Annotated in this window: 103 protein-coding genes, 4 tRNA genes and 4 pseudogenes (1 of these 111 running past the window's edge); 75 read left to right on the forward strand and 36 right to left on the reverse strand. The window is 63.3% G+C overall.

The features are described from left to right. The first annotated feature begins 153 nt into the window (after positions 1–153). Complete coding sequence (locus VQ042_RS00955; RefSeq protein WP_331814549.1) at positions 154–420, forward strand: hypothetical protein; 267 nt, start codon at positions 154–156, stop codon at positions 418–420. An 892-nt stretch (positions 421–1,312) separates the two neighbouring features. Here the strand turns inward: VQ042_RS00955 and brxL are convergent. The 6 genes from brxL to VQ042_RS00985 are packed head-to-tail and all read right to left on the reverse strand — an operon-like array spanning position 1,313 to position 14,332. After that, positions 1,313–3,373 (reverse strand): protease Lon-related BREX system protein BrxL, encoded by a 2,061-nt coding sequence (brxL, locus tag VQ042_RS00960; protein WP_331814551.1) that lies wholly within the window; start codon positions 3,371–3,373, stop codon positions 1,313–1,315. Beyond that, positions 3,333–5,924 carry a BREX-1 system phosphatase PglZ type A gene (gene pglZ / locus VQ042_RS00965; protein WP_331814553.1) on the reverse strand — a complete coding sequence of 864 codons (2,592 nt, stop codon included), beginning with the start codon at positions 5,922–5,924 and terminating at the stop codon, positions 3,333–3,335. The genes brxL and pglZ overlap by 41 nt, the downstream gene beginning before the upstream one ends. Next, positions 5,924–9,484: a BREX-1 system adenine-specific DNA-methyltransferase PglX gene (pglX, locus tag VQ042_RS00970; protein WP_331814555.1), complete on the reverse strand. Its 3,561-nt coding sequence runs from the start codon at positions 9,482–9,484 to the stop codon at positions 5,924–5,926. The genes pglZ and pglX overlap by 1 nt, the downstream gene beginning before the upstream one ends. Before the next feature lie 20 nt (positions 9,485–9,504). Beyond that, entirely contained in the window at positions 9,505–13,119 is a 3,615-nt protein-coding gene (gene brxC / locus VQ042_RS00975; RefSeq protein ID WP_331814557.1) for a BREX system P-loop protein BrxC, read from the reverse strand. Next, complete coding sequence (locus tag VQ042_RS00980; protein ID WP_331814559.1) at positions 13,119–13,706, reverse strand: DUF1788 domain-containing protein; 588 nt, start codon at positions 13,704–13,706, stop codon at positions 13,119–13,121. The genes brxC and VQ042_RS00980 overlap by 1 nt, the downstream gene beginning before the upstream one ends. Then, complete coding sequence (locus VQ042_RS00985; protein ID WP_331814560.1) at positions 13,703–14,332, reverse strand: DUF1819 family protein; 630 nt, start codon at positions 14,330–14,332, stop codon at positions 13,703–13,705. Before VQ042_RS00985 ends, VQ042_RS00980 begins: the two co-directional genes overlap by 4 nt. 619 nt (positions 14,333–14,951) lie before the next feature. On the opposite strand from VQ042_RS00985, the gene VQ042_RS00990 reads away from it, so the two are divergent. Continuing rightward, positions 14,952–15,440, forward strand: a complete 489-nt coding sequence (locus tag VQ042_RS00990) for an abortive infection family protein (RefSeq protein WP_331814562.1) — start codon at positions 14,952–14,954, stop codon at positions 15,438–15,440. A gap of 120 nt (positions 15,441–15,560) precedes the next feature. On the opposite strand, the gene VQ042_RS00995 is transcribed toward VQ042_RS00990, so the two are convergent. From VQ042_RS00995 to VQ042_RS01005, 3 genes are all read right to left on the reverse strand, one after another. Beyond that, entirely contained in the window at positions 15,561–16,028 is a 468-nt protein-coding gene (locus VQ042_RS00995) for a DUF6998 domain-containing protein (protein WP_331814563.1), read from the reverse strand. Next, entirely contained in the window at positions 16,025–17,296 is a 1,272-nt protein-coding gene (locus VQ042_RS01000; RefSeq protein ID WP_331814565.1) for a tyrosine-type recombinase/integrase, read from the reverse strand. Before VQ042_RS01000 ends, VQ042_RS00995 begins: the two co-directional genes overlap by 4 nt. A gap of 266 nt (positions 17,297–17,562) precedes the next feature. Next, entirely contained in the window at positions 17,563–18,057 is a 495-nt protein-coding gene (locus VQ042_RS01005; RefSeq protein ID WP_331814566.1) for a response regulator transcription factor, read from the reverse strand. Between the two features lie 48 nt (positions 18,058–18,105). Here VQ042_RS01005 and VQ042_RS01010 point away from each other — a divergent pair, with 48 nt between their 5' ends. From VQ042_RS01010 to fixJ, 3 genes and pseudogenes are all read left to right on the forward strand, one after another. Next, complete coding sequence (locus tag VQ042_RS01010) at positions 18,106–19,128, forward strand: 1-phosphofructokinase family hexose kinase (protein WP_331814567.1); 1,023 nt, start codon at positions 18,106–18,108, stop codon at positions 19,126–19,128. Positions 19,129–19,293: 165 nt separating this feature from the next. After that, the gene (locus VQ042_RS01015) at positions 19,294–21,192 is read left to right on the forward strand and encodes a PAS domain S-box protein (RefSeq protein WP_331814568.1); all 1,899 of its coding nucleotides are present in this window, start codon (positions 19,294–19,296) and stop codon (positions 21,190–21,192) included. Then, positions 21,182–21,793, forward strand: a pseudogene (gene fixJ, locus VQ042_RS01020) (response regulator FixJ); the annotation flags it as partial. The gene VQ042_RS01015 and the pseudogene fixJ, both read left to right, overlap by 11 nt. A gap of 65 nt (positions 21,794–21,858) precedes the next feature. Here fixJ and VQ042_RS01025 read toward each other — a convergent pair. Continuing rightward, positions 21,859–22,221, reverse strand: a pseudogene (locus VQ042_RS01025) (IS110 family transposase); the annotation flags it as partial. A 441-nt stretch (positions 22,222–22,662) separates the two neighbouring features. Here VQ042_RS01025 and VQ042_RS01030 point away from each other — a divergent pair. The 3 genes and pseudogenes from VQ042_RS01030 to VQ042_RS01040 form a co-directional block, all read left to right on the forward strand. Beyond that, positions 22,663–23,643 (forward strand): annotated as a pseudogene (locus VQ042_RS01030) (UDP-glucose dehydrogenase family protein); the annotation flags it as partial. 123 nt (positions 23,644–23,766) lie between these two features. After that, positions 23,767–25,122: a UDP-glucose dehydrogenase family protein gene (locus VQ042_RS01035; RefSeq protein WP_331814569.1), complete on the forward strand. Its 1,356-nt coding sequence runs from the start codon at positions 23,767–23,769 to the stop codon at positions 25,120–25,122. A 265-nt stretch (positions 25,123–25,387) separates the two neighbouring features. Beyond that, positions 25,388–26,419: an NAD-dependent epimerase gene (locus tag VQ042_RS01040; RefSeq protein ID WP_331814570.1), complete on the forward strand. Its 1,032-nt coding sequence runs from the start codon at positions 25,388–25,390 to the stop codon at positions 26,417–26,419. Positions 26,420–26,606: 187 nt separating this feature from the next. Here the strand turns inward: VQ042_RS01040 and VQ042_RS01045 are convergent, their stop codons facing one another. Further along, the gene (locus VQ042_RS01045; RefSeq protein ID WP_331814832.1) at positions 26,607–27,137 is read right to left on the reverse strand and encodes a transglutaminase-like cysteine peptidase; all 531 of its coding nucleotides are present in this window, start codon (positions 27,135–27,137) and stop codon (positions 26,607–26,609) included. Positions 27,138–27,800: 663 nt separating this feature from the next. Then, complete coding sequence (locus tag VQ042_RS01050; RefSeq protein WP_331814571.1) at positions 27,801–28,820, reverse strand: NAD(P)-dependent oxidoreductase; 1,020 nt, start codon at positions 28,818–28,820, stop codon at positions 27,801–27,803. 104 nt (positions 28,821–28,924) lie between these two features. On the opposite strand from VQ042_RS01050, the gene VQ042_RS01055 reads away from it, so the two are divergent. The 4 genes from VQ042_RS01055 (at position 28,925) to VQ042_RS01070 (ending at position 33,068) form a co-directional block, all read left to right on the forward strand. Further along, a complete protein-coding gene (locus VQ042_RS01055; RefSeq protein WP_331814572.1) occupies positions 28,925–29,932 on the forward strand; it encodes a TRAP transporter substrate-binding protein in 1,008 nt (335 codons plus the stop codon). 79 nt (positions 29,933–30,011) lie between these two features. After that, positions 30,012–30,491 (forward strand): TRAP transporter small permease, encoded by a 480-nt coding sequence (locus tag VQ042_RS01060; protein WP_331814573.1) that lies wholly within the window; start codon positions 30,012–30,014, stop codon positions 30,489–30,491. After that, positions 30,488–31,792, forward strand: a complete 1,305-nt coding sequence (locus VQ042_RS01065; protein WP_331814574.1) for a TRAP transporter large permease — start codon at positions 30,488–30,490, stop codon at positions 31,790–31,792. Before VQ042_RS01060 ends, VQ042_RS01065 begins: the two co-directional genes overlap by 4 nt. Positions 31,793–31,880: 88 nt before the next feature. Continuing rightward, complete coding sequence (locus tag VQ042_RS01070; protein WP_331814575.1) at positions 31,881–33,068, forward strand: AGE family epimerase/isomerase; 1,188 nt, start codon at positions 31,881–31,883, stop codon at positions 33,066–33,068. A gap of 82 nt (positions 33,069–33,150) precedes the next feature. Here VQ042_RS01070 and VQ042_RS01075 read toward each other — a convergent pair whose 3' ends face one another. Further along, positions 33,151–34,194 carry a Gfo/Idh/MocA family protein gene (locus VQ042_RS01075; protein WP_331814576.1) on the reverse strand — a complete coding sequence of 348 codons (1,044 nt, stop codon included), beginning with the start codon at positions 34,192–34,194 and terminating at the stop codon, positions 33,151–33,153. Between the two features lie 176 nt (positions 34,195–34,370). After that, on the reverse strand, positions 34,371–35,942 hold the full coding sequence (locus VQ042_RS01080) for an aldehyde dehydrogenase (NADP(+)) (RefSeq protein WP_331814577.1): 1,572 nt from the start codon (positions 35,940–35,942) through the stop codon (positions 34,371–34,373). A 458-nt stretch (positions 35,943–36,400) separates the two neighbouring features. On the opposite strand from VQ042_RS01080, the gene VQ042_RS01085 reads away from it, so the two are divergent. The 3 genes from VQ042_RS01085 (at position 36,401) to VQ042_RS01095 (ending at position 39,972) form a co-directional block, all read left to right on the forward strand. Continuing rightward, positions 36,401–37,387, forward strand: coding sequence for an aldo/keto reductase (locus VQ042_RS01085; protein ID WP_331814578.1), 987 nt, complete (start codon positions 36,401–36,403; stop codon positions 37,385–37,387). 184 nt (positions 37,388–37,571) lie between these two features. Further along, positions 37,572–39,248, forward strand: coding sequence for a thiamine pyrophosphate-dependent enzyme (locus VQ042_RS01090; protein WP_331814579.1), 1,677 nt, complete (start codon positions 37,572–37,574; stop codon positions 39,246–39,248). A gap of 94 nt (positions 39,249–39,342) precedes the next feature. Then, the gene (locus tag VQ042_RS01095) at positions 39,343–39,972 is read left to right on the forward strand and encodes a glutathione S-transferase family protein (protein WP_331814580.1); all 630 of its coding nucleotides are present in this window, start codon (positions 39,343–39,345) and stop codon (positions 39,970–39,972) included. Between the two features lie 60 nt (positions 39,973–40,032). On the opposite strand, the gene VQ042_RS01100 is transcribed toward VQ042_RS01095, so the two are convergent. The 3 genes from VQ042_RS01100 to VQ042_RS01110 form a co-directional block, all read right to left on the reverse strand. Further along, positions 40,033–41,991: a TRAP transporter permease gene (locus VQ042_RS01100; RefSeq protein ID WP_331814581.1), complete on the reverse strand. Its 1,959-nt coding sequence runs from the start codon at positions 41,989–41,991 to the stop codon at positions 40,033–40,035. A 112-nt stretch (positions 41,992–42,103) separates the two neighbouring features. Continuing rightward, positions 42,104–43,042, reverse strand: a complete 939-nt coding sequence (locus VQ042_RS01105; protein ID WP_331814582.1) for a TAXI family TRAP transporter solute-binding subunit — start codon at positions 43,040–43,042, stop codon at positions 42,104–42,106. Positions 43,043–43,084: 42 nt separating this feature from the next. After that, positions 43,085–44,161, reverse strand: coding sequence for an Ldh family oxidoreductase (locus VQ042_RS01110; protein WP_331814583.1), 1,077 nt, complete (start codon positions 44,159–44,161; stop codon positions 43,085–43,087). 218 nt (positions 44,162–44,379) lie between these two features. On the opposite strand from VQ042_RS01110, the gene VQ042_RS01115 reads away from it, so the two are divergent. From VQ042_RS01115 to VQ042_RS01145, 7 genes are all read left to right on the forward strand, one after another. After that, positions 44,380–45,132, forward strand: coding sequence for an SDR family oxidoreductase (locus tag VQ042_RS01115; protein ID WP_331814584.1), 753 nt, complete (start codon positions 44,380–44,382; stop codon positions 45,130–45,132). 70 nt (positions 45,133–45,202) lie between these two features. Next, the gene (locus VQ042_RS01120; RefSeq protein ID WP_331814585.1) at positions 45,203–46,135 is read left to right on the forward strand and encodes a dihydrodipicolinate synthase family protein; all 933 of its coding nucleotides are present in this window, start codon (positions 45,203–45,205) and stop codon (positions 46,133–46,135) included. Positions 46,136–46,211: 76 nt separating this feature from the next. Beyond that, a complete protein-coding gene (locus tag VQ042_RS01125) occupies positions 46,212–46,940 on the forward strand; it encodes a fumarylacetoacetate hydrolase family protein (RefSeq protein WP_331814586.1) in 729 nt (242 codons plus the stop codon). A 117-nt stretch (positions 46,941–47,057) separates the two neighbouring features. Beyond that, entirely contained in the window at positions 47,058–48,773 is a 1,716-nt protein-coding gene (locus VQ042_RS01130; protein WP_331814587.1) for a thiamine pyrophosphate-requiring protein, read from the forward strand. A gap of 160 nt (positions 48,774–48,933) precedes the next feature. Beyond that, positions 48,934–49,980 (forward strand): TRAP transporter substrate-binding protein, encoded by a 1,047-nt coding sequence (locus VQ042_RS01135; RefSeq protein WP_331814588.1) that lies wholly within the window; start codon positions 48,934–48,936, stop codon positions 49,978–49,980. Then, the gene (locus VQ042_RS01140) at positions 49,980–50,570 is read left to right on the forward strand and encodes a TRAP transporter small permease (protein ID WP_331814589.1); all 591 of its coding nucleotides are present in this window, start codon (positions 49,980–49,982) and stop codon (positions 50,568–50,570) included. Before VQ042_RS01135 ends, VQ042_RS01140 begins: the two co-directional genes overlap by 1 nt. A 1-nt stretch (position 50,571) precedes the next feature. Next, positions 50,572–51,894 (forward strand): TRAP transporter large permease, encoded by a 1,323-nt coding sequence (locus tag VQ042_RS01145; protein WP_331814590.1) that lies wholly within the window; start codon positions 50,572–50,574, stop codon positions 51,892–51,894. Positions 51,895–51,928: 34 nt separating this feature from the next. On the opposite strand, the gene VQ042_RS01150 is transcribed toward VQ042_RS01145, so the two are convergent. Then, positions 51,929–52,930, reverse strand: a complete 1,002-nt coding sequence (locus VQ042_RS01150; protein WP_331814591.1) for a fumarylacetoacetate hydrolase family protein — start codon at positions 52,928–52,930, stop codon at positions 51,929–51,931. A gap of 302 nt (positions 52,931–53,232) precedes the next feature. Here VQ042_RS01150 and VQ042_RS01155 point away from each other — a divergent pair, with 302 nt between their 5' ends. Further along, complete coding sequence (locus VQ042_RS01155) at positions 53,233–54,417, forward strand: pyridoxal phosphate-dependent aminotransferase (RefSeq protein WP_331814593.1); 1,185 nt, start codon at positions 53,233–53,235, stop codon at positions 54,415–54,417. Between the two features lie 151 nt (positions 54,418–54,568). Further along, positions 54,569–54,787, forward strand: a complete 219-nt coding sequence (locus tag VQ042_RS01160) for a hypothetical protein (protein WP_331814594.1) — start codon at positions 54,569–54,571, stop codon at positions 54,785–54,787. Positions 54,788–54,921: 134 nt separating this feature from the next. On the opposite strand, the gene VQ042_RS01165 is transcribed toward VQ042_RS01160, so the two are convergent. The 7 genes from VQ042_RS01165 to VQ042_RS01195 all read right to left on the reverse strand — a co-directional run bounded on the left by VQ042_RS01165 (position 54,922) and on the right by VQ042_RS01195 (position 61,871). Further along, the gene (locus tag VQ042_RS01165) at positions 54,922–55,905 is read right to left on the reverse strand and encodes an alpha/beta hydrolase (protein ID WP_331814596.1); all 984 of its coding nucleotides are present in this window, start codon (positions 55,903–55,905) and stop codon (positions 54,922–54,924) included. Positions 55,906–56,005: 100 nt separating this feature from the next. After that, positions 56,006–56,953: an ornithine cyclodeaminase family protein gene (locus tag VQ042_RS01170; RefSeq protein ID WP_331814598.1), complete on the reverse strand. Its 948-nt coding sequence runs from the start codon at positions 56,951–56,953 to the stop codon at positions 56,006–56,008. A gap of 2 nt (positions 56,954–56,955) precedes the next feature. Beyond that, positions 56,956–57,546 carry a GNAT family N-acetyltransferase gene (locus VQ042_RS01175; protein ID WP_331814599.1) on the reverse strand — a complete coding sequence of 197 codons (591 nt, stop codon included), beginning with the start codon at positions 57,544–57,546 and terminating at the stop codon, positions 56,956–56,958. Between the two features lie 5 nt (positions 57,547–57,551). After that, positions 57,552–58,397 carry a 3-mercaptopyruvate sulfurtransferase gene (sseA, locus tag VQ042_RS01180; protein WP_331814600.1) on the reverse strand — a complete coding sequence of 282 codons (846 nt, stop codon included), beginning with the start codon at positions 58,395–58,397 and terminating at the stop codon, positions 57,552–57,554. A gap of 93 nt (positions 58,398–58,490) precedes the next feature. Next, a complete protein-coding gene (locus VQ042_RS01185; RefSeq protein WP_331814601.1) occupies positions 58,491–59,246 on the reverse strand; it encodes an alanyl-tRNA editing protein in 756 nt (251 codons plus the stop codon). 2 nt (positions 59,247–59,248) lie between these two features. After that, positions 59,249–60,289, reverse strand: coding sequence for a cysteine synthase A (locus tag VQ042_RS01190; protein WP_331814603.1), 1,041 nt, complete (start codon positions 60,287–60,289; stop codon positions 59,249–59,251). Positions 60,290–60,419: 130 nt separating this feature from the next. Beyond that, positions 60,420–61,871: a cryptochrome/photolyase family protein gene (locus tag VQ042_RS01195; protein WP_331814605.1), complete on the reverse strand. Its 1,452-nt coding sequence runs from the start codon at positions 61,869–61,871 to the stop codon at positions 60,420–60,422. 354 nt (positions 61,872–62,225) lie between these two features. Between VQ042_RS01195 and VQ042_RS01200 the strand changes: the two genes are divergently transcribed. The 38 genes and pseudogenes from VQ042_RS01200 to VQ042_RS01385 form a co-directional block, all read left to right on the forward strand. Beyond that, on the forward strand, positions 62,226–63,407 hold the full coding sequence (locus VQ042_RS01200; RefSeq protein WP_331814606.1) for a tyrosine-type recombinase/integrase: 1,182 nt from the start codon (positions 62,226–62,228) through the stop codon (positions 63,405–63,407). Beyond that, on the forward strand, positions 63,407–63,775 hold the full coding sequence (locus tag VQ042_RS01205; protein ID WP_331814607.1) for a hypothetical protein: 369 nt from the start codon (positions 63,407–63,409) through the stop codon (positions 63,773–63,775). The genes VQ042_RS01200 and VQ042_RS01205 overlap by 1 nt, the downstream gene beginning before the upstream one ends. Positions 63,776–63,869: 94 nt before the next feature. Next, positions 63,870–64,145, forward strand: a complete 276-nt coding sequence (locus VQ042_RS01210) for a helix-turn-helix transcriptional regulator (RefSeq protein ID WP_331814608.1) — start codon at positions 63,870–63,872, stop codon at positions 64,143–64,145. Between the two features lie 145 nt (positions 64,146–64,290). After that, positions 64,291–64,683 carry a hypothetical protein gene (locus VQ042_RS01215; RefSeq protein ID WP_331814610.1) on the forward strand — a complete coding sequence of 131 codons (393 nt, stop codon included), beginning with the start codon at positions 64,291–64,293 and terminating at the stop codon, positions 64,681–64,683. After that, the gene (locus VQ042_RS01220; protein ID WP_331814611.1) at positions 64,680–64,937 is read left to right on the forward strand and encodes a hypothetical protein; all 258 of its coding nucleotides are present in this window, start codon (positions 64,680–64,682) and stop codon (positions 64,935–64,937) included. The genes VQ042_RS01215 and VQ042_RS01220 overlap by 4 nt, the downstream gene beginning before the upstream one ends. Beyond that, complete coding sequence (locus tag VQ042_RS01225) at positions 64,934–65,209, forward strand: hypothetical protein (protein ID WP_331814613.1); 276 nt, start codon at positions 64,934–64,936, stop codon at positions 65,207–65,209. Before VQ042_RS01220 ends, VQ042_RS01225 begins: the two co-directional genes overlap by 4 nt. Further along, the gene (locus VQ042_RS01230) at positions 65,187–67,646 is read left to right on the forward strand and encodes a bifunctional DNA primase/polymerase (protein ID WP_331814614.1); all 2,460 of its coding nucleotides are present in this window, start codon (positions 65,187–65,189) and stop codon (positions 67,644–67,646) included. The genes VQ042_RS01225 and VQ042_RS01230 overlap by 23 nt, the downstream gene beginning before the upstream one ends. 609 nt (positions 67,647–68,255) lie before the next feature. Then, positions 68,256–68,426, forward strand: coding sequence for a hypothetical protein (locus VQ042_RS01235; protein WP_331814615.1), 171 nt, complete (start codon positions 68,256–68,258; stop codon positions 68,424–68,426). A gap of 238 nt (positions 68,427–68,664) precedes the next feature. Further along, positions 68,665–69,723, forward strand: a complete 1,059-nt coding sequence (locus VQ042_RS01240) for a hypothetical protein (protein WP_331814617.1) — start codon at positions 68,665–68,667, stop codon at positions 69,721–69,723. Between the two features lie 242 nt (positions 69,724–69,965). Continuing rightward, a tRNA-Met gene (locus VQ042_RS01245) sits at positions 69,966–70,043 on the forward strand. Positions 70,044–70,094: 51 nt separating this feature from the next. Continuing rightward, a tRNA-Pro gene (locus VQ042_RS01250) sits at positions 70,095–70,167 on the forward strand. Positions 70,168–70,383: 216 nt separating this feature from the next. After that, positions 70,384–70,560, forward strand: coding sequence for a hypothetical protein (locus tag VQ042_RS01255; RefSeq protein WP_331814619.1), 177 nt, complete (start codon positions 70,384–70,386; stop codon positions 70,558–70,560). Between the two features lie 620 nt (positions 70,561–71,180). Next, entirely contained in the window at positions 71,181–71,645 is a 465-nt protein-coding gene (locus tag VQ042_RS01260; protein ID WP_331814621.1) for a terminase small subunit, read from the forward strand. Between the two features lie 37 nt (positions 71,646–71,682). Continuing rightward, complete coding sequence (locus VQ042_RS01265; protein ID WP_331814623.1) at positions 71,683–73,230, forward strand: terminase TerL endonuclease subunit; 1,548 nt, start codon at positions 71,683–71,685, stop codon at positions 73,228–73,230. After that, a complete protein-coding gene (locus tag VQ042_RS01270) occupies positions 73,227–74,522 on the forward strand; it encodes a phage portal protein (RefSeq protein WP_331814625.1) in 1,296 nt (431 codons plus the stop codon). The genes VQ042_RS01265 and VQ042_RS01270 overlap by 4 nt, the downstream gene beginning before the upstream one ends. Then, positions 74,519–75,148, forward strand: a complete 630-nt coding sequence (locus tag VQ042_RS01275) for an HK97 family phage prohead protease (RefSeq protein WP_331814626.1) — start codon at positions 74,519–74,521, stop codon at positions 75,146–75,148. Before VQ042_RS01270 ends, VQ042_RS01275 begins: the two co-directional genes overlap by 4 nt. A 92-nt stretch (positions 75,149–75,240) precedes the next feature. Further along, positions 75,241–76,518 carry a phage major capsid protein gene (locus VQ042_RS01280; protein ID WP_331814627.1) on the forward strand — a complete coding sequence of 426 codons (1,278 nt, stop codon included), beginning with the start codon at positions 75,241–75,243 and terminating at the stop codon, positions 76,516–76,518. Between the two features lie 62 nt (positions 76,519–76,580). Further along, a complete protein-coding gene (locus tag VQ042_RS01285; protein WP_331814628.1) occupies positions 76,581–76,763 on the forward strand; it encodes a hypothetical protein in 183 nt (60 codons plus the stop codon). Beyond that, a complete protein-coding gene (locus tag VQ042_RS01290; protein WP_331814629.1) occupies positions 76,763–77,308 on the forward strand; it encodes a head-tail connector protein in 546 nt (181 codons plus the stop codon). The genes VQ042_RS01285 and VQ042_RS01290 overlap by 1 nt, the downstream gene beginning before the upstream one ends. Before the next feature lie 22 nt (positions 77,309–77,330). After that, positions 77,331–77,741 carry a hypothetical protein gene (locus VQ042_RS01295; RefSeq protein ID WP_331814630.1) on the forward strand — a complete coding sequence of 137 codons (411 nt, stop codon included), beginning with the start codon at positions 77,331–77,333 and terminating at the stop codon, positions 77,739–77,741. A 160-nt stretch (positions 77,742–77,901) separates the two neighbouring features. Continuing rightward, positions 77,902–78,249 carry a head-tail adaptor protein gene (locus VQ042_RS01300; protein WP_331814631.1) on the forward strand — a complete coding sequence of 116 codons (348 nt, stop codon included), beginning with the start codon at positions 77,902–77,904 and terminating at the stop codon, positions 78,247–78,249. Beyond that, a complete protein-coding gene (locus VQ042_RS01305) occupies positions 78,249–78,722 on the forward strand; it encodes an HK97-gp10 family putative phage morphogenesis protein (protein WP_331814632.1) in 474 nt (157 codons plus the stop codon). The genes VQ042_RS01300 and VQ042_RS01305 overlap by 1 nt, the downstream gene beginning before the upstream one ends. Continuing rightward, positions 78,719–79,102, forward strand: coding sequence for a DUF3168 domain-containing protein (locus VQ042_RS01310; protein ID WP_331814633.1), 384 nt, complete (start codon positions 78,719–78,721; stop codon positions 79,100–79,102). Before VQ042_RS01305 ends, VQ042_RS01310 begins: the two co-directional genes overlap by 4 nt. A 71-nt stretch (positions 79,103–79,173) precedes the next feature. Further along, the gene (locus tag VQ042_RS01315; RefSeq protein WP_331814634.1) at positions 79,174–79,623 is read left to right on the forward strand and encodes a phage tail tube protein; all 450 of its coding nucleotides are present in this window, start codon (positions 79,174–79,176) and stop codon (positions 79,621–79,623) included. Next, a complete protein-coding gene (locus VQ042_RS01320; protein WP_331814635.1) occupies positions 79,623–80,042 on the forward strand; it encodes a gene transfer agent family protein in 420 nt (139 codons plus the stop codon). The genes VQ042_RS01315 and VQ042_RS01320 overlap by 1 nt, the downstream gene beginning before the upstream one ends. 173 nt (positions 80,043–80,215) lie before the next feature. Next, a complete protein-coding gene (locus VQ042_RS01325) occupies positions 80,216–82,276 on the forward strand; it encodes a tape measure protein (protein WP_331814637.1) in 2,061 nt (686 codons plus the stop codon). Between the two features lie 44 nt (positions 82,277–82,320). After that, positions 82,321–82,956, forward strand: coding sequence for a hypothetical protein (locus VQ042_RS01330; RefSeq protein ID WP_331814639.1), 636 nt, complete (start codon positions 82,321–82,323; stop codon positions 82,954–82,956). Positions 82,957–82,971: 15 nt separating this feature from the next. Further along, positions 82,972–83,538 carry a hypothetical protein gene (locus VQ042_RS01335; protein ID WP_331814640.1) on the forward strand — a complete coding sequence of 189 codons (567 nt, stop codon included), beginning with the start codon at positions 82,972–82,974 and terminating at the stop codon, positions 83,536–83,538. Further along, the gene (locus tag VQ042_RS01340) at positions 83,539–83,931 is read left to right on the forward strand and encodes a DUF6950 family protein (protein WP_331814641.1); all 393 of its coding nucleotides are present in this window, start codon (positions 83,539–83,541) and stop codon (positions 83,929–83,931) included. Next, positions 83,932–85,788, forward strand: coding sequence for a hypothetical protein (locus tag VQ042_RS01345; RefSeq protein WP_331814642.1), 1,857 nt, complete (start codon positions 83,932–83,934; stop codon positions 85,786–85,788). A 10-nt stretch (positions 85,789–85,798) separates the two neighbouring features. Next, on the forward strand, positions 85,799–86,197 hold the full coding sequence (locus tag VQ042_RS01350) for a hypothetical protein (protein ID WP_331814644.1): 399 nt from the start codon (positions 85,799–85,801) through the stop codon (positions 86,195–86,197). 74 nt (positions 86,198–86,271) lie between these two features. After that, positions 86,272–88,128: a hypothetical protein gene (locus VQ042_RS01355; RefSeq protein ID WP_331814645.1), complete on the forward strand. Its 1,857-nt coding sequence runs from the start codon at positions 86,272–86,274 to the stop codon at positions 88,126–88,128. A 1,496-nt stretch (positions 88,129–89,624) separates the two neighbouring features. Beyond that, on the forward strand, positions 89,625–90,548 hold the full coding sequence (locus VQ042_RS01360) for a glycoside hydrolase family protein (RefSeq protein ID WP_331814646.1): 924 nt from the start codon (positions 89,625–89,627) through the stop codon (positions 90,546–90,548). 2 nt (positions 90,549–90,550) lie between these two features. Beyond that, entirely contained in the window at positions 90,551–90,715 is a 165-nt protein-coding gene (locus VQ042_RS01365; RefSeq protein WP_331814647.1) for a hypothetical protein, read from the forward strand. Then, the gene (locus VQ042_RS01370) at positions 90,712–90,960 is read left to right on the forward strand and encodes a hypothetical protein (RefSeq protein ID WP_331814648.1); all 249 of its coding nucleotides are present in this window, start codon (positions 90,712–90,714) and stop codon (positions 90,958–90,960) included. Before VQ042_RS01365 ends, VQ042_RS01370 begins: the two co-directional genes overlap by 4 nt. A 263-nt stretch (positions 90,961–91,223) precedes the next feature. Next, positions 91,224–91,595, forward strand: coding sequence for a hypothetical protein (locus VQ042_RS01375; protein ID WP_331814649.1), 372 nt, complete (start codon positions 91,224–91,226; stop codon positions 91,593–91,595). A gap of 151 nt (positions 91,596–91,746) precedes the next feature. Continuing rightward, on the forward strand, positions 91,747–92,130 hold the full coding sequence (locus VQ042_RS01380) for a hypothetical protein (protein ID WP_331814847.1): 384 nt from the start codon (positions 91,747–91,749) through the stop codon (positions 92,128–92,130). Between the two features lie 173 nt (positions 92,131–92,303). Then, positions 92,304–92,669, forward strand: a pseudogene (locus VQ042_RS01385) (SOS response-associated peptidase family protein); the annotation flags it as partial. Between the two features lie 30 nt (positions 92,670–92,699). Here VQ042_RS01385 and VQ042_RS01390 read toward each other — a convergent pair. Next, positions 92,700–93,425: a hypothetical protein gene (locus VQ042_RS01390; protein ID WP_331814651.1), complete on the reverse strand. Its 726-nt coding sequence runs from the start codon at positions 93,423–93,425 to the stop codon at positions 92,700–92,702. A 210-nt stretch (positions 93,426–93,635) separates the two neighbouring features. After that, positions 93,636–93,908, reverse strand: coding sequence for a hypothetical protein (locus VQ042_RS01395; RefSeq protein WP_331814652.1), 273 nt, complete (start codon positions 93,906–93,908; stop codon positions 93,636–93,638). Positions 93,909–94,222: 314 nt separating this feature from the next. Here VQ042_RS01395 and VQ042_RS01400 point away from each other — a divergent pair, with 314 nt between their 5' ends. Both VQ042_RS01400 and VQ042_RS01405 read left to right on the forward strand, forming a co-directional pair. Beyond that, positions 94,223–94,789: a Panacea domain-containing protein gene (locus tag VQ042_RS01400; protein WP_331814654.1), complete on the forward strand. Its 567-nt coding sequence runs from the start codon at positions 94,223–94,225 to the stop codon at positions 94,787–94,789. After that, entirely contained in the window at positions 94,770–95,180 is a 411-nt protein-coding gene (locus tag VQ042_RS01405; protein WP_331814655.1) for a hypothetical protein, read from the forward strand. Before VQ042_RS01400 ends, VQ042_RS01405 begins: the two co-directional genes overlap by 20 nt. A gap of 761 nt (positions 95,181–95,941) precedes the next feature. On the opposite strand, the gene VQ042_RS01410 is transcribed toward VQ042_RS01405, so the two are convergent. The 4 genes from VQ042_RS01410 to VQ042_RS01425 all read right to left on the reverse strand — a co-directional run bounded on the left by VQ042_RS01410 (position 95,942) and on the right by VQ042_RS01425 (position 98,824). Continuing rightward, positions 95,942–96,385: a translation initiation factor 2 gene (locus VQ042_RS01410; protein ID WP_331814657.1), complete on the reverse strand. Its 444-nt coding sequence runs from the start codon at positions 96,383–96,385 to the stop codon at positions 95,942–95,944. A gap of 298 nt (positions 96,386–96,683) precedes the next feature. Then, positions 96,684–96,872: a hypothetical protein gene (locus tag VQ042_RS01415; protein WP_331814659.1), complete on the reverse strand. Its 189-nt coding sequence runs from the start codon at positions 96,870–96,872 to the stop codon at positions 96,684–96,686. Between the two features lie 98 nt (positions 96,873–96,970). Next, positions 96,971–98,392, reverse strand: coding sequence for a TIR domain-containing protein (locus VQ042_RS01420; RefSeq protein ID WP_331814660.1), 1,422 nt, complete (start codon positions 98,390–98,392; stop codon positions 96,971–96,973). Between the two features lie 141 nt (positions 98,393–98,533). After that, entirely contained in the window at positions 98,534–98,824 is a 291-nt protein-coding gene (locus VQ042_RS01425; protein WP_331814661.1) for a hypothetical protein, read from the reverse strand. A gap of 1,053 nt (positions 98,825–99,877) precedes the next feature. On the opposite strand from VQ042_RS01425, the gene VQ042_RS01430 reads away from it, so the two are divergent. Further along, on the forward strand, positions 99,878–100,207 hold the full coding sequence (locus VQ042_RS01430) for a hypothetical protein (RefSeq protein WP_331814662.1): 330 nt from the start codon (positions 99,878–99,880) through the stop codon (positions 100,205–100,207). A gap of 307 nt (positions 100,208–100,514) precedes the next feature. Here the strand turns inward: VQ042_RS01430 and VQ042_RS01435 are convergent. After that, positions 100,515–100,590 (reverse strand) — tRNA-Asn (locus VQ042_RS01435). Between the two features lie 184 nt (positions 100,591–100,774). Between VQ042_RS01435 and VQ042_RS01440 the strand changes: the two genes are divergently transcribed. Then, complete coding sequence (locus VQ042_RS01440; RefSeq protein WP_442880000.1) at positions 100,775–101,068, forward strand: hypothetical protein; 294 nt, start codon at positions 100,775–100,777, stop codon at positions 101,066–101,068. Positions 101,069–101,078: 10 nt separating this feature from the next. Here the strand turns inward: VQ042_RS01440 and VQ042_RS01445 are convergent, their stop codons facing one another. Next, positions 101,079–101,312 (reverse strand): hypothetical protein, encoded by a 234-nt coding sequence (locus VQ042_RS01445; RefSeq protein WP_331814664.1) that lies wholly within the window; start codon positions 101,310–101,312, stop codon positions 101,079–101,081. A 137-nt stretch (positions 101,313–101,449) separates the two neighbouring features. On the opposite strand from VQ042_RS01445, the gene VQ042_RS01450 reads away from it, so the two are divergent. Continuing rightward, positions 101,450–102,391, forward strand: a complete 942-nt coding sequence (locus VQ042_RS01450) for a LysR substrate-binding domain-containing protein (RefSeq protein ID WP_331814667.1) — start codon at positions 101,450–101,452, stop codon at positions 102,389–102,391. Positions 102,392–102,466: 75 nt separating this feature from the next. Next, positions 102,467–102,751, forward strand: a complete 285-nt coding sequence (locus VQ042_RS01455; protein WP_331814670.1) for a hypothetical protein — start codon at positions 102,467–102,469, stop codon at positions 102,749–102,751. A 175-nt stretch (positions 102,752–102,926) separates the two neighbouring features. Here VQ042_RS01455 and VQ042_RS01460 read toward each other — a convergent pair. Further along, a tRNA-Cys gene (locus tag VQ042_RS01460) sits at positions 102,927–103,000 on the reverse strand. Positions 103,001–103,222: 222 nt separating this feature from the next. Here VQ042_RS01460 and VQ042_RS01465 point away from each other — a divergent pair. The 7 genes from VQ042_RS01465 to VQ042_RS01495 all read left to right on the forward strand — a co-directional run bounded on the left by VQ042_RS01465 (position 103,223) and on the right by VQ042_RS01495 (position 114,286). Next, positions 103,223–103,876, forward strand: a complete 654-nt coding sequence (locus VQ042_RS01465) for a protein-L-isoaspartate O-methyltransferase family protein (protein WP_331814672.1) — start codon at positions 103,223–103,225, stop codon at positions 103,874–103,876. 263 nt (positions 103,877–104,139) lie between these two features. After that, positions 104,140–105,486, forward strand: a complete 1,347-nt coding sequence (locus VQ042_RS01470; RefSeq protein ID WP_331814675.1) for a TolC family outer membrane protein — start codon at positions 104,140–104,142, stop codon at positions 105,484–105,486. A 187-nt stretch (positions 105,487–105,673) separates the two neighbouring features. Next, positions 105,674–106,915, forward strand: a complete 1,242-nt coding sequence (locus VQ042_RS25900) for a PopZ family protein (protein ID WP_442880001.1) — start codon at positions 105,674–105,676, stop codon at positions 106,913–106,915. A gap of 135 nt (positions 106,916–107,050) precedes the next feature. Continuing rightward, a complete protein-coding gene (locus VQ042_RS01480; protein WP_331814679.1) occupies positions 107,051–109,894 on the forward strand; it encodes a valine--tRNA ligase in 2,844 nt (947 codons plus the stop codon). A gap of 339 nt (positions 109,895–110,233) precedes the next feature. Next, positions 110,234–111,475, forward strand: coding sequence for a long-chain fatty acid transporter (locus tag VQ042_RS01485; protein ID WP_331814682.1), 1,242 nt, complete (start codon positions 110,234–110,236; stop codon positions 111,473–111,475). Between the two features lie 263 nt (positions 111,476–111,738). Then, positions 111,739–113,463 (forward strand): dihydroxy-acid dehydratase, encoded by a 1,725-nt coding sequence (gene ilvD / locus VQ042_RS01490; protein WP_331814684.1) that lies wholly within the window; start codon positions 111,739–111,741, stop codon positions 113,461–113,463. Further along, a complete protein-coding gene (locus tag VQ042_RS01495) occupies positions 113,450–114,286 on the forward strand; it encodes a tetratricopeptide repeat protein (RefSeq protein ID WP_331814686.1) in 837 nt (278 codons plus the stop codon). Before ilvD ends, VQ042_RS01495 begins: the two co-directional genes overlap by 14 nt. Positions 114,287–114,349: 63 nt before the next feature. On the opposite strand, the gene xth is transcribed toward VQ042_RS01495, so the two are convergent. Together xth and erpA are read right to left on the reverse strand one after the other, a co-directional pair. Then, positions 114,350–115,132: an exodeoxyribonuclease III gene (xth, locus tag VQ042_RS01500; RefSeq protein ID WP_331814688.1), complete on the reverse strand. Its 783-nt coding sequence runs from the start codon at positions 115,130–115,132 to the stop codon at positions 114,350–114,352. Between the two features lie 5 nt (positions 115,133–115,137). After that, positions 115,138–115,343 carry the 3' portion of an iron-sulfur cluster insertion protein ErpA gene (erpA, locus tag VQ042_RS01505; protein WP_331814690.1) on the reverse strand. The gene runs 136 nt beyond the window's last position, so 206 of the gene's 342 nt are visible here — the last part of the coding sequence; its start codon lies off the right edge, out of view; it ends in the stop codon at positions 115,138–115,140.

A 115,343-nucleotide genomic window follows, 5' to 3' on the forward strand; every position in this document is an offset into this window, starting at 1 on the left:
GACGCCACGAAGGGTACCATGCGGGTAACTTCCGGGAAGAGCCGGGTGCGGGAAAGCCGCATGCCCGGATCTGTGAGGGCGAAGCCGAATAGCCGAGCTACTCGACCACGACCCCCACTGGCGCGAGATCTCGGCTGACCGGGAGATCGCAGCATGAAGAGCTTTCTCTACTCTCTCGATCGAAGCGATCCGATTCAAGACGCCGGCTACAGGGCAGGTCGGGGCTCTCTTATGATCGGCATGTCTGTCACCGACGCATATCGTGATGCCGTCGCCGCTATGGAGCGGCGGCTGCCGGCCGGGGCGGCGATCCCCGAGGCACTGGAACGCGAGATTGCCGCGCACCAAGAGCGCATCAGGCGCGGCGAAGGCCCAGCGATTGACAGGATTTTCGACTGCAATGTAGGGCGTGGACGATGATCGACGACAAGCTTTTTTCGACCTCGAAACCCTCCCGACATCATTGCGGACATCACCATGTCGGTGCCGCACCCAGCAACGATGAAGAATCCGGAGACGATCCAGCACTGGCGTGAAGAAGAGATGCCTGCGCTTCGTGAGCTGACTGGCCTCCACGTAAGGTGGCTGCCAAGATGATTATCACCCCCATTTATGTGGTTCGTTTCCCGATCGGTTGAGTGCGGGATTCAGGTCGCGTCCAACCTATATTCGGTGAGGTTGCGAATCAGCATCCAAGTGAGCGGGCGCTCAGCGAAAGCGGGGAATCGAACTGTGGTGCAATACGACGAGGACAGTGGACCTAAACTCTCGGAGGAAACGGCGGATGGTCGCGGTTTTCGAGCAGTCCATACCCACAGAAGCTGGACGCCAATACCTGAGGCGCATCGTCTCGAGAACCCGACACGACCGATTGATACGGCCTTATCGACGCGGTTGCAGGAAGAGAAGGCCAGGCGAATCGCTCAGGAAGAAAGAGATCACGCCATTGCGGAATATTGGGACAATCGCCTGAGGGTCGCAAAAGCGGGTGGAGATGTATCCTCTTGCGGTCCGCGCCCTCCCTTTCCTACAAACCCAGGGATCCATTCCTTCCGGGATGAAGCGACAGAGGCTCAGCCCACATTGCCGGAAGCATCGCCGGCCTGCCCTGCAAGGCCCGAGTTGATGCATCAGGCCGAGATCGAAGATCGCCAAGCCCCGGCAGTTTCGGGATCTATCGAGGAAGCACCGCCCGTCCAGGGGCGTTTGAAACAACTCTCCCGCAAGCTCCTTCGGCTTTTCGGGATGCAGTGAGCCGACTGGCTCGGGTCAAACTTCGTTCAAGCTGAGCCGGTCCCGCTTATATTCTCGCTCAGTTCAGTCCCAACGCTTTGAAAGCGGCATCCACGGGATCCGAATAGAACGACGTTTGGAACTTGGTGAACAGTTCCGCCGGGATCGTCGGTATGTCCGCCGCGCTGGCCATGGGAATCAGAATTTTCTTCGCGCCGCTGTCGAAAGCCATCTGGAGCGATTCGGCGAGATCCTGCACTGGCACCACGCTACCGCCGAGGCTCATGTCTCCCAGGACCACCATCTGACCCTGCACCGGCTTCTTCAGGATGCCAGAGCAGAGAGCCACGAAGCCAGCCAGGGTGATAGCCGTCGGGGCACCAGCGTTGTGCAGCTCTACGGTGTGGACATGCACATCGTGGTCACTCGGACGACTGCTGGCGCTTATGCGGCTCGCGTTGGCCTTGAAGAAATCGAAGGCAATCCCGAGCGCCTCCTTGGCCTTCTGATTCGACCCGAGCCCCGACACGGTGAACTTCCCACTGCCGACGGTCGTCTGAACCTCGAGACGGTACAGGCTGCGGTGGCCGGACTTGGCTCCAGCGGCGATCGTATGAAGCGTCCCGGGGTTCATCTGGCTTTCCGGGATCAGCTTTCCGCCGCCTTGTTCGGGCACGCTCACGAAGGTCTCCTGCAGCGTCTCGTTATCGAGATAGGAGAAGTGGACGTCATAGAATTCCATGCCGCCGATCTTCTTCAGCTGCTCCTTCACCCGCCGGCGGGCTTCGAGGGCATATTCGAGGCATCGGCGGACAGCTTCCTTGTCGTAGTCGGCGCTGGGATGGAGAAGCTTCAAGAGCCCCGAGACCGTCCGACGGACCGCGATCGTGTCGCGCTGATTCAGATTGTTGCCGAGCTTGAAATAGCGGTCGATCGCGTCGGAGAAGTTTCTCTTCCGCATCTCCCTCATGAACTCGGCCAGGTAGTCGGTGATGAGGCCGAACCGGTTGGTGAAGAATTCCGGGCGCATCTTCGGAATTTCCCAACCGGGGATATAGGCGTGGAACCTATCGAAAAACGCGGAATCGATCATCGCCTCCGGGAACGGCGCCAGGAGGTGGCTGGTCTTCACCAGCGTATCGACGGGCTGGTTGATGTTGCCGACAAAGACCATGGATGCCGAACCGGCGACCGATTCACGCCCGCGAACAAAGCTGCCCGACGCCATGAAGTCCTTCATGATCTGGACGCCGTCCTTGTCCTTGAAGCTGATGCCGGCAACCTCGTCGAATGCGACGACGTCCCACATGCCGACGAGCCCCACGACACGGCTGGCCATGTTGTAGAAGAGATTCGCGACCGTGGTCTGGCCGCCCGACACCAGGATGCTGTTCGGACTGCATTCCTTGTAGACGTGGCTTTTCCCGGTGCCACGGGGGCCCAGTTCGCAGCAATTGTAGTTATTCTCGACGAACGGGATTAGCCGGGCAAGAAGGTGCCATTTCACCCGGTTCTCGAAGTTCGACGGCTCCATGCCCGTCGATCGAAGAAGGACGTCGAGCCACTGCTCCTCTGTGAAATTGGACCGCCCTGAGAGAAGCTCCGGCATGTCCATGTTCGGCATCTGAATCGGCTTGAGGTCCGAAATCGAGAATGGCGAAGCTTTTGAACCCTCCTCGTAGAGGTAATGCATCGTGACGATGCACCATATGCCTCCGGAAAGAAGCTTCTCGAACCTGCGGACGTCGCTGCTCGCGATGAAGGCATCCTTCACTCCAAGGTTCGACAGGAGCGCCTCATAGCGGTCCCGCTTCTCGTTCAACCGGACGGTCACCTTGTCGATGACCTTGAAGCTTCCCCGCTCCTTGATCGTCGATTTGATCTTCTCGGCCTCGTCCGGCCGGACATAGTTTTCGGAAAGGATGCGCTTCACGCTCTCCAGGCCATCGCGGATTGTGGCGTCGTCGTCCGATGCGCAATACATGCCCAGGAGGTACTCCAGGACATAGACAGGAACGTTTGCGCCTTCCTTCAGAAGCTTGGTCAGGTCTTTCCGGACCACCTTGCCGCCGAAATGACGAACGACGAGATCGTCGACCTCAGTCGAAGTCGCGGGCAATGGCGAGATCGATAACGACATCCTGACTCAACTCCTCAACCTTGGTTTCGGCATTCCGAACGACGAGGCGATACTGCTGTGATTTATCGAAGGCCAAACCCGACAGGCTGAGCCGAACGGTCTGCTTCCAGTCCTCCGACATCGATGAGGTCCGGCTATCAAACGTCACTCGCTGAATGTCCGAAACGGGACCATCTGGACCAGCGATCGCTACGGTCACCGTTATGGGACGGACGCGGTCGGAGATGGGTTCAGTCTGCATGAGGTCAAAACTGCGCCGCGGTGTGGTGATACGGAGGTTTGTCCCGAGCGCCGCGATCTTGACAGGTCGCGCCTTCACGTCGTTTGCATCGCGGTCTTTCGTATACCCGATCCGCATGACAGGGACGCAGATCTCCTGAAGCATCGCGCCACCATGGAGGAACCGTGCTCCGCCCATGAAGTGGAAACGGGAAGTGCCCTTCGGAACCCAGAACTCTGTCTCATCCCGAACGTTTGACGTGCGGGACAGCGGCGCAGCCCATGCCCCGGGATGCGAACCGAGCTTCGTCCCGACATAATAGCGCTTTTTTGCCAGGACGACGCCGTCCGGCTTGTCCTCAACCACGTTCTTGTCGACGCTGGTTGGGGGGCTTTCCTGATAGAGAAAGCCATGGTCGGCGGTAACGAAGAGATTTGTCCCGTTCAGACTGCCCAGGATGCGAATTGCCAACGAGGCGATGTCATCGATGGTCCGGCGAACCGCGTCAAAGGCCTTCTCTTCGTCGGCTCCATCGGCGGTCTTATCAATATGGTTGTGGTAGACATAGACGACCTTGTGAGATTTCAGGAACCGGCGTCCTTCATCGACCGACATGGCACGAAGTTCGTCCGCGCCGATCACCCCGCCGGCGTGCTTCGCCAGAATTTCGCCCCGGTTCTTCATCCCGCTGGAGGACTTCCCGTCGACCATCACAGTCCCACCCAGGAACCCGAGATCCTTGTGGGGCAGCAGAGACGCCATACCGAGCGCGGTGAATGACGGGAGAACGCCGAGCTGGGTCGTGAGCTTCGCTTCCATCCGGTCGCGTCCGTTGATCTGGTCGGCAAGCTCCTTGGCCGCCTCGAAGCGGAATGCATCGCTTATCAGGACGATGGCGCGTCGGTCATCATCGCGAACGATCGGAGCGATGTTCCGCTCATAGAAACGCGACATGCTCGGAACGCCCGGCACTTCCCATTTGGAACCGATCATCTCGCTGGCGAACGGGCTCCAGGCGATGGCCAGTGGCGACACATACCCATTCCCATAGACGTCTTCGACCTTCTGCCGGAGCGTCTTCAGGATGTCCCATCCCTGGTTCTCGACCCGGTCAGCCGCCTCGCAGAAATGCCGATATAGCTGATCGAACCGGTACAGATCCGTCTGGTAGGCTTCCCAGAAATCCTCTGCGGTCGAAAACGAGAATCCTGAAGCGTAGGCGCCTCGGAGACTGAAAAGACGGGCGGCGTACTCCAGCGCGTCATAGGTTCGCGCATAGGCCTTCCGCAGAGCCGTGCCTCCCAAGGCCTCGTTGGCCCAATAGCCATCCTTTCGGCGGCGGCAAAGGGATACGACTTCATCGACGTCGACCGCCGTATCCGTGTCGATGATCCGATCGCGGAGGCCAGACACCAGTCGCCGTTCGACCAGGGAGAAAGTTCGCGTGTCCTCCAGATACTCGGGATCGACCGAGACGATGTGATCTTTCAGCTTGATCGCCTTGGCGACTGCATCCGAAAGCCGATCAAAGCTCAAATGCCGCGAATGGCTATCCTGCCATCGAGCCAAGCAGACAGCGGTGTTCGAAGCGCCTGTGCCGCGCAGCTTCAGATGTTCAAGTGCCTTGGGTGACTTCCCGTTAAGCTTGCGCGTGAAATCGGTGACGAGCAGACGAAGAAGAAGATTCCCGAGTGTTGGTCGGGGATCGTCGTAACCGAACATGGCCCGGACCTGCTCCCAGAACGACGCCTCAACATCGTATTTCGCGAACTCCGCAAATACCTCCGGGGGACTGGAGATATCGGACTTGTCAGGAAAGGCATCAAAGATTGCGACCAGGATGCCGAAAAAATCCGCATTCTCCAACTTCAGGAGAGTGGCCATTATTTTTCGGTCGATCTCGACCTCATTGTCCTTCGCGGTCACAAGCCGCTTGAACCGAGCCAACCGGTCTCGACTGGCAAAGAACTTGCTCCGCTGGGCAATATGATCGCGCAGAGCTGGCATATGCAGTCCGAGGTCCTCCAGGATATGGGTCGACCGATCCGCGGCGAAGCTCTTGGCATAAAGGCGGATATCGAGCAGCCAGTCCTCGGCAGGAACCGGGCGGGGCTGGTCCTCATAGATCAGGAACCGATCTTCGGACCCACGGGCCGCGATCGCCAGCTTTGTTTCCAGCGCCGGAGATCCAGCGACCCTGATCACGGTCGCACCACTGAAATCGAGTGTCGGGAGCACGTCTCCGAACTCCTTCTCGGGATCCGACCAGAAAACCACCTTATGTTCGGAGAGGAAGCGGCTCAGCGCAACCTGGATGCGATCGGTGTCCATCACCCCTCATCCTTCGAGCCGCAGACGGTGTTCGTCTCGGCGAGAAGGTCGCCAAATTTACCGTAGTTGACCTTCACGCCGTCATCGAGATCGAGCGAGATGCGTTCTTCCGCCATGTGTCTAAGGTTCGCCTCGAACCGATCAAGCTCCGTTTTTTTTGTTTCAAGACCAGCCAATTCCTTGGTCCGCGCTTTCAGGAGTGCGCTGGAGAGATCACCTCGGAGGATCTCCCCTTCGATGGTTTGTATCCGGTTCTGCATTTTAGTCTGCAGGGGGATGACATATTCAGCTCGCATCCGGCCCAGCGTGTTTTCATCGTACCGGTGGAGGTATACAAGGCATTCAAGGGCCCGCTCCTTGCCAGAGGAGAACAGCCAGTAGATCGGCCGGCTCTTGTACGTCTTCAGATGGTCCTTGAAGAAGGATCGGGAAAAGTATTTCCGTATCGTGTCTGGCGCCGAGATTTTACGTTTCGGCTCGATCGAGTTAGCAAGAAACTCGAGGTTTTCCCCGAGCTTGTCTTCTCCGAACGTCTGACGGAGAAATTCAATGAAGCGTGCTGTCGCATCATTGGAAAACCACTCTACGTTGGTGATCGGAATAATGCCGTCGTCGTCGGCAGGGAAATCACCATACCTTGCTCCGTCGAAGCCAATGTTTCCTTCATCAGCGTAAATCAGCCCTGGTTGAACGAGTGAATATCGGCCCATCATGCACCCGACCGCATAGGAGACGAGTTCGCACATCGTATCGCGTTGCTGGAATTCCCTTCGCTCATCTTCCGTCCCCTTCATGCTGTAGCGATATGCGGGGTTGGAGGTGAGAGTGATCTCGCTGAGCGGCACCTCAGACATCAACTCATCTTGCAGGCAATAGGCGTCGATGAAAATGCGGTTGTTATCTTCCTCCAGCCGCTGCATGTCCTTTGTCACGCCCTGCCAATAGTCTCGGAGACGCAAATAGCTGTCCTCCAGCGTTTGGCCGCGAATGTCTGACGAGAGCAGTGGAAGCGAGGCGAAATCCCAGGAGGTTTCGTATGCGTCCCAGTCGGATTGATGTCTTGCAACAAGTGTTCGGGCACGGCCTTCAATTTCGGCTCGCCGATGCATTGCACGATAAGGCGAAGGGATCTTCGCAAGGTCGCCGACCGTGTTAGTTATGGTTGGATTCACAACATTCTTAAACGCGCGGGCCACCGGAGAGTTGAAATAGGCCAGTGAAAAATACAGGTGATCAGAATAGTAGCAAGGAGATAAGTCCCCAGGGATAATCCCACCACTGTGCAAGCGGTAAGCCTCTGGACCACTTGATATCCGTCCCCAGCATACCGCTTCTCGAAAATATAACTCTTCACTGGGGATAATAGCCTTGCCGGAAGATTTGATATCCTGGCCGTCACTGAGCCAGTTGACGACAAGATCCATACCTCCAGCCCACTTGCGAAAATCACCGCCGTTGTTGAACCGAAACCACTTCGCGGCGCTAACAAGTGCGTCTTCTCGGCAGCGGCTGTTCCAGTCCGTCTTTCTACGAGTGACTTCCGGCCACTGCCGGATAAATTTTTCTTTTCCGCCTGTTTGTAGTCCCCGCCGCGTATTTCCGACGGATTTCAGCTTTTCTTCCAAAAAGGCGTCCGCAATAGTTTGAGATATCCAGTACGCAATAGGTGCCCCTGGTATCCTCTCGAAATCATCTGTAGTTGCCCAAAACACCGAGCTTTTTCGATCTTGCGCTGCGCGCAAAAGACATTGTCTCTTATTAAATTCATTCCGCCCTTCAATTAGACGGACGAAGCAACCGGGTTTATTCGTATTGCGGGTCTTTTCAAGCACGAAGGCGGTCGTGGAAACCACCGCGCCGCCAATTGTGTCGAATGCGCGCTCCCCAAAATGAGCCATAGACACAAGGTGGGCTTCACCGAGTATCCAGCTGCGAAGCTTTTCAAAGGATGAGAGGAACATCCACGACTGCATGTTGATCATCGCCATGAAACCCTTTGGGGTGTTCATTGTAACGGACCGAGACATGAACATTGCAAACAAGTCTGTCTTCGAAAGCTGATAGTTTGATTCCGTCCAATTCATCAGGGCGGTGTTCATGCTGCCCCGGCCCATATACGGCGGGTTGGCCACCACTACGTGATACTTCGACGATAGGGCCTCTGCCATCCGCAGGGCGGTCGCGGCCCTATCGAGCACCGGCTTCAGCATCAGGTCGGCGCCCTTCGCAATCCGCGCTTCCACGACCCGCAGCGTTTCTGCCGGGTCGCGCAGCTTCGGCACGATCAGCGATCCGAAGTTCTTAGCCTGCTGGAACTGGCCCAGCGTCTCGCGCAGTTCGTCCGTGAACAGGTCCTTGCCTACCACGGCGGTCACGTCCTGCATCTCAGCCTCGGTAAAGACGACGTCTTCCAGGACAAAAATCCGCGGCTTGACTGAGCGCGTGAAGAAGCGGCCATCCTGCGCTCGGGCCTTCATCGCTAGGGAGAAGGCGGCAAGCGCCCCCGCTCGATCATCGATCTCGATACCCTGAAGGTTTTTATCGAGGATGCAGGACGGAATGTCGCGAGCCCTATAACCCGCCTCTTCGTAGATGGAGTAGAGAAGATCAAATGCATAGATCAGCATGTGGCCGGAGCCGCAGGCCGGGTCGCATATCTTGATTTCCTCGGGCGAACCGATCCGAAGGAAGTCGGCCTCCGATTCCTTCGGCGCGATGTAGTAGTCCATCTTATCTGCGAGCTTCGAAGACGGATTGTTCTGGAGCCATAGTCGGCCAAGAGAGTTCTCGACCAAGTATTTAACAATCCAGTGCGGCGTGAAGAGCTGCGTCGCTGCCGGGATGTTCGCCGCCGAAATCTTCACCTTCTTTTTTAGCGCCCTGAATACGTCGTCCTTCTTTTCGGCGATGTAGAACTGGTACAGCCAGCCGATAATCTCGACGTCCCGCCAAGATTTAGCATCTGAGTTCATGACGAGTTTGCGGATGATCCCATCCGTCGCCAGCAGATTGTCGGGCAGGAGAAGCTCGGTCGCATCGCCGATCTTCTCGAACATGAACCCCATAGTGTCGCTAAGTGCGTTGCACTGAGCGATGAGGATCGACCGATATAGCTTTTCTTCGTAGTCGCCAGCGATTTTTATCTCGCGGACGCGATCTTCAGGAAGTCGTGGCAGATTGAGATGCTCGGCATTCAATAGCGCTTCGGGCAGCGTACCACTGGTCTTGCCGGGCCCTACGATCTGGAATCCATGACCGAGGTATTCATTCAGTTCTAGGAATCGTAGCGCGATCAAGCGATTGAACCAGGTGTAGGCGATCTCCTCGATCACTTGGTCGAAACCATCCTTCTTCACTTTCGATACGAGCGCTTCTCGCTGCTTTCCAAAGGTCTTGTCGTAGGCTGTGCCTCCGACGATGACGACGTCACCCTGGCGCTGGGCCTCGACGATGCCGCCCGCGGTGATGCCGATGCGGGCGGCACGCTCCGTCACGGATTTCCGAAAGTCCTTGCGGGCTTGGGGTGCATAGGCCTTGAGGCGGGAGAGATCGACGCTCATACTCTTGTTCTCATTCTCGCTCAGCGGATTTCGACGCGTTCGTTCTTAGACACAGCGTCCGTCAGCACTTTCCGAAGCAGATTCAGGAATTCATCGACCTGCTCTCGGCTTTCGATGTAGTCACCCGCCTTCGCGAGTTGCGCCGGCTGCACGACCCGTTTCTGTTTGAAAACCACAGGTGGCGGCATGGGAGCGACAGGTCCGTCCCGGGGGACGTCTACACGCACCTTTTCCCGAGGCTTGATCTGCTCCTTGATCACAGCCACTGCGCGAGAGATCTTCTCGAAGGCTTCGTCATAGGCGTCTCGAGCCTCGGTTTGCGCCATGAAGATAGCCGAGATGCTCGGACTATTTTCAACCCGCTTCCTGATCGACTGGATCTCATAGAGCGCGCTATTTCGAAGATCGGGCGCTGCCTGAACCTGGTCGAGTTCGACCATGATACTTTCGATCAACGGGTCGATGATCCCAAAGGCATGTCCGCGGCGCCTCTCCAGGGCGACGCGGTTAGCCTCGGATACAGTGGCGATCAGTGCGGCTCCCTCCCGAATTCGAGAGTAGGGCGCTTCGAGCGCGAGGATGTCTCGTATCGAGGCGAAGGCCTTTGCCGCAGTCTCGTCCCTTTCGATCTCCTTCTCATTGACGACGAAGTCACCGATTGCCTGACGCATCGCCTCCCACGCCGGCCGCTGAGACGCATGGAAGTCCGAGACGTCCTCGTAATCCTCGAAGATGCCGTTCAGATCGCTTTTGGCAGCGACAAACGCTTCGATCAGTTCGTAACTGCCGCGCTTCTGGAGAATCGGCGCAATGATTCCCTGAATGGTCGCGATTGCCGACTTGCCCGGATACGCCGCATCGGCAGCGAGCGCCGCCCAGGTTTTCAGATTGTCCTGCCAGGCGGTCAGGTTCAGGCGAATGTCACCCGCGATCTGATCCTCGCCGTCAGCCGGCATGCGGCCGAAGATCTCCTTGGCAAGCTGCCGGGCCGCATGAAGGGTTGCCTCGTCCAGCATTTTCCGCCGCAGAATAACAAGCTTCCGCCATTTGTTGGCGCCGTCGACCTCCGACGACAACTGCATTCGGTCGAGCCGCTCGCTGTTGGTGAGAAGATCGACGGATCCCTGCCGGAACAGCTTGACGACCAGGAGCACTGTTTCGCGCTGCCCCCAGCCGTAGGGTCTCTTGTTAAAGTGCTCCGCAATGTCGAACAGGATCGCCTGCTTGCTCTGTTTCTCGAGAAGACCGACGTGATCGAGAACCTCCGCAAGAGCTGCCTTGTTCGGATCCTCTAGCTTGAGGTCGAGCGTATCGTCCGCTGTTGTCAGCAGGACTTTCGCGTCGCGGATTGGATCATCTGACAGGTGTTTGAGAAGGCCGATTTTCTTGAAAGTGTTGGCGATATAATAGTCGAGAGCATCGGTGACGATGGCGTCGGCGGTCGAGGCTTTGGGTTCAATGCGACGGCCGTTCACATAGACCTTTGCATCCTTCATCAGCGCGTCGATGGTTTGATGCAGGCGCTTTCGCCGGTCTATGTTCTCCTGCTGCCTTGCGCGGACGATCCGAGTAACGGACTCCGATTGCGTTCCGTCCGCTTTTTGGATGGCGTATTTCTCGACCTTCAGGTAGTCATAGACGTCTCGTGCCAGACCCTTCTCGTTGTCGAGGACAACGAGAACCTCGTCATGACTGCGCATCGTGATGGTCGCGTCGTTGAACTCGGCGTAATCGTCCGCGAGTGGACTGACGACCTTCAGGGGGATTGCTTTGTCCTTCGGAGCAGACCGGGGGGCATTGTCAATGAAACGGACCACGTCGAGGTCGCTCTTGATCACCCTGTAAGTGAAGATTCCGCGATCAACGCACCGAAGCGTCTCGTCATAAACGAGATCCCCGAGCAGTTTAGTTTCTTCGCCAGGCGCCAGCCGGATTGCCTTGATCTCCTTGCCGATATCTCGCTCCTCATCGGTCAAGAAGAAGAAATTTTCGCCGTTCCGACTGACAAGCGTCTCCGATTCGAGTCGGCGAAGGCTGCCTTCTATTGCCTTTCGGAGAGCCACGCGATCCGCATCGATCCTGTCGAGGAACAGGGTGACGAGATTGTCGACGTTGCCGCTCACCTCGTCGACATACCGAATGAGGAATAGCGTTTTCAGAACCTCGGCATCGAATAGTTCGAGCGACGGGTTCGAGAGCACACCGTTGATGGCGCGCCGGACGATGTCCTCGAGGAAGCTCTCGATTGCCGGATAGAAATAGTGGAGGGGGATAAGCGCACCGACGGGCTTGGATGCGCTGTGAACGGCAGCCGTCTGGAAGGCGTCCAGCATCGAGCGCTCGCCCTTGGCAAGATGTGCGCCAGTCATGCCGTGGGTGCGGCTGGCATCGAAGATCTTCTGGACGAGCTGAAACTGGTAAGGAATGAAAGGGTAGTGACGGACGAAATCGTCCTCTCCATCGAAGGACCGAAGCGTCATTCGGTTATCGCGGAACATGACCTGGTGGCGAAGGATCTCCCCGTTCGTCCCGAAATTTTCCTTCAATTCGTCCCTTGCCGGCTCGGTCTTGCCGAGAAGACGGCGCTGGATGACCTCGTCCGCGTGAGAGCCCGACAGTGAGAGGCGAGCCTTGAACCGTCCCTGAATCTTCGAGAAGTCGTCCTCGACGGCGCTCCGCATCTCACCGAGGATCGCTTCGATGTTGGCCTGCGACGTGACCACGACCCAAGCACCGCCCTTGCAAACCGTTCCCAGGTTCTCGGTGATGGTCTGCAGGTTCAGCATCATCTTGCCGTTCTTGCCGATGAAGGCGCCGATTTCGTCGGCCAGAAAGACGATGCGGTGGTCGGGGCCTTGGCGGTCCAGATACTCCGCGACCCAGTGCGCAAAATTCTCCGGGGTCGGCTGGAAATCTTTCTCGTATTTGTCGAGCCATTCGCCGGCTTCGGTGCGAGGCTTCCCTAGAACTTCCGAGATCGCGCCTATCAGCGCATCTTCGTGGAACCGGACGGCGCTACGCTCCTGGATCCACGGAGATCCGGCCTCCTCTTCGAAGGCGGCCTTGAACGCCTCGTACTTCCCCTTTCGCTCCAGGAAGCGTTCCATGTCGGCGATGTACGGAAAGTCGGCGCAGTAGCCGAGCTTCTCGTTGAACACCCGAATGAAGACCTGGAGGATCGCACGCTCGTCGTTCGACGACGCCTTGCTGTCGACGTTGAAGAGTACGACATCCGTTGGAATGCGGGTCGCCTTCTCGACATCGGCCGCGAACATCGGGTCGACGATCTTCGTCTTGAAGAAATCGAGTGCGGTCTTCGAAACCCCATCCTGCTCCACCGACCGGTTCTCGAGGAGGTAGGAGATGATCTTGATGAAATGTGACTTTCCCGACCCGAAGAAGCCGGACACCCATACACCGTTCCGGCACGCTGCGTCGCCGCTCCGACTCAGGGTTTCCGGAGCGAGGTAGGCGGACAGGAACTCGCGCATGTAGCGATCGAGTTCCTGCGTGATGACGTACTCGTCGAGTTCCTGCCAAACGCTCTTGGCGTCATCCTGATCGGCTTTGATGACGCCGTTGATCTGGCGGTCGATCGGGCGGACGAAAAGATCGGCAATGTTCATGGACGTCATTATGACCCTTCGGAATCACTCACCAGCCGAAAGGCGCGGTAGTAGGCGCTCTCCGGCATAGAATCGAAAAGACGGAGATACTGACCGTCGTAGCGACCGGGGTAGAAGAAGACGATCGGCACATGGCCGGTCCGCGAATGGAGCGTATTCATGAGACCGTGCGTCCGCACCAGCGGATAGGAGGCGCCGATACCAGTCACAAGCACGAAGCTGCAGGTCTCAATCGATACGGATCTGACAAACGCATCGGCCACCGGCTCGGGACCCAGTTCAGCGGCGAGTGCGTTCAACACGGTCGCGTCCCCCTTTTTCCGCTGCATCTCGATCGCCTTGTCGAGAAGACGCCGTCCCTCAAGCATTGTCCTGACGAGATCAAGGAGGTCGACGTGACAGGCCCTGACCGGGGACGCGTCACTGTTCAGTCGTCGGAGCATGTGGTTGACGTGATCGCGGACGCGCAGTTCCTCTTCTGGCGGATAGTCGAATATCCAGTAGGGGATGTCGCCGCCGAGCTGGCGCCCCGTAAGGAATTCCTTGGACGTGATCTTGGCTTGTATTGCCGCAAGGCGCCGCTCGAGATTGCTCATGCGGACACCCGAATCCGCTCTAGGGCGCGGTCGTGATGCCAGGTCTTCAAATTCTTAATGATTGACGGATCGATGCCGACGGGCCGGAGAAGGTTGCGCCGGCCGCCTGTCAGGAAACCAACTTCGTGAAGGATACGGAAGGCGGAGTCGCCAAGCTTGTCGATCGTGGAGATCTCCCACTGCGGCATCCGTGGATCGACGTCGTGGCAGCGCTCGACATAGTCGATCCAGACCCGACGAGGGAGATCGAAATGGAGAACGCGGAAGCGGGCGCGGACCACGGGAAGGAAATCAGCCAGAAGCGGGCTGTGCTCAATCGCGGCCGCAAACAGAGCCTGCATCGCAACGGTTGACGGACCCTCAGCGATGAGCTGCCAAAGCTCTGAGTTCGTCGACTGCAGACGACTGCGGATGAGATTAGCCTGCCGGATCGCGGTCGAGGGGGATCGCTTCTGCAGGATGTTCTCCTGCTCGATTTTCCGACGCCACTCTTCCTTGCCGACACCATCGATCAGCAGGCGAGCGACACGCCGGCTTTCTGGCAGCATCAGAGCGCCGCCCGCGATGTCAGCTTTATAGAGAGGCGCTTCCACGGAATCGTCGATCCATATCGGTCGGTTATGCATTCGTACTTCCTGGAACGTCCTGGCTTTTCGGCATCTGCAAATGTTCCCGAACCAATTCCTCGACGATCTCGTAGACGTGACACCGTCGATCGAGAGCGGCCTTTTTGAGAGCCAGTTTCAGATCTGGGTCGAGGTAGAGAAGTATGCTCTCCCGCCCGTCCACTCGACCTTTTGCCCCACCCCGATTTTCCGCCATCGCCACGTTTCCGCTAATCTGGATATCTAGCGATCTTGAAATCATGCATGATTCGCCGCCTGACACCACCGACAAAGACCCCTGTTTACGCGTCACACCAATCTATTCCAAGGTATGCTTAACAATCGCTGGGAGCTGCGCGTCTTAGGACACAACCCCCGGAATCGCTGATGCTGCGAAACATCGGATGCTCTCAAAGAAGCGTTTACCTTGCCGTCTCATTCCGCCCGGTAGCGCCCGATCACGATAGGCGAGGGACTTGCGAACTCCAAAGCGTTCCGCATATGTTCCCGGAATGACGAACGCGACGCTTATTCTGCTGTCGGCCGCGAAACCCGTGGCCATCACCCGCCGGGGTTAGACGACATCGTCCTCCGGCGCTGACAGCGTTTGCCGCCATGGCGCGGCACCGGAGCGACCTCCATGATTTCCGACTTGTCTTTCCGCCTTCCCAGCGAAGGTGAAACCGAGGCGCCGATCGCATCGACTGACGGCATCGATCGCTTCGAGAAAGACGAGACCCTCGACGAGCTGGTCGCGGCGATCAACCGGGATATCCAGGCGGACAAGCCGGCCGCCGCACTGGGTCACCTCCACACCTACTGCGCGAAGAAATTCGGGCACCTGCTCGACAAGCGGGGTATCGCCTGGACGCGGGAGGAGCCCCTGAACAGCCGTGTCGGCAAATACCGGAAGGCACTCGAGGAGGAAATGCCGTCGCATGACATGACGAGGACGATCGTCCGGAACTCGATATCGATCTTCGAAAAGTTCAACGACGTCAGGAACAATTGGTCCCTGGCGCACGACAATCCGCTCCTGCGTCAGGCGGAGGCCAGGTTCGTCTTCGACTCCGTCGTCGCCCTCCTGCGGTTTGTGAAGGCGATCGAGGCCGGGCGTTTCGAGAACTGATGAGGCCGGGTTTCGACCCAGCGACACCCCGGTTTCGCGCAATCTCTCGACACTGGTTCGCGGAAACCATGGGTCGAAACCAGCGATCTGGGTCGAAAGATGCGGTTGGAAACGCTACGATCAATCCAAGATCGGAAGCCGATCCTCGTCCCGGACATCACGGTCGGCCGCTCGGATCTGAATCCGTGTCAATGATCGTTGTCCTACCCACGAACGGGGCAGTCGCCGCGCCGCCACATGCTCGGGGCCGTTGAACACGATTGACCCTTTCGCTGTTTCGACATCGAGATCAAAAAAGAGCAGATGGTCGGCTCTTTTATCGACCATCCGGAATGCCGGTCCGCGGTTGCTCGCGGTCACCTTGACCTGAATGGTTCTCCCATCCGGCGCTACGCCGTCGATCCCTGTCATGCCCCGCCCACCTATCTGCATGCCGAACATCTCGGCGGCGATCGCCTCGCCGAGATCCCCGAGCAAGTTCCCGTCGAGGGTGAATCTTAAGCCGGATGATCCGAAATGTTCCCGCAATCGGTTCCGGGCACGCACAAGGTCCTCGATGGCCGGCGGCAGGGGGAATGTTATCGTCATGCCGCGATCCGCTTCCGCCGCTCCAGAGCCGCATCGATCTCCGCGAGCCAGGCGCCCAGGATCGCTTCTTTCTCTTCAAGCTCTTCCCAGAAATCGTAATGGGTCAGAGTGACATCTCCGCTTCGGTTTTCTGCGTGATCGAGGATCAATTTCGGCGCGTCCCGGCCCAGTTTCGCCGCCCGTACGGCGGTCGTGAGGGCAGTGCGGACCTTGTGCGGGGTAAACGGCAGTTTCAGATCTCGTTCGCCGAACAAATGCGTCAGGGACCCGGGGTAGATATGGCCTGAGGACGAGTCGTCAGACGGGAACAGCCACCCTTCTTGTATCCGCTCTACCGTCCAGTATGCCGCCTTCGGCACCGGGATCGCATGGGGCCGCTTGCTCTTCAAATTGTCCGACGGCATTCGCCAGACCAGCACCGGCCGCTCCGTCCGCGGGTAATGCTCCCTCGTAAAATGCTCCCGCCTCGCGTTGGCAATCGTCGTGATCCGCTGCCCGGTGAGCAGGAGGAGCGTCGTCGCGGCGCGCATGGTTTCGGAGATTTCGTCGAGACCTCCATCCAGGAGCGCCGCGATTTCATCCGGCGTTGGCTCTCGCTTGATTACTGCACCAGGAATCAGTTTCGGCTTTGCCTTTCTCTCGATCGGCTTGAAGCGACGGAGCATGCCCCGTTCGAGGCCATACTTCCGGATGTTCGAATCGTGGCTGAGATGATTCCACATGCCAGACAAGATGACCGCCAACTTTTCCGCGCTCCGCTGGCGGCCGGACAGCGAAATCTGATCGACGATCTCCGCCAACTCCTCGCGGGTAATCCTGTCGATCGGCTTCCCTTCCAGGGGATCGAGAAGCGGTTCTCGGAAAGCCTTTGAATAGTCGGCATACGTTGCCGCAGCACGTTCGGCGCGGATGTGCTCGAGGTATGCGCGCTGGGCCTGAATGAAGCTCGGCTTCGACGAGGGAGCGACTACCGAATCGTCGAGGCCGAGGGCGACCCGCTTCTTCGCGACGTATTCGTCGTTGATCGTCACGCCCCGCTGCAGATCATAGAGAAGGTCGCTTGCGAAGCGCCGGGCGTCATCGATCTCGAGTTCGCGGCGCCAGGCGCCTAGAAGCCAGAGCATGTCCTGCCCCGAGGTTTGTGTCCGAAGGTACCACGTGGGCCATCCGGCCTTCTTCCGAAGCAGTAGCCCTTTCTGGCTGTCGGAAATCTTCTTTGCTTCTGAGCGATGGAAGGCTTCGATCGATGCGACGGTGAGGCGAGGCATTTCTGGTCCCTGATTGGTCCCTGATGGAGAGTTCCGGGACTTGAATCGTGGAAACCAGACTTTCGCCGAAACCCCTGGAAAACAAGGGAGAGAAAGCGCCATGAACCGGAAAAGTCCAAAACGGTAAACGGGAGTCTGCTGACTCTTAATCAGCGGGTCGTAGGTTCGAACCCTGTATCACCCACAATTCATTCCCGAAAAGATCGTTGATTCTGTAGACGCAGGCGCCGCGTTGGGCGAGGCTGGTCATCGCGATGGATAGGCTGTCAGTGCGCCCGCGTGCCGCCGCCATTTCCCAGGCGGATGGCTTGGCGAATACTGTCGAGAAGTGCGCTGTCGACCAGCGGTTTTTCCAAGAGCCGCATCACGCCTGCCTTGTCCGCCCGGCGTCGCAGCGTTTCGGTGGCATAGCCGGTGATCAGGATGACGGGTACCGTCAGACCCTTGGCGCGCAGCGCGTCGAGCACGTCGAGACCGTCCATGCCGGGCATCTGGTAGTCCAGCACCAGGCAACAGGCCGATCCGAGCTCGCCGTGCAGAAGGAGTTCCTCGCCGGTGCCGCACAGGCTCACCGACAGGTCGTCGAGTTCCAGGGCAAACTTCAACGATTCGCGCACCGCCAGATCGTCGTCGACCAAGAGGATCAACCGCTTCTCTCTTTTCATGTCAGGTGCTCCGGCACCGCATTCGGTAACCGCCCGTGCCGTTCCCCATCCGTCCAATAGACCGGGCATCCGCGCACTCGCCTTGATCTCGCGCAATCTGAGGGCCGGTAGGGCATGCGGAGCCCCGGCGATCGCGCTCCCGCGTTGATCGACCGCAAAGCGCGCATCCCGGCTGGCCGCTATCGCTCGCTCACCGATGCCAAAGAGAAAGCGGACGCCGTGACCCGGATCGTCACCCTGACCATGAACCCAGCGCTCGACCTGACGACATCGGTCGATCATCTGGAGCCGGAGGCCAAGTTGCGCTGCGGGCCGGCGCGCTTCGATCCGGGGGGCGGCGGCGTGAACGTCGCCCGGGTGATCCGGATATTGGGCGGCACGGCCGTCCCGATCGTTGCGGCTGGCGGGATCATGGGCCAGGCCTATCGCCATCGCCTCGACGCCGAGGGGCTGGACTATCTCCTGATTCCGATCGCCGGCGACACGCGGCTCAGCTTCACCGTCTCCGACGGCGACGCGGCCACGCAATATCGCTTCGTGCTGCCGGGACCGGAGTTGCGGGAAGCCGAATGGCAGGCCTGCCTGGACGCGCTGGACGGACATATGGAGGAGGGCGGGTACGTCGTGGCCAGCGGCAGCCTTCCGCCCGGTGTGCCGGCGGATTTCTATGCCCGAGTCGCACGACAGGCCAAGCGGCATGGCGCGCGCTGTATCGTCGACACCTCGCGCGCGGCGCTGGCCGCGGCGCTCGACGAAGGCGTCTTTCTGGTCAAGCCCAACCGGCGGGAGCTGCACGATCTGACCGGGCTGGAGCTGGCCGATCCGGCAGGGCAGGCCGAGGCCGCCATGGATCTGGTACGGCGTGGCGCTGCCGAGATCGTCGCCCTGACGCTCGGGGCAGCCGGTGCCGTGGTCGCATCGCAGGCCGGGACGCTGCGGATTCCGGCCGTCGCGGTGGAAGCGAACAGCGCAGTCGGCGCGGGCGACAGCTTTGTCGGTGCCATGGTGCATGCATTGTCGGAGGGGCGGTCGCTGCCAGAGGCGGCGCGCCATGCCTCCGCCGCCGGTGCGGCGGCCCTGCTGACGCCGGCGACAGAACTCTGCCGCGAGGCGGACGTCCGGCGGATCGAGCGGGACCTTGCCGCATTGATGGGGGCCGCCGCGTAGAAAGGATAGGCCTCGGATTCACCGCGCGGCGGTGGCCGGCGCGGCGCGTTCGACGGACCGCAAGCGGATAGGACGTTCTGGCAACTTGACCGCGCGGCCGGCAGGGTGGAAGGGTCGACGGGCAAAAGGGGGCATCTTCCCGCATCTGCCATTCGCGATCGGTCCATGGAATCCATCATCGAGCCACGACCGGAGACTTCCCATGGAAGCGCCGCGAACGCCGCGCGCGCCCTCGAGGCGGCGGGCGTCGGGACTTGGCGCTTCGATCCGGCGACCGGTTCGTTCGATCTTTCCCGGATCGCGGCCGAGCGCCTGGGTGTCGAGCCGTCCGTCCAGCCGCTGCAGGCACTGCTTGCGCGTCTGCATGCCGATGATCGGGCGATCGCCGAGCGAACATTCGCCGAATCGACCGGCGACGCCGCCCGCATCGATATCGACGTTCGCGCCGTCGCATCGGCCGGATCCGAGGAATGGTTGCGGCTGCTGGGGCGCGCGCTCCGCGAGCCGGACGGCCAGATCCTGATCCATGGCATCCTCGCCGACATCACCTCGCGCAAGGCGGCGGAGAACGCCAACAGCCGGCTCGCGGCCATCGTCGCCTCTGCGGATGTCGCCATCATCGGCCGGTCGCTGGACGGGCTGATCACCGACTGGAACCGCGGCGCGGAGGCGATCTTCGGCTATACCGCGGAAGAGGCTGTCGGCCAGCCGATCGCCATGCTTCTGCTCGAGGGTCAGGAGGACCAGGAACGCGTCGTCATGGAGCGGCTGCATCGCGGCGAGGGGGTCGAGCATTTCGAGACCCGGCGCCAACGAAAGGATGGCGGCATCATCGACGTCTCCCTGACGGTCTCGCCGGTCTGGGATGCGGGTGGCCGGCTCGTCGGCGCCTCCAAGGTCGCGCGCGACATCACCGCCACGCGCCGCGCCCTGACCGAACTCGCCGAGCGCGAGGCGCGGCTGCAACTGGTGCTGGACACGGTGCCCGACGCGATGATCGTCATCGATACAGCCGGCATCATGCAGTCCTTCAGCGCCACGGCCGAACGCCTGTTCGGGCACCGGGCCGACGAGGCCATCGGCCGCAACATCAGCATGCTGATGCCATCGCCCTATCGCGAACACCACGACCAGTATCTCGCGCGCTATCTCGCGACGGGCGAACGCCGGATCATCGGCATAGGTCGGGTCGTCGTCGGTGCGCGCAAGGACGGCTCGACATTTCCGATGGAATTGTCGGTCGGGGAGATGCGCAGCGGCGAGCATCATCTCTTCACTGGTTTCGTGCGCGACCTGACCGAGCGCCAGAACACCCAGCGCCGCCTGCAGGAGCTGCAGGCGGAGGTCATTCACATGTCGCGCTACACGGCGCTGGGTGAAATGGCATCGACGCTGGCCCACGAACTCAACCAGCCGCTGACGGCGGCGGCGAACTATCTGAAGGGGGCGCGGCGGCTCCTCGACGGCGGCGATGCCGGGATGCTGCCGACCGTGCGCGACGCAATCGACCGGGCGGCGGACCAGGCCCTGCGTGCCGGGCAGATCATCCGCCGGCTGCGCGATTTCGTGGCCCGGCGCGAAAGCGAGCGGCGGATCGAGAACCTGCCGACGCTGATCGAGGAAGCCAGCGCGCTGGCTCTCGTCGGCGCCAAGGAGACCGGGGTGCGGGTCGTCTTCGACTTCGCGCCGGTCGCCGCATGGGTCCTGGCCGACAAGGTGCAGGTCCAGCAGGTCCTGCTCAATCTGATCCGCAATTCGGTGGAAGCGATGCACGACTCGCCGCGCCGCGACCTGGTTGTCGCGACGTCGCTGGCCGAGGACGAGATGGTGCGTGTCGACGTCACCGACACCGGCACCGGCATCGCGCCGGAGGTCGCCGCGCAACTGTTCCAGCCCTTCGTGACCAGCAAGGAGCATGGCATGGGCGTTGGCCTGTCGATCTCCCGCACGATCATCGAGGCCCATGGCGGCCATCTGTGGGCCGAGCCCAATCCCCAGGGTGGAACCATCTTCCGGCTGACCCTGCGCAGTGCCCGCAACAGGGAGGCCGAGGATGGCGAATAATGCCGTCGTGCACGTCATCGACGACGATGCGGGCGTGCGCCAGTCGCTGGCCTTTCTCCTGGCGACGGCCGGGCTCGCGGTGCGGGTCTACGATTCGGCAACGGCATTCCTGGGGGAACTCGACGGGCTGCAACCGGGCTGCATCGTCAGTGACGTGCGCATGCCGGGGATCGACGGGCTCGACCTGCAGCGGCGGCTGAAGACGCTCGGCGTGACGCTGCCGGTGGTCATCATGACCGGCCATGCCGACGTGCCGCTGGCGGTCCAGGCGATGAAGGAAGGGGCGATCGATCTGATCGAGAAGCCCTTCGACGACGAGGTGCTGCTTGAGGTGATCCGCACCGCGCTGGCGCGCTGCGGCGATCAGGGCGGCCCGAACAGCGACGCCGTGCGCACGCGGGCCCGACTCCAGTCGCTGTCGCCGCGCGAGCGGCAGGTGCTGGACGGCCTGCTGGCCGGCCATCCCAACAAGACGATCGCCTACGATCTGGGCCTCAGCCCACGCACGGTGGAGGTCCACCGGGCCAATGTGATGACCAAGATGGAGGCGTCCAGCCTGTCGGAACTGGTCCGCATGGCCTTGCGCGCCGGCGCGCTGGCCGGGTANCGAAGCGTGTTGATCAGTTGCGTCCTTTGCCGCACCAGACACTGGTGGGTGCGGAAGGCGACTGCACGGCCCTGCGTCTCGGTGCTCTTCACTGCCACGAAGCGCATCGAAGGTCGCGACGCCGCCTCCGCAATGGCCTCGGCATCCGCGCGATCGTTCTTCTGGCGCTCGACGAAGGGCTTCACGTAGACGGCCGGAACCAGCCGAACCTCATGGCCGTGCGCCTGCGCCACCCGACCCCAGTGACGCGACGTCGCACAGGTCTCCATCGCAACCACGCAAGCCGGATGGTCGGCCAGCAATGCAATCAAACGCGGCCGCGACAGCGCCCGATTGTAGAGAACCGCCCCATCCGGCCCGACGGCGCATACCTGAAAGCTTCCCTTCGCCAGGTCGATCGCCAACATGCTGATTTTCGTCATTGATGCGCCCTCCGCTTGGTTCCTATAGAACCGTCATGGCATACAAGATGCCGCTGCGTGGGGGCACCCACCGCATCAGTTCACAGATCGGTATGACAGGCGGATAGATTGCGCAGCCTCAAACGGAAAGAGAGCTCCGGCGAAAATCGGTATCTATCGAGTAAGCCGCCGACCGTCAGGTTGGAAATCGGGCGTTCGTCGTAGGCCAGTGCCGGCTCTGTCCGTGAAAGCGGACGTCCTTTGCAGTCTTCGACGGTTTAACGCCATCGGTATCGGTTCCAGGCGTGATCGGGTTCGCCGGGACGCCTTGCAAGCGGTCGCAGCGCGATTGGCGTGACCGGATGAAGATCTTGGCAGGCAGCGACATACGACCGGGAAGCGAGCGTGCTTCGGCCGATTCTTCGGTCGCAATCGGAATTCAAACGTTCAAAGGAATGACCCATGCGCATCACGATGATCGGTGCCGGCTATGTCGGGCTCGTGTCGGGGGCCTGCTTTGCCGATTTCGGTCATGACGTTGTCTGCGTCGACCGCGATCCGGCCAAGCTAGAACTGCTCGAACTGGGGCGCATGCCGATCTACGAGCCAGGGCTGGACGAGCTGGTGGCGCGAAACGCCGTGCAGAAGCGGCTGCGCTTTTCCGGCGATCTAGCCGGCGCGGTGGCGGCCTCGGACGTGGTGTTCATCGCCGTCGGCACGCCCTCGCGGCGCGGCGACGGCCATGCGGACCTGTCCTATGTCTACGGCGCGGTCGCCGAGATCGGCCGGGCGCTGGACGGCTTCACCATCATCGTCACCAAGTCCACCGTGCCGGTGGGCACTGGCGACGAGGTGGAGCGGATTATCCGCGAGGCGAACCCGCAGGCCGACTTCGCGGTCGTCTCCAACCCGGAATTCCTGCGCGAAGGCTCGGCCATCGAGGATTTCAAGCGACCCGACCGGGTGGTCATCGGCACCGAGGACGAGACAGCCAGAGGCATGATGTCGGAGGTCTACCGGCCGCTGTCGCTGAACGCAGCGCCGGTTTATTTTACCTCCCGTCGCACGGCCGAGCTGACGAAATACGCCGCCAACGCCTTTCTCGCCATGAAGATCACCTTCATCAACGAGATCGCCGATCTGTGCGAGAAGCTGGACGCCGACGTGCAGGACGTGGCGCGCGGCATCGGCATGGACGGGCGGATCGGCTCGAAGTTCCTGCATGCCGGTCCCGGCTATGGCGGCTCGTGCTTTCCCAAGGACACGCTGGCCCTGGTCAAGACCGCCCAGGACGCCGAAAGCCCGGTGCGGCTGATCGAGACGACGGTGTCGATCAACGACCAGCGCAAGCGCTCGATGGCGCGCAAGATCGTCCAGGCCTGCGGCGGGTCGGTGCGCGGCAAGACCATCGCGGTGCTGGGCCTGACCTTCAAGCCGAACACCNCATGTTCCGTTGCCTTCATCGGGACGCCATGAAGGCCGATCAGAAGCCCGGCTCAAGATCAGGCGCGGGTTCGCCTGTCGCGCCAAGGCGCAAAGCGACCACGGACTCGAGGGAATTGCCCCATGCGCATCACGATGATCGGTGCCGGCTATGTCGGGCTCGTGTCGGGGGCCTGCTTTGCCGATTTCGGCCATGACGTCGTCTGCGTCGACCGCGATCCGGCCAAGCTGGAACTGCTCGAACTGGGGCGCATGCCGATCTACGAGCCGGGGCTGGACGAGCTGGTGGCGCGCAATGCCGTGCAGAAGCGGCTGCGCTTTTCCGGCGATCTCGCGGGTGCGGTCGCGGCCTCGGACGTGGTGTTCATCGCCGTCGGCACGCCCTCGCGGCGCGGCGACGGCCATGCCGACCTGTCCTATGTCTACGGCGCGGCCGCCGAGATCGGCCGGGCGCTGGACGGCTTCACCATCATCGTCACCAAGTCCACCGTGCCGGTGGGCACCGGCGACGAGGTGGAGCGGATCATCCGCGAGGTGAACCCGCAGGCCGACTTCGCGGTCGTCTCCAATCCGGAATTCCTGCGCGAAGGCTCGGCGATCGAGGATTTCAAGCGACCCGACCGGGTGGTCATCGGCACCGAGGACGAGACGGCGAGGGACATGATGTCGGAGGTCTACCGGCCGCTGTCGCTGAATGCCGCGCCTGTCTTCTTCACGGCGCGCCGAACGGCCGAGCTGACGAAATACGCCGCCAACGCCTTTCTCGCCATGAAGATCACCTTCATCAACGAAATCGCCGATCTGTGCGAGAAGCTGGACGCCGACGTGCAGGACGTGGCGCGCGGCATCGGCATGGACGGGCGGATCGGGTCGAAGTTCCTGCATGCCGGTCCGGGCTATGGCGGCTCGTGCTTTCCCAAGGACACGCTGGCCCTGGTCAAGACCGCCCAGGACGCCGAAAGCCCGGTGCGGCTGATCGAGACGACGGTCTCGATCAACGACCAGCGCAAGCGCTCGATGGCGCGCAAGATCGTCCAGGCCTGCGGCGGGTCGGTGCGCGGCAAGACCATCGCGGTGCTGGGCCTGACCTTCAAGCCGAACACCGACGACATGCGCGACGCGCCGTCGATCTCGATCATCCAGGCGCTGCAGGACGGCGGCGCGAGGATCGTCGCCTATGATCCCGTCGGCATGGAGCAGGCCCGGCCGGTCCTCGACAACGTGCGCTTTGCGACGGGGATCTACGAGGCAGCCGAGGGCGCCGACGCGCTGGCCATCGTGACGGAATGGAACGAGTTCCGCTCCCTCGACCTGAAGCGGCTGAAATCGGTGATGACCAGCCCGGTGATGGTCGACCTGCGCAACGTCTACAACCGCGAGGCCGTCACCCGCGCCGGCTTCACCTATGCCGGCGTCGGACGGCGGCGCGACGCCAATGCGGACGCGCCCGTTCCGGCCGGGTCCACCCAATCCGTTTGACACGTCGCCGTCCGGCGATGGATAGCGCCGAGGCACGATCGCGCCATCGGGCCGGACCGGCCCGGGCGATCGCCACCGGAGTTGCCGCTTTGCCCCAGGATGAGTTGGACGAAGGGACGATCGCAGGAGTCGGGCTCGTACTCGCTGACTGCTACCGGAAGTTCGCGATCGGAGCGCCGGCCATCCGTCCGCCTGGACAGGACAAGGCGACGTTATACGATGTGACGGGCGTCATTGCCCTTGAGGAAACGGACGGGCGGCTCTGATGACGATCCTGGTTACCGGCAATGCCGGCTTCATCGGCTTTCACGTGGCACGGCGCCTTCTGGAGCGCGGCGACGACGTCGTCGGCTTCGACGTCGTTAACGACTATTACGAGCCGGAACTGAAGGAAGCGCGGTTGCGGGCCCTCGAGGAGACCGCCGCCAAATCCTCGGGCCGCTACACTTTCGTGCGGGCCAATCTGGCTGACCGCGACGCGGTGGCGGCGTGCTTTGCCACGCATCCGCCGGAGCGGGTAATCCATCTGGCAGCCCAGCCCGGCGTGCGCTACTCGCTGGAAAACCCGCACGCCTATGTGGAGTCGAACATCGTCGCCTTCACCAACATCCTAGAAGCCTGCCGGCATGGCGGTGCAGCGCATCTGACCTATGCCAGCACATCCAGCGTCTATGGCGCCAATACTGCGATGCCGTTCTCCGAGCACCAGGGCGTCGACCATCCGCTGCAGTTCTACGCCGCGACCAAGCGGGCCAACGAGCTGATGGCGCATTCCTACAGCCATCTGTTCCGATTGCCGACAACGGGCCTGCGGTTCTTCACGGTCTACGGACCATGGGGGAGGCCCGACATGGCGCCGTTCCTGTTCACCCGCAACATTCTCGAAGGCCGGCCGATCCCGCTGTTCAATGGCGGCCACCATAGTCGTGACTTCACCTATGTCGGCGACATCGCCGAGGGGGTGATCCGCACGAGCGACAAGGCGGCGACACCCAATCCCGAATGGCACAGCGACCGACCGGATCCCGCCAGCAGCAATGCGCCGTTCCGCATCTTCAATATCGGCAACAATTCGCCGGTGAAGCTTCTCGATTTTGTCGAGGCGCTGGAAGAGGCGCTGGGCCGCAAGGCCGAACGCGAGCTCCTGCCGCTGCAGCCCGGTGACGTGCCCGACACCATCGCCGACGTCAGCGAACTCGAGCGGGCGGTGGGATACCGGCCGACAACACCGGTGAAGGATGGCGTGCGCGATTTTATCGACTGGTACCGGGAATTTTATCGGGTCCCTGCCGGATAGGCGACCGCCGGGCAGGGCATCGGCTCAGGCGTGCGCCGACCGGTCGTGGACGGGGAAACGGAGCGGATGAACAGGACGGCGAGCGCCGCCATGTTCCTCCCTGGTCTGGTGCGGCCCGCTCCTTCTTGCCGCCGAAGGGATTGGCGAAGAATCCGACCATCTCGAGGACTATGTCGCGGTGGCGCCTTCAGTTCATCGCGTACCAGATCCGCGGGTTTTCGGCCGAGGCGATCTTCAGCCACGACAGATCGGTTCTGTGCCACTCGCGCAGCACATTGCCGCGATTGTCGAGGACGAAGTCGCCGGCAGTTGTCCGTGCGACGAGGACCGCGTGACCCTCGCCATGGCGCGTGCGGGCTACGGCCATCAGCAGCGACGAAGCCGGTATGCCGGCGCGGATCAGGGCGCGGCGCTTGGTCAATGCGAAATCCTCGCAATCTCCGCTCGCTGTGTCGACGTTCCATACGTCGGAGCGCTCGTTGCGCGGCTTGATCGCGCGGTTGACCTGCCGGTTGACCCGCTCCAGAAGCCGACGCGACTGGGAATTCCATGCGATCGTCGCCGTGGCGCTGGGACGGCAGTCGCCCGGGTTCTTCTTGCAGAAGAGCACGTAGGAGAAGGGCGCGAGCGTCGTGCGCTGCATCGAGATCCGCTTGACGGCCTCGACGTTGTTCAGTGAGCGGGCAAATCCACTGATGCCGGCGGCGTGAGCCTCCACCAAGGTTGTTGCCGACAGCGCAACAACAACACAGAACTTCGCGATGTTTTTCAGCGTCGACAGGGTCGCCTCCGGTTATTTCTTGACTGGAAGCTACCGACGACGGTTTGTGATCGCGTTGTGGAATTGCCTCAAATTCGAACGATCCGGCAGCTTTTTCGTGGAGGGGGTCCCGAACTGCCGTATTGGAAGGCAGTAAGGGATTTGCGGGTCTTTGATTGATGGAAGGATCGTGTCCGAGGGGTGGTGTAGGTCGGCGGCGATGGGCAGCGCTTTCCGGCGAGGCCGGGCTGATCAGCGTGCCGCGGCTGGCAGGCTAATGAGAGGATCATCAGGGGAATCGCATTTGGAAATTTTTGTAGTCTGATTGTTCACTTGCGTTTGCGGTTGCGATGGATTCTTCGCTTGGCCGGCGGATTTTCGCCCTTGGGAGGATGCCGTGGAAGAATTCGTCGCCTGCTGGGAAGGGCTTGATGATCCGCGCACCGGCAATGCCGAACTGCATGATTTCCACGAACTCCTGGTGATCGCGCTGTGCTCNACCGCGTCCCGGCAACCAGTTGACACGTCGCCAACCGCGATTCGGCCGGTCGCGGACATGTGACGCACACGGTGGAACACGGCGGCAGTGACCGCCGGGCTCCTGATGGTCTCGTGCGGCGGCTACTTCTTGCCGCCGAAGAGGTTGGCGAAGAATTCCACCATCTCGGGGACCATGCGCTGGCCGTAGCCGCCGGCGGCTGCCAGCGACAGCGCCTGCTTGGGGGCGTTCGACATGACGCTCGGCACGCCCAGATCGTCGGCCATGCGGCTGTAATAGCCGACATCCTTGCGGGCATTGGCAACCGAGAAGGCCAGCATGTCCGGCTTGCCGTCGACGGCATAGGCCTTGACGAAATCCATCATGCCCGACTTCAGCGGCCCCGCCGACATGACGCCATAGAGCGTGTCGCGCTCGATGCCGGCCTGGTCGGCCATGGCGAAGGCTTCCGACATGGCACAGGCGGTCGTCATGGCGAAGAAGTTGTTGATCAGCTTCAGCGTATGGCCGGCGCCGAGCGGGCCGACATGGAAGATGTTCTCGCCCAGATCCTCGAAGACGGGCCTGGCCCGTTCGAAGGCCTCCGTGCTGCCGGCGGCCATGATGTTCAGCTTGCCCTCGACGGCATGGGAGGGCGTGCGGCCAAGCGGCGCGTCCATGTATTCCGCGCCGGCTTCAGCCACGGCCGCAGCGATCCGCTTGGTGGAATCGGGCAGCGACGTGCCGAAATCGATGACGAGACTGCCCGGGCGCAGGCCGGCAATGACGCCGTCCTCGCCGAACATGCGCGCCTCTACCGAGGCGGAGGTGTCCATGCACAGCATCACGATGTCGCTGCGGCCGGCGAGTTCGCGCGAGGTGGCCGATTCGACCGCACCACGCCCGACCGCCGCATCGACATTCGTCCGGCTGCGATTGGCGATCACGGTCATCGGGTAGCCCAGCCCCTGCATGCGCCCGACCATGGCCGATCCCATGAGTCCGAGGCCGATGAAACCGATGGAAGGCTGATTGGTCATGCTCGATCCTTTTGCTGCTGTCCGGCGGCGGGCCGATCTCGGTGGCCGCCGGCGACGCTGAAAACCATCGATACTCCGGTACCGACTGGCACAGCGTATACGTTGTTGACCCGGTCGAGTCATCGGATATAGTCGGAGCCGGGAGAAAATACTGCAATGCAATATTGCATCGCAGCAAGGAGGGTGCGTGTTCAACTTGAACAACGCGTCACAATGGGAGGAACAGCATGAATTTCGGATATCTCAAGGGTACGGCCGCCGCGCTTCTACTTGGCGCCAGCGTCGTCGCGCTCGGATCGGCCGCACCGGCCGCCGCGCAGGTCAAGCTGATTGGCGCCAGCCAGTTCGACGAGAACCACGCCTTCACCAAGACGATGCGCAAGTTCGAGGAGCTGGTGACGGCCTGCTACACCGAGGAGCCGATCGAGTTCGAGATGCATCTCAACTCCGAGCTTGGGCTGGAGAAGGACTACGTCGCCTACATGAACCAGGGGCTGTCGGTGGATTATGCCGTGGCCTCGCCCGCCCACATGTCGACCTTCTCGAAAATGGCGCCGTTGATGGACATGCCGTTCCTGTTCCGGGACGAGGACCACTGGAACAAGGTGCTCGAGGCGGATGCCCTGAAGCCGATCGCCGACGACATCCTGGAAAAGGCCGACATCCGGCTCCTGGGCTATGCCGGCGGTGGCACGCGCAACATCTTCGCGACGCGGCCGGTCACCAACATGGAGGAGATGAAGGGCCTGTCGATCCGCATGCAGGGCGCCCCGATCTGGACCAGCGTCTTCAATGCGCTCGGCGCGGCACCGACCGTGATCGCCTATAACGAGGTCTACAACGCCATCCAGACCGGCGTGATCGAGGCCGCCGAGAACGAGGCGGCCGGCGTCGAGCAGATGAAGTTCTACGAAGTGGGACCGGATCTGTCGCTGACCAAGCACGCCATCACCATCCGGCCGCTGATGATGTCGAACAAGACCTATCAGCGCCTGCCGGAAGCCCTCCAGGCGTGCATCGACGAGGCGGGTCCGCAGGCGGGCCAGCATGGCCGCGAGATCGAGAGCAGCGAGGACGGCAAGAAGGTCGACGCCATGGTCGAGAAGGGCTGGATCAAGACCCACGAATTCACCGACCGTGAAGCGATGCTGGCCGCCGCCAATCCGGTGCTGGAAGCCTATGCCGAGGAACTCGGCGCGGCCGACGTCCTGAAGAACATCCAGGCGATCCAGTAGTTCGCCCTGCGCCGGGGCGGTCCTGCCGCCCCGGCGTCGTCAGCTGCCTTCGCGTTTCCCCGCATAATCGGTAGAGTTCATGCATCGCATCCTCGACGCAGTCCACCTCGTCCTCAAAGTGGCGCTGGGCCTGCTCGTCGCCGGCCTCATCATTCCCGTGACGATGCAGGTGCTGTCGCGTTCCGACTACGTGCCGCGCTACATCTGGACCGAGGAGGTGGCGCGCTTCTGTTTCGTCTGGATGATCATGATCGGCGCCATGTGCGCGGTGCGGGACGGCACCCATTTCGATCTCGAGATCCTGCCGGAATCCCCCAATCCCAAGGTTGAGCGGGCCAAGCGCATCTTCGTGCATCTGATGATCTCGATCGTGGCCCTGATCTTCGTCTGGTACGGCTGGCAGTTCCTGCTCTTCGGCTGGTACCAGACCTCCGAGATCGCCTCGCTGCCGATGAACTGGATGTTCGTCGCCTGGCCGCTGATGGGCGTCATCACGCTGCTCTTCATGGCCGAGAAGATCATGATCGAGCTGCGCCGCCCGATGGGAGAGGTGGCATGACCCCGGGTTTCGTCGCGGCGCTGCTCTTCGGGCTGTTCCTGCTTTTCATCATCCTGCGGGTGCCGGTCGCCTTTGCGCTCGCGCTCGCCTGCATCCCGGTGTTCTTCCTGGAGCCGCGGCTGACGCCGATCCTCCTGCTGCAGGAGATGTTCCGCTCCTACAATTCCTTCGTGCTCCTGGCGGTGCCGTTCTTCCTGCTCGCCGCCAACCTGATGAACGCGGCGGGCATCACCGACCGGTTGATCCGGCTGGCGCGGGCGCTGGTCGGGCATCTTCCCGGCGGCCTGGGCCACGTCAATGTCGTGGTCTCGATGTTCTTTGCCGGCATCTCGGGAAGCTCGACGGCGGATGCGGCCGGTATCGGCTCGCTGCTGATCCCGCAGATGAAGAAGGAGGGGTTCTCCTCCTCCTTCTCCGTCGCGGTCACCGCCTGTTCGTCGGTCATGGGCGTCATCATCCCGCCGTCGATCCTGATGGTGGTCTGGGGCGGGCTGATGTCGGTCTCGATCGGCGGGCTGTTCCTGGCCGGCATCATCCCGGGCATCCTGATCGCCGGCGCGCAGATGACCACCGTTTACATCTACGCGAGGCGCCACGGCATGGGGCTGCACGCGCGTGCGACCCTGAACGAGCTCGCGGGCGCGATCCTGGGGGCGGTGCTCGCGCTGATGACGCCGATCATCATTGTCGGCGGTATCGTCGGCGGTTTCTTCACGCCGACCGAGGCCTCGGTGATCGCCGCGCTCTATGCGCTCTTCCTCGGCGTGGTCGTCTATCGCACCATCGGCGTGCGCCTGCTGACCGAGGTCCTCTACGACACCGGACGCTTCGCCTCGATCGCGCTGTTCTGCATCGGCACCGCCAGCGCCTTCGGCTGGATCCTAGCCTATTTCAAGGTCCCGGCGGCCCTCGTCGCCTATGTGCAGGCGATGGATCTCGGCGTCACCGAGATGGGCTTTGCCGTCGCGATTGCGTTCCTGGTCATCGGCTGCTTCATCGACGCGATCCCGGCGATCATCATTCTTGGCACGGTGCTGTGGCCGGTCACCCAGTCGGTCGGCATGCATCCGATCCACTTCGCCATGATCGGCGTGATCAGCCTCGCCTTCGGCCTCGTGACGCCGCCCTACGGACTGTGCCTGCTGATCTCGTGTTCGGTCGCCGGCATAACGGTCAAACGAGTGTTGCGGGACGTCACGATCATTCTCGCGCCGATGCTGGCGATCCTGGCGCTTGTCATCATCTTCCCGTCGATCAGCCTCTGGCTGCCGCGGATGCTGATGCCGCAATTCGTCAACTGAGCGATCGGCCCAGGGAAAGGAGCGCGGCACCCGGACACGGTATGCCGCGTTTCCCGTTTGCGCCGGGTACGATCGCGAGGAGAAACGCATGACACGCAGCGATCGACGGCCGGACCTGTGGCTTCATCAACAGGCGATGCCGTTCTGGATCGGGCGGGCGCAGGACCCGCAGCATGGCGGCTTCGTCGACCGGCTGTCGGCCGGCGGCGAGCCCTATGTGGAGGATCCGAAGACGACGCTGGTGCAGGCGCGGATGCTGTTCACCTGCGCCCATGCTCGGCTGAACGGCGGCGGGAGCGAATGCGTGGACGGCGCCGAGACCGCGCTGGCCTTCCTGACGGATCATCTGCGCGATCCTGTCGATGGCGGCTTTTTTCGCGCGGTCGGCCGCGACGGCGACCCGGCCGCGCCCGGCGCGAACCGGGTCAAGGACGCCTACGACCACAGCTTCGTGCTGCTCGGCCTTGCGGCATGGCTGCGGCTCGGTGCTTCGGACGCGGCGCAGACGATGCTCGAGGAGACCTTCGCCTGGTTCCACGGCACGCTCTTCGATCCGGCGACCGGCGGCTATCACGAGGACGACCGTGTCACGCGGCCATCCGAGCCCTATCCGCTGCCGCGCCGCCAGAACCCGCACATGCATCTCTTCGAGGCGCTGCTGGCGCTGTACGAGGCGACGGGCGAGGCGCGCTGGCTCGACCATTCCCGCCGCATCCTCGGTGTCTTCGAGGCGCATTTCTTCGATGCAGATACCGGATCGCTGCGGGAATTCCTGGACCGCGATCTCGGCGAAGCGCCGCCGCCGGCCGGCCGCATCCGCGAACCCGGCCACCAGTTCGAATGGGTCTGGCTGCTGCACCGCTACGCGGCGCTGTCCGGCGACCGGCGCTTCGACCCCCATGCCGCGGTGCTCTACCGGTTCGGCTGGAACCACGGCACGCATCGCGGCGGGCGCCTGGGTGGCGGCGTCTATGACGAGATCGATCCGTCGGGCGCCCCGATGGCAGTCTCGATGCTGCTGTGGCCGCAGACGGAAGGCATCAAGGCGCATCTGGCGCGGGCCGAATCGGCCGGCGACCGCGAGGGCATGACCCGGGCCCGGCAATTGTCGGCGCTGATGTTCAAGAACCACATCGCCGCCGACCGCCCGATCTGGCGCAACCAGATCGACCTCGACGGCAGGACGCTGCAGCCGGACGCCCCGACGCGGCTGCTCTACCATGTCGCCATGGCGATCATCGAAGGCCAGCGGCTGGGTGCGTGGACGCCGCAATAGGGGGCGTCCACCAGAGAACTGACTGAGTGTGCTGCGGCTGCCCGCAACGGGGCTGCACTCGTAATCGCCATCGGCGGGTCCGTCAGGCCCCGTCGGCCGCCACGGCGACGCTGCTTCCGGACCGTCCGGCCTCGATCAGCGCGTCGATCAGGCGATGCACCTTCAGCGCCTCGCGTCCCGAGATCCGCGGCGAACGGCGCTCGTCCAGCGCATCGAGGAAATCGGCGATGGCGCTGCGATGCCAGTCATGGGGGAAGTCCATCGGATTGGCGCCGGTACCGCCGGCGGTCTTCAGCGGCGCGACAAGCTCGGTGCGCCCATCGTGGAAGGCGACGTCGAGTCCGGTGCCGGCCAGGACGGCCGTCCCGTTGCGGCAGATGAACTCGATCCGCTCGGCAAAGCCCGGATAGGCGGCCGTCGTCGCGTCGACCGTGCCGAGCGCGCCGTTTTCGAAGCGGATGCCGGCAGCGACCATGTCCTCGGTCTCCATCACATGCAGCGGACTGGTCGCGGCAAAGCCGCGGACCTCGGCCGCACGCCCAGCCAGGCTCAGCATGAGATCGAGCGTGTGGATGCCCTGGGTCAGGAGAACGCCGCCGCCGTCGCGTGCGAGACTGCCGCGGCCCGGCTCGTCGTAATAGGCCTGCGGGCGCCACAGGCGGATCGTGGTCGAACAGCCGGCGATCTCGCCGAGATTGCCTCCAGCTAACATCCGGGCGAGCGCTTCGCCGGCCGGGCGGAACCGGTACTGCAGGACGATGCCGAGCGTCACGCCGGCGGCTTCGCACGCCGCGACCAGCCGGGTGGCGCGCTCCGTGGTGATTTCCACCGGCTTTTCCAGGAGGACGTTCTTGCCCGCCGCGGCGCATCGCCCGACGATGTCGAGATGCGTGTTGGCCGGGGTCATGACGATGACGCTGTCGACGCCGGGATCCTCGAGGATCGTCTCCAGGCGCTCGCAAGTCGGGAACGGGAACTGCGCCGCGAAGGCCTCGCGCCTAGCGGCTGTCGGGCTGTAGGCGTAGGCGACCTCGACCCGGTCGGCGAGATCCATGAGGCTGCGGGCATGGGCGCCCACCACCATGCCGAGCCCGACCAGTGCGACCCGTCGTTTCTGAACCGTCAAAATCCGTTCCTCCCCCGAATATGCAGTGAACCTTCCCGTTGTTACTGTCGGCCAGATGCCGGGGGATGCCAAGGGTCGATCCGCGCCGCGATGGAGGCGCGGGCGGTGAGGGGAATACGCAAGAAAGCCCCCGGAAACGTCGGTCTCCGGGGGCTTTGTCGTGAACTGCGTTCGGCTTAGCTGCGCTTGCCGTCGATGCGACGCGGCACGTTCAGCGGGTTGGACTCCTGCAGGGCCTTCGGCAGCAGCGCGTCAGGCATGTCCTGGTAGCTCACCGGACGCAGGAAGCGCGCGATGGCGAGCGTGCCGACCGAGGTGGAGCGGCCATCCGACGTCGCCGGGTAGGGGCCGCCGTGCACCATGGCCGGGGCGACCTCGACACCGGTGCCGAAGCCGTTGACCAGGATCCGTCCGGCCTTCTCCTCCAGCACGGGCAGAAGCTTGCGGGCGTCGTCGTGGTCGCCCTCTTCCATGTGAACGGCGATGGTCAGCTGACCTTCCACCGCTCCTAGAACCTTCTGGAGTTCGGCTTCGTCGGTGCAACGCACGATCAGCGAGGTCGAACCGAAGACCTCTTCCTGCAACTCGGGATGGGCGAGGAAATCGCCCGCCTTGGTGGAGAACAGGGCGGCCTGGCCCTGGAACTTCTCGCCGACCTTGCCTTCGGCCAGCTTCTCCACCTGGGAGTGGCTGGCCAGGCGCTCGACGCCCTCGCAATAGGACTTGTGGATGCCCGGCGTCAGCATGGTCGCGGCCGGCGCCTCGCCGAGTGCCGCACTGGCGCCCTTCACGAAGCTCTGCAGGCCGTCGCCGTCGATGGCCAGGATCAGGCCGGGATTGGTGCAGAACTGACCGGCACCCATGGTCAGCGAGCCAACGAAGGCCTTGCCGATCGCTTCGCCGCGTGCGGCGAGCGCGCCGGACAGAAGCACGACCGGGTTGATCGAGCTCATCTCGGCATAGACAGGGATCGGCTCGGGGCGAGCGGCGGCCGTGGCCATCAGCGCCGTACCGCCACCGCGCGAGCCGGTGAAGCCGACAGCCTTGATGCGCGGATCGGCGACGAGGCCCTGGCCGATGTCGCGGCCGGAGCCGAACAGCATCGAGAAGACGCCCTCATGCAGGCCGCAATCCTTGACTGCCTTCTGCACCGCCTTGCCGACGAGTTCGGACGTGCCGGGATGGGCCGAATGGGCCTTCACGATGACCGGGCAGCCGGCGGCCAGCGCCGAGGCCGTGTCGCCGCCCGCGACCGAGAAGGCCAGCGGGAAGTTGGAGGCGCCGAAGACGGCGACGGGGCCGACGGCGACATTGCGCAGGCGCAGGTCGACGCGGGGCATCGGCTTGCGGTCCGGCATCGCCGGGTCAATGCGGGCTTCCAGGAAGGAGCCTTCGCGCACGGTGGCGGCGAACAGCCGAAGCTGGCCGACGGTGCGCCCGCGCTCGCCTTCGACACGGCCCTGGGGCAGGCCGGTCTCGGTGACGCAGCGCTGGACCAGCTCGTCGCCGATATCCATGATGTTCTGCGCGATGGTCTCCAGGAACACCGCCCGCGTTTCCAGATCGGTCTCGCGATAGATCGGGAAGGCTTCGGCGGCGAGCGCGCAGGCCTTTTCCAGATCGGCACGCTCGGCGGCGCCGAACGCCGGCTGGAGCTTCTCGCCGGTCGCGGCGTCGAGACCGAAGATCTCGCCTGCGCTACCGTGTCGTGTCGCGCCTCCGATAAGGAGGTCTCCTGTCAAAGCCATCAATTCACCTGTCATTTGCAGCCATGCCCGCTCTGCCGAGGCGAACGGGCGATTCAGTACCCGGAATGTTTGTCACGGGTGGCGAGCTTTCAATGCATACGTCGAGATTAGAGCGCCATGCATCCGACCGGATGCTCTAACCCGTTGAAACTCCGCATCGTGCTTTCTGAAAATCTATCCGATCTTCGTGTCAGGGCGGCAAGGCCGAAAGGCCATCTGCACGAGTCATGCGACGCGTCGGCGCCATTCGCCGATGACCCGCCACACGTGTCATCATATGACGCTCGGGGCAAGGCCGGCGATGTGCTATGGGTCGCGACCGGGAGGGCGACCAGCCCAAGGGATACATTGCCGTCGCCGGGTCGGAAGCCTGGAGTCGGTCAGTGAGGGCGGCTTGGGCCGGCGCGGCGGTGTGAGGCGCCGACCTGCCGGTGAGCGCAAGTTCGGACGAAGGGGGCATGATGGAACGGCGAAGGCTTGGAACGAACGGACCGGAGGTCGCGCCCGTGGGGCTCGGCTGCATGAGCTTCGGAGGCATCTACGGGGCAACCGACGTGGTGGAGAGCCATCGCACGCTGGCCCGGGCGATCGATCTGGGGATCGACCACCTGGATACCGCCGACATCTATGGCCAGGGCGTCTCGGAAGAGGTGATCGGCAGCTTCCTGAAGACCCGGCCGCACCGTTTCGTCATCGCCACCAAGGCCGCGATCAAGGTGTCGCCGCAGCGCAGCTTCGACAATTCGCCCGACCATCTGCGAAGTGCCCTCGAAGGCTCGCTGCGCCGGCTGGGCGTCGAACATGTGGATCTGTTCTACATCCACCGGCGCGAGGCCGGGCGCCCGATCGAGGACGTGATGGCGACGCTGGTGCGCTTCAAGGAGGAGGGCAAGATCGGCGCGATCGGCCTGTCCGAAATCTCGCCGGGCACGCTGCGCCGGGCCAATGCCGTGCATCCGGTGGCCGCGGTGCAGAACGAATATTCCCTCTGGACGCGGCTGCCCGAACTCGGCCTCATCCAGGAATGCGAGCGCTCGGGGACTGCGCTGGTGGCCTTCTCGCCGCTGGCGCGCGGCATGTTCGGCGCCAGGAAGCTGGTGCCGGCTGATTTTCCGCCGGGTGATTTCCGCATCACCAATCCGCGTTTCATGGAGCCGAATTTCAGCCACAACCTCGCCGCTGCCGACCGCTTCCGGGCGTTCGCAGCGGAGCGCGGCCAGTCGCCTGCGGCGCTGGCAATCGCGTGGGTGCTGCACCGCTCGGCGCAGATCGTGGCCATCCCCGGCACGCGCTCGGCACTGCATCTGGAAGACGATGCCGCGGCAATGGCGATCCGCCTGTCGCCGGAGGACATGGCCGTCATCGAGGCCGTGCTGCCGGTGGGCTTTGCCCATGGCGACCGCTATTCCGACGCCCAGGCCGTCGGGCCGGAACGCTATTGCTGAGCCGGCACATCAGAGCCGGCCCCGGCCGCCTTGGCGCGGGCCTTCCGGGCGAGTTAAGCTCGCAGCTCGCGCCCCGGCCGGCGCCGATCCACCGCCCGCATCCGCGGGATCCATCCGGCGTGATCCTCGCGCCATCTGCAGGACGGTCTTTCCGACCGCTCATTTCCTCGAGGTCGATCCGAACATGACCCAGTCGCAAGCCAACACCCGCAACGGTGGCCGCATCCTGGTGGACCAGCTCCTGAAGCAGGGGGCGGATACTGCCTTCTGCGTGCCCGGCGAGAGCTATCTGGCGGTGCTCGACGCACTGTATGACAGCCGCGACGACATCCGCCTGATCAATGCCCGCCACGAGGCCGGCGCCGCCAACATGGCCGACGCCTACGGCAAGCTGGCCGGCCGGCCGGGCCTGTGCTTCGTCACACGCGGGCCCGGTGCCTGCCACGCGGCGGTCGGCGTCCACACCGCCTTCCAGGATTCCACGCCGATGATCCTGTTCGTCGGCCAGGTCGGCCGCGACATGCGCGACCGCGAGGCCTTCCAGGAGATCGACTACCGGCGGATGTTCTCGCCCGTCGCCAAATGGGCCGCCGAGATCGAGACGACCGCGCGCATTCCCGAATATGTCGCGCGGGCCTACCAGGTGGCGATGTCGGGACGGCCGGGGCCGGTGGTGCTGGCGCTGCCCGAGGACATGCTGACCGAGATGGCCAGCGTCGGCGATGCGCCGAAGGTGAAGCCCGTCCAGGGGCATGTAACCGCCGACGACGCTGCGGCGATCCGGGCGATCCTCGCCGAGGCGAAGCATCCGCTGCTGCTGGTCGGCGGCAGCGGCTGGACCGACGAGGCGGCCCGCGACATCACCGCCTTTGCCGAGGCGAACGGGCTGCCGGTTGCCAGCTCCTTCCGCCGGCAGGACGTGGTCTCGGCCGCTTCCTCCAGCTTCGTCGGCGATTTCGGCACGGCCGGTGCGCCAAGCCTGGTCAGGCGGATGCAGGAGGTCGACGTCCTGATGGTCGCCGGCGCCCGGCTCGGCGAGATGACGACCAAGGGCTATACCACCCTCGACACGCCATCGCCGCGGCCGCGGCTCATCCATGTCCATGCCGGCGCAGAGGAGGTGGGCCGGGTGTTCCAGCCCGAACTCGGCCTCTGCGCCTCGCCGGCCTCGCTGGCCGGTGCACTTGCCGAGGCCCGCTGGTTCGAGCCGTCGCATTTCGAGGGCTGGCGGACGCAGCTGCGCCAGGAATTCCTTGCCGACGTGGAGCCGGAGCGGGAGGCGGGTGCGCTGGATCTGGCGGCGGCCTTCACCACCCTGCGCGAACGGCTGGAGACGGACGCCATCGTCACGCTGGATGCGGGCAACCACACCGGCTGGCCGCAGCGCTATCTGCGCTACGGGCGGCCCGGGCGGCAGATCGGATCGACCGCCGGCGCGATGGGCTATGCGGTGCCGGCGGCGGTCGCCGCGGCGATCGCCCATCCCGACCGCACCGTGATCGGCTGCGTCGGCGACGGCGGCTTCCAGATGAGCGGCCTCGAACTGGCAACTGCGGTGCAGTATGGCGCGCGGCCGATCATCTTCGTCTTCGCCAATGGCACCTACGGGACGATCCGCATGCATCAGGAGCGGGAATATCCCGTCCGCGTCGTCGGGACGGACCTGCAGAACCCGGACTTTGCCGCCATGGCGATTGCAATGGGTGCGCATGGCGAACGCGTCACCACCACGGATGAGTTCATGCCCGCCTTCGAGCGGGCGCGCGCCTCCGGCAAGGCGGCGCTGATCGAACTCGTCACCGATGCCGAGCGCATCTCGACCCGCACGACCGTCACGAAGCTGCGCGGCCTCAGCAAATAACCGCCGTTTCAGCCTGCGGCCGGTCTTCGCCGCGCAGCAGGCTGCCAGGCACATCCATTTTCAGGACCACAGCACTCCGGGAGGACACGCACCGATGATCGATCTCTACACTTGGACCACGCCCAATGGCCGCAAGGTCTCCATCGCGCTGGAGGAAATGGGGCTTCCCTATGAAGTCCACTCCGTCGACATCACCAAGGACGAGCAGTTCGATCCGGAATTCCTGAAGATCGCGCCCAACAACAAGATCCCCGCCATCGTCGACCGCGACACCGGCCTGACGCTGATGGAATCGGGCGCGATCCTGATCTATCTGGCGGAAAAGTCGGGCAAGCTGATGCCGAGCGACCCGACGGGCCGGATGAAGACCATCGAATGGCTGATGTGGCAGATGGGCGGCTTCGGCCCGATGCTGGGCCAGGCGCACCAGTATCTGAAGTTCAACAAGGGCAAGGCGCCCTTCGCCGAGGAGCGCTTCTCCAAGGAAGTCCGCCGGCTCTACGGCGTCCTCGACACCCAGCTCGGCCGCGAGCCCTATGTGGCCGGCGAATATTCGATCGCCGACCTGTCGATCTGGCCCTGGGTGTCGCGCCACGAATGGCAGGAGATCTCGCTCCACGACTTCCCCAATGTGAAGCGCTGGTATGTGGAGCTTGCCGGGCGCGAGGCCGTGCAGAAGGGCTATCACGTGCCGAAATTCACCCAGGACATTCCGATGCCCTGACGGTCTCATGCCTGGAAGAACGGAAGAAGGCGGGGCGCACGGCGTCCCGCCTTCCTCGTGTCAGCCGTTGCGCGGCAGCCGGCTTTCGGCCGGCACCTCCAGCAGGTCGCTGGGCTCGATGGGCGCGTTCTCCGGCGCCTCCACATGCCCCGTGTCGACCTTGCGCTGGCTGCGCGGCACATAGTCGGGGGCTGGCCAGCGCATGTTGAGGAACAGGCCCAGCGCCCCCAGACCGGCGCCGACCAGGTCGGTCGTCAGGCCGGGCTTGATCAGCGTGAAGGCGGCGATGACATAGATCGCCCGCGTCGGCCAGTTGGCCGGTTTCAGCAGATAGCCCGAGAGCCCGCCGGTCAGCAGCGTGACGCCGGTGATTGCGGTCACGACGGAGATGGCGACCTTGTCCCAGTCGCCGATCAGCAGCAGCGACGGGCCGAAGACGAACATGAACGGGATGATGTAGCCGGTCAGCGCCAGCTTCACGGCCGCGATACTGGTGTCCCAGACCGCCGAGCGGCTGATGCCGCAGGCCGCGTAGACGGCGATCGCGACCGGCGGGGTGATGGCGGACAGGATGGCGAAGTACAGCACGAACATGTGCGCCGCCTCGACAGCCACGCCGAGCCGCACGAGTGCCGGCACCAGCAGCGCCACCTGGACGATGTAAGCGGGGGTGGTCGGCATGCCCATGCCGAGGATGATCCCGGCCACCATGGTCAGCAGCAGCGCCGGCAGCAGCATGTCCTGGGCCGCGGCACGCACGATGCTGGTGAAGGTGAGGCCGAGCCCGGTCTGGGCGATGACGCCGATGACGATGCCGGCCGTGGCGCAGGCCATGGCCACGATCACCGAGTTGATGGCGCCGGCCTCCAGCCCGTCGATCAGCTTGGCGATGGTGAATTCGCTGCGGGTGGTGCTGCGCATCAGGACGACCGGCACGACCGAGAAGATGCCCATCAGCGCCGAGAAGGGGGCGGAGAAACCGTACATCAGCGTGCCGATGATGATGACCAGCGGCAGGAAGAGATGGCCGCGCTCGCGCAGCACTTCGCCGACGCGGGGCAGATCGGCCTTGGGCAGGCCCTTGAGGCCCTGCTTCTTGGCCTCGAAATGCACGGCAAGGAAGACTGCGAGGTAGTAGAGCAGGGCCGGCAGCAGCGCGAAGGCGGCGACCTTGAGATAGCTGACGCCGAGAAACTCGGCCATGACGAAGGCTGCCGCGCCCATGATCGGCGGCATGATCTGGCCGCCGGTGGAGGCGACCGCCTCGACCGCGCCGGCAAAATGCGGCGGGTAGCCGATGCGCTTCATCAGCGGGATGGTGAAGGTGCCGGTGGTCATCACGTTTGCGACCGCCGAGCCCGAGACCGAGCCGAACAGGCCCGAGGTGACGACGGCGACCTTGGCCGGGCCGCCGGCCTGGCTGCCGGTGAGCGCCAGGGCGAAATCCATGAACAGCTTGCCGATGCCGAGCCGCTCGGCGAGGGCGCCGAAGATGACGAACAGCACGACATAGGTGGCGGACACCTGCGCCGGGATGCCGAACAGCGCGTCGGTCGTCATGTACTGGTATTCGAGCAGGCGGATGAGATGGGTGTTGGTGAAGAACACCTGGTAGCCGAGGAAGATCAGCGCGGTGATCGGCAGGATCGGGCCGATGGCGCGGCGCGTGGCTTCCAGCACCACGACGATCATTAGCGTGGCGAAGCTCAGGTCGGTGGCCGAGACCGGCCCGACATAGGCCATCCGGGTGTTGAAATATTGCTGCTCGACGATGGGATAAGCCGAGGCGGCGATCGAGCCGATCAGGAACAGCCAGTCGAGCGGACGAGGGGCCTTGCTCTGGCCCGAGGCGAACATCGGCAGGGACAGATAGGCCAGCACGAGCGCAAAGCCGAAATGCGTCGCGCGAAGGGTGAAGGCGTTGGGCGGCCCGAAATAGGCGACATACAGGTGGAAGAGGCTCATCGTCACGGCGACGACGGTGATCGACCGCTTCAACCAGAGTTCGTGTCGGAACATCTCACCCCCCGTGGACAGGCCAGTCCGCTGGACCCGTCGCTGTGCCGCCCGCAGGCTTCCTCAAGCAGAAGGCGTGCGGCTCCTCCCGAAGCCGCACGCCCATCGTTTCGTCCTACATCTCGATGCCGTTGGCCTTGTAGAAGGCCTTGGCACCCTCATGCATCGGCACGCCAACGTCCTGGGACATCTCCTCGACGGTGATGTCCTTCATCGCGGCGGCGATGGCGGCGAGATCCTGGCGGTTCTCCCACATCTTGCCGAGAATGCCCTCGACCAAGCCGGCGTCCAGATCGCAGCGCGCGATGACATGGGTGGCGTAGCCCACCGCGGTCACGTCCTCGTCCTGGCCCGGATAGGAGCCCGCGGGGATGGTCACCGCCGTGTAGCCGGGATTGATCTCGGTCTTCATCTTCTCGATGAAGGCATCATCCAGCGGCACGATCTTGATCTCGGACGAATTGGCGAGATCCATGATGGCCGAGGCCGGCACCGTGGTTCCGAGGGTGAAGATGTCGGAATTGTTGTCCTGCATCAGCGAGACGCCGTCCGAATAGGACACGTAGTCGACGGCCGCGAGATCCTCATAGGTCAGGCCGGCGGCCTGCAGGACGGCGCGGGTCACCTGCTCGGCGGTGTTGCCGACCGGCTGGGTGGCCAGCCGCTTGCCGGCGAAGTCCTCGACCGTTTCGATGCCGGTGCTGGCGGTGGTGACGATCTGGAAATACTGCGGATAGAGCGTTGCGAGATTGCAGACATTGTCGGCCTCGCCCTCGAAGGGCTCGCGCCCCTTGATGGCGTCGACGGTCGAGATGGAATTGGCGAAGCCCATGTCGGCAGCGCCATTCTGGACGCCCTGGACGTTGGCGACACCGCCGCCCGGCAGGACCTGGATCCCGACGCCGTCGGGCGCCATGCCCTGGATGGCGCCGCCCAGCGGATACCACGAGCCGCCCTGCGGGCCGGTCATCAGCCGCAATTGCTGCGCCTGTGCCGGCAGGGTCATCGCCATGCCCACTCCGGCGAGTGCGAGCGTCAGTAGGGTCTTGTTCATGTCTTTCTCCTCCCATTATTTGCGCCCGTCACGGGCGCTCGGTCACGTCGACGCGCCCTCCCGCTCGAACAGGAAGGCGGCGCCCGCCCGTTCGGCAATCTCGCGCAGTTGCGCGGCGAGCTTCGCAGACAAGGGGATGCCGTGCGCCAGCCTGTCGGCCTCGCGGGCATATTCGGGGTCTCCCGCCACCATCACGGGCGTGGCGGGGTCGATCGGATCGGTGGCGCGCAGGCCGTCGACCATCCGGTCGAGATCGTCCTCGAATTCGGCGCGCGAGCCGCGGATCATCGCCGGATCGAGCGCAAGGATGAAATGGCCGACATCGTGCTTGCGGCCGGGCTTGCCGCGCAGCGGCGTCAGCGCGGCGCCGGACAGCACGCTGGACAAGATTTCGACCATGGTGGCGAGGCCGTAGCCCTTGTGTCCGCCCAGCGGCACCAGCAGCGGGTCGAGCAGCGCCAGGGCGGGATCGCGCTGCGGCGTGCCTTGGCGCGTCAGGGCCCAGCCCTCCGGCAGTTCCGTCTCCGCCCGCTGCGCCAGCTTCAGCTTGCCGATGGCCGCTGTGGACGTCGCCATGTCGAGGAGAAACGGCTTGCCGCGCGCCGACGGGGCGGCGAAGGCGATCGGATTGGTGCCGAGCTTGGGCTCCAGCCCACCGGTCGGCACGATGCCGGCCCGCCAGACGGAGGAGGTGGAGATGCCGATCAGGCCCTGTTCGGCCAGGCGCCGCACATAGACGCCTGCTGCGCCGTAATGGTTGGAATTGCGGATCGACACGGCCGCGATGCCAAAGCGCGAGGCGCGTTCGGCCGCCATGTCGACCGCCATCATGCCCGGGACCTGGCCGAAGCCGGCATCGCCGTCGATCAGCGCCACGGCGCCCATGTCATGCACGATCCGGATGTCCGGTGTCGCGGTGGCACCGCCATTGGCCAGTTGCTGGTCATACAGCGGCAACAGGGTCAGGCCATGCGAATCGATCCCCATGAGGTCTGCCGACACCAGCACGTCGGCGGTCACCGCCGCGTGGGCGTCGCTCATGCCCCAGGCGGTCAGGATCGCCAACGCCTGTCGCCGCCAGGTCGCGCCGGCGACCCTCTCGGCCGAGTCGAACTGCATGCCGTTTCCTCCGGCCGGTTCTTCCTGCGATCTTATGACATGGGGATCGCTTGGGAAGGGACGCCATCATGCCAGTGCCAAAGTTGTCAAGCGGCATCGCGGCAGCGTATGGGATCGGGGGCATCGACGGACGGCCAGACGTCGCTATGCTGCCATGGCGTCTTGCGGGGGCGAGACGCGTCCAGGTCGTATGATGATTCAAGGGGAGGGTCGACGCAATGACGTCGCAGAAGAAGATCGCCGTGGTGACCGGTGCAGGCACCGGCGTGGGCAAGGCCATCACCACCGCACTCGTCGCCGACGGGTTCACGGTCGTGATGACCGGACGCCGGCGCGAAGTGCTGGAAGAGGCTTCCCGGCAGATCGGCGAGGATTCGACCCTGGTCGTGCCGGCCGACATTTCCGACAAGGCATCGGTCGAGGCGCTGTTTGCTGAAGTTGAGACGCGCTTCGGCCGGCTCGACCTCCTCGTCAACAATGCCGGCACCGGCACGCCCGCCATCCCGATGGAAGAACTGACCGCCGAGCAGTGGAACATGGTCGTCGGGGCCAACCTCACCGGCGCGTTCTTCTGCACGCAGGAAGCGTTCCGGATGATGAAGGCGCAGACGCCGCATGGCGGCCGGATCATCAACAACGGCTCGGTCTCGGCGACGACGCCGCGTCCGAACTCGTCGCCCTATACCGCCACCAAGCATGCCATCACGGGCCTCACCAAGGCGACGGCGCTGGACGGCCGGCCGTTCGACATCGCCTGCGGCCAGATCGACATCGGCAACGCCACCACCGAGATGACCGCCCGCATGTCCAAGGGCGTGCTGCAGGCGGACGGCACGACGGCGGTCGAGCCGACCATCGACGCCGGCCATATCGGCCGCGCGGTCGCCCACATGGCGAGCCTGCCGCTGGAAGCCAACGTCCTGACGATGACGGTAATGGCGACGCAGATGCCCTTCGTCGGCCGCGGATAGCGCCCGTATCCGTCCGGGCCACCGTCCGGCCCGGACGCCCTCGTGACAGACAAGCAGAGCAGGAAACACGATGACCGCATGTTCCGCCGTCCGGCCCTATCGCGGGGTCTATCCCGTCGCGCCGACCATTTTCACCGAGGACGGCGTGCCGGATCCCGAGGGCCAGCGCCGGGCGATCGACTTCATGATCGACGCCGGCTCGACCGGCATCTGTATCCTGGCGAATTTCTCCGAGCAGTTCGTGCTGTCCGATGCCGAGCGCGACGAGCAGATGCATCTCGTGCTCGAGCATGTCGCGGGCCGTGTGCCCGTGATCGTGACCACCAGCCACTTCTCCACCGACGTGTGCGTCGCGCGCTGCAAGGCGGCCGAAGCTGCCGGCGCGGCGATGGTCATGGTGATGCCGCCCTATCACGGCGCCACCTTCCGGGTCGGCGAGCGGCAGGTCTTCGAGTTCTTCCGGGCGCTGTCCGACGCCATCTCGATCCCGATCATGATCCAGGACGCGCCGGTCGCCGGCACGCCGCTGCCGCCGGCGCTGCTCGCCCGCATGGCCGCGGAACTGGAGAACGTCTCCTATTTCAAGATCGAGACCGCCGGCGCGGCGTCGAAGCTGCGCGAACTGATCGCACTCGGCGGTGACGCTATCGAAGGTCCGTGGGACGGCGAGGAGGCGATCACGCTGATGGCCGATCTCGATGCGGGCGCGACCGGCGCGATGACCGGAGGCGGCTTTCCCGACGGCATCCGCCAGATCGTCGATCCCTATTTTGCCGGCGACCGGGCCGCGGCCGTGGCGGCTTATGCCCGCTGGCTGCCGCTGATCAATTACGAGAACCGCCAGACCAGCTTCGCCACGGCCAAGATCCTGATGAAGGAAGGCGGCGTCATCGCCAGCGACGCGGTGCGCAAGCCGATCGCGCCGGCGCATCCGGACACGCGCGCAGGCCTCCTGGAACTGGCGCGCACGCTGGATCCCCTGGTTCTGCGCTGGGGCCGCTAGGTCCTCGGCGCCTGTGGTGACGCCGGCGCCGCCCTCCGCGCTGAACCACGCGCCACATCCAAGGGAGACGAGACAGATGAGCACAAATCCAGCGGGCAATACCGGGGGCGGGCCGTCGCCCCGTTACGTGTTCGCGCCGGCAGAAACGGTCGCCGTTCCGGTCGTCGGCAGCGACGCGCTGTTTCCGGTGCACCGCATCTATTGCGTCGGCCGCAACTATGCCGCCCATGCCGTCGAGATGGGGCACGATCCCGACAAGGAACTGCCGTTCTTCTTCCAGAAGAACCCCGACAATCTGAGCATCGGGGACGGGGAATTTCCGTACCCGCCACGCTCCAGCGACGTGCATCACGAGATCGAGCTGGTGGTGGCGCTGTCCGGCGGCGGCAAGGACATCCCGCTGGAATCGGCGATGGACCACGTCTTCGGCTATGCGGTCGCGCTCGACATGACCCGCCGGGACCTGCAGGCCGAGGCCAAGAAGCTCGGCCGGCCGTGGGAGGTGGCGAAGGCCTTCGAGCATTCGGCGCCCTGTGCGCCGCTGGTGCCGGCCTCGCAGATCGGCCATCCGACCGAAGGCGCGGTCTGGCTCGACGTTAACGGCGAGCGCCGACAGACGGGCGACCTCAACCAGCTCATCTGGAAGGTTCCGGAGATGATCTCCTACCTGTCCAGCATGTTCGAACTGCGCGCCGGCGACCTGATCTTCTCGGGCACGCCGTCCGGCGTGGCCGCCGTCGAGCGCGGCGACCGCATGCATGCCCATATCGATGGCATTGGCGCTCTGAAGGTCACCGTGGCCTGACCGGGCATCGGCGATCGCTGCCCCGGCTGCCGCGGCCGGGCAGCGCGCCCTAACCGCGGGTCGCATCGCCACGCTTTGGCGGCTTGCCGCCGCGCCGGATGGAACGGGAGCCGCCGCATGTACACAGCCAGCACGGCCTTTCTGGACGCCCTGAGCGAAGCCGGCGTCACCCATATCTTCGCCAATTTCGGCAGTGACCATCCCGGCCTCATCGAGGCGATTGCCGAGGCGCGGGCCAAGGGTCGCACGATCCCGCGGGTGATCACCTGTCCGTACGAGATGGCGGGCATGAGCGCCGCCCACGGATTTGCCCAGGTGTCGGGCCAGGCGCAGGCCGTGATCGTGCATGTGGAATGCGGCACCCAGGCGCTGGCCGGCGCGGTCCACAATGCCGCCAAGGGTCGCGTGCCCATGCTGATCTTCGCCGGCGCCTCGCCCTTTACCCAGGAAGGCGAGATGCGGGGCGGCCGCAACGAATTCATCCAATGGATCCAGGACGTGCACGACCAGCGCGGCATCGTGCGCGGCTACATGAAATACGACAACGAGGTACGCACCGGTCGCAACGTCAAGCAACTCGTCCATCGTGCGATGCAGTTCGCCGGCTCCGAGCCGCGGGGGCCGGTCTATCTGATGGGCGCGCGCGAGGTCATGGAGGAGGAGATCGCCGACCCGGTCACCATCGATCCGGGCCAGTGGGGGGCTCTCGCGCCGGCCGCGCTGCCCGAGGCCTCCGTGAGAACGATCCTCGACGCGCTGGCGAAGGCCGAGCGACCTCTGGTGGTGACCTCCTATGTCGGGCGCAATCCGGCGGCGGTTCCCGAACTCGTCCGCTTCTGCGAGCGGCTTGGCATCGGTGTCCTGGAATCGGTGCCGACCGCCATGAACTTCCCGCACGACCATCCGCTGTACCGCGGTAATCAGTGGAACGAGCCGCGGCAGAATCAGGCGCTGGCGGACGCCGATTGCGTGCTGGTCATCGACAGCGACGTGCCCTGGATCCCGACGATCAACCGGCCCGCCGCGGACGCCATGATCATCCACATGGATGTCGATCCGCTGAAGGAGGCGATGCCGCTCTGGTACATCGGCGCCCGCCACGCCTTCCGCACCGACGCGGCGACGGCGCTCGGCCAGCTGAACGCAGCGCTGGACGCCGCCGCACCCCCGGACGATGTCGTCGATGCACGCAGCCGCCACCATGGCGCGGCGAGTGCCGCCCGGCGGGAGGGACTGGCCGCGCTGGAGGCCGGCGCGACGGACGCGATCACGCCGGAATTCGCCACGGCCTGCGTGCGCCGGCATGTCGATGCCGACACGATCGTCCTCAACGAAGGCATCACCAACTATCCGGTGATCTTCAACCATATGCAGATGTGCGAGCCCGGCTCGATCTTCACCTCCGGCGGCGGCTCGCTCGGCTGGAACGGCGGCGCTGCCATCGGTGCCAAGCTCGCGGCACCGGACAAGACCGTCGTCGCGATGACCGGCGACGGGTCCTACATGTTCTCGGTGCCCTCCAGCGTGCACTGGATGGCCGCCAGATACGGCACGCCGTTCCTCCAGATCGTCTACAACAACGGGGGCTGGAAGGCACCGCGCTTCTCGGCGCTGGGCGTTCATCCCGACGGCTATGCAAGCCGGGCCGACGATCTCGACATCAGCTTCGATCCGGTGCCGCGCTATGCCGACATCGCCGCAGCCGCGGGCGGCGCTTTTGGGCGGCGCGTGGAGCGGCCGGAAGAGCTGGAGGCCGCCGTCGCCGAAGCGTTCGACATGGTGCGCAACAAGGGCCGCTCGGCGGTGCTCGACATCTGGCTGTCCCGGTCGTGACGCCGCTTGTCCGCCGTCTGTCCGACGGGGGATGGCGGAGCCGCCGACACCATGACAGTCTTGCCGACGGCAGAACGACCTGACCGGGAACCGGGAGGCGATCCGGATCGGGCGAAACGGCACCCGCGGGTGCCTGACGACAACAGCGGAGGAGGACGCCATGTTGACGATGAAGAGACGACAGTTCCTGGCAGTGACTGCGGGCGTGCTCGCCGCGCCGGCCCTGATGCGCAAGAGCTGGGCCGCCGATCCCGAGGTGACGCTGAAGCTTCACCATTTCCTGGGACCCCAGGCGCCGGCCCACACCCAGATGCTGGAGCCGTGGGCGAAGGCGATCGAGGAGGGATCGGGCGGCCGGGTCAAGATCGAGATCTACCCGTCGATGACCCTCGGCGGCGCGCCGCCGCAGCTGTTCCGCCAGGTCGCCGACGGCGTCGTCGACATCGTGTGGACGGTGAACGGCTACACGCCCGGGCTCTTCCCGCGGTCCGAGGTCTTCGAGCTGCCGACGATCTTCACCAACGACATCGCGGCGACCAACCTCGCCATGCGCGAGATGTATGACGAATATCTGGCCCCGGAATACGAGCCGGTGCACCTCCTGTTCAACCATGTCCATGCCGGCCAGGCGATCCAGATGGCCAATACGCCGGTGCGGACCGTCGCCGACACCCAGGGCAAGAAGCTGCGCGTGCCGGGTCCGACCGGCAACGACGTCGTGAGCGCCATGGGCGCGACGCCGGTGACCATGCCGGTGCCGGACCTGCCGCAGGCGCTGTCGACCAACGCCGTCGACGGGGCGCTGATCCCCTGGGAGATCATTCCGGCCCTCAAGCTGCAGGAGGTGACGCAGTACCAGATCGAGGGGCCGGACAGGACCCGGTTCGGCACCACCACCTTCCAGGTCTCGATGAACAAGGACCGCTGGGAATCGCTGCCGGACGACATCAAGACGGTATTCGACGACAATTCCGACGAGGCCTTCCTGCGCAAGATCGCCGATGTCTGGCGCGCGGCCGACGACAGGGGCATCCAGATCGCCGTCGACGCGGGCAACGAGCATATCATGCTGACGGCCGAGGAGATGCAGACCTTCAACGATGCGCTCGCGCCCGTCGTGGAGAAATGGCAGGGCGACCACACCGATTTCGACTCGGCGGCCATCGTGACCGCGGCGAAGGCGGCACTGGACAAGCACAAATCCTGATGACGCGTGACGGCGACACGGCCGGCGGGGCGGAAACGCCCCGCCGTGATGGCCGACTGGCGGCCGGTGCGCGGCTGGTCGCCAGGGCCGTCCGTTTCTGGGCACTCGTCGGTGGCGTCCTGTTGACCGGCCTGGCGGTGATGACCGCCCTCAGTGCCGGCTCGAACATTTTCCTCTCGGCGCCGTTTCCGGCCGATCACGAGCTGGTCAAGCATTTCGTCGCCGTCGCCATCTTCATGTTTCTCCCCTACTGCCAGCTCAGCGGGGCGAACGTCACGGTGGACATCTTCACCGAGCGGATGGGCGAGGCGGCGAAGGCCGCGATGGTGGTGTTCTCGGCGATCTTCGCGGCGGCCTTCGCCCTCCTGCTGCTCCGGCAGATGTCCTTCGGCCTGCAGAGCTACATCCAGTATCCCGAGGTCACGCCGGTGCTGAAGCTGCCGCTGTGGACCGCCTTTCCGCCCATTCTCCTGTCGCTGCTGCTGCTGTTTCTGGCAGCCGTGGTGACGGTTCTCGACGGTATCGCCGGCATGCGCGGCCGGCCGAAATGGACCGAGGAACCGCGCGCCGCGGCGAGCAGGCAGGACTGAGATGATCGATCCGTTCCTGCTCGGCCTGCTCGGCATTCTCCTGCTGTTCTTCCTGATCGTGGTCAGGGTGCCGATCGCCTACACGATGATCCTGGTCGGCATGGCCGGCACGGCGATCGAGTCGGGTTCGACGGTGCTTCTGTACCAGTTGAAGGACCTCGCCTACGCGCAGTTCTCGAACTACGATCTGTCGGTCCTGCCGATGTTCATCCTGATGGGCGGGCTGGCATCGCGCTGCGGGCTCTCGCGGGATCTCTTCCGGGCCGCCAATGCCTGGCTCGGCCGCTTCCATGGCGGCGTCGCCATGGCTTCCATCGCGGCCTGTGCGGGCTTCGGCGCGCTGTCCGGCTCGTCCACCGCCACCGCCTCGACCATGGGGCAGGTGGCGCTGCCGGAGCTGCGACGCTTCAAGTTCTCGCCGTCGCTGGCCACCGGCACGATCGCCGCGGGCGGCACGCTGGGCATCCTGATCCCGCCGTCGGTCGTACTCATCGTCTACGCCATCATCGTGGAGACCAACATCGTCACGATGTTCGCCGCCGCGCTGATCCCGGGCATCCTGGCGATGCTGATGTTCATGGCGACGATCGCGCTCTATGTGCGCCTCGTCCCGGGCTCCGGTCCGGTCGGCGAGGCCGTGCCGCGCCGCGAACTGGTGGCCGCGACGATCGCGGTGATTCCGGTCGCGATCATCTTTGGCATCGTCATCGGCGGCATCTATGCCGGCATCTACAGCCCCACGGCGGCGGCGGCGATCGGCGTCTTCCTGGTCGCACTCTATGGCTTCGGCATGGGCCGCATGGACTGGGGGCAGTTCGTCGAGGCGCTGCTGGAGACGGCGCGCACCAGCGGCATGATCTTCCTGATCCTGCTGGGCGCCGAACTCCTGAAGATCTTTATGGCACGGGCCGGCGTGCCCCAGGCCGCGGCGGAGTTCCTCCAGAACAGCGGCATGGCGCCCTTCGAGATCCTCGCGCTGATCATCGTGATCTTCCTGGTCTTTGGCTGCCTGATGGACAGCCTGTCCATGGTGATCCTGGCGATCCCGTTCTTCTGGCCGGTCGTTGCCGGACTCGATTTCGGGCTGGGGCCGGACGAGACCAAGATCTGGTTCGGCATCATCATCCTCGTGGTGGTCGAACTCGGCCTGATCACGCCGCCCGTCGGGCTCAACGTCTTCATCATCAACTCGCTGTCGCCGGACGTGCCGATGCGCGAGACCTTCAAGGGTGTGATGCCGTTCTTCGGCTCGGAGATCATCCGGGTCGTGCTGCTGATCGCGTTTCCCGCGATCTCGCTGATCCTGCCGCGACTGCTGCAATGAGCGCCCGCCGACACCGGGCCTGACCGCCGGGGGCTCAGGGGCGCTGGTAGCGCTCGACCGTCTGTTCGATGGCGCCGAAGATCGAATGGTGGTGATCGTCCAGCATCTCGATGCGCACGGTGTCGCCGAAGCGCAGATACGGCGTCTGCGGGCTGCCATGGGCCCGCGTCTCGCTGCTGCGCATTTCGGACAGGCAGGAATAGCCTGCGCCGCCCTGGTCGACCGGCTTTCCGAGGCCGCCGTCCGCCCGATTGGAGACCGGGCCCGCACCGATGATCGTGCCGGCCGAAAGGGGGCGCGTACGGGCCGCATGGGCGATCAGGGTCGGGAAGTCGCAGCGCATGTCGACGCCCGCATCGGCCCGCCCGAACGGCTTGGCGTTGCGGTCGACGCAGAGTGCGCCATGCAGCCGGGCGCCATCCCAGGCCTCGCCCAGTTCGCCCGGGGTCAGCGCGACCGGCGAGAAGGCCGTGGCGGGTCTGGACTGGAAGTCGTCGCCGCCGTCGCCGGGCGCCAGGTCGCGCAGACAGACAACGTTGACCAGCAGGACGAGGCGGATGGCCTCGCGCGCCTCCTCGATGGTCGCGCCCATCGGCACGTCGCCCGTGATCACGGCGATGCCGCCCGCCATGTCGATGCCGCAGTCGTCCTCAGCGGATCGGATCGGATCGCGCGGGGCGAGGAACGAATCGGACCCGCGCTGGCGGATGGACGGAACGTCGCCGACGGACGCGTTCGGTCCGGGCGCCTGGCCGACGTCTTCGACATGGCCGCCATAGACCGCGCCCTCTGCCCATTGATAGGCCCGGGGCAGGGGACTGGCGGCGTCGTGTTCGTGGAAGCGGTCGGCCGGCACCGCCCCGGCCTCGAGGCTTTCGGCCAGCGCGGCCAGATGCGGCGCGATGCGCGGCCAGTCGTCGAGCGCGGCCTGGAGGGTTCGCGCCAGGAACGCGGCATCGGTCATCTGCGTGAGATCGCGCGAGACGACGACGAGGCGGCCATCGCGGCTGCCATCCCTGATGGTTGCAAGTTTCATGCGCCCGCGATCCTCCTCAAGAGGCCGCCGCAGCGACGGCTTCGGCCGGCCTCGAACTCCATCCCGCCGGAACCGGCGGTGCGAAGCGTATCATGATGTCGGCGGAACGGGAGCGGCTTTCGCAGGCCGGGCGTCGCCATCGCCACGGGCCGCCGCGCGGCGCCGCGCCCTTGCACTGTCCCCGGCCAACTCGACTCCGGCGAAGGGATGCCATACGGATCGTCGGTCGGCGTCATGCCGCACCCCCATCCTGACGAGCCCGCGCGCGTTCGCGCCCTGTCCGGGCCTTTCGAGAGACGATCATGCTGCATACGGTTTCCGCCTTCGACCGCATCGGCGAAGAGAATGCCTTCGCCGTGCTCGCACGGGCGACAGCCCTGGCCAACAAGGGCCGCGACATCATCAATCTGGGCATCGGCCAGCCGGATTTCCGCACGCCCGAGCACATCGTCGAGGCGGCTATCAAGGCGCTGCACGACGGCCATCACGGCTACACGCCGGCGAACGGCCTGATCGCGACCCGCGAGGCAGTCGTGCGCCGGACGCTGACGACGACCGGCATCGAGGTGTCCCCGGAATCGGTGATGATCCTGCCGGGCGGCAAGCCGACCATGTATGCGGCCATCCTGATGTTCGGCGAGCCGGGCGCCGAGATCCTCTATCCCGATCCCGGCTTTCCCATCTATCGCTCGATGATCGAGTTCACCGGCGCGACGCCGGTGCCGGTGCCGGTGCGCGAGGAAAACGGCTTTGCCTTCTCGGCGGAGGAGACGCTGTCGCTGATCACGCCGCAGACGCGGCTGCTGATCCTCAACTCTCCGGCCAATCCGACCGGCGGCGTGACGCCGCGTGCCGAGATCGAGAGACTGGTGAAGGGGCTCGCCGATCATCCCGACGTGGCGATCATGTCGGACGAGATCTACGACGTGATGACCTATGACGGCGAGACGCATTGCTCGCTGCTGACCTTCCCGGAGATCCGCGACCGGCTGATCGTGCTCAACGGCTGGTCGAAGACCTGGGCGATGACCGGCTGGCGCATGGGCTGGTCGATCTGGCCCGATGCGCTGATGGACAAGATCCGCAAGCTGGCGGTCAATTGCTGGTCCTGCGTCAACGCGCCGAGCCAGTTCGCCGGCATCGCGGCGATCGACGGGCCGCAGGACGACGTCGCGGCCATGATGCAGGCCTTCGACCGGCGCCGAAAGGTGGTCGTCGAAGGGCTGAACGCGCTGCCGGGCGTCTCCTGCGCGACGCCGAAGGGCGCGTTCTACGCCTTCCCGAACATCTCGCGGACGGGCTGGAAGGCGAAGAAGCTGGCCTCCGCACTGCTGGAGGAGGCCGGCGTCGCGCTGATCGGCGGCCCGGATTTCGGCATTCTCGGCGAGGGCTACATCCGGCTGTCCTACGCCAATTCGGAAGAGAACATCGTGCGCGCACTGGAGCGCGTCGATGCGTTCCTGCGCGAGCAGCCGACACCGGCCTGAGCAGCGGCCGCTCCGCGGCTTGCGGGACCGGGCGGAGCCCGCGCGGTGGCTCGAAGCGGCGGGCCGGCTCACTGAAAATTCCCGCCAGCGGTTTGACTCTGGGACAGGTCTACTAGGTGAGGGAATTGACCCGACAACACCAGGAGACGGCATGTCCGATCAGAACGATAACGAGAACGGCATCCAGGGTGTCATGGTGGAGAAGCTGGAGGGCGTTTCAGAGCTGCCCGACGGCAATGTCGCCCTGATCATCCGCAATGGCGAAGCGCCCATCGGCCTCGTCTTCACGCCCCAGGACGCGCAGGATGCGGCGAAGCTGCTGGCATCGGTCCATCCCCAGGGCGGCACGCCGGACGGCGAACCCAACTGAACCGGATCCCCTTCGCGGTGGCGGGCGGCAAAGCGATCGCCCGCCATCGCACGACGTCGCCGAAACATCTGCGGATGGACGCCTGAGTCCAGGCTCGCCCCGGCCTCGCCGGAGCAGTCGTCGCTCGTGACGCGTCAGTCCGACCCGGGCAGGCTCTCAACCCATGCGACGATCCGTGCGGCGAGTTCGTCCGTTGTCTGCGGCGAGACGATGTCGCCGGCCAGGACGTGATGGGCGGGGTCACCACTCTCCGATACCTCGACCAACTCGTGGGGCGCCTGCCACCTGGCCATCACCGCCTCGGTCGCGGCCGGATCGACGATCTGGTCGTCCCGTGAGAACAGGGCCAGCACCGGGATCGTGATGTCCGAGATATCGGCGCGCAGGGTCGCCCGCACGAGCGCGGCCATGGGCACCAGCGCCCCGATCGGGTAGCTCGTCGTCCAGTTGCTGGCCTGCGCATCGCTCGCAGGCTCGAAGCCACGGGTCTCGCCGCCGATCAGCGGCAGGATATCGCGCGCCCATGGGAGGTCCAGCACGAAGGCCCAGCGATCGCGCAGGCCGAAATTCGGCGAGATCAGCACCAGGCCCGCCACATCCTCCATCAGGCCCGGCCGCGTGGCGCCGAAGGTCGCCAGCGTTCCGCCGGTCGATGAGCCGATGACGATAACCCGGTTGCCGAGGCTACGACCGATGGCGACCGCTTCGGCCAGGTCGTTCACCCAGGCGTTGACCTCGGCCTGCTCCATGGCGGCGCCGTCGCGGCCATGGCCGGTCAGCCGCGTATAGAAGAGATTGGCGCCGAGGGAGGCCGCGACCAAGTCGGCGAGGGGACGGGTCTCGCCCTTGGCGCTGGAAAAGCCGTGCACATAGACGAGGGCGATCGGTGTGCGGGCGCGCGAGGCCGGATAGGCCCAGACGATCTCCTTCTGCGCGTTCGGGCGCAGATTGGGAATGTCGGCCTCGGTCCGGGCGAGATAGGTGTCCGGGTCGCTGCCGATCGCCGTCGGATCGAAGGTGATGGTGGTATCCACCGGTTCGCGCGGTCCGAACAGCCAGGCGACACCCGCCGCCAGCAGCAGGATCAGAACGACGGCGAGGAGCGTTTTCCAGAGCAAGGGCGGCGGTCCGTTCATCTGTGGAAGGCGTGGCTTGGTCTATCGCGTCTCGCACCGGCTTGAAACCGTCGGGTCCCTGTGCCGGGCGACGCGCAGGCGATCACTGGCTCCGGGTCGCCTCGGCCGCTTCGACCAGCCGCCGGATCAGCGCGCCGACCATCAGGTCCAGATGGGCGCCGCCGCCATTCTTGTAGACGGTGATCGCGTCGGGCCCCGAGCGTCCCGCGGTACCCTCGCACAGATCGTGCAGATCGCCCCGCACGTTCTCGGCGGCGATGGTGCCGGCGTCGAGGGGGATCTGGATCTCGCCGATATGGCCGAAGGTGGTCCGGCGGGAATCGACGAAGAGCTCGGCGCGGCGCAGAAGCGTGTCGTCCGCCTCGCGCATGTCCGGCCGGAAGGCACCGATCAGGTCGACATGGGTGCCGGGGCTCAGCCACTCGCCCTTCAGGAAGGGCTGTTTCGCCAGGGTTGCGGTGGAGACGATGTCGGCGGCTGCGACGGCTTCGGCGAGATCGGATGCGACGGTGACCGGGACGGGACCCGCACCGGCTTCGGCAGCCAGAGCCTCGGCCCTGTCGCGACTGCGGTTCCAGAGCGCGATCGATTCGAGCCCGGGAAAGAGTTCGCCATAGGCCGCGATCAGCGTGCGCGCGACGGTGCCGGCACCGCAGATGAGCAACCGGCGCGAATCGGGGCGGGCCAGGAGCCTGGCGCCGAGCACCGAATCGCCGGCGGTCTTCCACTTGGTCACGAGGATGCCGTCGACGAGGGCCGTCGGGGCGCCGCTGTCCTCGTCGAACAGCAGCATGCCGCCCTGGACCGACGGCAGCGGCGGGTCGCGGTGCGGATTGTCCGGATAGACCGTGACCGATTTCAGCGCGATGCCCAGCCCCTCGATCCAGGCGCCGCGATTGAGCAGGCTGCGGCCGGACCGCGACAAGAGCAGATCGCCGATCTCGGCCTGCGGCAGGCGATGCGCGTCGCGGATCGCCTCGGTGACCGCCGTCCAGCTCAGGAGATGATCCGCCTCTGCGAAGCCGATCATCCTCATTGCCGGGTGTTCCCGGCCACCATCTCGGTCGGCGCGTCGGACCGGTGCGCCCGTGTCAGCGCCTCGACCGATTCGATCGCCGGCGTCTGGACATGGCGCGTCGCATAGGGCTCGAATCCGTGCTTGCGGTACAGCGGCAGGGCGGCCGGGTGGTCGAGCGTGTTGGTCTCGATGGTCAGCCGTTCGGCGCCTTGCGAGAAGCCCATTACGATCGCCCTGGACAGGAGATGATCGGCCAGGCCGCGGCCGCGGAAGGCCGGCATGATGCCGAGATGGACGATGCGGGCCGATTTCATCGACCGGCGCATCTCCAGTTCGAACCATCCGGCCACGATCTCGTCCGCCAGCAGGACGAAGATGCGGATCGCCTCGTCGTGGATTTCCCGGTCGAGCCGTTCGTCCGGCAGGATCCGCGACGTCCAGTGGTGGGGGTCGCCGACCGTGCGATAAAGGGTGCGATAGGCATCGAGCGCGATGTCGTGGATCTCGCGAAAGCTCAGTTCCGTCTCGCTGGCGGGCGGCGGTACCACGCGTTCGGGCGGCTGCGTGAGCGCAAGACTCGTGACCGTGGTCGTCAACAGGCGCATGGCCATCAATGCCCCGTCACGACCGGCGTGTCCGTCGCGCCGCCCCATTCGGTCCAGGACCCGTCATAGAGCCGGGCCTGGCGGTTGCCGAGCGTTTCCAGTGCCAAGTTGAGGACGGCAGCGGTGACGCCCGAGCCGCAACTCGTCACGACAGGTCCGGTCGGATCGACGCCCGCAGCGGCGAAGGCCGCGCGCAGCTCATCGGGGGATTTCAGCCGGCCGTCCTCGGCCAGTTGCAGGAAGGGCAGGTTGAAAGCACCGGGCATGTGGCCGGAGCGCACGCCTTCGCGGGGCTCGGCCGCCTCGCCGGCAAAGCGGTCGGCCGGGCGCGCATCGACCACCTGCAGCGCCGGATCGTCGACGGCTCGGCGCATCTGCGCCAGCGTCACGACGGCATCTGTGTCGAACCGGGCCTGGAAGGTCGCCGGCTCCGGCGCCGCCTTGCCGGATTCGACCGGATGATCGCCGTTCCGCCATGCGGGAAAGCCGCCGTCCAGAAGCCGCACATCCCGGGCGCCAAAGGCGCGGAACATCCACCACACCCGGGGGGCGGAAAACAGGCCCAGCCCGTCATAGACGACGATGGTGTCGGTCTCGGCGATGCCGAGTCGGCCGACGGCGTCGGCGAAGATCTCCGCCGAGGGCAGGGTGTGCGGCAGCGGGGAGACCGGATCGACGATCGCGTCCTGGTCGAAGAAGACCGCGCCGGGAATGTGGGCGATCTCGAATTCAGGCTCCGCCATGCGCTTCTGCGCCGGCAGATACCAGGAAGCGTCGACCACCGACAGGCCGGGCCGGCCGAGACGTTCGGCAAGTTCGTCGGGAGTTATCAGGAAGGGATTGTGGCTCATGGCCGCCTCGATCATGCACTGGCCGCCGCCGCGGCAACGGATGGCGCAGTAGATCGCATCCGTTCTCGCCTCGGCAAGGGCGGCGAAAGGGTGTCAGGCGGGCAGGGGACCGAAGCGGATGCGGAAGCGGCGGTTCACCTTGCCCTTCTTCTCGATCTTGCCGATGTGAATGTCACCGACTTCGCCTGTTTCCTGGACATGGGTGCCGCCGCAGGGCTGGGCATCTACCGCGCCCTCGTCGCCGATGCAGACCAGCCGGATGCGGCCGGTGCCGCGCGGCGGCTTCACGTTTGCCGACTTCACAAGCCCCGGATTGGCGTCGAGTTCGGCGTCGCTGATCCAGCGGGTAAAGACCGGATGGTTGGCCGCCACCAGTTCTATCAGTGCGGCGCTCGTCGCGGCCTTGTCGGGCGCGCCCTCGGGAATGTCGAAATCGACGCGGCTTTCGTCCTCGCCGACGGATGCGCCGGTGATCGGAAAGGGGCAGACGACGGTCAGAAGGTGGCAGGCCGTATGCATGCGCATCAGCTTGTAGCGGCGTTTCCAGTCGACATGCAGGACCAGCATCTCGCCCGGCTGCGGCAGCGCCGCACCGTCCTCGACCAGCATCAGGATGGTGGACTTGTCGGCCGCATAGACCGTGTCGACGATCGGCAACTGGCTGCCGTCGGCCCGTTCGACGAAGCCGGTGTCGCCAGGCTGGCCGCCACCGGCAGCGAAGAAATTCGTGCGCGCGAAGACGAGGCCGCTGCGTCCGTCGCCGGTCGTCTCGACGTGCTGGAGCGGCGCCTCCATCGTGGAGAGATAGGAATCGTCCTGATAGATGCGCTCCGTGCCGCCGTCGGACATGGTCAGTCCACCGTCTCGAAAGGCACGTCGAACTGCGGCTGGCGTTCGATCCAGTCGGGCACGGGCAGGCCCTTGTCGCGCAGGAAGGCCGGGTTGAACATCTTGGACTGGTAGCGATTGCCGTAGTCGCAGAGGATGGTCACGATGGTGTGGCCGGGCCCCATCTCCCTGGCCATGCGGATGGCGCCGGCGATGTTGATGCCCGACGAGCCGCCGAGGCACAGGCCTTCCTCGCTGATCAGGTCGAAGACGATCCGCAGCGCCTCGTCGTCGGGGATCTGGTAGGCGAAGTCCGGCTCGAACCCTTCGAGATTGGCGGTGATGCGGCCCTGGCCGATGCCCTCGGTGATGGACGAGCCCTCCGACTTGAACTCGCCGGTGGTGTAGTAGCTGTAGAGCGCCGCGCCCATCGGATCGGCGATGCCGAACTTGATCTGGCCGGAGCGGCGCTTCAGGCCCATGGCGGTGCCGGCCAGCGTGCCACCAGTGCCCACGGCACAGACGAAGCCGTCGATCTCGCCGCCGGTGTCGTGCCAGATCTCCTCGGCCGTGGTGACCACATGGCCATCGCGATTGGCGAGATTGTCGAACTGGTTCGCCCAGATCGCGCCCTGCGGATGGGTCCTGGCGAGTTGCTCGGCGAGACGGCCGGAGACCTTCACATAATTGTTCGGGTTCTTGTAGGGGACGGCCGGCACCTCGATGAGCTCGGCGCCCATCAGCCGCAGGGCGTCCTTCTTCTCCGCGCTCTGGGTCTCGGGGATCACGATCACCGTGCGATAGCCCAGCGCGCCGGCCACCAGCGACAGGCCGATGCCGGTATTGCCGGCGGTGCCTTCGACGATGATGCCGCCGGGCTCCAACTGTCCCTTCTCCTCGGCATCCCGGATGATGAACAGCCCGGCGCGATCCTTCACCGACTGGCCGGGGTTCAGGAATTCGGCCTTGCCGTAGATCTCGCAGCCAGTCACCTCCGACGCCTTGTGCAGTCGGATGAGCGGCGTGTTGCCGATGGTGTCGAGGACGGAATTGTAACGGGACATCTGTGACTCGATTGGCGGGCTGCGGAATGCTGCCGCGAAACTATGATCCGTGAGTTGGGGTGACAAGGCAATGATTGGTTGCGCTGTCAAACTTGTCGTCCGCCACGCGCCCGGCGATGGGCGGCGGGGTTCAGCCCTTCACCTGGCCGTATGCATCGAGCGCGCGCTTGCGCGCCCCGCCATGGTCGACGATCGGCGTGGGATAGGTCTTGCCCAGTTCCACGCCGGCCTGGGACAGGGTGTCCGCGTCGGCCTCCCAGGGCGCGTGCAGTGCCTTGTCCGGCAATGCGGCCAGTTCAGGCACGAAGCGGCGGATATAGTCGCCGTCGCGGTCGAAGCGCTGGCTCTGGGTGATCGGGTTGAAGATGCGGAAATAGGGCTGGGCGTCCGCACCGCTGCCGCCGATCCACTGCCATTGCGACGTGTTGGATGCGATGTCGCCATCGACCAGCGTGTCCCAGAACCAGCGCTCGCCTTCGCGCCAGTCGATCAGCAGGTCCTTGGTCAGGAAGGAGCCGACGATCATCCGCACGCGGTTGTGCATCCAGCCGCACTCCCAGAGTTGGCGCATGCCGGCGTCGACGATCGGGTAGCCGGTCAGGCCCTTCTGCCAGGCCGTCAGGTCCTTCGTCGCGTCGCGCCAGGGAAAGGCGTCGAAGCGGTCGTTGAAGTTCCGGGTCGCCAGCGCTCCGAAATTGTGCAGGAGGTGATAGTTGAAGTCGCGCCAGACCAGCTCCTTCTTGAAGGTGCGCAGGGCGTCGCCGGGAATGGTCTTGCGCCGGTTCGCATAAGCCTCGGCCGTGTGCCACAGGCGATAGGGCGAGATTTCTCCCCAGCGCAAATGCGGCGACATCCGCGAAGTGGCGTCGTCGGCCGGGCGTTCGCGACCGGCCGGATAGTCGTTCAGCCACTCGTCGCAGAAGGCCTCGAAGCGGGCATGGGCGGCGCGCTCGCCGACTTCCCAGAAATCGGCGATCCCGCCCGACCAGTCGGGACGTGTCGGCAAGAGTCCCCATTCCTTCAGCGAGTCGGAACGCGGCTGGTCATCCGGAGCCTTGAGCCTTTCGGGCGGATCGATCGGATCACGGGGCTCGCGTTCGGCCAGGTTCTTCCAGAAGGGCGTGTAGACCTTGTACCAGCCGCCCGTCTTGGTGCGCACCTCGTCCGGGTCGTGGAGGATGTTGGCCGTGAAGCGCTGCATGTCGACAGCGTCGCCCAGCGCCTCTTCCACCGAATCATCGACGGCGCGCGAGGCCTGGTCGTACCGCCGGTTCACCAGAAGGGTGGTCGCGCCGGTCGATTCGACAACGTCGACGACTTTCTGGCGGGCCGCACCGCGGCGCAGGATCAGCGGCGCGCCCTTGTCGGCGAGGTCCTTGCCGAAGCGCTCCAGCGAATGATGCAGCCACCATCTGTGGGCCCCGCCCAGCGCCCGGACGCCTTTGCTTTCCTCGTCCAGCACGACCAGCGGCACCACCGGCCGGCCGCTGTCGGCGGCCTCGGCCAGCGCCGGATTGTCGTCGAGTCGCAGATCGTCCCGAAGCCAGACGACGATGGGGGCGGAATGTGATGTCTTCGTCATGAATGCTGCCTACGCTTGTTCCCATGCCATCCGGCCAGCCGGGCTGGCCGCAGGATCTGTCGCGCAGGCGACCGTCGGCGAGGCCGGTGCGACAAACCGACGGGGCATGGCCGTTACGACCGGCGTGGCCGCCACCGGTCGCCGGCACCCGCCGAAACGAAGAAAGCCGCCGGTCGCAAGACCGACGGCTTTCAGAAACTGGCTCCCCGAGCAAAATACAATCCCTTGTTTCTTCTGCTTTTATTGCAACCTAATCGGCTGTGCTCCTAACATTTCCGGTGGTTTAGCTCGACACTCATGACTATATGGTCGGCTGTAGCAACCACCTTCGGGTAGGGGCGTCGGTAGGATCAGATGGCACGCAATTTATTGACTACAACGAAGATCAAGGCCTCGGCCGATGCGAAGTTGAGCGACGGCGACGGGCTATGGCTTCATCGTAATCGGTCGGGCAATCGAAGTTGGGTGTTCATCTATCGCCGCGACGGTAGGCGCCGTGAGATGGGACTCGGTCCATACGACAGTGGCACGGCACGTGTCGGTCTGGCAGCCGCACGGACCAAGGCCGACGAAGTGAGGGAAATCCTCGGTCGCGGTGGCGATCCATTCCTGGAAATGGCGGAACGGAAGGATCGTGCCGCCAAGGCCCCTCTGTTCGGTAAGGTGGCCGACGACTATGTGGACGCCATGGCGGTACGTTGGAAGGGCGCACGCACCGAAAGCAGTTGGCGGCTTGCCCTCACCGAATATGCGAAGCCGATACGCAAGCTGCGGGTAGACCAAATCGAGACAGCCGACATCATTCGGTGCCTGAAACCGATATGGGAAACGAAGACCGAGACGGCGACCAAGGTGCGGGAACGAATCAAGATGGTTCTAGATCACGCCAAAGCGAGCGGCTGGCGAACGGGCGAGAACCCGGCGACATGGCGCGGGCATCTCGATCAGATACTGCCACCGCCAGAGAGCTTCAAACGCAGCCACTTCGCCGCTATGCCCTACTCGGATGTTCCGCATTTCATATCGAAGATAAAGGGTGCACGCGGTATCGCGGCGCGTGCTCTGGAATTTATCATCCTGACCGCCGTGCGGAGCGGCGAGGGAAGGGGCGCCCGGTGGTCCGAAATGGACCTTGATCGCATGGTGTGGACGATCCCTGGCACGCGAATGAAGTCCGGCAAGCCGCACCGCGTCCCATTATCGCCTCGTGCCGCGCAAATTGTCCGCGACATGGCGGAAAACCGGGTATCGGAGTTCGTCTTTCCGAGCGCAAAAGCCGGTGCACAGCTGTCTGACATGGCGTTCGCGAAGACATTGAAGACCTACGGTGCCAGCGATTTTACAACCCACGGGTTCAGATCCAGCTGCCGTTCGTGGGTCGGAGAGGAAACCACGTTCCAGCGTGAGGTCGCTGAAGCTGCCTTGGCTCATTCAGTTGGTGACGTTGTGGAGCGTGCGTATTCGCGCGGCGATGCACTCGAGAAGCGTCGGGCGCTCATGGATGCGTGGGCAAACTTTTGCGAAGGTACGTCCTGATGGCAAACTTGAAGGATCTGGTCTGTCCTATCGCGAATGAGGTGCATTCCAAGATGCATCAGGGCTTGGCGCATCGGGCTGAAGCACGTGCCATTGTTGTAAGGGAACTGGAGGCAGGTACCGCGAGCATCCCGCTCCAAAAGATCGCGGCCAGGATGCTCTCTCCGTCGACCTCGAATAGCAAGCGCGGCCCAAAAGTGGGGCATCCAAACGACTGGCTGGAGATCTCGGAAGCTTATGACGAGTTGCGGGAAAGCGGGCTAAAAGCCGTGGAGGCGCGACTTGAATTGGCGGAACGCTTCAGGCGCTCCGAACGCACCATTGACGATGCATTAGCGTTCGCGAACGAGGCGAGGAACGTCGATTAAACTCGATGCCTCCGAACCTAATTGCCAATTAACTTCGGTTACACGAGGGACAGAAAAGCTTACATGTGCTCCACCAACAAGAAAGGGTGAAGCAATGCATGTAGACGATAATCAAGCTCCTCGCCTCATTTCATTGAATGATGTCTGCTCTCTGACATCGCTGTCGCGCACGGCTATCAACAAATTCCGCGTCTCGGGTGATTTCCCGGTTGATGTTAGGTTGGGTGAAAAGCGGATCGCGTTCGTGCGCACCGATGTCTATGCTTGGCTGCAGCAGCGCATAGACGAAGCAAACGCGGGGCGTCGGAGAAAACTGCCCGCCGATCTAGCGAACGATAACTCTGTCCAACGGGCGGTGGTGGCGGCCTGATCTATCCGTATCAGCCAACCGCCTGACTACCCGCCGGCAGGTGGTCCGCAACAGCGACCACCCCGAAGACCGGCCATCTCTTAAACCAACCACACCCACCCAATCACACCACAGCCGCCGTGCGGACACGGCGGGAGGAGAAGCTATGACCAAAAACACCATTCCGAACGGCATTTATCGGCTCGAATTCGAAAGCCGCTCCATAGAAAAAGAACGAACCGATCTAATCGCCATGGTGATTGACGGCGATTATAAGGGATATCAGGTTCCAGAAGTTCTTTACTCTGACCGCTATCGGTCGTCATCGTCTAGCGCGAACCGTGCTAAGCGGCACATCTACAGCGAGATTTTCGGAATAAACCTTGAGCGGGACGACCCGGAAAACATGCTTTTCTGGCCTTTCATCGCCGAAATCTTGGGGGAGCGCATCGTTTCTGTATCGAAAGACGCCATGACGCACATGCCGGCGGGAACCGCCTTTCAGAAGGCATGGTGCCGGCGCCACGGTTGGGTCAGTGCCGACATGGTGAATTCATGAGCGCCGAGATCAACGGTTTCGGTCTCGTCATCTACCATGACGGCGCCAGCACCATCTGCGGCTTCCTCGACGGCTCGCCGGTCCTTCAGCCCGTGCGCATCGAGGCGACACCTACCGGCCGCAGGATCCGGTTTTCCGAAGGGAAGGGCGAGCTTCGTCGCCTGGGCGACGTGTTCGTCGCCGACCCCGACCTCGCCGGCTTCGTCGCCGCTGCCATCAACGAGAAGCTTGCGGGAGATGGAGGCCACCAATGAGGATCAACCACCTGGAACGGGTCGCGTCCAACCCGGCGAAGGACGTGAAGGCGCTGGCTGTGTTCGACCTGGAGCTATCGGACGACTGTCGCATATACGGGCTCCGGCTAATGCGAGCCCCCGACGGGCGGCATCTCGTCTACGCGCCATCAGGGAATGGAGGTCGCCGTCTGGCGACCTTCTCCACGGCACTCGCGGCAGAGATCGCTGAAATTGCAGCATCTGAAATGGAAAGGGCGAGTAACAGCCATGGCACCTATTCCCGGACGTAATCGGACGGCACAGGCTGACACGCTGTCGCCTCTCGACATTCGGTTGGCGCTTTTCGCCAACGGCTATTTCCCTGTCCTCGCCCGTGGCAAGGCGGCTGGCGGCAAAGGATGGACGACCCCCGTAACCGGGCTGGATCAGATCACCGCACTGACGGAGGATCACCCCCGGCATGTCAACACGGGCCTCCTATGCGGCGATCTCGTCGGGATCGACATCGACGCACTGGATCCCGAAACAGCCGACGCACTGGTCGCCATCGCTGAAGGTCTACCCGGGGCCAGCGCCGCGCTCCGCAGAGTTGGCAAGGCGCCCAAGGTCACATTCCTGTTCCGCGCCGAAGTGGCAAGGGCAAAGGCGGCAACCAAGCCGTACATGGTCAACGGGTTGAAGTGCCAGGTGGAAGTGATGGGCGATGGTCAGCAGATCATCGCTTTTGGCGAACATCCCGATACGGGGCGCCCCTACGAATGGATTGGGGCCTCGCCGCTGGTCGTGCCGTTCTCCGAGTTGCCGGTCATCACTGCAGAGGCGATCGACGCGTTCGTTGCCGAGGCCGAAGCGTACCTGTCAGAACGAGGAACACTGATAGGCACGGCCGGCCCCGCCAGGGTGCAACCGGAATACGAGCCAACGGCACAGCGCGCGCCGGCTGGTGACGGCATATGGGCAGAACTGAAATCCAGAGCCATGGCCAATCTGGGCGCTTGGGTTCCCGCCCTTGGCCTGTCTGGCACTCGGCCCTACGAGGGCGGGTTTCTCGCCCGCGCCGACTTCCGCCCGTCTACGTCATCCAGGGGGCTGAGCGGTCATAAGCGCGGTCTGTCGCTGTGCTTCTCGCCGGACGGAATCGTCGACTACGCTGCGGGAAATCAGGGCTATAATCCCGTGGACATCACCGCGACCGTGCTTGGCATCGCTCCGGCCGAGGCGGCAGATTGGCTGCGATCGAGGATCGGAGACGAGCGTCCAGCCTTCGACAATTCGGCGAGCCGCACCCTGCTTGCGTCCGTAAAGTCGGGGCGGAAACCCGCGCTCGTCGCAGCAAACGATAACACCCCGATCATAGAAGATGAGGATGACGACGACGAGGACGTTGGAATTGCCAGCATCCCCGAAGCTGACGCTGGCGGCTTGCCAGAAGCTCTCTGCTTCCCGCCCGGCGCCGTGGGCGAGTTCGCGCGTTTTATCCTGAGCTGCGCCCGGTTCCCATCGCCGCACCTTTCGCTTGTCGCCTCACTGGCGTTCACCGCTGGGCTGATCGGGCGTCGCTACAAAGGCCCGACCGGTTTGCGGAGCAATCTCTACGTCGTCGGCCTCGCCGAGTCCGGTTTCGGCAAGGACGTGACCATCCGCGTTCCGGCTGCGCTTGCAGATAGCACGCTTCATGGTGCCAAGGTGTCGGAGGCACTCTTCACCGACCAGATCCGAAGCCTTCCGGGGCTGGCGGGTAGGCTGCGAAAGGCGCCGTCATGCATCGCGGTCGTGGACGAGTTCGGGCGCTTCCTCGCGGACCACACAGGGCGCAACGTGGCCACCCATCGGGCTGAGGTCACGACGTCCCTTATGGAGCTGACGGGAGCCACAGCCGGGTTCTGGGGCGGCCAGGAGAAGGCCGGCGGAAACATCCCCCGCATCGTCCAACCGTGCTTTAGCATCCATGGCATATCAACCCCGTCGACCTTTTGGGGGGCACTCTCGAGCGGGAACATCTCGGAAGGTCTGCTGGGCCGCCTGGTCCTCGTCGACGTCGGCAATTGCGAACCCAAGAAGGTGCGGCGACCGGTCGGCAGTATCGATGACATTCCGTCGGACCTGTCTCGAAAGGTCGCTGCGCTGCTAGGCGGCGAGTCGAGGTTCCCTGGACCATTCTGCGCCCTCTCCGCGAAGTCTGACGAGAAGCCGTTCCCGGTCGTCACAGTCGAGTGGGATCCTGGCGTCGACGACTTGTTTGAGGAGTTTGACGACCGGATGCGGGCGATGAAGAAATCCATCGATCCGCAGTATCGGCCCATCCTGAATCGCGTTGGCGAGAATGCCGCCCGCCTCGCCATGATCGTTGCAGTGGGCTGCGCCCCTAAAGCGCCCGTCATCACCCGCGAAATCCAGGAATGGGCGAACGCGGTTGCCGAGCACTCCCTGCGCGTGATCTTGAATGGAGCCGATATGAACATCGCTGACAACGACAAGGCGCTCGAATACCTCAGAGTCCGGCAGATCATCATCCGAAAGAGGGGCAGCGGGATAACCAAAAAGAGCCTCGTCAAGGCGATGCGCGGCGCGATCGACACCCGCCGGATGGACGACATTACGAAGATGCTGCGTGTGAGCAGGGAGGTCCACTGGGCGCGGGCGCTTGCGGACAGTGGTCAGACGAAACTGCGCTATTGGGCTGCCGGCAGCCTGCCAGAAGACGCGATAATTCTGCCGCCCGAGTAGTGGTGCAAGCCAAGGCAAAAGGGCGGTCCAAGGCGGGGTAAAGAGGGGGTACAAATCCGGAGTTTCCATTTTTCCGAGGGACTTTTTGACCCCCCTCTCGGAACCGCCTTGAACCCGGCCTTACCCCCCTCTTTACCCCCTCTTATAATCATAATAAAATAATAATATCATGTAGTTAGATAAAGAGGGGGTACAGTTGTTGGCAGGGTATACCCCAGAGGCCGGTTTAGCGCCTGTTTTTGGGGTCGGTCACGCGCACGCGGGCGCGAGGCACCCCATTGGCATGCCCATCCGCCGGGCCGGGGAGTTGCTGAAACAGATCGAGCCGGGGCAAGGGGCAAGAGACGGTAAACGGGGTGCCGCCACCGATACCCCGTTTACCCGCACCCAAGCCGCCACCGACGCCGGCATGTCCAAGCGCCAGCAGGTGACAGCCATGCGGGTAGCCAATGTGCCGGACGACGCCTTTAACGCTGCCGCCGAAACGAAAGGCCGGCAACCGTCACACAGAGATCTGCCCCACTGTCACATCCAAAGTTCGCTTGGACCACCCGAAAATACTATATCTAGTAGCGTATGGCGCTCAATGCACCAAGGGGAGTGGTAACCGTGATTGTTCGTGTAGAGAAAAAGGGCGACCGGACCATCCGGCACGAGATCGACCCGGCGCAGGTCGATAGCCTCGACGAGATCGACGGAAACGAACAACTGGCTCTCGTCTGGTGCGAGACCCACGAAAAATGGGAATGGCACTGGATTGATCTGGTTGACCTCCAGTGAGGATCCGCAGTTCGCACAGAGCTCAAGGCGGCCCGTGCCCCGGCAAGGGGCGGGCACCTGCGATGACTCGAGACTTTTACCTGCCGTCCTCCGGCGTCACCGCGCTGGATCGCTTCATCGCCATGTCGCGCGGCGAGTTTCCCCCGAACTTCCGAACGCCGGCCGCCGCCAACGACAACCTGCCCTCATCCCATTCACGGAAGGCGACCCCTTGAGCCGAACCCCTGCAGAGCACCGCGTGGCGATCCAGAAGTGGAGCGAAACGGCGCCGAAGAATGATAGCGCCATCCTCCCGCGTGCCGGGCGATCGACGGGGCGCCATGCATCGATCGGCGATCAACTCCAGGCGTTGCTCGCCTGGCGCAATCGCCCTGATGGAATAGCCGAGGATGTCCCGGCCGAACCGGCATCGCCCATCAAAACGAACTGGCGCACCATTCCGGCGAACGACAATCGTCGACCGGCCGATGGCGTTGGAACCGAACGCGCATTGGAGATCACGCCGTCCTTGGGCGAGATCGAACGGTCGCTAGAGCACGTCGACATGATCGAGCAGAGGCGTAACGGGAAAACGGAATATGTCGCGACGGGCGGCGACATTGATCGCGCCACGAAAGAGGGCGGCCCGATCGTCCGCATAGGCAAACTGCACTTCAGCGACGGCACGCAGATGGAGCGGTGCCACATCCTGGTCGAGGATGGGAAGGTCATCGAGGGCGAGGTGGTGTTGCCGGTGGGCGCCATGCTCAACACTCGCGTCAAGTCTTCGCGGGATAAGGGATCGGCGCGGGATCCGTCTGAGACTGCAGTGAGCAACAGATATTTCGCCAAGACGCTAGGAGCCAGACGAGTGAAGCCGCCGCGCCTTCTGGCCAAGCGGCTAACCGGTGCCCGCACATCGAAGGCCCAGGATCGCGCGGCGCTTGCCGCAGCATACGATGCAACGCCGGCGCTGCCGAAGATCAGGCGCTATCCCAAGGGTCTGCCTGCTTTTCCGACAAACATTGCGGATCTTTTCCTCGGGATGAAGCGGGGCTTGAGTCCCGATAACTCCGCGATCTCCTGGGAAGGCGCCGCCACCGCGATGGAGGATCGCAACGCCTGGGCTGCAGTCGTCGCGGCGCTTTCCGACGAGCATTTCGAGACGCTGACGGCGACCGCATCGGCCACAACACTTCGCCAGCTCGGTGAGGCGCGAGGGTATTCCGGCAGGGATGCGACGGCAGCAGGACGGCGACTACTTGTGGCTGCCAACGACAATCTGGCAGATGCAATGAAGTTGGCGGAACAGCATTAGCCAACTGGTGCCCCTATACAGTGAATGGGTCGCAAGATGACCCACACTGTTCCGTGCGCTTAGCGACGGACGCCCGGCTATGCTGACTTCGGGTTAGCCTCTGAGCCGTGGCGTAACTATTCACGGTGGGCACCGTCTCTGCATTGCATGCGGCCACCGTCCTCATTCACCCGGCGCGTCTCCTCCGCGACTGGTGAAGCCCGGCTCCTGCTTATGGCGGTTGTAGCCGGGCGCTTTCTTCATGCGGGGTAGCTCAGCCAGGTAGAGCGGCGGCCTCATAAGCCGCAGGTCATCGGTTCGAATCCGGTCCACCGCAACCAACCGCACAAGGGCAGACACACCATGGATAGCGAGCGACCGCGACCGCCCTACAGGGCGTAGCTCAGTTGGTAGAGTACCGGCCTTGGAAGCCGGGAGTCGTCGGTTCGAGTCCGACCGCCCTGACATCGGCTCATCTGGCCAGCGTGAGCACATGCGAATGCGCCGCTCCTTTGCGGAAGTTGGCCCCTCATCCATGTCGGATACACCCACCCGCTACCAGGTGGCCGGCACGGCGGCGCTTGCGTCCGTCCTGTGGTAGCCGGGCCGTGGATGCCGATGCCCCGTAAGAGCATCGCCGGGTGGCTGGCAACCGGTAATCAATTCATAGGGGAGAGTAGCATGCGCGCAACCGCACACCGTCTCGGCCTTGGCGAGTACACGGCGGATGGCGCCTTCTATGCTCGCGTGGATGGCAAGAACATAGGCGAGGACGGGCGGGCCTTCTGGCCCACGCGCTCTGATGCACAGGCTGCTGCCGATCGCTTCTTGCTTCGCCTGAATGAAGGTCATGGTTGATGATGACCACCTACATCCACCCACAGTGGGCCGACGTGCTGGCGCTCGTGCTGCTGTATGTCGCGGGTTAGCGGCACGCCACGCACCACACCGCGAACACGCTATAGCGACCAGCGAAGCGACGAGGCCAAGGCATGGCGCCGCTTATACGGCACGGCACGATGGCAGCGCATACGGCTAGCCAAGCTGGCGCAGGATCCGCTGTGTGAGTGGTGCCTAGAGCAAGAGATCGTCGAGGCCGCCACCGAGGTGCACCACGCAGATGGTGGGCATAAGGGCGACATAGACAAGTTCTTCACGGGCCCATTCGTCAGCACGTGCCGCCCGTGTCACTCGTCGAGAGGTCAGCGTGAAGACCTTGGGCAGACGGTGGTGACGTTCGGGCCGGATGGGTATCCGATACAGTAAGTGAGGCTGATAGTAAGTAATCATGACTATATGTGACATTTGAGCCACATGTGACGCATCCGTCATGTGACAAAAATGTACCACCGATGCAGATCGGCCACATGTGGCAAGAGTGCCACGGGGGTGGGTCGCGGGACTGGAGCGACTCCGGCCCGCACCGGCGCCCACCATCGGAACTAACGCTATTACAGTTTTTTCTATAAGGTCGGAAAATGGCGCCACGTAAAGCGCGAATCGATAGCTCGACTGAGGCCGTGCGCGTCATGGCTAAAGCATTATCAGAGATTTTGCCTCCAGACAACGTTCCACTGGACGACGGTGATATTCCGTTCTTCACAAACGTGATCGCAGAGTACGCCCGGTCGGAGTGGTCGCCGCACCAGCTAGAGATCGCCGCGATGCTCGCGCGCACAATGGCAGACCTTACGCGGGAGCAAAAGCTGCTGCGTGATGAGGGTGGTGTTGCGTACTCTGAAAAGGGCACGCCGGTCGCAAACCCGCGCAAGTCAATCGTACAGATGCACGCTAGTTCGATTCTTTCATTTCGACGCTCGTTGTCTCTTCACGCGCGCGCGCAAAGCGGCGAGGCGAGGGACGTGGGCAAGCGAAGGGCGGAAGCCAAAGATATCGAGGGTGACAACCCCCTTGAGGACGATCTGCTGGCGCGTCCGGGGTAGTGAAATGGCGGAAAGGGCGACGACGAGGGGCGAGCGCGTGATAGCGTTCATCGAGCGCTACTGCATCGTTCCCGAGGGAACGCTACTCGGAAAGCCAGTTCGGCTTCTCGACTTTCAGAAGCGTTTCGTTCTTGACGTTTACGACAATCCGGTCGGGACTTCACGCGCATACCTTTCGATTGCTCGAAAAAATGGTAAAACAGGCTTGATCGCCTGTCTTCTTTTGGCGCACATCGTCGGTCCTGAGGCATACGAAAACAGCCGCATCGTCTCTGGCGCTCGCTCGCGTAAGCAGGCGGCCGAGGTCTACGGCTACGCTTCAAAAATGTTCATGATGCAGCCGGAGTTTAAGAAGTTAGGGCGGTGCATTCCGTCCAGCAAGACAATTCTCGGGTACGCAAAGAATGTCGAGTATTGCGCGATTTCCGCTGAGGCTGCGACGGCTCACGGCGGGTCGCCCATTCTCGCCATCCTTGACGAGGTTGGCCAGGTCAAGGGGCCGACTGACGCCTTTGTGGAGGCGATTGAAACTTCGCAGGGCGCATACGAGGGGAGGGCGATGCTATTCGCCATCTCCACGCAGGCGGCAACCGACAACGACCTATTTTCCCGCTGGATTGACGATGCTGAAACATCCAAGGATCCGCGCATTGTCAGCCACGTCTACACAGCGCCCAAAGAGTGTGAACTAGAGGACGCGGACGCATGGGCCGCAGCCAATCCCGCATTAGGTGTTTTTCGCTCCACTACTGAAGTGGCGGACATGGCTCGCCGCGCATCGCGCCAGCCAACGGTTGAATCCAGTTTCCGCTGGCTTTTCTTGAACCAGCGCATTGACGCTACAGCCCCATTCGTGTCGCCTTCGATTTGGAAGGCGTGCGGGGCGGCGACAGTTGCTGATTTCGCAGGCTTGCCTGTTTTCGGCGGGCTGGATCTTTCCGAGGTAAATGACCTTACCGCGCTGGTCCTGATGGCGCCCGACGCAGGCAAGTGGCACGTGCGTCCGACATTCTGGCTTCCTGGCGAAAACCTGCGCCAGAAGGCCAAGGATGACCGCGTACCTTACGATATTTGGGCGCGGCCGAATGAAAACGGCGACGTTTTTCTAAACACCACTCCCGGCCCCACCGTCGATTATGAGTTTCTGGCGCATCACCTGTTCGAACTGAGCCAAACGGCGGATATCCGCAAGATTGCCTTTGATCGGTGGAACTGGCGTCACTTGAAGCCGTGGCTACTTAATGCGGGCTTTGAAGAAGCCCAGCTTGAGGGTGATGATGCCATATTCGAGCAGTTCGGCCAGGGTTATGCCTCGATGTCGCCGGCCTTGCGCTCGCTTGAGAGCCTGATCCTGAACAAGACGATCATGCACTCGGAGCATCCGGTCCTGAATATGTGCATGGTCAACGCCACCGTCAAAACCGACCCGTCCGGCAACCGGAAACTCGACAAGTCGAAGGCGCGTGGGCGCATTGACGGCGCGGTTGCCCTCGCAATGGCTGCGGCCGTGGCAGGCACCTACGAGGACAATTCAACCCCGAAGTCCCCCTGGGACGATCCGTCCTTTAGCTTGGTGGAAGCATGAACATATTCGGATTCGGCGGGCGAAAGTCTGACCCACCCGCCGCGCCTGAACAGCGTGCGGCGACCATTGAGAACCCAACGGTTCCAGTGAGTGCGGAGAACTTCCTTTCGTTCTTCGGCGTCAACGGCAACAATCTGCCGAGCGTCACGATCGATAGCGCGCTCACGGTTCCTGCCGTGTGGGCGGCGGTATCGTTCCTGTCTCGCACGCTGGCGACGCTCCCCCTTCATGCGTACCGCAAGACGGACGACGGCCCGAAGCGGCTGACGGGCAAGATGGACCTCGTGGTCCATGGCGCCCCGAACGAGGGAATGGATTCCTTCAAGTTCCGTCAGTACTTTTGGCAGCAGGTGTTCACGGGCGGGCGCGGGCTGGCGTGGATTGAGCGCACGCCGCAGGGCGTCGAGGCCATCTGGCCTATCGATCCGACGAATGCCACCATCAAGCGCACCGGGATGCGGACGGTGTATCAGGTTGACGGCAAGGAGTACCCCGCCGCTGACGTGATCGACGTACCGTTCATGCTGAAGCCGAACGGCCTCAATCATTACGGCCCCATCGTTTCGGCGACCAAGGCCATTCAGCTTGCGCTGGCGATGAACGATTACGCCAGCAACTTCTTTGCTGGGGGCGGTGTGCCACCGCTTGCCCTGGTTGGGCCGCTCCCTGCCGGCGCGGATGCTATCAAGCGTGCGCAGGCTGATATCAAGCGGGCGATCGACGCCGCAAAGGGCAACAGCGAACAGGTTTTCCCGATTCCTGCTGGTTACGAGTTGAAGCCGGTCGGCTTTGACCCGGACAAAGGGCAGATGACGGAGGCCAGGCGGTTCCAGATCGAGGAAATAGCCCGCACATACCAGCTTCCGCCCGTATTCCTTCAGGATCTGACGCACGGCACGTACTCCAACACGGAGCAGCAAGGCACCATCCTTGTGAAGCACCTTGTCGGGCAGTGGGCGCAGGCGTTTGAGGGCGAGCTTAACCTGAAGCTGTTCGGGCGCACTAGCGGAAACCGCTACGTGGAGCACAACCTGGACGGACTCATGCGAGGCGATCTCGTGGCACGTATGGGCGCACTTTCGCAGGCGGTACAGAGCGCAATCCTTGAGCCGAACGAGGCGCGGGCGCTCGAGAACAGGCCGGCGCGCCCGCATGGCAGCCAGTTGTTCATCCAGGGCGGCACTGTGCCGCTCGCGATGCAACAGAAGGCCGCCGAAGTCGATACGGGTGGTGTTGTGCCGCCGCCCGACAACGATAACGACGAAGACAACGAGGCTGACGCCGCATCATGACCGAACTTGAAAAACGCGGCGGCGGCCTTGGTGTCGAGACGCGGGCAACGAACGGCAAAAAGACGCTGGTGGGCTATGCCGCCGTGTTCAACAACGACACCACTATCGGCGACTATTTCGTCGAGCGGATTGCGCCCGGTGCGTTCAGACAGGCGCTTGGCGGGGATATTCGTGCACTCGTCGACCACGACAAAGGCAGGGTGATCGGCCGCACCAAGAGCGGCACCCTGCGCTTGTCGGAGGATAGCCGAGGGCTACTCGCGGAGATTGATATCCCCGACACGGCAGACGGACGAGACCTGTGGACACTGGTCGGGCGCGGCGACATCAGCGGCATGAGCTTTTCTTTCCGGGCGACGAAGCAGTCGTGGGACGAAACCGGCGATCTGCCAATCCGCACCGTCGAGGCGGTCGAATTGTTCGAAGTCTCTGCGGTGGCTTTCCCCGCCTATGAGGGCACGACCCTTGCCGTTCGCGCGCTTGAGGCCGTCCGTGCCGAGGCTGAGGAAGTCTTGGCAGAGGAACAGCGCAGGAAAGACAACGCAGCCGCTGCAGCGCGCCGGGTAGCCGAGCGACGTATGCAGCAGGAGCAAAAGTTTCGGGGCTTCCGGCAGGGCGCCTCGTAGTCACCCGGCGATGCCGGAGGGCGGGCGAAAAGCCCTGCCATTTTTCCCCAATGCCCGCCACTGAGCGGGCTTTTTAGTTTGGAGAATGTGAAGTGAATCTCAACGAGATGCAGGAGAAGCGCGGCCGCCTCATGACTGAGGCCCGAGAAGCTCTGGACGCGATCAAGTCGAATACCGACGAGGCCCGCTCCACCGAACTCGAGCAGCGCCACGACACCATCATGGCCGACTTCGACAAGGTCGAGGGCATGATTGCCCGCGAGCAGAAGCAGGCCGACATCGAGAAGCGCCTTGAAGAGCGGGCTGCCGAAGAGCGCGCCCGCAAGCGCCCGAACGGTGGCGACGGTGAGGCCCGTGGCACCGACGACGGCGAGAAGCTGGATTATCGTTCGGTCTTCTACAAGTTCGTCTCGCGCGGTGCCGATCTCGGCGAGCTTGAGCCGGAAGAGCGCGCCATCCTTCGCAGCGGCGTCCAGCAGAAGGCTGAATTCCGCGCGCAGACGACCTCTGCGGCTGCTGGCGGCTACACGGTTCCGACCGAGCTGGCCAACGTGATCATCAAGTCTATGAAGGCTTGGGGTCCGATGTACGACGCGAACACCGCGACGGAGATGAACACCTCGAGCGGCAACCCGCTCACCATCCCGGCCGTCGACGACACCGCCGTGACTGCTGAGCCTCACACGGAAGGCGCCGCACTGACGGACGATGGCGGCAAGGATGTGACGTTCGGCCAGAAGACGCTGAATGCCTATGTGTTCGACACCGAGTTCGTCAAGTTCTCGATGGAGCTCGCGCAGGACAGCATCTTCAACATGGAGTCGCTTCTCGGCGAACTGCTTGGCGAGCGCCTTGGTCGTATTGCCAACCTGCAGCTTACCGTAGGCACCGGCTCCAACGCGCCTAACGGTGTGGTTACGGCGTCGTCCCTCGGCAAGACTTCGGCAGCGGTCGCGGCCATCACGGCTGACGAGATCATTGACCTCGTGCATTCGGTTGACCCGGCATACCGCTCGGCACCGAAGGTTCGGTTCATGTTCAATGACGCGACGCTGGCGGCTATCCGCAAGCTGAAGGACGGCGACGGCAACTACCTGTGGAACATGGGTAACGTGCAGACTGGTGAGCCGGGCGCCCTGCTTGGCTACCGCTACAGCATCAATCAGGCGATGGACTCTCTGGCCGCCGCCAAGAAGGTGATGCTGTTCGGTGACCTCGGCAAGTATTTTGTCCGCAAGGTCGGCTCGCCGGTTATCGGCGTGATGCGCGAGCGCTTCTGGCCGGATCTCGGCATCGCCGGTCTGATCCGCTTCGACGGTGAGCTCGGCGACACAGGCGCCGTCAAGCACCTGATCACTGCCGCTGCCTAATTTGGCAATGAGTGGGCGGCTTCGGTCGCCCACTCTCCCCACAGCCGGTCGCAGGAGACACCATGAAAATCAAGATGACCACCAGCATGGCTGGAGTCGCTTTCGCGCTGTCGCCTGGCGACGAAACCGAACAGTTCGGAGACGCGGAAGCAATCCGCCTGATTGAGGCGGGCTATGCCGTTCCGGTTGCCGAAGATGTGACGGAAAAGGCCGTCAGGCGCCCCGTCAAAGAGAAGCGCGGCTAATGTGGTATCCGGCTTCCATTACCACAGCAGCGGAAGCGGAGCCGGTTACTGTCGAGGAGATGAAGCGTCAGCTTTACATCGACCACACCGACGACGACCCGATGCTGACGCGACTAATTTCAGCAGCCCGCGACCATGCTGAACGGTATTGCGGGTCGCGGTTTGCCACTCAGACACTCACCATCAAGTGCGATGCCTTTTCCGATATGGCTCGCCTGCCGGAAGGCCCGATCCAGTCGATTACCTCGATTGAGTACGTGGACACCGATGGCGCCGATCAGACGCTGAGCACGGATGTCTACGAAGTGCGCGCGGACGGTCTAGATACTGCCATTGTGCGAAAGCACGCTCAGCAGTGGCCCACCCCGCAGCACGGATCGCGCATTACGGTTACGGCAGTTGTCGGTTACGCGACCGTCCCGCCTGCGGTAAAGCACGCGATCATCCTGTTTGTCTCCGACAGCTACGAAACTCGCGTTCCAGCCGCGATGGCTGACTGGACGACTTTCGATTCCCTTCTCTGCAATTTCCGCATGGGCGCCTAGCGCGCAATAAGGACGACACAAGATGGTTGACATTACAGTTACCGCAAGCTCCGTTGTTGCGGGCAGCAATGCCAGTGTCGAGCGCGGCACGGCTGGCGTGGCCATTACGGCCGGGCAGGTGGTCTACAAGAACGCGACCACGAGCAAGTATGAATTGGCCGACAACGACAGCGCCACGGCTGCGGTTCGCGCGCCGGTCGGCATCGCCCTGCACGGAGCCGCGCTGAATCAGCCGCTCGCGGTGCAGAAGGCTGGCGACATCACGATCGGCGCCACGCTTACGGCGGGTGTAGCCTACTATTTGAGCGCGACGCCTGGGGGCATCTGCCCTGTGGCTGACATCGCGAGCGGCGACTACGTGGTGCTGATGGGCCTTGCGAAGTCCACCACTGTGCTGGCGATCGATATCCAGGCGAGCGGCGTGGCGCTGTAAGCAGCCATGAGACCCCACACCACCTTCCTCCGCAATTTCGACTACCGTCCGCCAAGCAAGCCCGGCGTGACGATCGCCTACAAGGCCGGCTGGTCCGGCTTGATACCGCGCGCGCACGTCGCCGCTGCCCGCCGTGCAGGAGCTATTATGGAGGCTGACGATGGCAAAGCCGACTACAGCCGGCCAACTGAAGCACAGACTGTCGTTTCGGTCTCCGGTTAGCGTCCCTGACGGCTATGGCGGCACCACAGACGGCTTTGCGGAGCAGTTCGTGGTGTCGGCGCGCCGGCAGTTCCTTCGCGGATCTGAGGCCGTCCAGGCGGCACGGCTTGAAGGCAGGCAGCCTGTCATTCTGACAGTGCGGCGCTCGCCTGACACGGAGACGATCACGACGGACTGGCAGGCGGTGGATGCGCGCGAGGGCACGGCGTATCAGATCCGGTCTGTAGAACCGACAGAGGACCGGGCTTGGCTTGATATGCTCTGTGAAAGCGGGGTGGCTCAGTAGTGGCGACGAGTGTGCGCGGGCTGAAGAGCCTAAACCGCAAGCTTGCCGCCATACCGAAGGAAGTCCGTCGCGAAGTCCGCAAGGCGCTGGAAAAAGGCGCCTATCAGATTGCCGACACGGCCTATTCCTTGGCGCCATCCGATTCCGGCGATCTCAAGCGGTCCATCGGCTACACCTTCGGCAAATACACGGCGGCAAACTCCAACGTACGCGGCGTGGGGGCCAGTGGCACCATTGTAGATAGTGACCTGAGCGTGACGGTTCACGCTGGTGACGCCAAAGCTTTCTACGCGGCATTTATCGAATTCGGCACGGCGGGCCATGCACAGGGCGGCAAGTTCGCCGGCACATGGCACCCAGGAACACCCCCACAGCCGTTCTTTTATCCTGCCTATCGCCTTCGCAAGCGGGGCGTGAAGGCCGGCATCAGTCGCGCCGTCAAGAAGGCATCCGTGAAGGTGGCTAAGTCATGATCGGCCCACAGATACAAGGCGCGGTTTATGCCGCCCTGACGGCTGCCGACGTGGCAGGCGACCGCGTTTATGACCGCCCGCCTGCCTCGCCGGTGTTTCCATACGTCGTGATTGGCGACGAGCAGGTGATCGACACGAGCGGCACGTGCGGCGAAGCCTTCGACGTGTTCGTTGACGTACATGTCTGGTCCCGCGCCTCGTCGAGTGCCGAGGCCAAGACGATTGGCGCACAGGTTGCCGGCACGCTCGCTACGGAACTGACGATAGCGGATTTCCGCGTCGTGATCGGAGCGCTGGAGACGGCGCGCTACCTGAAAGACCCGGATGGTATCACGACGCACGGCGTCATCACCTTCCGGTACGCGGTCGAGACGACATAGCCGCAACCCACCACCATCCGCACCACCACAGCCGCTCCACCGGGGCGGCTTTTCTTTGACTGGAGAAGACCATGGCCCCGGTACAGACCGTTTCTGGTAAAAAGCTGCTTGTTCAGATTGGCGACGGCGCATCGCCGGAAGTGTTCGCCGCTGACTGCATGATCAATGCCGAGCGCGGAATTTCGTTTTCCGTCGATAGCAACGACTTCGTGATTCCCGATTGCGACGATCCAGATGCCGCAGGCTGGAAAGAGCGGGAAGTTGACGGCATGTCGGCCACCATCACGGGTGCCGGCATCCTGCACACGCCCAGCTTCCAGACGTGGTTTGATTGGATGGCATCGGCCGCCCCGAAGAATTGCCGCGTGATGCTTGATGTCGGCAGCGCGGCTGGCGGCGGCTACGTTGAGGGCGCGTTCTACCTGACGAGCTTTGAGAGCTCTGGCGGGCGGAATGACAAGGTGACGGCCAACGTCACGCTCGAGAGCACCGGCGTGATGACTTGGACGGCTGCCGCGTAATGGCGCACAAGCACGGCACGGTGGTGCTTGAATGGGCGGATGGGGAATACCCCTTCCGCCTAAGCCTCGCTGAAATGGGCGAACTCGAGGACAAGCGCGACAAGGGCGTCTGGACGCTCCTCAAGTCGCTGCGGGATGCATCCTGCCACACGAAGGACGTTGTGGAGGTTGTGCGGCTTGGGCTGATTGGCGGCGGCATGTCGCCCGTCGAGGCCATGCGCAAGGTGCGGTTTTACTGCGAAGAGCGCCCGATCGAGGAAAGCCGGATTATCGCGTTCGGCATTCTAGGCGCGTCCATGTCCCGACTGCCAGGCGACAAGGGTGAGGAGGCTTCGTCCGACACGGGGGAAGCAGAGCCGGCGGGGACGACCGACTCGACCTCGCCGGCATCGTCGGAAGCGCCGCAGCCATCGGAGTGACGGACCCGCTGTCGATGTCTCTGGCGGAATGGGGTGCAGCGGCAAAGGGCTGGATGAAGGCGAACGGATCGGAGTCCGTCGAGCCGCCTAGCGAAGCCGAGTTTGAGGCCATGCTGGCGAGGGCGCCGCGCTAAGCGCGGGCTCTCTGTGCCGCGCTCCCATGGAAGATATTTATGGCAACCGACATTGAACAACTCGTCGTCCGCATTGATGCGAATATCAATGGTATGCGGAAGCAGATGGGGAAAGCCGAGCAGGTAACGAACCGGAGCTTTGGCAGGATTGAGAGTCGCGCCAAGAGGATGTCGGCCAGCCTGAACAGCACCTTTGCTGGGATGGGTACGCGGCTTATCGGTGCGTTTGCTGGTGTGGCGGCGGTGCGGAGTGCTAGTGAGCTAGTCGATGCGTCGATCCGCATTCAGAATGCCTTGAAGGTCACGGGGCTTGCCGGCGAGGAACTGACGAAGGTTTACGATAGCCTGTTCGCCAGCGCACAGCGCAATTATGCGCCGCTGGAGACACTAACGACGCTCTATTCCCGGCTGGGTTTGGCACAGAGCGAACTAGGCGTCACCACCGGCGAGATACTGAACTTTACCGACAAGATTGGTCTGGCACTTCGCGTTCAGGGCACGTCTGCCGCAGAGGCACGCGGTGCCCTGATCCAGTTGACGCAGGCGCTCGGTGGCGGCGTTGTCCGGGCGGAAGAATTCAACTCCATCCTTGAAGGCGCGCCGACCATCGCGCGGGCCGCTGCGGCTGGCCTTGAGGAGGCTGGCGGCTCGGTCGCAAAGCTTCGGTCGCTCGTCATTAACGGCGAGGTTTCTTCTCAAGCGTTTTTCCGGGCGTTTGAGGCCGGCGCCGGCATTTTGGAAGGCCAGGTCGCCAACGCAGAGCAAACGGTTAGTCAAGGCTTTGTCCGGCTGCAGAATGTTCTAATCGATACGGCGGGCGAACTTAACGAAGGCTCCGATGCGAGCGAGCGTCTTGCTGGCGTACTCGATACACTCGCAGATATTGTTGAAAGCACCGACTTTTCGCCTGTCATCAATGGCATTATCAATGTCGGAGATGCTGCTGTCAGCGTCATTGGTTCGATCACCAGCCTCGCCAGCGAGATTGGCCGGCTGTCCGGTATTCAGGACGCATTCCAGAACCGCATCTCACGCGACGAACTGTCCAAGAATTTCAAGGAACAGATTCGGACGCAGCTTGGCGGCGGTAATGAGCGTATCGAGGATGCGTTCGACCTAACGCGCGGCACTGGTGAAGGATTGGCCGAGCGTGGCGGGCGGGTAGCGCCGAAGCCGGCGCCAGTCATCACGCCGGTCTCACTGTCCGATTACGTCGCACCTGCAAAGCCCGTAGGCGGCGGGGGCGGGCGAGGCCGAAGCGGTGGACGCTCCCGTGGCGGCGGCGGCGGCGGCGGCGGATCTGGTTCCAACGACTACGAACGCGAAATCCGCCAGATCAAGGAGCGCACCGCCGCACTCCAAAGTGAGACCGTAGCCATGGCGGGCCTCAATCCTCTCTTGGAGGATTACGGCTTTGCCAAGGAAAAGATCACTTCGACGCAGGAACTGCTGACGGCAGCCGAGCGCGAAGGCATCAAGGTTACGCCCGAAATCAGGGCGAGCATCGAGAGCCTGGCGGAAGGCTATGCGGCGGCATCTGCCGAGGCTGAAAAGCTGGCGGAAAGTCAGGACAAGGCCCGTGAGACGGCGCAGGATATGCGCGATCTTGGCAAGGATATCACCGGCGGGTTTATCTCCGACCTTCGCAACGGCGCAAGTGCAGCCGACGCGCTGTCCAACGCGCTGAGCAAGGTGGCCGACAAGCTTCTGGATATCGCCCTCAACAGCCTCTTCAGTAGCGGCGGTGGCGGCGGTTTCGGTGGTGGAATCGGCGGCATCATCTCGAGCATCTTTGGGGGCTTCCGCGCAAGCGGCGGGCCTGTGTCATCCGGCAAGGCTTATGTCGTCGGTGAGCGCGGCCCGGAGCTCATGGTGCCGAGTAGCGCCGGGACGGTGATTCCGAATGGCGCAATGGGTGGGGGCGGGGGGCGCAACGTCCACGTCACGGTCGGCGTCGATGTCGACAAGTCCGGCAACCTGACGCCGTTCGTCACCAGCATTTCCGACCAGCGGGCGCAGATCCGTTCGCAACAGGCGATGCAGCAATCCGCTAGCCAATTTCCGCAGCTTCAGCAGGACCGGCAACGGCGAAAAGGGTAGGCATGGCAACGGCATTTCCATCCGGCCTGATACCGCAGTCGGTCATGTTCGACATCGAAAACGCCTCCCGGTCGGGGGGCGTTTCCACTAACGGTCTGGAGCAGATAGTCGGTTCCGGCGCGGGCAGGTGGCGCGCTTCGCTTGGCGGCATCTATGTGCGGACGAACGCGCAGGTGCTGGCGTGGCGTGCGTTCCGGCTGTCGCTTCGCGGCAGGACAGGAACGGTGCTTGTATCGCCGTTCGACGGCAAGCGGGTGAACTGGCCGAAGGATGCCTATGGGCGCGCCCTGCACCCCGGCTTTACGCGCCGTCGTCATTTGGACGGTACGATATACGAAGACCCGGAGATCCCGACCGAAAGCGAAGTCAACGCGACATTCGCAGCGGCAGCCGCCCGCCGCGCAACCACGGTTCAGATTGCAGTCAGCCAAGGCGAAGCGATCAAGGCGGGGCAATACCTTTCCCCGTCTGAAGGGCGCCTGCACGTGGTGGTCGGTGTCATCAACTCGACGACGTTCTCAATTGAGCCGCCCCTGCGCGATGCCGTGACGCTCGGCCAGGCCGTCAACTTCACTCGCCCGACCTGTGAAATGCGCCTGATGGATGACGGCAGCGGCGGGCTCGATTTGCAGCTTGCGCGCACCGGCATGGTGTCGATGGACTTTGTGGAATCTGTTTAGCGATCGGTACTGACTATGGCTGACTTCTCCGCACTGCAGGAAGCCGCGATTGCCGGCAAGGTCGTCCACCTCGTCAATCTGGTGGAATTCTCCTTTGTCGAGAGCACGCGGCGCGTTTGGAATGGTATCGGGGTGCTGGATCTGGACGGCCATGAATGGCTCGGAACTGGCGAGCTTGGCTCGATTTCGTCCATCCGCTTTGGCGAGAACGACGACGCCGAACAGGTTACGTTTTCGCTATCCGGCGTTGATCCTGAATTCGTGACGCTGGCACGTGCCGGTGACAGCGTGCGCGGACGGGACGTGACGATCTATGCGCTGTTTCTGGATAAGGAAACAATGCAGCCGCTCGGCGAAAAGTGGGTCGTCCGGCAGCTTATCATGGACACGATCGGTTACGGTGCCAAAGGCCCGTCCGAGCGATCCATCAGCCTGAGCGCGGAGTCCATTTGGACAACGCGTAATCTCGCGGCGTTCGCCTATTGGTCCGACCGTGATCAGCAGGCACGCTTTCCGGGCGACCTGGGCTGTCAGTTCATTCCGACGCTTAAAAACAAGCGCCTGGCGTGGCCCACTTTTTGAATGGACGATCTAACGCAGTTCCTGCGGCGGGCGGCAGAGACGCCCTTCGATTGGGCGTCGACGGACTGCCTGTCGTGGCTCGGCGAGTGGGTGGCGGTTCGCCACGGCATCAACCCGCACGCCCGATACCGCGACCGCTACGCCACCCGCACAGGCGCTTACCGCCTGATAGCCGAACACGGTTCACGTCAAGGGCTCATAGACGCCGCTGTGGCGCCGTTGGGGCTTCTGCGCACCGACACACCGCAGCGGGGTGACATCGCGCTCGTTGACGCCCCTGAAGGCGAGCTTGGCGCGATCGTGACGGGCACCTTCACCGCCTGCCTTGAGCAGCGCGGGCTTCGCTTTAGGCGCCGTGCAGATGCGCCGATCCTCGCAGCTTGGAGAGTTTGAATGCTGCGACTTGCTCGCGCCGCGCTGGTCTCTTCGACCGTTCTGGCGTCGCTGACCTTTGTGACTATCCCGGCGAATGCCGATCCGATCTTCATGCCGATCGCACTGGCGGCGTTTCAGGCCGGGGCGAGTGTCACGGTTGCCAATGCCATTATCGGTGTCGGCGTGCTGGGCTCGATCGCCTCGACGGTCGGTACGATCGCGCTGGGCCTCGGCGTTTCCTATGTCGCGTCGCTGTTCAACCGCCCGCAACAGCCGAAGCCGAGTGACGGGCAGGTGGAATCTCGGCAGGCTGTCCCGGCTCGCGTCTGGCATTACGGGCGGATGAAGGTGGCCGGGCCGCTGGCGTTCTACGAAAGCCGCGACGGCAGCCTGTATAAGGCGGTGCTGATTTCGTCTCGCGAGATCGACGGCTACGAGCAGCTATTCCTCAACGACCGGCCCGTCACCACGGACGCTGGCGGCTCAATTGGCGAGTTTGGCGCCGGCGGCGATCTGAAGTGGATCGACATGTTCCTCGGCACAGACTCGCAGGCCGCATCTAGTCGCCTCACCAGCGCGTTCTCCGAGTGGACATCGGCGCATCGACTGCGCGGGACCGCCTACCTTGTCGTCAAACTGAAGGCGCCGGGGTCGGAATATTTTCAGGAGGTCTACCCCTCCGGCGAGGATCAGGTTTCGGCGCTCATCAGAGGCGCAAAGGTCTACGACCCGCGCAAGGACTCGACGGTTGCCGGCGGCAGCGGATCGCACCGGCATAGCAATAAAGCGACATGGGAGTGGAGCGACAACGCCGCGCTAGTCATCCTTGATTACCTGACGCACGAGGACGGCTATTCACGAGCCATCGCGAAGATGGATCTGCCGTCTTTCATCGCGATGGCGAACCTTTGCGACGAGGCGGTCCCGCTGGCGGCCGGTGGCACAGAGCGGCGCTACCGCGTCGCAACGTCCGTCACGCTCACGGAGGCACGTAAGGACGTTCTGGCCCGGTTGCTGGAAGCCTGCGACGGTCGTTTGTTCCCGACGCAGGACGGCAAGGTTTCGATCCGGGGCGGCAAATGGGAGGCGCCCACTGTCACGATCGACGCGGACGCCGGCCACATCATCGAGACGAACTTCGCTCCGCCGGATGCGATGTCGCGGTTCAATGAATTGTCGATCCAGTATCTCGATCCGGCGCTCGGCTATATCGAGAACGAGGGCACCCCCTGGCAGGATGTCGACGACATCGCCGCTACCGGACAACTTGTCACTGTCCCAGCAGACATGGTGCAGGTTCCTTCACACAGCCAGGCGCGGCGCCTCGCCAAGATCCGCATGGCCCGCGAGAACAGCGATTGGGTCGGCGAGATCGCTGCCAACCTTGCCGGGCTCAATGTCATAGGCGAGCGGGTGATCACGCTGAACTGGCCGGAGTTGAACATCAACGGCCCGTATTGGGTCGAGGGCGGACCTGAGATTTCGCAGGACTGGACTGGTGTTCGGCTATCCCTGCGTTCGGCCAATCCGGCGTCCTACGACTGGACAACGGCGGAAGAGGGCACCTCCACATCGGTCCCGCCCGACACGGCACCCGACTTCAGCTTGGATCCGCCAACAATCACGCTTTCGCAGATTGCGGGGCCGGCTATACGGGCAGACTGGACGCCAAGCCAGGCGCTCAACCGCAATTACGAAGTGCAGTACCGGGCGGACGCCGGCGCTACCTATACCGCCATGACGGTTGCCGAAACGCGCGACAGCGCGGAGAGCGGCGTGGTTGCCACAGGGCTCTATCAGGTCCGAATTCGCATGAATGCCGGCGTTGCCGCTACTGGCCCCTGGTCTGCCGATTATCCGATTACCATCACCTAGCGAGGCAGCAATGACCGACACCATCGTGACGGAGCGCCCGCACTCCGCGATTATCCGCGTCTGGCACGGCGAGGACTGGTACGACGCCCTGCCGCAGCTCGTGGACAACGCCGGCCTGCCGTTCGATGTGACCAGCTACACGCTGGAGCTTTTCGCGCGGCCGACGCTCGATCATTCGGTTTTGCTCAAGCTGCTTTCGTCGACAGAGGGCACGATCCGCAAGGAAGACCCGACGCTCGGGCTGGTCAACTTCTATCTGCCCCAATCCGATGTGGAGGCCAGCTTGCCAGTCGGTACGTGGGAGCAGTTCTTCCGCATCACGTGGGTTGATGAACTGCTTGGCGAGGTCTCCAAAATCCTCTGGACCGGCAAGATCATCGTGTTCCCGGCGAACGACGCCGCCGCCTGAAGCATCCCGACAATTCGCTGACTGACTGGCCCGCCTTGAGCGGGCTTTTTCATATCCGCAGCCCGGAGCACCCCATGTTAGAAATCCGCCCGTCCAGCACGTTGACGGTTCCCTCCTTCGCGTCTCGCACCGTCAATCTTGATGTTGACCTGGGTGCACTGGCAATCCGCTACGTGTTCTCCACCACCATCACAGACAGCGATCCGGGTAACGGCAAGCTGCGGCTGTCTGCTACCCAGCAGGACGCTGCGCTGACGGTCCGCGCTGATACGCTGGATGTGAACGGCGCTGACGTGACAGGTATCCTTGACGCCTTCGATGACAGCACGAGCGCGACCAAGGGCGTCCTGCGGATTTACAAGGTCAGCGACCCGACGAAATGGCTGGTTTTTGATGTGACTGCGCTCGCTTCGCCAGCGGGCTATCGTAACATCACGGTCGAGAACATCGCCGCCAGCGACACCAGCCCGTTTGCGGACGGCGACATGGTTCTGCTGTCGTTCCAGCCGGCAGGCGACAAGGGGGAGGATGCGGTACTCGATACTGAAACGGCCGAATACGTTCCACGTCCCGTTACCGCGCCATTCTATGTCCGCAACGTCGGCGACTGGATGCGGCAGACAAAATACCTGCGGGACTTTGCGCCGTCGTCCACGGAGCCGAGCGATTGGAGCGAGACGCTTCAGACGGCGGTCAACGAGACGATCGACGCCGGCGGTGAATTGAACATACCGGCTGGACTGTACGACCTCGGCACGGAGGTTATTGCCGACGTGTCCGCGAATTCAGGCGTACCCAGCGTTTCGCGAAAACGGCTCAATATCAAAGGCCAAGGTCAGGGGAATACGGCCTTTCGCACCACTGTGGACGGCATGAATGCACTACGCTTGCTGGGCGACAGCGTCACTTCTGGCGGCCACGGTTACTGCGAGTTTTCTGATTTTTCCTTCGTCGGCGGCTCCCCAACTTCGCGCACGAGCTTTGGTCTCGCCGTCGAGGATATGGCGTATGCCAGGTATCGAAATCTGAGCTTCCACAACCTGTTCGTCGGCTTAACTCTGACCGGGGCGCTATCGAGTACGTTCGACAATCTGATTTTCAACGAAAGCACCAAGGGCGTCTCCAGCGACGAGGGCCCGGTCGACCCGAATGCGAACATCTGGATCGGCTGTCAGTGGCGAGCCTGCACCACTTACGCCTTCGATGCATTTACGACGATGTCGGGTACTACGTTCCTCATGCCGAGGATTGAGAACTGCGGCACGCACGGCAATGCTGCGACAGGCGGCTTTAACTTCCGCTCTACCGGCGCGACCGGCGAAGTGGCGGCCAATATCTTCGGTGGCTACATCGAAGGAAACGGCGGCGGATTCGACATTCAGATTGCCGAGAGCGCAGGCCTTCGTGCCGTGCTCAACGTTTACGGCGGCGACTTCCGAAGGATCCGAAGTGACAGGTACGTCACCACCAACATCAAGACAGGAGGAGACATCGATCTCAATCTGTACGGTGTCGGCTTCACCAACGCCGGAACGTACGCGGCGGACGCTGCAAGACCGTTCCTGACCCTTTCGGCTGGAACAAGGCTTCGGGACAGTGGATGCCGCTGGGGTGGCGCTACAGGCGGCCCGACGACGGGACAGTCGATGCCCTATGCGGGCTTCGTCCAAGGAACCCTTGGCGCATCTGTGACCGGCATTCTTCCGAATGGGTGGACTGTGGCGCAGAGCGGGACGGGCATCTTCGTTGTCACCCATAGCCTTGGACACTCCGACTACGCCGTCAGCGCGACCTGCAATGCCACGTCGGATCGAAGCGTGGTGCGTGTCGCGAAGGCCGCCAACACGTTCAGCGTAGTGCTGGCGGCTGGCGCCACCAAGGTGGATGACGACTTCAGCTTCCAAATGTCGGTGCTGAAGCCGAGATCTTAGTTGCCTTCCGGAAGACCCTTGGTGTCCGGCCACGAAACGGCAGCCCCGACATCGATAGGCGGATCCTCAGCTTTCCAGGGGGGACATGTTGCTGCACGTCGCCTCACTTTCAGTGCTTCAGCGATTCCTGCCAAGAACCGTCCGCCAAGCCTTGCGGAGGAACTGGAATACAGGGGTCGGTAGGGCGTGCTCCGCCTTTAGCTTCAGAGCCAGGAATCTCGGTCTCGATCTCATAGTCCACCTATCGGATTTGCATGTGCGGCGATCCTGACGTGGCCGATTTGTCTTGTCCACCACAGCCTGCGCTTGGAGTCCACCGCCCGGCCACGGCATCCGATGCAACTTAACGGTGGCTGCCGTGCGGGAAAGGAAAGAGAGGGATCAGAGGGAGGCGCGGATCACCAGATGGATGCGGGGACGAGTGCAAGACATCTAGATTCTACTCAGCCGGGAAACGCTCTGGCGAGGGAACGTCACTGGCTTGGTTCTTGTTGGAGCATTGTTTTGGGCGGATGATCATCAGGAGGACTCCCATGGACAAGCGAACCGCCGCACTCGCGTTGGCGCTGATTATTTTCGGCCTCGGGCCGACCGTGGCACAAGACTTTGACCGCCGAGGTCGATCATCGGGCCCACCAGACGTAGTCCGGGATGCTCAGCGAGAGGGAAGTGCAAAGTTATGCTCAGCTGTCGGTAACCAGTGGCGCGATACGATCCAAGCACCCTTCGCTTGGCGGCCCCGCGACTGCAGTGAGTTCGCGAGAACTATGAAGGCAGCAGAATTCCAGATTGGGTGCGCATTTAACTCCAGCAGAGTTCCTTTTGCGTGGGGAAGACCTCGCGAGTTGGGCGGAGAAAATGTCGGTCGAAACTTGTTCCCAGATCCGAACTGTGGATGGAGCCGTGGACCGCAAGAGAGGTATCGATAACAAGTAATACCAGCTTTCGCTGGCAACCATTGCAGGCCCGCACCAGACCCATTTCGGCGTCGGCCAGCTTGCCGAGCGTGTCGATTGTATGCGGTCTGGGGGATGGTTCTATCCCACCCCTGTTCACGGCATTTGATGCGTCGGCGGCCCGTCCGCCGGTGGGATGTGGCAACTCGTCGATGACCTGGGCGCACCGGCTTGGCTGGCGTCGCCCGTAGCGCCCGCAACCTCCCATCCACACTATCAGATAGCCGTCAGCATCAATTGGCGCAGCCGATCGCGGGGAATTGGTGACGTTGGGTAGGCAGCCCGGCAGCCGTCACATTGCCAAAGATGACTGCCGGGCCTGTTACGGTTGGAGGCTCGCCCTGGAGGGACAGCGACCGCGACGGGGCGTTCCTATCAACATCCGACGTCATACGCGATTCCCTGCCGTCCCGGTCTAACTACGCTGCGATCAGCTTCAAACCGTGACACCAGCGGTCCCAAGCCAATTGCGCGGCGCCCAAGCCTCGCAGTCGGTCATGCCGGCGAGGCTTTTTCAAGTATCCAAAAAAGGAATCCACCATGGACACGTCCGTACAGGGGCGCGCTTTCATTCGCGCCCACGAGGGCAATCCGCTCACCGCCTATCGTGATCCTGTTGGTATTCCAACGATCGGTACGGGATTCACGAACGGCAGCCGGGTTGTCACGGAAATGCTCGGCAAGATCGTGCCCGGCAAAACGAAAATCACGGCGCGGCAGTCGGACATCATCTTTGCGGCAATGCTGCAGGATGAATACGAGCCGCCCGTTGAAAAGGGAATGCCGGGCGCCAAGCAGCACGAGTTCGATGCGGGCGTGTCGGTGGTGTTCAACCTTGGCCCGCGTGCGATGGGCTGGCGATGGGCGGACCTCTGGCGCGGCGGGCTGAAGAAGTCGGCGGCCACCCACCTTTCCAACAACTACAACACGGCCAAGGGGCGCAAGCTGCCGGGTCTCGTGCGTCGCCGCAAGGAGGAGGCCATTCTTTTGCGTGATGGCATCTACACGGGTGTCGGGTGGGTGGCGCCGGAAGGCAAGCCTCGGACCACCACCGACGAGCCGCCGAAGCAGCCGGATCCGGTTGTCAAGGAAGCGCAGGAGATGCTGACCGAGCGCGGGTTCAATCCCGGCGCGATCGACGGATGGTTTGGCAAGAAGACAAAGGCTGCGGTGCTCGCCTATCAGAAGGCGCACCCGCATCTCGTCAATGACGGCATTCTTGGGCCTGCCACGCTGGCGCAGCTTCGCCGTGACGCACAGGTGGCCAAGGAGGCGATCAAGAAGGGCGGCGGGGCACTCGCCGGGTCCGGTGCTCTAACCGTGCTGTCGGGCTTGTCCTGGCAGTGGGTGGCCATTGGTACGGGCGTCGTGACCGCCGCTGTGCTCGCCTATGTCGCGTGGCGCTATCGCGATGTCATTGCGCGCCGGTGGAACACCATGCGCGGCAAGACGGTGGAGGTGTGATCGTGGTGACTTCGACCGGCAATGAAACGCCCTGGTACAAACTGAAACGCGTGTGGGCTGCCCTTGTGGCGGCGGTGCTCATTGGCGGAATGGCGGTCGGCGGCTTGACGGTTGCCGATGTCGGTTCGCTGACGGAGCTTGCTGACTACGTGACGGGTGCCGAATGATCGCCTGGCTCATCGCAAACTTCGGCGGATATCTCGCCATGGCTGGTGCGGCACTCGCCGCGCTGGCCGCCATCTATTTCAAGGGGCGCTCTGACAAGGGCGCTGCAGTAGAGTCCGACCGCGCCGACGAGCGCATTGCCACGATGGAAGCCGCGAAAGAGGTGGATGATGAAGTCGGCAATATGGATGCTGATGGCGTTGATACTCGCCTCGCTCAGTGGATGCGTGACGGCTCCGGGCGGTAGCTACTGTGATGCGGCGCGGGTTATCCGGCCATCCGTTACGGACAGCATGACGCTGGAAACCAAGCGGCAGATCCTCGCCAATAACGAGACCGTTGCGCGGCTGTGTGGCGTCAATCCCTGACGGCACGCCGACTAGGCGAGACGCCGAGTGGGGGCAACCGCCCGGCGTCTCTAAACCGACACCCCGGCAAGAGGGCGCCGGCTGCGTTCAGCATCAAGCCCGGTGGTTAAGATATCATGGATCACACAGATAGGCCGGCAAATTGACCGGCCCGGAATTGATGGCCGTTGTCGTCTTTGGGCTGACCGTGTTCGGCGTCATTTGGGCGGGATGGCGGTACGTGGAAAGCCGTATCGATAAGGCAAAGTGCGAGGCAATCCAGCGGGCGAAGGACGCCGGGAAACAGGCCGAAGCCGCAACCGCCTTGGCATCCTATGCACAGTCCCAGCTTGCCGAACACCGGCTGCATGTCGCCGAGCACTACGTCACGAAGTCCGGCCTGCGCGAGGCGACAGAGCACATCATGGAGGCCATTGCCGGCGTGCGCGGCTCGCTCGATTCCTTGGGCAGCCGCATTGACCGCATGATTGAGGCGCGACCAGGCGACAGAGCCGGCAGGGGCGGCCAGCAGTAGGGTGGCCGGCCACAAGGGTCGCCTCCATGTGCAGCGGGTGTTCCGGCTGCATCTCAGCCCGTGCTGACCTTGATTGGTCGGCGCGGGCTTTTTTCGTTTTTGGGCTCCGAGAAGTTCGCGTGCGGCGCCATCTCGACGCGATCAATCCCCCGTGCTCTCCTGCGGCATGTGCAACCTCTATTCCATTACCAAGGGCCAGACGGCGATCCTTGGGTTCACCCGCGCCATGCGGGATCGCACCGGCAATATGCCATCGCTGCCCGGCGTCTTCCCTGACTATTCGGCGCCAGTAGTGCGCAACGCCGAAGACGGTGAGCGCGAGCTGACAATGATGCGGTGGGGCATGCCGTCTCCGCAGTTCGTCATGAAGGGCCGCAAGGTCGACGGCGGCGTCACCAATGTCCGCAACGTGAAGATCGCCGCACGCGTCGACGACATGAAGACCCGCATCACGCTGCACCTGCCGAGCGCCTGTCCCGACGCGCCCCTGATGCGCCTGCTTCTCGAGCGACTGCCGCGCATGGCGCCAGTCTGACGACTGCCCCGGCCGTCGCCCCCGCTCGCCCCGAAACCGCAACCTCAAAACTCGAACATCCCTAACCGCGCCGCCACGGCGAGCGCGCCCGAAAAGCATGGGCGACACCAACCCGACAGTGCCGCCAATGTCCAACGGGAATGTCAGGCGCGCCCTGATGCATGATCCGGGCTAGCTTCTCGGAATACGAGACAACCGACGAAGGCAAGAAGGTGCCTGTTTGGTTCGCACAGGACGAGAGCCGGCCCCTGACGGCGTTCGCCAGGATCTGGACGAACTGGACCAGCGTTCGGAAAACGAGAGAAGGTGAGGTCAATGCCGACCTCTACGGCTTCCTAACCACCGATCCCAACGCAGTGGTCGCGCCGTTTCATCCGAAGGCGGTGCCGGTCATCCTCACCGAGGTCGAGGAGATGGACGTCTGGATGCGCGCGGAGTGGGCGGAGGCGTCGGCGCTGCAACGGCCGCTGCCGGACGATTCGCTTCGGATCGTTGCGCGAGGCGAGCGGAAGGATGGGAAAACCGGACGAAACCTGTAGAAGTCCTATCGTCGTCTCGTCCGGAGTTGTCTACGGTTTACCACCGGGGCATCTGTACCGATACGACTTGTCCAGTTCAAACCGGCTTTCCACAGACCCCATACTTCTTAGCAGGCCTGCCAAGGCATTTCTCGGCTCGCGAGACCATTCCAAAGCTTTAGGAATTTTAAATATTACGATTGTTCCTCTATCCCAGTAATTTGCCCTTGCAGACATCAAGAGATCGATTGCTTTTCTGCCGCATTTACCAGGAATTATTTCATTAACATCGTTACCAGAATTATAGAATGCTCTAATATATTTTTCGCATACCTTGTAGTTTTTTAGGTTTCTTGCATCTGCGATGTAGGCATTAAGGCCGACATTTCTGCTATCCATTCGTGCCTTTGCGCCAAGGTCATTGTACAAATACTCAAACATTTCGCGTCTTTCACCGTCCAATTCCTGGCATAATTTGACACGTTTAAGTTCCTTAAATGCCGCGTCCTTGTCGCGTCCGCCGTCTACGAACAACCGAACGGCGCACAACACGTTCTTGGATACAGCAAGTTCTAGAAGGTCATTCCCGTTGTAATCATTGAAAGGATCAAAGTACGGCGACCGGGCTAGCGTCGCGACGCGACCGCAATTTTTCCTTAAGATCGAATTATACATTGCTTCCGAAATCTCATCGAAAACGTCCGCTGACGACGGTGATGATGCCATGCTTGCAAACATGACAAGCAGTAAAATGCGTAGTCCGGAGCGTTGTCGCATTTTATACCTCCCATTGCAGATAATGATCCAAGATTATCATAGCCGCCGGCTGCCGGATAGCTGGTGACGGTTTCGGCTCCCGTTCTTCCTTGGACTCCGGCCGCAGTCTAGAGTTTCCGAGGAACGCTTCTGTAGCGCGTAGGGGAGAACTGGTCGCTTTCCGCCCTACGGGGCTTTGGAATCGGAATAGGCGGGAGAGAAGCCGGCGGATCATGGCCGGGAGAACGGTTTGCCGGTGGGCTGTCCGATCGCCGTGTTCGCCTGTACCCGGCAGTTGACGCTCCGACTGCCACAGCCTCCACATTTGATCGGCGGACGCCACCGGATGAACACCTGATCCCGGCCCCATATCTCGATCGCGCGTACCAGCGTCAGCTCCATCCTCCGATTGCAGTCGTCGCAATACCAGACGAGACCCATTTCGGCGTCGGCCAGCTTGCCGAGCGTGTCGATCGCGGCGGGATTTGGGGAAGGGGATGTCATGCCGGGATCAGGCCGAGCGCTGCGCACCAACGATCCCAAGCTTCCTGCGCAGCGGCCATGGCACTTTCTCGCCCTTATGTAGCAAAGGCACCAATCCGTGCGAGGCGACAGAAAGGGGTTAGATGAAAGGGGATTGACAGATGAGAGACGATTGGTCGTCCGCCGCGATTCTGTGGAGAACCCCTTATGTCAAGAGGCTTACGAAAAAATTAAGTGGAATGTGGCAAGACTTTTCCCCATCTTGGGCGAGGGAGGAGTTCGTTTTCCACAGGAATCGCTATGCGGTGGGAGGAGAACGAGCGGCACAGGAAGCTATGAGCAATGTTCTGAGAAGAGCACCCGATAGGGTGGATTCGGCGCCATATTCCGCCAGGCATATCGCGAATTATTTTCTTGATAAGGCGGAAAGTGAGGGGCGCCCCATCACTCAGATGAAGCTTCATAAGCTCGTCTATATCGCATACGGCTGGTACATTGCCCTTATGAAAGCCCGTCTTTTTGACGATCGGATTGAAGCTTGGGAGCACGGTCCAGTGGTGACCGGCATCCGTGAGGAATTCCGTAATTTTGGTCGCGAGCCTATCACCGTGAAATCGATTGATTTCGATTTAGACACATTCACGGAACTAGAGCCCGAAGTTCCATCAAGCGACGTGCATACCCATGTTGTGCTTGATCGGGTGTGGGAATCGTACAAGCGCTTCTCAGCAGCAGCCTTGCGTAGTAAAACACACCAAAGGGGTTCGCCCTGGGATAAGGCGTTCAGAGATGGCGCTGGATACGGCAGCACCATCGATGACGAAGACATCGCCTCACATTACCGGGAAAGAATCTCCCTCTACATCGACGCCGCCAAAGGCATTGAACAGTCCATCGATTGATGATGTTGCGAATGTAAATTCAGATTCTCTCGCTGCTGGCGTAGACCAAGTTGAAGGAAAGTCGCGCGGAAGCGAGCTGAGGCCTAGATATCTTCATCGTCGACCTAAATATTATCCTGTCACCGAGGATGAGCTAGACCAAGTCACCGATTTTAATAAGCTATCGACTTTCTTTTTCAGCTGCTCCGGTCTTTTCCTCGGGCTGTCTATTGATCTGGCTAAAGACCAAGCCATTACGGCTGATATGCCAAAGGTTGCGGAAGCCGTAATACCCTACGTGAATATTGGCTCTGCTATTATGGCTGTGATTTGTTTTGCGATTGGATTTTACGTCAATTTCAAAAAACAAGAACGGGTAAAAAAAGTGATATCCGACTCAGTCGAGGACTAATTTTCTGCACCAGAGCGGCAAGGTGGAGTAGAAAACCCTCTGCGATCCTGCGATCCTGCGATCCTGCCATGCCCACGGCAACGCTCTACCGGAAATCGCTTCGCCTTCTGGCTGCACTACCTGTTCCTTCACATTCCCCAGGGCTACTCCGAGCCGGTCCCGAACCCTCTTCCGTTGCGCACACGACCAGCCGTTCATTCTATCTGGCAGCCGCCGGCTATCAACCGGGAGGGCGGAAAGCAGGAGACGGATGAAGTGGAGTAGGGGCGGCCCGGCAGCACCCAAGATCGGGTTGGGACGTTGCCGGGCCTGCCGCTGGCGAGGTGGTCGCCCGCCGCGACTTCGGGAGAGTAGCACGTCGACCATTCAAGGACGAGGGTGGCCCGACAGCGCAGCACGTGCCGGAGGTTCGCTGTCGGACCTTGTCGTGGTCAGGGAGTGCCGGCCTTCCACGACAAGGTCAGAAATAATCCGGTGACCGGCGTCGGCAAGAGGCATCTTGTGCAAATGAAAGTTGGGGGAAATGGCCCGGCAGAAGGCGTCGGGAAACGCACCCACTGCCGGGCCTGATCGCTGGCGGATCGATGATCCGCAACAATCTGGCGCGTGATTAGCACGTCGACGGTGTGTTGGTGAAGGCTGCCGAGCGCGGACGCGACGAGCCTCACCCACGTTGCTCGAGGCGCTGTATCCCGATCGCTGATCAGATAAGAAAAGCCGAGGGAAATGAGTTCAAGCTGCCCTGAATGCGAAGTACCTTGCTACGAAACCGGCACCCCGTTTTTGGCCGGCTTCGGCTGCTTCGTGATAACAGGCACCTGAGGAACACCATTCGGCTCGAGTTGGATGTTTACCGGGTTCGGCGTGTGATCGAGGCCGGCGCCATTGTACGTGTCGACGCCGATGCCGATTACGCCACCCAGCAGGACGTTTCCGGCTACACCAGCGACGCCACCCCCGCTGATCTCCGTGTCAACGAACACGGTTTCGGTCTGGTACCCGTCCTTGCTCGCGACCACCTGAAAGGTGTCCCGGCGAGGAACCTTGATCACGCAGGACGTGTCGCAGCGAAAGCCGTTCGAAGTCTGAATTTCCGTTCGTGCCGGCGTTGCATTGATCGCGACTTCCTCCGATGTCCCGCGAATGATTGAGCCGCAGCCCGACAAGATACCGACCATGCAAATGGCCGCTGCGACTTTCAGCATAACGATTCCCCCAAGTGTGAGGCTCAGAGAGCCCGCGATCGGGGGTTGAGTCAATACGGCATTTGTGTGACAGGTTGCGGGGGCGGGGTTAGCCGAAGGGCGGCAGACCGCCTCAGTAATTCTCGACGATGTAGAAGGCGACGAGACCGCACGCGAACACAATGGCAGGCAGAGTCATCGAGATCGTGGTCGCCATGGTGCTCGCTCCTGGTGGTATTACCGGTTGCGAGAGGGTGGATCCCTCTGCGCCCCTTCTCGGGGCGTGAAGGATAGGCGTAGGTGGTTGCGCGGGGCTGGTCTAGCCGAAGATCGCCATAGCGACTTCGTCAGCGCTGCCCTTCAAGGCAATCGATGCGCCGCCAACGAAGAACACCTCGGCCTCTGTGGCGCCACGGCTCCCGACGTGAGTCACCATCATGGGGACGATGACCACGGCAGCACCGTGGGCGTTCTTCAGTGTGATGTAGCGTTTTGATTTTTCGGACATTCCGGCAACCGCAGTATCTCAAGGGGCATAGCATGCATAGAAGTTGCCCCGGAGCGGGGCAACCGCATCCGGTGCTGCGGTGCCCAGCGTTGGATGGTTCAGTTTATGGTAGCGATCTTTTCATAATCAGCGAGCGCCTTCACTTCCAGTGTATGAAACTGCCACCTGGGGATGGAGCTCTCGTCGTTGTATAGGGCATCAACCAAGGCGATAAACTCACTCCTGCTTTCGACGCCCAGTACCACCTTGGCGCGATCGAAGAAACGCCGGGATCGTGCCCGAGCGAATAGCTCGAACGGGCTGTAGCGGTTCGATGAAAAAAGGCATGTATAAGGATACCAGAAGTCGTTCTTCCTCTTCGAATGCAGCCAGATAACGAAATCAGCCTGCATGATATAGTCAAAGTTACAAATATCGTCGGACGCTCTCTCTTTCAGGAAATCTGCTTGAGGAGACGTCCGACGGGGGTTCTTCTCTCGGTTTTCAACGTCCAGGCTTTTCGTCTCTCTCATGAATATATTGTATGTGGACATGGGGTCGAAGCCGTTTAGCGATTTTGAATAGTTATAGAATGGGCTCAACATAATGGTCGAAGATTCAAATTGATCGTGCCTCAAGAGTACGGCTAGAGTAGATACATAAAGCTCGTGTATTATAAGGCGATAATTATCGAAGTCGGTTTCGCTCCAATGATTCACACTTTCCGGTCGATCAAGGTACGGAAGCATCTTTTCGAAACCTCGATGAAATGCGCGCCAGACTTCTTCGTTGGATTCATATAGAGCTACCGCGTTGACGAGGCGCAGGAACTCGTCCCTGTATGGGAGAAAGGCCCGCGCGCTATCGCGAACCGCTTGCGCATCACTCTTCTGTTTGGGGTCGAGGCGCATCCGCTCCAGATTCCCCACGAACACATCGAGATATTCCGAGATGAATGGAGCTGAATTTCCTCTCCCCGACCGGACAGCCTCGAGCGCCCGCTTTGCGCGGCCGGATGTTCCAAGGTTGAGGGCATGATCGTCCTGGGCAAGAAACGCCGGCTTGGTCCCTAGGCCCGGCTTTACGTGAAGCGGCTTATCGTAGATCCATCTTAGAAGTTGCTCATACTGATCGGCGAATCTGTCAGGATCGCTAAGGTCGATATAGATTCGGGCGGCGTAGTAGGCCGGTAGAACGGGATTCCCTTCGAGGTCCCTTTCCATTACCACTGCGACGAATTTGCCCTGGTTGGTCTGATTGTAGATTTTAGAGGAAACGATCTGCGTCTCTGTACCAACACCGCCTATCCGGCCGTCCGCTTTCTGCGAATATGTTGGATCGCAGAGTATGGCGACTTTTCCGATATCTTCAGCAGTAACCATTTGCTCCATAAAGGAATGAGCGTCGTCGCCTTCTTTCAAATCCCATTTGTCGATTATGACGTCGACGCCTTCTGATCGAAGGTCTGTCGCGAGTTGCAGTACTCGGTTCGCGTAGTCCTGGGATGTCCAGCTATATGAGATGAAGAGCTTAGGGGTCATACGCACCTGTCAATTCGCAATGCCATCAACCAATGTTCCCTTCTAGCGTGTAGAACGCTGCAGGCAATCGCAAGCCTTCTGGGGCAGAGAGTCTCTCCCGCTGGGTCGCTGCGGGTTAGGTCTTAGCGGCGGCCCGAACTGCTACCCGCAGGTATATCGCAGTTCCCAATTCGGCTGGATCACCTCGTCTCTCGACGTGATGGTGCAGGTGCGGCCCGTTCTTGCGAAGAAGGCCTGCGCCGCTGCCTCCATACCAGGAAGGTCGGACGGAACCTTCACAACTCCCAACGTCGCCCCTTGTACGGCTCCAGTTGCCATCGCCTTTCCCAGGCTGGTGCTGATGAGCATTCGCCCCTCGCTTGGCTTGTCGAAGATCTTGTAGGTGTCGTCGGGCATCGCCTGATAGGCGGCCGTCACGTCGGCGTATTCCATCGACCGACTTAGCCCGGCGCAGCCGGAAACCACAGCCAAGGCCGCCACAGCTATCATACGTTTCATCAGATCCCCGCATCCCCATGCGGAAGGTTTGCATGGCGTGCGAGGCGGCACAAGGGACGTTCGCTGGCGCAAGCAGGACTTCACGGGGGAGGGCGTCGGCCAACGCTGCGTAGGGGCAACCTGTCTGGCTCGGAAGCCTTACCCCAAGCGTGACAAAGCGTCCGGCCCCCGAGGGGACGGCTTGCTTGTCTGGTTAATTCGTGGAACCGTGTCCGTGGAGCGTAGCAACTCCTGAGAGGGGACCCGCCAAGGTCTGGCCTCTCGATCACAGAGCGCAGAACCGATCTCGCCAAAGATCTGCCTGCGTAAAGAACGTGCCAGCTGCCAAGCCGGTGCGAACGGCATCACTATGCCGGGAGTCCGACCGCTATACAAGACCCTTTCGGGGGAAGGCGGCTGGGCATGTTCTCTGTGACATGTTGCTACCCTCCCGGTGCCAGTGCCGACCGCTGGCATAGGAGCAGACGCCCGTAGCAAGGCTCGGCTCCCCGGCCGTAGCAAGCCGGTCCAGTTGCACAGAGAACCAACATGACCATTCATCCCCATACCGTCGCCATTCCCTTCACGTTCGAAGTAGGCGAAGCCGTCCAGACGACCTGCGGGCACACTCGCGGGACTGTCGCGCAGCGCGTTAGGAGCGCGAACGGCGTTCGGCTGTACGTCCTGCGCGACCAGGAAGGACGAGACCGTTCGTTGCGGGGCGAGGGCTTGATCGCCCTGTCATAGCGGCCGTTCTGGACAGATCGCGAACGGATTTGGCGAATTTTGTGCATACTATTCGCTATCTGCGGCCCCCGATTGATCGACCAGCGGAATGGCCGCACCGTTCAGGCACACGCCCGGCGATGTCGGGCCAACGTCTCGCCGCAACCCATTATGCGAGACCCCCTGCGAAGGCCCGTGAAGGGCAATCTAGCCGAGGCTCAATGAAGGGTCGCGGAACAACGATGACGCGCGCCTACGAGGCCGCGAATGAGGAGAGAGAAGATGAGCATGAACCTGATTGTTGCCGAACATTTATCGTTTCAGGCTGGCCACCTTTATGAACAAGCCCGTGAGTTCCCCGAATACGCGGAGCGAAACGAGGCTGCCATTGAGGAGGTGGAGCAGCTGGAAGTGCTCTTCCGCAACGCCGACGCCGACCAGGATGTCCTACGCGAGTTCACTGAGGCTTTGGGAGAAATCGACGGTGCGGCGTCAGAGACGCAGGCATACCAGCGAGTGCTGGAGGACGTTGGGTTTAATTCGCACTACGAAACCGCAGAAGAGTTTCTACAAGCCGCGACGACGGAAATGAGAAGTCCCTTTGCTGCATAATCCCATCGGCGTCTAACCAGCGCTGAAGCGCCGCCGAGCACCACATTGGCCGAGCGCCAGGGTAGCGCCCCGTGGTCGCTGCCCTGTAGTGCCTCGTCATCGAAAGGTGACGGGGCGCTCATGCATTGGACGACGGAAAAATGCACCGACTGATTCGCCCGTCCGGCGAAGGCCCGGCCGACGACTCGGTCAGATACCCCTCGTAAATCCGCTCGGATCTAACCGCGTGATGGTTGGGAGTGGGAGTGGGAACGAGAAAAGGCCAGAGCGGATTTGATCAATCAAATCAACGCTCTGGCCCATAATTTGGCTCCCCGAGCAGGGCTCGAACCTGCGACAATTCGATTAACAGTCGAACGCTCTACCAACTGAGCTATCGGGGAATGACGCGTCCAGCGCGTGGCGTGCGTATAGCAAAGCGATTGCGCCCTTGCCAACCCGTCCGGACAAAAAAACGCCGCGAGCCCCGGCGGAAAAGCGACAGGGCGGCAAAGGCTTGTACGGGCAGACCGCCGACGCCATCTCGCCGCCAACGAACGATCGTGCCAGTGAGGAATGCCGCAGGTCATGGACAAGGAGCGTGACGCGCCAGGCGCGAATGGCATCGAGCCACCGGTCCGCAAGTCGCCGCGCGTGTCCGTGATGGGCCGCGACATGCCGCTGCCGGCTTCGCGCGGCATGCGCATCGCCTCCGGCGTGGCGCTCCTCATCGGCGGAACGGTCGGGTTTCTGCCGATCGTCGGATTCTGGATGATCCCTCTCGGATTGCTTGTGCTGTCGGTCGATCTCGGTCCGGTCCGGCGCTGGCGCCGCCGCACGGCGGTGCGCTGGGGCCGGTGGCGGAACTCCCGCCGCGGCTGAGCCGGGGACGTCAGCGCAGTCGTGTCGGACGCCACACGACGATGCTCGGCCGGCGGTCGCGATCCAGTTCCTGCGCCGTGTCGGTGCGGCTGGCATCGACGCGCTTGCCCGACTGGAACTGGCCGTAGAAATGGCCGTAGCCGCCGTAGCCGCCGTCGCCGGTGGAGGCGAGCTGTGCCGACGCGGGAGCGGCGAAGGCGAGAGCGGCGGCGAAGCTGGCGGCGATGAGCGGAAGCGTCTTCATGGTTGCGGTCCTTGGCTGGGGCTGGGCCGCGCTGGCGGTCGGCGAGCCCTGCAGTGGTGCGATGCACAAGGCCTATTCTGGAACGATGCCGGTGGTGGACGGGGTGTTTGCAACCTATCGTCCTATGGGTGGAACGCATGCCCAATCTCGACGACCTCTTCTATTTCGAGGCCGTGGTGCGCCATGGCGGCTTCGCTGCAGCCGGACGGGCGCTCGACATCCCGAAATCCAAGCTCAGCCGCCGGGTCGCGGCACTGGAGGAGCGTCTGGACGTGCGCCTCCTGGAGCGTTCCGCCCGGCGGCTGTGGCTGACGGCGGTCGGTGAAGTCTTCCACGGCCATTGCCGCGCTGCGCTGGCCGAGGCCTGGGCGGCGGAGGAGGCGGCGCAGACCTTGACCGCCGAGCCACGCGGGCTGGTGCGTCTGGGCTGCTCGCCCGGCTATGGCGAACAGGCGCTGGCGAGCGTCCTGCCGGCCTTCTTCGCGGCCTATCCGAAGGTCCGCCTGCAATTGCTGGTCTCGTTGGAGACCATCGATCTCTTGGCCGAACAGGTCGACGTCGTGATCCGGGCCAATCTCGCCCTCGCGGAAATTCCGATCTCGTCGCCCGCAAGCTCGGTCCGATCGGGATCGTCCTCGTGGCGAGCCCGTCCTTTCTCGCCGCCCATCCCGCCATCTGCCGGCCCGAGGGATCTGTCCGACCTGCCGACCATCGCCCATCAGCGGGCCCACGACCACAATCTGTGGGAACTCTATGATGCGGCGGACAATCCGGTGCGGATCCGCCACGATCCGCGGCTGATCGTCAATGATTTCGCCGTCTCGCGGGCCGCGGCCATCGAGGGTATGGGGGTCGCCATGCTGCCACAGGCGGTCTGCTACGACGCGCTGGCATCGGGCGCGCTGGTCCGGGTGCTGCCGGATTACCATGCCGGGGAGAGCATGGTGCATCTGCTGTTTCCGTCGCGCCGCGGCATGCTGCCGGCGGTGCGCGTGCTCGTAGATCACCTGATCGCCACGCTGCCGGAGGTGATGCGGCGCAAGTGTGCGGCCGTAGTCGAAACGCAAACCATCGTCTGAGCGCAAGCCGTTCATCGGGAACCGAATACCGGTCCGGTCACTTTCGCATCCAACAAAAGATGAGAGGCCGACCCGATGATCAAGCAGCTTGCAGCAATCCTGTTTCTGACAGCCACGTTTCTGGCGGTTCCGGCAAGCGCCCAGGCGGCTTCCGGCGGTTCGGCCGAGCAGGGGATGATCGAGATCGCAGCGCTGTCGATCGCGCCAAACGATACCAGCAGCCTCGGCAATACCCGCAATGCGATCCCGATCCCGACGCCGCGGCCCGAGACGATCCGCAACACCGCGCCGCAGGAGCCGATCGAGCGGACGGCCGAAGGCTACCGCCTGATCGGTCCGCGATTCTTCCCCGCGCAGTAAGGCAGGCTGCCCCGCGCAGTAAGGCAGGCTGCAACGCCTTCCGGCCGAGCCGCCATCATCTTGATGAGCCGCTTGCAAGACCATTGGATGCGCCCGGAGACACTGCCGCATCGGGAAATACTGGGAAGAACAGTGCTGGCTGGCGGGGCGAAAACGATGTCGCCAGTCTCTGGGCTGGAGGCCTCGGAGGGAATCGAACCCCCGTGCAAGGATTTGCAGTCCTCTGCGTAACCACTCCGCCACGAGGCCTCACCGGCGCTGTACCTACTGATTTGATTGGGCTCTCGCAAGCCCCTCCGCTCCATTCCGCACGATCGGCCTGTAGCCGCTCCCGTTGCGCCGTGTCTGTGCCCCGGCGTGGCATCGAACCGGCGCGTCACGCCGATCTTCGCCTTGCCTCCATCTTGGGGCGCGACTAAGGAAGCGACAGAGAAAAAGGCGAAACGGCGACGAGAGAGCGGAATGTCGACCATGGATTTTGATGCCGCCCGGACGCGGATGGTAGACAACCAGATCCGCACCACCGACGTGACCCGCCACGAGATCCTGCGGGCCTTCTTGGAAGTGCCGCGCGAAGAGTTCGTGCCCGCCGCGCGCAAGCCGCTGGCCTATATCGACGAGGATGTGCCGCTCGGCAACGGGCGCTTCATCATGGAGCCGTCGCCCTTCGCCAAGCTCATCCAGCTCGCCGCGATCCGTTCCGACGACGTCGTTCTCGATGTCGGCTGCGGCACCGGCTATTCCTCGGCGGTGCTGTCGCATCTGGCCGGTTCGGTGGTCTCCCTGGAGGAGGATGCGGAACTGGCGGCGGCCGCGAGCGACAATCTCGCGCGGCTCGACTACGTGACCTGCGCCGTGGTCGAGGGACCCCTGGTCGAGGGCTATCCGTCCGAGGCGCCGTTCGACGTCATCTTCATGCAAGGTTCCGTGGACATCCTGCCCGAGACCCTGTTGGAGCAGCTTCGGGACGGTGGCCGGCTGGTCGTCGTCGAAGGGCGGGGCAATGCGGCGGAAGCCAAGCTCTACTTCAAGGACGACAATGGCGTCGTTGGCAGTCGATTCGGGTTCAACTGCAGCATCCGGCCGCTGCCCGGGTTCGAGAAGAAGGCCGAGTTCGCGTTCTGAGTGTGTTGGCATCGTTGCAGATTTGCCAATTCTCTCGAACAAACGCCCGGGTCGAGGATCGGTCACTTGATCGATCGATTATATTTCTGGTTAGTAAACTCGGTGTTGGGAACGGCGCGTCGCTTGAGCGAGGCGCCAGACCGGGCGGGGATCTGATCGTCTCCAGAGTGGGGCCGCGTCGTGGAGTATGAACTTTGATGGGGAAAACTGTGGTCGCTGCGGTGCTGGCGCTTGGCACGCTGTTGTCCTCTTCCGACGGAGCGATGGCGGAGACCCTGACCGGCGCGCTCGCAAAGGCCTACAAATTCAATCAGGACCTGAACGCCGCTCGTGCGCAGCTTCGCGCGACTGACGAGAATGTGCCACAGGCGCGTTCCGCCTTGCGGCCGTTCATCAGCGGTGTCGGCAGCGCCAATGCCACCCGCAGCCGGACAACGCAGGGCGACAATCTCCCGAGGATCCGGAATCGGGCCGATACGATCGGCTTCGGCGTCCAACTCAACCAGACGATCTTCGACGGCTTCCAGACCCAAAACAACGTCGCCGCGGCGCAGTCCCAGATTCGCGCCGCCCGCAACAATCTTGCCAATACCGAACAGAACGTCCTGTTCGATGCCGCCAGCGCCTACATGAATGTCCTGCGTGATCGGCAAATCGCGGCCCTGCGCCGCGAAAATCTCGGCTTCCTGGAGGAGCAGGTTCGGGCCGCCGGCGCGCGGTTTGAAGTGGGAGAGGGCACCCGGACCGACGTTGCCCAATCCGAAGCGCAGCAGGCACTGGCCACGGCGCTCCTGAACAGCGCGTTGGCGCAGGTGGCATCCAGCGAGGCGACCTATTTCGACATTATCGGCACTTCGCCGGACGACCTGCGGACCGGCACCCTGCCGTCCGGTGTGCTGCCCAACTCCGTCGATGCGGCCTTCCGGATTTCCCAGGCCGAACATCCGGCGATCCAGGCGACGCTCGCCGCGGTCGACGCGGCCGCCTTCCAGGTGAAGTCGGCCGAGGGCGCATTCCTGCCGGAACTCAGTCTGACCGGCCGTGTCGACGACACGTACACCTTGAATGAGCAGAATCCCAACACGAGTGTCGGCCTGCCGGGGGTTCGTACGTCGAACCAGATTTCCGCCTCGGTGGGCGCGCAGTTGATCATTCCGATCTATCAGGGTGGACGGGCCAGCTCGGTCGTGCGCCAGTCCAAGGAAGTGCTCGGCCAGCGGCGTATCGAAGCCGACGGCGCCCGAGACCAGGTACGCGCGGCCGTTGCGACGGCGTGGGCGCAGCTTCAGGCGGCGCGGGCCAACATCACCGGCTACCGGGCGCAGGTCGATGCAGCGCGGATTGCCCTCAACGGCGTGATTGAGGAGCGCAATGTCGGCCAGCGGACCACGCTGGACGTGCTCAATTCGCAGGCCGACGTGATTTCCGCACAAATCCTGCTCGCCGGTTCCACCCGCGACGAAGTCGTCGCCGGCTATGCCGTGCTGTCGGCCATTGGTCGGCTTTCGGCGGAACGCCTCTCGCTGGTGGCCAACGTCTATCGCCCCTCCGAGCATTACGAGGCGGTCGAGGACAAGTGGTTCGGCCTGCGCACGCCGGACGGTCGCTGAGCTTCGGCACTGCTGGCGGCCGGAATGGCAAAAGCGAGTCCGCGCGGCAACAACAACCCGCAAGAAGCTGGTGATAGGTTTGCTGGAGGGCCTTGCGGGATTCCCGTCGAGGCCCTTTGCGCTTAGGCTTCACGCATGATTCGAGCGATAGGGTCGACCCTGTCGCCCAATATTGCGGGAGCTCGTCATGAGCAATGCTCTACCGGCACGGGAACCGTCCATGGACGAGATCCTGGCCTCCATCCGGCGCATCATCGAGAGCGGCGAGGAGAAGTCTCCGTCGCGCCGGTCCGCCGCCAGGCAGGCCGCTGCCGTTGCGCGCCCCGATGAGGCACCAGCCACTGCCTTGGAATCTGCTGAATCCGGCGATGTCCGCCATGCTCAAGACGTTCCGGCCGAACCGCTGGCCGAGATGCGGACTTCCGTCGGCGGAGACTGCGGTGACGTGTCCGGCTTTGACGCTGTCGGTCGTCCTGCCAACGACACGACTCGGACCACTCCACGCCCCAAGCTCGGACTCGTCTCGCCGGCAGCGCCGCGAAGGGACGAACCCGTCGAGGACGTCGTGTCCACAGGATCGGGCGATGTCCTCAGCAGGATCGAGGACGAGAACGCGCCCGCGGGCGAGCTTGCCGCGGCGCCTGCCGAGATCGGCGGCGAACCGTCGGAACACGAATCCTATTCTGCCGACGTGACAGCGCTCTCCTCTGCGCGGCTGCAGGCGGCCTCGCTGGCCGCCGCCTCCGAGCGCCGGGTCGAGACGGTCCGTCAGGCTGCCGCGGACGATATGGCGCGGGCTGTCATTGCCGAAAGCACGGGCGACGACCGCGTCATTCCGACGAATGCCGGGTTGGAGATGGCCGACGCCGAGTCTTCCGAGCCGTTAGCCAGCGTGGCTCTCGGCAGCGTTTCGGCGGCGGTCGTGGGAGATCCGGGCCCTTCGGAGGACACTGCGGATTTCCTTGGCGAATTCGACGAGGAGGAATTCGCCAGCGAGCTTCTCGACCGGGCGTTGGCCGACGAGCATTCGGAACCGGACGTCGGATCCTTGCAGGACGAAGACGGTGCCGACAGCAGCGAGGCCGCGCTGGATGCGGCTGCGGGACAGCGATCGGCGGCAGGCGCGGGGGCGATGCCCGCCGCAGTGGCAACTGACACCGCGACTTTGCCGGCGAGTGTCGCGGCATCGCTGCCGAGCGCGGTCGACATCCATGCGCTGGTTTCGCAAGAGGCGGGCGAGCGCATCGCCGGTTCGTTCGATGATCTCGCACGCGTCATTCGCGACGAGCAGATGCGCACGATGGACGAGACCGTGCGCGAGATGCTGCGTCCAATGCTGCACGAATGGCTCGACGACAACCTGCCGCGACTGGTCGAGCGGCTGGTGCGAGAGGAGATCGAGCGCGTGGCGCGCGGCGGCCGGCGCTGACGCCAAGGGCGGCGGCGTGCGACCTGCGGCCGCTGACCGACACGTCTCTTCGTTGACAGTATCGAAAGCAAGGCTGTAACCGGGTCTGGAACATCACCGCCCCGGAATGTCCGGCTGGCGCGCACCGGGCAAGCCATGATCGACAAGACCTATGACGCTGCGGCGATCGAGCCGCGAATCGCCGAGCGTTGGGAAGAGGCCCAGGCCTTCCGCGCTGGAGCCGGCGCGAGTGAGGACGCCGAAGCCTTCTCGATCGTCATCCCGCCGCCGAACGTCACCGGCTCGCTCCACATGGGCCATGCGCTGAACGATACGCTGCAGGACGTGCTGGTGCGCTTCGAGCGCATGCGCGGCAAGAAGGTGCTGTGGCAGCCGGGGCTGGATCACGCGGGCATCGCCACGCAGATGGTTGTCGAGCGGCAGCTGGCCGAGCGCCAGGAGCCGGGCCGGCGCGACATGGGGCGCGAGGCCTTCATCGAGCGGATCTGGCAGTGGAAGGGCGAATCGGGCGGCGCGATCCTCGGCCAGCTGCGGCGCCTCGGCGCGTCCTGCGACTGGTCGCGCGAGCGCTTCACCATGGACGAGGGCCTGTCCAAGGCCGTCCTGCACGTCTTCGTGGAGCTCTACCGCAAGGGCCTGATCTACAAGGACAAGCGGCTGGTCAACTGGGACCCCAAGCTGCTGACGGCGATTTCGGACCTGGAGGTCGAGCAGAAGGAGGTGAAGGGTCACCTTTGGCATTTCCGCTATCCGCTGGCGGACGGCGTGACCTACGAGCATCCCTACAATCTCGATGCCGAGGGCAACCGCGTCGCCTGGAAACCTTCGGATGGCGAGCCCGCAGGCTACGAGACCCGCGATCATCTGATCGTCGCGACAACCCGCCCGGAGACCATGCTGGGCGACAGCGGCGTCGCGGTGAGCCCGGAAGACCCGCGCTACAGCGACCTGGTCGGCAAGTTTGTCATCCTGCCGCTGGTTGGCCGCCGGATTCTGATCGTCGCCGACGAATATCCCGATCCCGAGGCCGGCACCGGCGCGGTGAAGATGACGCCGGCCCATGATTTCAACGATTTTGAGGTCGGCAAGCGTCACGATCTCGCGCAGATCAACATTCTGACGATCGCCGCGAAGATCACGCTGGCCGAGAACGAAGCGTTCCTCGAGGGCCTGGAGCAGAGCCCCGAACTCGAGCGCACGATCTCCGCGCTCGACGGCGAGGACCGCTTCGCCGCGCGCGAGGCGATCGTGGCAATGATGGACGAGGCAGGGCTGCTCGCCGCCGTCGAGGATCATCCGCACACCGTGCCGCACGGCGACCGCGGCGGCGTGCCGATCGAGCCGTTCCTCACCGACCAGTGGTATGTCGACGCCAAGACGCTGGCCGAGCCGGCGATCGCCAGCGTCCGCGAGGGCCGCACGAAGTTCGTGCCGAAGAACTGGGAGAAGACCTATTTCGACTGGATGGAGAACATCCAGCCCTGGTGCATCTCCCGCCAGCTCTGGTGGGGTCACCAGATCCCGGCCTGGTACGGGCCGGATGGCGAGATCTTCGTCGCCAGGACCGAGGAAGAGGCCGTCGCTTCGGCGCTGTCGCATTACGTGACCAACGGCACGATCGACGATGAGGAAGCCCGTGCCATGGCGACCGACCCGGCGCGCCGCGACGGCTTCCTGCACCGCGACGAGGACGTGCTCGACACCTGGTTCTCGTCGGGGCTGTGGCCGTTCTCGACGCTCGGCTGGCCGGACAAGACGCCGGAACTGGCGACCTATTACCCGACCAGCGTTCTCGTTACCGGTTTCGACATCATCTTCTTCTGGGTCGCCCGGATGATGATGATGGGCCTGGAATTCATGGACGAGGAGCCGTTCCACACCGTCTATGTCCATGCTCTGGTCCGTGACAAGACCGGCGCCAAGATGTCGAAGTCCAAGGGTAATGTCGTCGATCCCCTCGACCTGATCGACGAGTTCGGCGCCGACGCGCTGCGCTTCACCCTGGCGATCATGGCGGCGCAGGGCCGCGACGTGAAGCTCGATCCCCAGCGCATCGCCGGCTACCGCAATTTCGGCACCAAGCTCTGGAATGCCACGCGCTTTGCCGAGATGAACGGCGCCGTCCATGGCGGCGATCTCGACCCGTCGCAGCTGTCGCTGCCGCTGAACCGCTGGGTCGTCACCGAGCTCGGCCGCACCATCGCCGAGACCGAGACGGCCATCGGTGCCTACCGCTTCAACGAGGCCGCAGCGACGCTCTACCGCTTCGTCTGGAACCTGTTCTGCGACTGGTATGTGGAACTCGCCAAGCCGGCCCTGAACGGCAGCGACGAGGCGGCGGCCAACGAGGTGCGCCATGTCATGGGCGCTGTGCTCGACCGGATCTACGCGCTGCTGCATCCGTTCATGCCCTTCATCACCGAGGAGCTCTGGCAGGTGACCGCCGCGGGCGAGCGCGCGTCGCTGCTGTGCCATGCCAGCTGGCCGGCACTCGACTTCGCCGATCGTGATTCTGCGGACGACATCAATTGGCTGATCGAGGTGGTCTCCGAGATCCGCTCGGTGCGCTCCGAGATGAACGTGCCGGCGGCCACCGAAGCCGATCTCGTGGCCGTGGCCCCCGATGCGGCGACCGCCGCACGGGTCGAGCGCCACGGTGCGGCCCTGAAGCGTCTCGCGCGGCTGGCCACGATTTCCACCGCCGAGACCGCACCGGACCAGTCGGCGCAGATCCTGGCGGCCGGGGCCAGCTTCGCCCTGCCGCTGGCGGGGATCATCGACGTCGCCGCCGAACGCAGCCGTCTCCGCAAGGCCCGCGACAAGGCCCTGGGGGAGATCGAGCGGATCGACCGCAAGCTGTCCAACCAGAAGTTCGTCGCCAATGCGCCCGACGAGATCGTCGAGCAGGAGCGCGAGAAGCGCGAAGGCTACCGGCTCGAGGCCGACAAGCTCTCCGCGGCCCTCGACCGGCTGCAGTAACCCGGCGGATCGGCGCGCGGCGGACGGCTCTGGGGGAGGGCATGCTGCGCGCCGACGTCACCGCCGGCGCAGACCCAACACCAATGGCGCTGACCCTTGGTCAGCCTGTCGCATTTATGACACGCATGTGACGGGAAATCCCCTGGCCGACACAGTGTCACCCCCCTTCAATCTGGCGTAATCCCCGGTTTTGGAAACGGAAAAATCAGGCTCTGCAAAGGTTTGCGCAGGCTTCGACGGCTAGGGTCGTCGGTGTGGCGAAAGCGTCGCAATTGCGTCGGCGTGCAACGAGCAGGTTCCGGCCTGCGATTTTCTCGTTTACGTTCGCGTCAACTTTCGGTGGTCGAGGTCTGCCGAGGTTCAACGAGTGGGGGGATTCCATTGCGAACTATTCTGACAACGATTCTCGGTGCGTCGCTGGCTTCGGCTGCGCTCGGCTCGTCGGCGCTCGCCGGCGGTTTCCAGCGCGGCACGGCTGACACGGACATCCTGTACGAGGCGGGCACGGCTTCGATGCGGTTCGGCATGACCTACGTCAATCCGCAGCGCGGCTTCGAGTCGATCGACGGCCAGAGCGGCGATTTTAGCACCTATACGCAGGATTACGCCATTCCCTCGCTCGCCTTCGCGATCAACAGCGAGATGGCCGGCTGCGCCGGAACCTATACGATCTCCTTCGCGGCGGAATCCGACTACCGCGGATCGCCGGGCGACGCACTGCCGGCCGGCCCGACCGCCGGTTCGCGGACCGAGACGAGCGAATTCGAATCGAACGAATTCGGCTTGACCTGCCGGTTGTCCTACACCAACGACATTGGTCGGTTCAGCATGCTGGGCGGCGTGTTTGTTGAAGACTTCACCTTTGACGGGACCAGCCTCTCGACGACGCCGTTGCCAGTTCGCGCAACTGTTGAAACGGAAAGTGGCTATGCGACTGGTTACCGTATCGGTGCGGCCTTCGAGAAGCCGGAGATCGCGTTGCGCGCGCAAATTCTATACCGCTCGGAGGTGAAGCACGACAGCTTCAGCGGCACGGGGCAGGTTGCCACAACTACTGATGTTCTATTCCCGATCGGGACGGTGATTCAGCAAGGTACCTCTGGATTCAGTGATGTCGTCAGCCCGCAGAGCCTCTACATCAACGCCCAGACGGGTATTGCCCCCGGCACGCTGCTCCTGGCATCGTTCCGCTGGACGGACTGGAGCACGAACGGCGTGGCGGCCAGCTCGATCACCACGGGCGGCGTGACCCGCTCGAGCCTTTCGCCCTACAACTGGCGTGACGGCTACACGGCGTCGATCGGCCTCGGCCGGGCGTTCAACGAGCAGATCTCGGGCGCGGTCTCGCTTGGCTACGATCGCGGCGTGTCGACGGGTTCGGAGACCACCTATACCGATCTCTACACCCTGGCCGGCGGCGTCTCCTTCAAGGCGAACGAGTGGAGCGAACTGCGCTTCGGCGGTCTCGTCGGCTACTGGACCGACGGCGAGCAGTCGGTCAGCGACGGTGCCTATTTCGATGCGACGGTCGGCGACGACTTCGTCTACGCGGTCAACGCCTCGATGAAGTTCACCTTCTGAGTCGGCTCGACCGGTCAACTGACTGAAAAACCAGAAAGGCGCGTCCGGCAGGGCGCGCCTTTTTTCATGTCCGGACGGGACTGGCCGCGGTCAGGCGAATGTGCCCCTGTGGGATCGGTGCAACACTATTGCAGCGGCGCATCGCCTATAGTCCGCGGCGGGGAGCCATGCCCCGTTGCCGCCACAAAACCCGGCCACCCCAAGGGTGCTCACGGGCGCGGCGACGAGGCGGGCCAATACAGCATTGCGTACGAGGGGGACCAATGGACGCTCATTCGATCGACAAGAAGAATCTGCCCAGCCGGCACGTGACCGAGGGGCCGTCGCGCGCGCCACACCGCTCGTATCTCTATGCCATGGGGCTGACCAAGGAAGAGATCCACCAGCCGCTGGTCGGCGTCGCCTCCTGCTGGAACGAGGCTGCGCCGTGCAACATCTCGCTGATGCGCCAGGCCCAGGTCGTCAAGAAGGGCGTCACGGCTGCCCGCGGCACGCCACGCGAATTCTGCACCATCACCGTCACCGACGGGATCGCCATGGGGCACCAGGGCATGAAGGCGTCGCTGGTGTCGCGCGACCTGATCGCCGATTCGGTCGAACTGACCATGCGCGGCCATGCCTATGACGCCCTGGTCGGCCTGGCCGGTTGCGACAAGTCGCTGCCGGGCATGATGATGGCGATGGTCCGGCTGAACGTGCCGTCGGTCTTCATCTATGGCGGCTCCATCCTGCCGGGCAATTTCCGTGGCCAGCAGGTTACCGTCCAGGACATCTTCGAGGCGGTGGGCAAGCATTCGGTCGGCGAGATGAACGATGCCGATCTCGACGAGATCGAGCAGGTCGCCTGTCCGTCCGCGGGCTCCTGCGGCGCGCAGTTCACCGCCAACACCATGGCGACGGTCGCAGAGGCGATCGGCCTGGCGCTGCCCTATTCCTGCGGCGCACCGGCGCCCTACGAGATACGCGACAAGTTCTGCTACGCCTCGGGCGAGATCGTGATGGAACTGCTGGCCCGCAATATCCGGCCGCGCGACATCGTCACCCGCAAGGCACTGGAGAACGCTGCCGCCGTCGTTGCGGCGACCGGCGGCTCGACCAATGGCGCCCTGCATCTGCCGGCGATCGCCCATGAATGCGGCATCGAGTTCGACCTGTTCGACGTCGCGGAAATCTTCCGCAAGACGCCCTACATCGCCAACCTCAAGCCGGGCGGCAAATACGTCGCCAAGGACATGTTCGAGGCCGGCGGCATCCCGATGCTGATGAAGACCATGCTGGAGCATGGCTATCTGCACGGCGACTGCATGACGGTCACCGGCCGCACCATTGCCGAGAACATGGCCAAGGTCAGCTGGAACGGCGACCAGGACGTGATCCGGCCTGCCAACGATCCGATCACACCCACCGGCGGCGTCGTCGGCCTGAAGGGCAATCTCGCGCAGGACGGCGCCATCGTGAAGGTGGCCGGCATGAAGAACCTGCGCTTCTCGGGCCCGGCCCGCTGCTTCGACTCCGAGGAGGAGTGCTACGAAGCCGTGTCGAAGCGCCAGTACGAGGAGGGCGAGGTTCTCGTCATCCGCTACGAGGGCCCGCGGGGCGGACCTGGCATGCGCGAGATGCTGTCGACCACGGCGGCGCTCTACGGCCAGGGCATGGGCGACAAGGTCGCGCTGATCACCGATGGTCGCTTCTCCGGCGCGACCCGCGGCTTCTGCATCGGCCATGTCGGTCCGGAGGCGGCGCTCGGCGGTCCGATCGGCCTTCTGCGCGATGGCGACATCATCACCATCGATGCCGTCGAAGGGACACTGGACGTCGCGCTGTCGGATGACGACATGAAGAAGCGGGCCGAAGACTGGCGGCCGCGCGAGACCGACTACCAGTCCGGTGCGATCTGGAAATACGCCCAGCAGGTCGGCACGGCGCGCCTCGGCGCGGTGACACATCCGGGCGGCGCGGCGGAAAAGCACTGTTATGCGGACCTCTAGTTCGTTCTTCTCGGCATCACTTCTGGCGCTGACGCTGCTTGGCAGCGTCGGCGGGCCCGCCCTTGCGCTCGACCCGGCGGCCAAGGTCAATCCCGAAGCCGGGCCGCTGGAACTCTTCTCTTTCGGCTTCAAGGCCTATCAGCGCGGCGAGAAGGTGGAGGCCTTCGAGGCGTTGCGCTACGCCGCCGACAAGGGGCATCCGGGCGCTCGCTGGAAGCTCGGCCGCATGTATGCCGAAGGCGACGGCGTGCCTGAGAACGACTACGAGGCCTTCAAGATATTCGAGCAGATCGTCCGCGATCAGAGCGACGACGAAGGCAATTTCACCAACGCCGCCTACGTCTCCAGCGCCGTCGTCGCGCTGGCCGACTATCTGCGGACCGGCATCTCCGACAGCCCGGTGGCCGTCGACCTGCAGCGCGCGCGTCAGTTCTACTTCCACGCCGCGTCCTATTTCGGCGACGCCAAGGCGCAGTTCGAGCTGGGCCGCATGACGCTGAACGGGGAGGGCGGCAAGGCCAATCCCCGCCAGGCGGCACGCTGGCTCAACCTCGCCGCGGAAAAGGGCAATATCGGCGCGGCGGCGCTGCTCGGTTACCTGCTTTTCGACGGCGAGCGCATCTCGCTGCCGGCTCAGCCCGTGCGCGGCCTCGGCATGCTGACCATGGCACTGAAACAGGCTTCGCCGCGCGACGAGATCTGGATCCGCCCGCTGCAGGAAGAGGTGTTTGCCATGGCCTCGGAGAACGACCGGCGCACCGCGCTCGCCTACGCCGAGCAGCAGATGGCCTCGGCCACCGGCGTGGCCAACTCCAAGAACTGAGGCCTCTCGCCCCTTGGCGGGCGCCCTGGCAAGTGTCGATGGATCGCTGTTCGGCTCGCCCGCTCAGGCGGCCAGCTCGACCAGCACCGGCACGTGGTCCGAGGGCTTCTCCCAGCCGCGCACATGCCGGTCGATCCCGGCCGACACCATCTGGACCTGCGCCTCGGGCGACAGCAGCAGATGGTCGATGCGGATGCCGTTGTTCTTCTGCCAGGCGCCGGCCTGGTAGTCCCAGAAGCTGTAGGTGCCGCCCGCGTCCGTCGTGGCGCGGATCACGTCGATCAGGCCCAGATTCAGGAGCCGGCGATAGGCCGCGCGGGTTTCGGGCTGGAACAGGGCGTCGCCGAGCCAGTTGTCCGGCCGCGCTGCGTCGATGCGCTCGGGAATGACGTTGTAGTCGCCGGCCAGCACCAGCAGCTCCTCGCGGCTCATGCTGTCGCGCGCATGGTCGAGGAGCCGCTGCATCCATGCGAGCTTGTAAGGGAATTTCTCCGTGCCGAGCGGATTGCCGTTGGGCAGGTACAGGGACGCGACCCGCAAGGGGCGTCCGTGGAAATCCCACACCCCTTCGATGAAGCGGGCATGCTCGTCGCTGCTGTCGCCCGGCAGCCGGGGCTCCACCGAGACCGGCTTGGCCTTCGACAGGAGCGCGACGCCGTTGAAGCCCTTCTGCCCGTGCGTCTCGACGTGGTAGCCGAGCGCCTCGATGGCCTCGCGGGGAAAGGTCTCGTCGACGTTCTTGATCTCCTGCAGGCAGGCGATATCGGGCGAGCGCTCCTGGAGCCATGCGAGAAGGCCGTCGAGGCGCGCCTTGACGCCGTTGATGTTCCAGGTGGCGATCAGCACGCGGGTCAGACCGAGAAGGAGGTGCCGCAGCCGCAGGACGCGACGGCATTGGGATTGCGGATCTGGAAGGACTGGCCCATCAGGTCGTCGACATAATCGAGCACCGAGCCTTCCATGTAGATGATGGAGACCGGGTCGATGACGACCCGCGCGCCGTCGCGCTCGAGGATGATGTCATCCTCCTCGCGTCCGCTGGTCAGGTCGTATTTGT

The sequence above is a fragment of the Aurantimonas sp. A2-1-M11 genome (assembly GCF_036549475.1).
In the GTDB taxonomy this organism is placed as follows: Bacteria; Pseudomonadota; Alphaproteobacteria; order Rhizobiales; family Rhizobiaceae; genus Aurantimonas.

Excerpts from the sequence above, each read along its gene's own strand:
- VQ042_RS00955 (WP_331814549.1), top strand. The coding sequence starts at position 154 with ATGAAGAGCTTTCTCTACTCTCTCGATCGAAGCGATCCGATTCAAGAC.
- brxL (WP_331814551.1), bottom strand. The coding sequence starts at position 3,373 with ATGTCGTTATCGATCTCGCCATTGCCCGCGACTTCGACTGAGGTCGAC.
- pglZ (WP_331814553.1), bottom strand. The coding sequence starts at position 5,924 with ATGGACACCGATCGCATCCAGGTTGCGCTGAGCCGCTTCCTCTCCGAA.
- pglX (WP_331814555.1), bottom strand. The coding sequence starts at position 9,484 with ATGAGCGTCGATCTCTCCCGCCTCAAGGCCTATGCACCCCAAGCCCGC.
- brxC (WP_331814557.1), bottom strand. The coding sequence starts at position 13,119 with ATGACGTCCATGAACATTGCCGATCTTTTCGTCCGCCCGATCGACCGC.
- VQ042_RS00980 (WP_331814559.1), bottom strand. The coding sequence starts at position 13,706 with ATGAGCAATCTCGAGCGGCGCCTTGCGGCAATACAAGCCAAGATCACG.
- VQ042_RS00985 (WP_331814560.1), bottom strand. The coding sequence starts at position 14,332 with ATGCATAACCGACCGATATGGATCGACGATTCCGTGGAAGCGCCTCTC.
- VQ042_RS00990 (WP_331814562.1), top strand. The coding sequence starts at position 14,952 with ATGATTTCCGACTTGTCTTTCCGCCTTCCCAGCGAAGGTGAAACCGAG.
- VQ042_RS00995 (WP_331814563.1), bottom strand. The coding sequence starts at position 16,028 with ATGACGATAACATTCCCCCTGCCGCCGGCCATCGAGGACCTTGTGCGT.
- VQ042_RS01000 (WP_331814565.1), bottom strand. The coding sequence starts at position 17,296 with ATGCCTCGCCTCACCGTCGCATCGATCGAAGCCTTCCATCGCTCAGAA.
- VQ042_RS01015 (WP_331814568.1), top strand. The coding sequence starts at position 19,294 with ATGGAATCCATCATCGAGCCACGACCGGAGACTTCCCATGGAAGCGCC.
- VQ042_RS01035 (WP_331814569.1), top strand. The coding sequence starts at position 23,767 with ATGCGCATCACGATGATCGGTGCCGGCTATGTCGGGCTCGTGTCGGGG.
- VQ042_RS01040 (WP_331814570.1), top strand. The coding sequence starts at position 25,388 with ATGACGATCCTGGTTACCGGCAATGCCGGCTTCATCGGCTTTCACGTG.
- VQ042_RS01050 (WP_331814571.1), bottom strand. The coding sequence starts at position 28,820 with ATGACTCGACCGGGTCAACAACGTATACGCTGTGCCAGTCGGTACCGG.
- VQ042_RS01055 (WP_331814572.1), top strand. The coding sequence starts at position 28,925 with ATGAATTTCGGATATCTCAAGGGTACGGCCGCCGCGCTTCTACTTGGC.
- VQ042_RS01060 (WP_331814573.1), top strand. The coding sequence starts at position 30,012 with ATGCATCGCATCCTCGACGCAGTCCACCTCGTCCTCAAAGTGGCGCTG.
- VQ042_RS01065 (WP_331814574.1), top strand. The coding sequence starts at position 30,488 with ATGACCCCGGGTTTCGTCGCGGCGCTGCTCTTCGGGCTGTTCCTGCTT.
- VQ042_RS01070 (WP_331814575.1), top strand. The coding sequence starts at position 31,881 with ATGACACGCAGCGATCGACGGCCGGACCTGTGGCTTCATCAACAGGCG.
- VQ042_RS01080 (WP_331814577.1), bottom strand. The coding sequence starts at position 35,942 with ATGGCTTTGACAGGAGACCTCCTTATCGGAGGCGCGACACGACACGGT.
- VQ042_RS01085 (WP_331814578.1), top strand. The coding sequence starts at position 36,401 with ATGATGGAACGGCGAAGGCTTGGAACGAACGGACCGGAGGTCGCGCCC.
- VQ042_RS01090 (WP_331814579.1), top strand. The coding sequence starts at position 37,572 with ATGACCCAGTCGCAAGCCAACACCCGCAACGGTGGCCGCATCCTGGTG.
- VQ042_RS01095 (WP_331814580.1), top strand. The coding sequence starts at position 39,343 with ATGATCGATCTCTACACTTGGACCACGCCCAATGGCCGCAAGGTCTCC.
- VQ042_RS01100 (WP_331814581.1), bottom strand. The coding sequence starts at position 41,991 with ATGTTCCGACACGAACTCTGGTTGAAGCGGTCGATCACCGTCGTCGCC.
- VQ042_RS01105 (WP_331814582.1), bottom strand. The coding sequence starts at position 43,042 with ATGAACAAGACCCTACTGACGCTCGCACTCGCCGGAGTGGGCATGGCG.
- VQ042_RS01110 (WP_331814583.1), bottom strand. The coding sequence starts at position 44,161 with ATGCAGTTCGACTCGGCCGAGAGGGTCGCCGGCGCGACCTGGCGGCGA.
- VQ042_RS01115 (WP_331814584.1), top strand. The coding sequence starts at position 44,380 with ATGACGTCGCAGAAGAAGATCGCCGTGGTGACCGGTGCAGGCACCGGC.
- VQ042_RS01120 (WP_331814585.1), top strand. The coding sequence starts at position 45,203 with ATGACCGCATGTTCCGCCGTCCGGCCCTATCGCGGGGTCTATCCCGTC.
- VQ042_RS01125 (WP_331814586.1), top strand. The coding sequence starts at position 46,212 with ATGAGCACAAATCCAGCGGGCAATACCGGGGGCGGGCCGTCGCCCCGT.
- VQ042_RS01130 (WP_331814587.1), top strand. The coding sequence starts at position 47,058 with ATGTACACAGCCAGCACGGCCTTTCTGGACGCCCTGAGCGAAGCCGGC.
- VQ042_RS01135 (WP_331814588.1), top strand. The coding sequence starts at position 48,934 with ATGTTGACGATGAAGAGACGACAGTTCCTGGCAGTGACTGCGGGCGTG.
- VQ042_RS01140 (WP_331814589.1), top strand. The coding sequence starts at position 49,980 with ATGACGCGTGACGGCGACACGGCCGGCGGGGCGGAAACGCCCCGCCGT.
- VQ042_RS01145 (WP_331814590.1), top strand. The coding sequence starts at position 50,572 with ATGATCGATCCGTTCCTGCTCGGCCTGCTCGGCATTCTCCTGCTGTTC.
- VQ042_RS01150 (WP_331814591.1), bottom strand. The coding sequence starts at position 52,930 with ATGAAACTTGCAACCATCAGGGATGGCAGCCGCGATGGCCGCCTCGTC.
- VQ042_RS01155 (WP_331814593.1), top strand. The coding sequence starts at position 53,233 with ATGCTGCATACGGTTTCCGCCTTCGACCGCATCGGCGAAGAGAATGCC.
- VQ042_RS01160 (WP_331814594.1), top strand. The coding sequence starts at position 54,569 with ATGTCCGATCAGAACGATAACGAGAACGGCATCCAGGGTGTCATGGTG.
- VQ042_RS01170 (WP_331814598.1), bottom strand. The coding sequence starts at position 56,953 with ATGATCGGCTTCGCAGAGGCGGATCATCTCCTGAGCTGGACGGCGGTC.
- VQ042_RS01175 (WP_331814599.1), bottom strand. The coding sequence starts at position 57,546 with ATGCGCCTGTTGACGACCACGGTCACGAGTCTTGCGCTCACGCAGCCG.
- sseA (WP_331814600.1), bottom strand. The coding sequence starts at position 58,397 with ATGAGCCACAATCCCTTCCTGATAACTCCCGACGAACTTGCCGAACGT.
- VQ042_RS01185 (WP_331814601.1), bottom strand. The coding sequence starts at position 59,246 with ATGTCCGACGGCGGCACGGAGCGCATCTATCAGGACGATTCCTATCTC.
- VQ042_RS01190 (WP_331814603.1), bottom strand. The coding sequence starts at position 60,289 with ATGTCCCGTTACAATTCCGTCCTCGACACCATCGGCAACACGCCGCTC.
- VQ042_RS01195 (WP_331814605.1), bottom strand. The coding sequence starts at position 61,871 with ATGACGAAGACATCACATTCCGCCCCCATCGTCGTCTGGCTTCGGGAC.
- VQ042_RS01200 (WP_331814606.1), top strand. The coding sequence starts at position 62,226 with ATGGCACGCAATTTATTGACTACAACGAAGATCAAGGCCTCGGCCGAT.
- VQ042_RS01205 (WP_331814607.1), top strand. The coding sequence starts at position 63,407 with ATGGCAAACTTGAAGGATCTGGTCTGTCCTATCGCGAATGAGGTGCAT.
- VQ042_RS01210 (WP_331814608.1), top strand. The coding sequence starts at position 63,870 with ATGCATGTAGACGATAATCAAGCTCCTCGCCTCATTTCATTGAATGAT.
- VQ042_RS01215 (WP_331814610.1), top strand. The coding sequence starts at position 64,291 with ATGACCAAAAACACCATTCCGAACGGCATTTATCGGCTCGAATTCGAA.
- VQ042_RS01220 (WP_331814611.1), top strand. The coding sequence starts at position 64,680 with ATGAGCGCCGAGATCAACGGTTTCGGTCTCGTCATCTACCATGACGGC.
- VQ042_RS01225 (WP_331814613.1), top strand. The coding sequence starts at position 64,934 with ATGAGGATCAACCACCTGGAACGGGTCGCGTCCAACCCGGCGAAGGAC.
- VQ042_RS01230 (WP_331814614.1), top strand. The coding sequence starts at position 65,187 with ATGGCACCTATTCCCGGACGTAATCGGACGGCACAGGCTGACACGCTG.
- VQ042_RS01255 (WP_331814619.1), top strand. The coding sequence starts at position 70,384 with ATGCGCGCAACCGCACACCGTCTCGGCCTTGGCGAGTACACGGCGGAT.
- VQ042_RS01260 (WP_331814621.1), top strand. The coding sequence starts at position 71,181 with ATGGCGCCACGTAAAGCGCGAATCGATAGCTCGACTGAGGCCGTGCGC.
- VQ042_RS01270 (WP_331814625.1), top strand. The coding sequence starts at position 73,227 with ATGAACATATTCGGATTCGGCGGGCGAAAGTCTGACCCACCCGCCGCG.
- VQ042_RS01275 (WP_331814626.1), top strand. The coding sequence starts at position 74,519 with ATGACCGAACTTGAAAAACGCGGCGGCGGCCTTGGTGTCGAGACGCGG.
- VQ042_RS01285 (WP_331814628.1), top strand. The coding sequence starts at position 76,581 with ATGAAAATCAAGATGACCACCAGCATGGCTGGAGTCGCTTTCGCGCTG.
- VQ042_RS01290 (WP_331814629.1), top strand. The coding sequence starts at position 76,763 with ATGTGGTATCCGGCTTCCATTACCACAGCAGCGGAAGCGGAGCCGGTT.
- VQ042_RS01295 (WP_331814630.1), top strand. The coding sequence starts at position 77,331 with ATGGTTGACATTACAGTTACCGCAAGCTCCGTTGTTGCGGGCAGCAAT.
- VQ042_RS01300 (WP_331814631.1), top strand. The coding sequence starts at position 77,902 with ATGGCAAAGCCGACTACAGCCGGCCAACTGAAGCACAGACTGTCGTTT.
- VQ042_RS01310 (WP_331814633.1), top strand. The coding sequence starts at position 78,719 with ATGATCGGCCCACAGATACAAGGCGCGGTTTATGCCGCCCTGACGGCT.
- VQ042_RS01315 (WP_331814634.1), top strand. The coding sequence starts at position 79,174 with ATGGCCCCGGTACAGACCGTTTCTGGTAAAAAGCTGCTTGTTCAGATT.
- VQ042_RS01320 (WP_331814635.1), top strand. The coding sequence starts at position 79,623 with ATGGCGCACAAGCACGGCACGGTGGTGCTTGAATGGGCGGATGGGGAA.
- VQ042_RS01325 (WP_331814637.1), top strand. The coding sequence starts at position 80,216 with ATGGCAACCGACATTGAACAACTCGTCGTCCGCATTGATGCGAATATC.
- VQ042_RS01330 (WP_331814639.1), top strand. The coding sequence starts at position 82,321 with ATGTTCGACATCGAAAACGCCTCCCGGTCGGGGGGCGTTTCCACTAAC.
- VQ042_RS01335 (WP_331814640.1), top strand. The coding sequence starts at position 82,972 with ATGGCTGACTTCTCCGCACTGCAGGAAGCCGCGATTGCCGGCAAGGTC.
- VQ042_RS01340 (WP_331814641.1), top strand. The coding sequence starts at position 83,539 with ATGGACGATCTAACGCAGTTCCTGCGGCGGGCGGCAGAGACGCCCTTC.
- VQ042_RS01345 (WP_331814642.1), top strand. The coding sequence starts at position 83,932 with ATGCTGCGACTTGCTCGCGCCGCGCTGGTCTCTTCGACCGTTCTGGCG.
- VQ042_RS01350 (WP_331814644.1), top strand. The coding sequence starts at position 85,799 with ATGACCGACACCATCGTGACGGAGCGCCCGCACTCCGCGATTATCCGC.
- VQ042_RS01355 (WP_331814645.1), top strand. The coding sequence starts at position 86,272 with ATGTTAGAAATCCGCCCGTCCAGCACGTTGACGGTTCCCTCCTTCGCG.
- VQ042_RS01360 (WP_331814646.1), top strand. The coding sequence starts at position 89,625 with ATGGACACGTCCGTACAGGGGCGCGCTTTCATTCGCGCCCACGAGGGC.
- VQ042_RS01370 (WP_331814648.1), top strand. The coding sequence starts at position 90,712 with ATGATCGCCTGGCTCATCGCAAACTTCGGCGGATATCTCGCCATGGCT.
- VQ042_RS01390 (WP_331814651.1), bottom strand. The coding sequence starts at position 93,425 with ATGCGACAACGCTCCGGACTACGCATTTTACTGCTTGTCATGTTTGCA.
- VQ042_RS01395 (WP_331814652.1), bottom strand. The coding sequence starts at position 93,908 with ATGACATCCCCTTCCCCAAATCCCGCCGCGATCGACACGCTCGGCAAG.
- VQ042_RS01400 (WP_331814654.1), top strand. The coding sequence starts at position 94,223 with ATGAGCAATGTTCTGAGAAGAGCACCCGATAGGGTGGATTCGGCGCCA.
- VQ042_RS01410 (WP_331814657.1), bottom strand. The coding sequence starts at position 96,385 with ATGCTGAAAGTCGCAGCGGCCATTTGCATGGTCGGTATCTTGTCGGGC.
- VQ042_RS01415 (WP_331814659.1), bottom strand. The coding sequence starts at position 96,872 with ATGTCCGAAAAATCAAAACGCTACATCACACTGAAGAACGCCCACGGT.
- VQ042_RS01420 (WP_331814660.1), bottom strand. The coding sequence starts at position 98,392 with ATGACCCCTAAGCTCTTCATCTCATATAGCTGGACATCCCAGGACTAC.
- VQ042_RS01425 (WP_331814661.1), bottom strand. The coding sequence starts at position 98,824 with ATGGAATACGCCGACGTGACGGCCGCCTATCAGGCGATGCCCGACGAC.
- VQ042_RS01430 (WP_331814662.1), top strand. The coding sequence starts at position 99,878 with ATGAGCATGAACCTGATTGTTGCCGAACATTTATCGTTTCAGGCTGGC.
- VQ042_RS01440 (WP_442880000.1), top strand. The coding sequence starts at position 100,775 with ATGGACAAGGAGCGTGACGCGCCAGGCGCGAATGGCATCGAGCCACCG.
- VQ042_RS01445 (WP_331814664.1), bottom strand. The coding sequence starts at position 101,312 with ATGAAGACGCTTCCGCTCATCGCCGCCAGCTTCGCCGCCGCTCTCGCC.
- VQ042_RS01450 (WP_331814667.1), top strand. The coding sequence starts at position 101,450 with ATGCCCAATCTCGACGACCTCTTCTATTTCGAGGCCGTGGTGCGCCAT.
- VQ042_RS01455 (WP_331814670.1), top strand. The coding sequence starts at position 102,467 with ATGATCAAGCAGCTTGCAGCAATCCTGTTTCTGACAGCCACGTTTCTG.
- VQ042_RS01465 (WP_331814672.1), top strand. The coding sequence starts at position 103,223 with ATGGATTTTGATGCCGCCCGGACGCGGATGGTAGACAACCAGATCCGC.
- VQ042_RS01470 (WP_331814675.1), top strand. The coding sequence starts at position 104,140 with ATGGCGGAGACCCTGACCGGCGCGCTCGCAAAGGCCTACAAATTCAAT.
- VQ042_RS25900 (WP_442880001.1), top strand. The coding sequence starts at position 105,674 with ATGAGCAATGCTCTACCGGCACGGGAACCGTCCATGGACGAGATCCTG.
- VQ042_RS01480 (WP_331814679.1), top strand. The coding sequence starts at position 107,051 with ATGATCGACAAGACCTATGACGCTGCGGCGATCGAGCCGCGAATCGCC.
- ilvD (WP_331814684.1), top strand. The coding sequence starts at position 111,739 with ATGGACGCTCATTCGATCGACAAGAAGAATCTGCCCAGCCGGCACGTG.
- VQ042_RS01495 (WP_331814686.1), top strand. The coding sequence starts at position 113,450 with ATGCGGACCTCTAGTTCGTTCTTCTCGGCATCACTTCTGGCGCTGACG.